At 38.3% G+C, this 115,343-nt stretch carries 117 protein-coding genes (2 of these 117 only partly in view); 15 read left to right on the top strand and 102 right to left on the bottom strand.

What is annotated here, in order from left to right:
• The 11 genes from NAG76_22340 to NAG76_22390 all read right to left on the bottom strand — a co-directional run.
• A protein-coding gene (locus NAG76_22340) for an MBL fold metallo-hydrolase (protein URN94522.1) crosses the window boundary here: on the bottom strand, window positions 1–32 show its beginning. It extends 694 nt beyond the left edge of the window; only the first 32 of its 726 coding nucleotides appear in the window; it begins with the start codon at window positions 30–32; the stop codon falls past the left edge of the window.
• Window positions 32–1,006 (bottom strand): recombinase RecT, encoded by a 975-nt coding sequence (locus NAG76_22345; protein ID URN94523.1) that lies wholly within the window; start codon window positions 1,004–1,006, stop codon window positions 32–34. Before NAG76_22345 ends, NAG76_22340 begins: the two co-directional genes overlap by 1 nt.
• A 17-nt stretch (window positions 1,007–1,023) precedes the next feature.
• Entirely contained in the window at window positions 1,024–3,105 is a 2,082-nt protein-coding gene (locus tag NAG76_22350) for an AAA family ATPase (protein ID URN94524.1), read from the bottom strand.
• A gap of 12 nt (window positions 3,106–3,117) precedes the next feature.
• Window positions 3,118–3,399 (bottom strand): hypothetical protein, encoded by a 282-nt coding sequence (locus tag NAG76_22355; GenBank protein ID URN94525.1) that lies wholly within the window; start codon window positions 3,397–3,399, stop codon window positions 3,118–3,120.
• A gap of 12 nt (window positions 3,400–3,411) precedes the next feature.
• Window positions 3,412–3,693 carry a hypothetical protein gene (locus NAG76_22360; GenBank protein ID URN94526.1) on the bottom strand — a complete coding sequence of 94 codons (282 nt, stop codon included), beginning with the start codon at window positions 3,691–3,693 and terminating at the stop codon, window positions 3,412–3,414.
• Between the two features lie 12 nt (window positions 3,694–3,705).
• Window positions 3,706–4,299, bottom strand: coding sequence for a hypothetical protein (locus NAG76_22365; GenBank protein ID URN94527.1), 594 nt, complete (start codon window positions 4,297–4,299; stop codon window positions 3,706–3,708).
• Between the two features lie 81 nt (window positions 4,300–4,380).
• On the bottom strand, window positions 4,381–4,638 hold the full coding sequence (locus tag NAG76_22370) for a hypothetical protein (GenBank protein ID URN94528.1): 258 nt from the start codon (window positions 4,636–4,638) through the stop codon (window positions 4,381–4,383).
• A gap of 70 nt (window positions 4,639–4,708) precedes the next feature.
• The gene (locus NAG76_22375; GenBank protein URN94529.1) at window positions 4,709–4,900 is read right to left on the bottom strand and encodes a helix-turn-helix domain-containing protein; all 192 of its coding nucleotides are present in this window, start codon (window positions 4,898–4,900) and stop codon (window positions 4,709–4,711) included.
• Window positions 4,901–5,206, bottom strand: coding sequence for a hypothetical protein (locus NAG76_22380; protein URN94530.1), 306 nt, complete (start codon window positions 5,204–5,206; stop codon window positions 4,901–4,903).
• 16 nt (window positions 5,207–5,222) lie between these two features.
• Complete coding sequence (locus NAG76_22385; protein URN94531.1) at window positions 5,223–5,918, bottom strand: ORF6C domain-containing protein; 696 nt, start codon at window positions 5,916–5,918, stop codon at window positions 5,223–5,225.
• Between the two features lie 48 nt (window positions 5,919–5,966).
• Entirely contained in the window at window positions 5,967–6,197 is a 231-nt protein-coding gene (locus tag NAG76_22390) for a helix-turn-helix domain-containing protein (GenBank protein ID URN94532.1), read from the bottom strand.
• A 172-nt stretch (window positions 6,198–6,369) separates the two neighbouring features.
• On the opposite strand from NAG76_22390, the gene NAG76_22395 reads away from it, so the two are divergent.
• Window positions 6,370–7,020: a helix-turn-helix domain-containing protein gene (locus NAG76_22395; protein ID URN94533.1), complete on the top strand. Its 651-nt coding sequence runs from the start codon at window positions 6,370–6,372 to the stop codon at window positions 7,018–7,020.
• Between the two features lie 224 nt (window positions 7,021–7,244).
• Here NAG76_22395 and NAG76_22400 read toward each other — a convergent pair whose 3' ends face one another.
• The gene (locus NAG76_22400; GenBank protein ID URN94534.1) at window positions 7,245–7,478 is read right to left on the bottom strand and encodes a helix-turn-helix transcriptional regulator; all 234 of its coding nucleotides are present in this window, start codon (window positions 7,476–7,478) and stop codon (window positions 7,245–7,247) included.
• Window positions 7,479–7,535: 57 nt separating this feature from the next.
• On the opposite strand from NAG76_22400, the gene NAG76_22405 reads away from it, so the two are divergent.
• Window positions 7,536–7,748 carry a hypothetical protein gene (locus tag NAG76_22405; protein URN94535.1) on the top strand — a complete coding sequence of 71 codons (213 nt, stop codon included), beginning with the start codon at window positions 7,536–7,538 and terminating at the stop codon, window positions 7,746–7,748.
• 32 nt (window positions 7,749–7,780) lie between these two features.
• Here NAG76_22405 and NAG76_22410 read toward each other — a convergent pair whose 3' ends face one another.
• The 9 genes from NAG76_22410 to NAG76_22450 form a co-directional block, all read right to left on the bottom strand.
• On the bottom strand, window positions 7,781–8,155 hold the full coding sequence (locus tag NAG76_22410; protein ID URN94536.1) for a LytTR family transcriptional regulator DNA-binding domain-containing protein: 375 nt from the start codon (window positions 8,153–8,155) through the stop codon (window positions 7,781–7,783).
• Window positions 8,156–8,167: 12 nt separating this feature from the next.
• The gene (locus NAG76_22415) at window positions 8,168–8,293 is read right to left on the bottom strand and encodes a cyclic lactone autoinducer peptide (protein URN94537.1); all 126 of its coding nucleotides are present in this window, start codon (window positions 8,291–8,293) and stop codon (window positions 8,168–8,170) included.
• Between the two features lie 6 nt (window positions 8,294–8,299).
• Window positions 8,300–8,806 (bottom strand): accessory gene regulator B family protein, encoded by a 507-nt coding sequence (locus tag NAG76_22420; GenBank protein ID URN96911.1) that lies wholly within the window; start codon window positions 8,804–8,806, stop codon window positions 8,300–8,302.
• A gap of 5 nt (window positions 8,807–8,811) precedes the next feature.
• Window positions 8,812–9,423, bottom strand: coding sequence for a hypothetical protein (locus NAG76_22425; protein ID URN94538.1), 612 nt, complete (start codon window positions 9,421–9,423; stop codon window positions 8,812–8,814).
• 11 nt (window positions 9,424–9,434) lie between these two features.
• A complete protein-coding gene (locus NAG76_22430) occupies window positions 9,435–9,653 on the bottom strand; it encodes a helix-turn-helix domain-containing protein (protein URN94539.1) in 219 nt (72 codons plus the stop codon).
• 179 nt (window positions 9,654–9,832) lie between these two features.
• Window positions 9,833–10,393: a hypothetical protein gene (locus NAG76_22435; GenBank protein ID URN94540.1), complete on the bottom strand. Its 561-nt coding sequence runs from the start codon at window positions 10,391–10,393 to the stop codon at window positions 9,833–9,835.
• 25 nt (window positions 10,394–10,418) lie between these two features.
• Window positions 10,419–10,955 carry a hypothetical protein gene (locus tag NAG76_22440; protein ID URN94541.1) on the bottom strand — a complete coding sequence of 179 codons (537 nt, stop codon included), beginning with the start codon at window positions 10,953–10,955 and terminating at the stop codon, window positions 10,419–10,421.
• Between the two features lie 66 nt (window positions 10,956–11,021).
• Complete coding sequence (locus tag NAG76_22445) at window positions 11,022–11,624, bottom strand: replication-relaxation family protein (GenBank protein ID URN94542.1); 603 nt, start codon at window positions 11,622–11,624, stop codon at window positions 11,022–11,024.
• Window positions 11,608–12,876, bottom strand: coding sequence for an FtsK/SpoIIIE domain-containing protein (locus NAG76_22450; protein ID URN94543.1), 1,269 nt, complete (start codon window positions 12,874–12,876; stop codon window positions 11,608–11,610). The genes NAG76_22445 and NAG76_22450 overlap by 17 nt, the downstream gene beginning before the upstream one ends.
• Window positions 12,877–13,248: 372 nt before the next feature.
• Here NAG76_22450 and NAG76_22455 point away from each other — a divergent pair, with 372 nt between their 5' ends.
• Window positions 13,249–13,470: a hypothetical protein gene (locus NAG76_22455; GenBank protein URN94544.1), complete on the top strand. Its 222-nt coding sequence runs from the start codon at window positions 13,249–13,251 to the stop codon at window positions 13,468–13,470.
• A 31-nt stretch (window positions 13,471–13,501) separates the two neighbouring features.
• On the opposite strand, the gene NAG76_22460 is transcribed toward NAG76_22455, so the two are convergent.
• From NAG76_22460 to NAG76_22470, 3 genes are all read right to left on the bottom strand, one after another.
• Complete coding sequence (locus tag NAG76_22460) at window positions 13,502–14,791, bottom strand: DNA polymerase IV (protein URN94545.1); 1,290 nt, start codon at window positions 14,789–14,791, stop codon at window positions 13,502–13,504.
• Window positions 14,792–15,234: 443 nt separating this feature from the next.
• Window positions 15,235–15,615, bottom strand: a complete 381-nt coding sequence (locus NAG76_22465) for a hypothetical protein (GenBank protein ID URN94546.1) — start codon at window positions 15,613–15,615, stop codon at window positions 15,235–15,237.
• Window positions 15,616–15,731: 116 nt separating this feature from the next.
• Window positions 15,732–15,986 carry a DUF1871 family protein gene (locus tag NAG76_22470; protein ID URN94547.1) on the bottom strand — a complete coding sequence of 85 codons (255 nt, stop codon included), beginning with the start codon at window positions 15,984–15,986 and terminating at the stop codon, window positions 15,732–15,734.
• Between the two features lie 181 nt (window positions 15,987–16,167).
• Between NAG76_22470 and NAG76_22475 the strand changes: the two genes are divergently transcribed.
• Window positions 16,168–17,040 (top strand): DNA ligase, encoded by an 873-nt coding sequence (locus tag NAG76_22475; protein ID URN96912.1) that lies wholly within the window; start codon window positions 16,168–16,170, stop codon window positions 17,038–17,040.
• Between the two features lie 55 nt (window positions 17,041–17,095).
• On the opposite strand, the gene NAG76_22480 is transcribed toward NAG76_22475, so the two are convergent.
• Together NAG76_22480 and NAG76_22485 are read right to left on the bottom strand one after the other, a co-directional pair.
• A complete protein-coding gene (locus NAG76_22480) occupies window positions 17,096–17,800 on the bottom strand; it encodes a peptidoglycan recognition protein family protein (protein URN96913.1) in 705 nt (234 codons plus the stop codon).
• Window positions 17,787–18,194: a phage holin family protein gene (locus NAG76_22485; protein ID URN94548.1), complete on the bottom strand. Its 408-nt coding sequence runs from the start codon at window positions 18,192–18,194 to the stop codon at window positions 17,787–17,789. Before NAG76_22485 ends, NAG76_22480 begins: the two co-directional genes overlap by 14 nt.
• Before the next feature lie 170 nt (window positions 18,195–18,364).
• Here NAG76_22485 and NAG76_22490 point away from each other — a divergent pair, with 170 nt between their 5' ends.
• Window positions 18,365–19,024, top strand: a complete 660-nt coding sequence (locus tag NAG76_22490; GenBank protein ID URN94549.1) for a copper amine oxidase N-terminal domain-containing protein — start codon at window positions 18,365–18,367, stop codon at window positions 19,022–19,024.
• A 35-nt stretch (window positions 19,025–19,059) separates the two neighbouring features.
• Here the strand turns inward: NAG76_22490 and NAG76_22495 are convergent, their stop codons facing one another.
• From NAG76_22495 to moaA, 35 genes are all read right to left on the bottom strand, one after another.
• Window positions 19,060–19,296, bottom strand: coding sequence for a hypothetical protein (locus NAG76_22495; GenBank protein URN94550.1), 237 nt, complete (start codon window positions 19,294–19,296; stop codon window positions 19,060–19,062).
• The gene (locus tag NAG76_22500; GenBank protein ID URN94551.1) at window positions 19,293–21,008 is read right to left on the bottom strand and encodes a phage tail protein; all 1,716 of its coding nucleotides are present in this window, start codon (window positions 21,006–21,008) and stop codon (window positions 19,293–19,295) included. The genes NAG76_22495 and NAG76_22500 overlap by 4 nt, the downstream gene beginning before the upstream one ends.
• 64 nt (window positions 21,009–21,072) lie before the next feature.
• Window positions 21,073–23,154, bottom strand: a complete 2,082-nt coding sequence (locus tag NAG76_22505) for a GDSL-type esterase/lipase family protein (protein URN94552.1) — start codon at window positions 23,152–23,154, stop codon at window positions 21,073–21,075.
• Window positions 23,155–23,166: 12 nt separating this feature from the next.
• A complete protein-coding gene (locus NAG76_22510) occupies window positions 23,167–23,751 on the bottom strand; it encodes a collagen-like protein (GenBank protein ID URN94553.1) in 585 nt (194 codons plus the stop codon).
• Window positions 23,752–23,757: 6 nt separating this feature from the next.
• Window positions 23,758–24,210 (bottom strand): hypothetical protein, encoded by a 453-nt coding sequence (locus NAG76_22515; protein ID URN94554.1) that lies wholly within the window; start codon window positions 24,208–24,210, stop codon window positions 23,758–23,760.
• Between the two features lie 17 nt (window positions 24,211–24,227).
• Window positions 24,228–25,040, bottom strand: a complete 813-nt coding sequence (locus NAG76_22520) for a phage tail family protein (GenBank protein URN94555.1) — start codon at window positions 25,038–25,040, stop codon at window positions 24,228–24,230.
• Window positions 25,033–29,682, bottom strand: coding sequence for a phage tail tape measure protein (locus NAG76_22525; protein URN94556.1), 4,650 nt, complete (start codon window positions 29,680–29,682; stop codon window positions 25,033–25,035). The genes NAG76_22520 and NAG76_22525 overlap by 8 nt, the downstream gene beginning before the upstream one ends.
• Window positions 29,683–29,870: 188 nt before the next feature.
• Window positions 29,871–30,170, bottom strand: a complete 300-nt coding sequence (locus NAG76_22530) for a hypothetical protein (protein URN94557.1) — start codon at window positions 30,168–30,170, stop codon at window positions 29,871–29,873.
• Window positions 30,171–30,242: 72 nt separating this feature from the next.
• A complete protein-coding gene (locus NAG76_22535) occupies window positions 30,243–30,815 on the bottom strand; it encodes a phage tail protein (protein URN94558.1) in 573 nt (190 codons plus the stop codon).
• A 101-nt stretch (window positions 30,816–30,916) separates the two neighbouring features.
• A complete protein-coding gene (locus NAG76_22540) occupies window positions 30,917–31,255 on the bottom strand; it encodes a DUF3168 domain-containing protein (protein ID URN96914.1) in 339 nt (112 codons plus the stop codon).
• 35 nt (window positions 31,256–31,290) lie between these two features.
• The gene (locus NAG76_22545; GenBank protein ID URN94559.1) at window positions 31,291–31,686 is read right to left on the bottom strand and encodes an HK97 gp10 family phage protein; all 396 of its coding nucleotides are present in this window, start codon (window positions 31,684–31,686) and stop codon (window positions 31,291–31,293) included.
• The gene (locus tag NAG76_22550; protein URN94560.1) at window positions 31,679–32,026 is read right to left on the bottom strand and encodes a phage head closure protein; all 348 of its coding nucleotides are present in this window, start codon (window positions 32,024–32,026) and stop codon (window positions 31,679–31,681) included. The genes NAG76_22545 and NAG76_22550 overlap by 8 nt, the downstream gene beginning before the upstream one ends.
• Complete coding sequence (locus NAG76_22555; GenBank protein URN94561.1) at window positions 32,001–32,318, bottom strand: hypothetical protein; 318 nt, start codon at window positions 32,316–32,318, stop codon at window positions 32,001–32,003. Before NAG76_22555 ends, NAG76_22550 begins: the two co-directional genes overlap by 26 nt.
• A 6-nt stretch (window positions 32,319–32,324) precedes the next feature.
• Window positions 32,325–32,579 carry a head-tail connector protein gene (locus tag NAG76_22560; protein URN94562.1) on the bottom strand — a complete coding sequence of 85 codons (255 nt, stop codon included), beginning with the start codon at window positions 32,577–32,579 and terminating at the stop codon, window positions 32,325–32,327.
• 22 nt (window positions 32,580–32,601) lie between these two features.
• Window positions 32,602–33,741: a phage major capsid protein gene (locus NAG76_22565; protein ID URN94563.1), complete on the bottom strand. Its 1,140-nt coding sequence runs from the start codon at window positions 33,739–33,741 to the stop codon at window positions 32,602–32,604.
• Window positions 33,734–34,498: a Clp protease ClpP gene (locus tag NAG76_22570; protein URN94564.1), complete on the bottom strand. Its 765-nt coding sequence runs from the start codon at window positions 34,496–34,498 to the stop codon at window positions 33,734–33,736. The genes NAG76_22565 and NAG76_22570 overlap by 8 nt, the downstream gene beginning before the upstream one ends.
• A gap of 39 nt (window positions 34,499–34,537) precedes the next feature.
• The gene (locus NAG76_22575) at window positions 34,538–35,758 is read right to left on the bottom strand and encodes a phage portal protein (GenBank protein ID URN94565.1); all 1,221 of its coding nucleotides are present in this window, start codon (window positions 35,756–35,758) and stop codon (window positions 34,538–34,540) included.
• Between the two features lie 8 nt (window positions 35,759–35,766).
• Entirely contained in the window at window positions 35,767–37,482 is a 1,716-nt protein-coding gene (locus tag NAG76_22580; GenBank protein URN94566.1) for a terminase large subunit, read from the bottom strand.
• Window positions 37,445–37,825: a P27 family phage terminase small subunit gene (locus NAG76_22585; protein URN94567.1), complete on the bottom strand. Its 381-nt coding sequence runs from the start codon at window positions 37,823–37,825 to the stop codon at window positions 37,445–37,447. Before NAG76_22585 ends, NAG76_22580 begins: the two co-directional genes overlap by 38 nt.
• A gap of 240 nt (window positions 37,826–38,065) precedes the next feature.
• Window positions 38,066–38,389 carry a hypothetical protein gene (locus NAG76_22590; protein URN94568.1) on the bottom strand — a complete coding sequence of 108 codons (324 nt, stop codon included), beginning with the start codon at window positions 38,387–38,389 and terminating at the stop codon, window positions 38,066–38,068.
• A gap of 6 nt (window positions 38,390–38,395) precedes the next feature.
• Window positions 38,396–38,722 carry an HNH endonuclease gene (locus NAG76_22595; GenBank protein ID URN94569.1) on the bottom strand — a complete coding sequence of 109 codons (327 nt, stop codon included), beginning with the start codon at window positions 38,720–38,722 and terminating at the stop codon, window positions 38,396–38,398.
• 3 nt (window positions 38,723–38,725) lie between these two features.
• Window positions 38,726–38,953 (bottom strand): hypothetical protein, encoded by a 228-nt coding sequence (locus NAG76_22600; protein URN94570.1) that lies wholly within the window; start codon window positions 38,951–38,953, stop codon window positions 38,726–38,728.
• Window positions 38,931–39,107: a hypothetical protein gene (locus NAG76_22605; protein URN94571.1), complete on the bottom strand. Its 177-nt coding sequence runs from the start codon at window positions 39,105–39,107 to the stop codon at window positions 38,931–38,933. The genes NAG76_22600 and NAG76_22605 overlap by 23 nt, the downstream gene beginning before the upstream one ends.
• Window positions 39,104–39,400 (bottom strand): hypothetical protein, encoded by a 297-nt coding sequence (locus NAG76_22610; protein ID URN94572.1) that lies wholly within the window; start codon window positions 39,398–39,400, stop codon window positions 39,104–39,106. Before NAG76_22610 ends, NAG76_22605 begins: the two co-directional genes overlap by 4 nt.
• Before the next feature lie 152 nt (window positions 39,401–39,552).
• Entirely contained in the window at window positions 39,553–39,846 is a 294-nt protein-coding gene (locus NAG76_22615) for a hypothetical protein (protein URN94573.1), read from the bottom strand.
• Window positions 39,847–40,336: 490 nt separating this feature from the next.
• Window positions 40,337–40,777, bottom strand: coding sequence for a hypothetical protein (locus NAG76_22620; protein URN94574.1), 441 nt, complete (start codon window positions 40,775–40,777; stop codon window positions 40,337–40,339).
• A gap of 749 nt (window positions 40,778–41,526) precedes the next feature.
• Window positions 41,527–41,709, bottom strand: coding sequence for a helix-turn-helix transcriptional regulator (locus tag NAG76_22625; protein URN94575.1), 183 nt, complete (start codon window positions 41,707–41,709; stop codon window positions 41,527–41,529).
• 145 nt (window positions 41,710–41,854) lie between these two features.
• The gene (locus NAG76_22630; protein ID URN94576.1) at window positions 41,855–42,304 is read right to left on the bottom strand and encodes a GtrA family protein; all 450 of its coding nucleotides are present in this window, start codon (window positions 42,302–42,304) and stop codon (window positions 41,855–41,857) included.
• Window positions 42,297–43,292, bottom strand: a complete 996-nt coding sequence (locus NAG76_22635) for a glycosyltransferase family 2 protein (protein URN94577.1) — start codon at window positions 43,290–43,292, stop codon at window positions 42,297–42,299. The genes NAG76_22630 and NAG76_22635 overlap by 8 nt, the downstream gene beginning before the upstream one ends.
• Window positions 43,293–43,325: 33 nt before the next feature.
• Window positions 43,326–46,631, bottom strand: a complete 3,306-nt coding sequence (locus tag NAG76_22640; protein URN94578.1) for a phospholipid carrier-dependent glycosyltransferase — start codon at window positions 46,629–46,631, stop codon at window positions 43,326–43,328.
• 375 nt (window positions 46,632–47,006) lie between these two features.
• Complete coding sequence (gene ytvI, locus NAG76_22645; protein ID URN94579.1) at window positions 47,007–48,038, bottom strand: sporulation integral membrane protein YtvI; 1,032 nt, start codon at window positions 48,036–48,038, stop codon at window positions 47,007–47,009.
• A 20-nt stretch (window positions 48,039–48,058) separates the two neighbouring features.
• On the bottom strand, window positions 48,059–49,174 hold the full coding sequence (gene yfkAB, locus NAG76_22650) for a radical SAM/CxCxxxxC motif protein YfkAB (protein ID URN94580.1): 1,116 nt from the start codon (window positions 49,172–49,174) through the stop codon (window positions 48,059–48,061).
• 229 nt (window positions 49,175–49,403) lie between these two features.
• Window positions 49,404–50,510 carry an HD-GYP domain-containing protein gene (locus tag NAG76_22655; protein ID URN94581.1) on the bottom strand — a complete coding sequence of 369 codons (1,107 nt, stop codon included), beginning with the start codon at window positions 50,508–50,510 and terminating at the stop codon, window positions 49,404–49,406.
• A 131-nt stretch (window positions 50,511–50,641) separates the two neighbouring features.
• Window positions 50,642–52,078 carry a bifunctional metallophosphatase/5'-nucleotidase gene (locus tag NAG76_22660; GenBank protein ID URN94582.1) on the bottom strand — a complete coding sequence of 479 codons (1,437 nt, stop codon included), beginning with the start codon at window positions 52,076–52,078 and terminating at the stop codon, window positions 50,642–50,644.
• Window positions 52,079–52,119: 41 nt separating this feature from the next.
• Window positions 52,120–53,121 carry a GTP 3',8-cyclase MoaA gene (moaA, locus tag NAG76_22665; GenBank protein URN94583.1) on the bottom strand — a complete coding sequence of 334 codons (1,002 nt, stop codon included), beginning with the start codon at window positions 53,119–53,121 and terminating at the stop codon, window positions 52,120–52,122.
• 167 nt (window positions 53,122–53,288) lie between these two features.
• Between moaA and NAG76_22670 the strand changes: the two genes are divergently transcribed.
• From NAG76_22670 to NAG76_22685, 4 genes are all read left to right on the top strand, one after another.
• Window positions 53,289–54,029, top strand: a complete 741-nt coding sequence (locus NAG76_22670; protein ID URN94584.1) for a molybdenum cofactor biosynthesis protein MoaE — start codon at window positions 53,289–53,291, stop codon at window positions 54,027–54,029.
• A gap of 40 nt (window positions 54,030–54,069) precedes the next feature.
• A complete protein-coding gene (locus NAG76_22675; protein URN94585.1) occupies window positions 54,070–55,122 on the top strand; it encodes a ThiF family adenylyltransferase in 1,053 nt (350 codons plus the stop codon).
• A 133-nt stretch (window positions 55,123–55,255) separates the two neighbouring features.
• On the top strand, window positions 55,256–56,335 hold the full coding sequence (locus NAG76_22680) for an HD-GYP domain-containing protein (protein ID URN94586.1): 1,080 nt from the start codon (window positions 55,256–55,258) through the stop codon (window positions 56,333–56,335).
• A gap of 217 nt (window positions 56,336–56,552) precedes the next feature.
• Window positions 56,553–57,944, top strand: a complete 1,392-nt coding sequence (locus tag NAG76_22685; GenBank protein ID URN94587.1) for an amino acid permease — start codon at window positions 56,553–56,555, stop codon at window positions 57,942–57,944.
• A 65-nt stretch (window positions 57,945–58,009) separates the two neighbouring features.
• Here the strand turns inward: NAG76_22685 and NAG76_22690 are convergent, their stop codons facing one another.
• From NAG76_22690 to NAG76_22805, 24 genes are all read right to left on the bottom strand, one after another.
• A complete protein-coding gene (locus NAG76_22690; GenBank protein URN94588.1) occupies window positions 58,010–58,567 on the bottom strand; it encodes a hypothetical protein in 558 nt (185 codons plus the stop codon).
• Between the two features lie 186 nt (window positions 58,568–58,753).
• A complete protein-coding gene (locus NAG76_22695; protein ID URN94589.1) occupies window positions 58,754–59,854 on the bottom strand; it encodes an ATP-binding protein in 1,101 nt (366 codons plus the stop codon).
• Window positions 59,844–60,533, bottom strand: coding sequence for a response regulator transcription factor (locus NAG76_22700; protein ID URN94590.1), 690 nt, complete (start codon window positions 60,531–60,533; stop codon window positions 59,844–59,846). Before NAG76_22700 ends, NAG76_22695 begins: the two co-directional genes overlap by 11 nt.
• A gap of 13 nt (window positions 60,534–60,546) precedes the next feature.
• The gene (locus tag NAG76_22705) at window positions 60,547–61,428 is read right to left on the bottom strand and encodes a D-alanyl-D-alanine carboxypeptidase (GenBank protein URN94591.1); all 882 of its coding nucleotides are present in this window, start codon (window positions 61,426–61,428) and stop codon (window positions 60,547–60,549) included.
• A 71-nt stretch (window positions 61,429–61,499) separates the two neighbouring features.
• Window positions 61,500–62,681, bottom strand: a complete 1,182-nt coding sequence (gene alr, locus NAG76_22710; protein URN94592.1) for an alanine racemase — start codon at window positions 62,679–62,681, stop codon at window positions 61,500–61,502.
• Window positions 62,650–63,675 (bottom strand): acyltransferase family protein, encoded by a 1,026-nt coding sequence (locus tag NAG76_22715; GenBank protein ID URN94593.1) that lies wholly within the window; start codon window positions 63,673–63,675, stop codon window positions 62,650–62,652. The genes alr and NAG76_22715 overlap by 32 nt, the downstream gene beginning before the upstream one ends.
• A 6-nt stretch (window positions 63,676–63,681) precedes the next feature.
• Window positions 63,682–64,737: a D-alanine--D-alanine ligase gene (locus NAG76_22720; protein URN94594.1), complete on the bottom strand. Its 1,056-nt coding sequence runs from the start codon at window positions 64,735–64,737 to the stop codon at window positions 63,682–63,684.
• A gap of 179 nt (window positions 64,738–64,916) precedes the next feature.
• Window positions 64,917–66,746, bottom strand: coding sequence for an ABC transporter ATP-binding protein/permease (locus NAG76_22725; protein ID URN94595.1), 1,830 nt, complete (start codon window positions 66,744–66,746; stop codon window positions 64,917–64,919).
• Window positions 66,746–68,503, bottom strand: coding sequence for an ABC transporter ATP-binding protein/permease (locus tag NAG76_22730; GenBank protein URN94596.1), 1,758 nt, complete (start codon window positions 68,501–68,503; stop codon window positions 66,746–66,748). The genes NAG76_22725 and NAG76_22730 overlap by 1 nt, the downstream gene beginning before the upstream one ends.
• Window positions 68,504–68,563: 60 nt before the next feature.
• Window positions 68,564–69,469 carry a carbohydrate ABC transporter permease gene (locus NAG76_22735; GenBank protein URN94597.1) on the bottom strand — a complete coding sequence of 302 codons (906 nt, stop codon included), beginning with the start codon at window positions 69,467–69,469 and terminating at the stop codon, window positions 68,564–68,566.
• Between the two features lie 143 nt (window positions 69,470–69,612).
• Window positions 69,613–70,545, bottom strand: a complete 933-nt coding sequence (locus tag NAG76_22740) for a sugar ABC transporter permease (GenBank protein URN94598.1) — start codon at window positions 70,543–70,545, stop codon at window positions 69,613–69,615.
• Window positions 70,546–72,795, bottom strand: coding sequence for a DUF5696 domain-containing protein (locus tag NAG76_22745; GenBank protein ID URN94599.1), 2,250 nt, complete (start codon window positions 72,793–72,795; stop codon window positions 70,546–70,548).
• A complete protein-coding gene (locus NAG76_22750; protein ID URN94600.1) occupies window positions 72,792–74,927 on the bottom strand; it encodes a nuclease PIN in 2,136 nt (711 codons plus the stop codon). The genes NAG76_22745 and NAG76_22750 overlap by 4 nt, the downstream gene beginning before the upstream one ends.
• A 17-nt stretch (window positions 74,928–74,944) precedes the next feature.
• On the bottom strand, window positions 74,945–75,826 hold the full coding sequence (locus NAG76_22755; protein URN94601.1) for a carbohydrate ABC transporter permease: 882 nt from the start codon (window positions 75,824–75,826) through the stop codon (window positions 74,945–74,947).
• 1 nt (window position 75,827) lies between these two features.
• Entirely contained in the window at window positions 75,828–76,748 is a 921-nt protein-coding gene (locus tag NAG76_22760; protein URN94602.1) for a sugar ABC transporter permease, read from the bottom strand.
• On the bottom strand, window positions 76,738–79,722 hold the full coding sequence (locus NAG76_22765; protein ID URN94603.1) for an extracellular solute-binding protein: 2,985 nt from the start codon (window positions 79,720–79,722) through the stop codon (window positions 76,738–76,740). Before NAG76_22765 ends, NAG76_22760 begins: the two co-directional genes overlap by 11 nt.
• Before the next feature lie 121 nt (window positions 79,723–79,843).
• Window positions 79,844–80,965 (bottom strand): sn-glycerol-3-phosphate ABC transporter ATP-binding protein UgpC, encoded by a 1,122-nt coding sequence (gene ugpC / locus NAG76_22770; protein URN94604.1) that lies wholly within the window; start codon window positions 80,963–80,965, stop codon window positions 79,844–79,846.
• A 14-nt stretch (window positions 80,966–80,979) separates the two neighbouring features.
• Window positions 80,980–82,353: an extracellular solute-binding protein gene (locus tag NAG76_22775; protein URN94605.1), complete on the bottom strand. Its 1,374-nt coding sequence runs from the start codon at window positions 82,351–82,353 to the stop codon at window positions 80,980–80,982.
• Window positions 82,354–82,473: 120 nt separating this feature from the next.
• Window positions 82,474–83,067: a thioredoxin family protein gene (locus tag NAG76_22780; protein ID URN94606.1), complete on the bottom strand. Its 594-nt coding sequence runs from the start codon at window positions 83,065–83,067 to the stop codon at window positions 82,474–82,476.
• A gap of 112 nt (window positions 83,068–83,179) precedes the next feature.
• Window positions 83,180–84,124, bottom strand: coding sequence for a cysteine synthase A (gene cysK / locus NAG76_22785; GenBank protein ID URN94607.1), 945 nt, complete (start codon window positions 84,122–84,124; stop codon window positions 83,180–83,182).
• Between the two features lie 201 nt (window positions 84,125–84,325).
• Window positions 84,326–84,961 (bottom strand): nitroreductase family protein, encoded by a 636-nt coding sequence (locus NAG76_22790; GenBank protein ID URN94608.1) that lies wholly within the window; start codon window positions 84,959–84,961, stop codon window positions 84,326–84,328.
• A gap of 24 nt (window positions 84,962–84,985) precedes the next feature.
• Window positions 84,986–85,366, bottom strand: a complete 381-nt coding sequence (locus tag NAG76_22795; protein URN94609.1) for a ferredoxin family protein — start codon at window positions 85,364–85,366, stop codon at window positions 84,986–84,988.
• Window positions 85,363–87,060 carry an FAD-binding protein gene (locus NAG76_22800; protein URN94610.1) on the bottom strand — a complete coding sequence of 566 codons (1,698 nt, stop codon included), beginning with the start codon at window positions 87,058–87,060 and terminating at the stop codon, window positions 85,363–85,365. The genes NAG76_22795 and NAG76_22800 overlap by 4 nt, the downstream gene beginning before the upstream one ends.
• On the bottom strand, window positions 87,057–88,403 hold the full coding sequence (locus NAG76_22805; GenBank protein URN94611.1) for an extracellular solute-binding protein: 1,347 nt from the start codon (window positions 88,401–88,403) through the stop codon (window positions 87,057–87,059). The genes NAG76_22800 and NAG76_22805 overlap by 4 nt, the downstream gene beginning before the upstream one ends.
• A gap of 564 nt (window positions 88,404–88,967) precedes the next feature.
• On the opposite strand from NAG76_22805, the gene NAG76_22810 reads away from it, so the two are divergent.
• On the top strand, window positions 88,968–90,356 hold the full coding sequence (locus tag NAG76_22810; GenBank protein ID URN94612.1) for an extracellular solute-binding protein: 1,389 nt from the start codon (window positions 88,968–88,970) through the stop codon (window positions 90,354–90,356).
• 291 nt (window positions 90,357–90,647) lie between these two features.
• Window positions 90,648–91,691, top strand: coding sequence for a hypothetical protein (locus NAG76_22815; protein URN94613.1), 1,044 nt, complete (start codon window positions 90,648–90,650; stop codon window positions 91,689–91,691).
• A gap of 56 nt (window positions 91,692–91,747) precedes the next feature.
• On the opposite strand, the gene NAG76_22820 is transcribed toward NAG76_22815, so the two are convergent.
• The 3 genes from NAG76_22820 to NAG76_22830 form a co-directional block, all read right to left on the bottom strand.
• Window positions 91,748–92,698 (bottom strand): MBL fold metallo-hydrolase, encoded by a 951-nt coding sequence (locus NAG76_22820; GenBank protein ID URN96915.1) that lies wholly within the window; start codon window positions 92,696–92,698, stop codon window positions 91,748–91,750.
• Window positions 92,699–92,911: 213 nt separating this feature from the next.
• Window positions 92,912–93,619 (bottom strand): polysaccharide deacetylase family protein, encoded by a 708-nt coding sequence (locus tag NAG76_22825; GenBank protein URN94614.1) that lies wholly within the window; start codon window positions 93,617–93,619, stop codon window positions 92,912–92,914.
• Between the two features lie 101 nt (window positions 93,620–93,720).
• Complete coding sequence (locus NAG76_22830) at window positions 93,721–95,187, bottom strand: HD-GYP domain-containing protein (protein ID URN94615.1); 1,467 nt, start codon at window positions 95,185–95,187, stop codon at window positions 93,721–93,723.
• 191 nt (window positions 95,188–95,378) lie between these two features.
• On the opposite strand from NAG76_22830, the gene NAG76_22835 reads away from it, so the two are divergent.
• A complete protein-coding gene (locus NAG76_22835; protein URN94616.1) occupies window positions 95,379–95,687 on the top strand; it encodes a hypothetical protein in 309 nt (102 codons plus the stop codon).
• 132 nt (window positions 95,688–95,819) lie between these two features.
• On the opposite strand, the gene NAG76_22840 is transcribed toward NAG76_22835, so the two are convergent.
• Window positions 95,820–96,119 (bottom strand): MTH1187 family thiamine-binding protein, encoded by a 300-nt coding sequence (locus NAG76_22840; protein ID URN94617.1) that lies wholly within the window; start codon window positions 96,117–96,119, stop codon window positions 95,820–95,822.
• Between the two features lie 76 nt (window positions 96,120–96,195).
• Window positions 96,196–97,053, bottom strand: a complete 858-nt coding sequence (locus NAG76_22845) for a LysR family transcriptional regulator (GenBank protein URN94618.1) — start codon at window positions 97,051–97,053, stop codon at window positions 96,196–96,198.
• A gap of 108 nt (window positions 97,054–97,161) precedes the next feature.
• Here NAG76_22845 and NAG76_22850 point away from each other — a divergent pair, with 108 nt between their 5' ends.
• Window positions 97,162–98,136: a putative sulfate exporter family transporter gene (locus NAG76_22850; protein URN94619.1), complete on the top strand. Its 975-nt coding sequence runs from the start codon at window positions 97,162–97,164 to the stop codon at window positions 98,134–98,136.
• A gap of 194 nt (window positions 98,137–98,330) precedes the next feature.
• Here NAG76_22850 and cydD read toward each other — a convergent pair whose 3' ends face one another.
• The 4 genes from cydD to NAG76_22870 form a co-directional block, all read right to left on the bottom strand.
• Complete coding sequence (cydD, locus tag NAG76_22855; protein URN94620.1) at window positions 98,331–102,131, bottom strand: thiol reductant ABC exporter subunit CydD; 3,801 nt, start codon at window positions 102,129–102,131, stop codon at window positions 98,331–98,333.
• Between the two features lie 162 nt (window positions 102,132–102,293).
• Complete coding sequence (gene cydB / locus NAG76_22860) at window positions 102,294–103,304, bottom strand: cytochrome d ubiquinol oxidase subunit II (GenBank protein ID URN94621.1); 1,011 nt, start codon at window positions 103,302–103,304, stop codon at window positions 102,294–102,296.
• A gap of 117 nt (window positions 103,305–103,421) precedes the next feature.
• Window positions 103,422–104,819 carry a cytochrome ubiquinol oxidase subunit I gene (locus NAG76_22865; protein ID URN94622.1) on the bottom strand — a complete coding sequence of 466 codons (1,398 nt, stop codon included), beginning with the start codon at window positions 104,817–104,819 and terminating at the stop codon, window positions 103,422–103,424.
• Window positions 104,820–105,124: 305 nt separating this feature from the next.
• Window positions 105,125–105,649 (bottom strand): hypothetical protein, encoded by a 525-nt coding sequence (locus NAG76_22870; GenBank protein ID URN94623.1) that lies wholly within the window; start codon window positions 105,647–105,649, stop codon window positions 105,125–105,127.
• 375 nt (window positions 105,650–106,024) lie between these two features.
• Between NAG76_22870 and NAG76_22875 the strand changes: the two genes are divergently transcribed.
• Together NAG76_22875 and NAG76_22880 are read left to right on the top strand one after the other, a co-directional pair.
• On the top strand, window positions 106,025–106,363 hold the full coding sequence (locus NAG76_22875) for a L,D-transpeptidase (protein ID URN94624.1): 339 nt from the start codon (window positions 106,025–106,027) through the stop codon (window positions 106,361–106,363).
• A gap of 187 nt (window positions 106,364–106,550) precedes the next feature.
• The gene (locus tag NAG76_22880) at window positions 106,551–107,375 is read left to right on the top strand and encodes a DUF4352 domain-containing protein (GenBank protein URN94625.1); all 825 of its coding nucleotides are present in this window, start codon (window positions 106,551–106,553) and stop codon (window positions 107,373–107,375) included.
• Window positions 107,376–107,456: 81 nt separating this feature from the next.
• On the opposite strand, the gene NAG76_22885 is transcribed toward NAG76_22880, so the two are convergent.
• The 8 genes from NAG76_22885 to NAG76_22920 all read right to left on the bottom strand — a co-directional run.
• Window positions 107,457–107,921, bottom strand: a complete 465-nt coding sequence (locus tag NAG76_22885) for a hypothetical protein (GenBank protein URN94626.1) — start codon at window positions 107,919–107,921, stop codon at window positions 107,457–107,459.
• 156 nt (window positions 107,922–108,077) lie between these two features.
• The gene (locus NAG76_22890) at window positions 108,078–109,121 is read right to left on the bottom strand and encodes a matrixin family metalloprotease (protein ID URN94627.1); all 1,044 of its coding nucleotides are present in this window, start codon (window positions 109,119–109,121) and stop codon (window positions 108,078–108,080) included.
• A gap of 348 nt (window positions 109,122–109,469) precedes the next feature.
• On the bottom strand, window positions 109,470–110,174 hold the full coding sequence (locus tag NAG76_22895; GenBank protein URN94628.1) for a peptidoglycan recognition protein family protein: 705 nt from the start codon (window positions 110,172–110,174) through the stop codon (window positions 109,470–109,472).
• Window positions 110,161–110,652, bottom strand: coding sequence for a phage holin family protein (locus NAG76_22900; GenBank protein ID URN94629.1), 492 nt, complete (start codon window positions 110,650–110,652; stop codon window positions 110,161–110,163). The genes NAG76_22895 and NAG76_22900 overlap by 14 nt, the downstream gene beginning before the upstream one ends.
• A gap of 238 nt (window positions 110,653–110,890) precedes the next feature.
• Window positions 110,891–111,082, bottom strand: coding sequence for a hypothetical protein (locus tag NAG76_22905; protein ID URN94630.1), 192 nt, complete (start codon window positions 111,080–111,082; stop codon window positions 110,891–110,893).
• A 14-nt stretch (window positions 111,083–111,096) separates the two neighbouring features.
• Window positions 111,097–113,151, bottom strand: a complete 2,055-nt coding sequence (locus tag NAG76_22910) for a hypothetical protein (protein URN94631.1) — start codon at window positions 113,149–113,151, stop codon at window positions 111,097–111,099.
• Window positions 113,152–113,154: 3 nt separating this feature from the next.
• Window positions 113,155–113,772 (bottom strand): YmfQ family protein, encoded by a 618-nt coding sequence (locus NAG76_22915; GenBank protein ID URN94632.1) that lies wholly within the window; start codon window positions 113,770–113,772, stop codon window positions 113,155–113,157.
• Window positions 113,772–115,343 carry the 3' portion of a hypothetical protein gene (locus NAG76_22920; protein ID URN94633.1) on the bottom strand. Its footprint extends 168 nt past the window's final position, so only the last 1,572 of its 1,740 coding nucleotides appear in the window; its start codon lies off the right edge, out of view — the gene reads right to left on this strand; its stop codon occupies window positions 113,772–113,774. The genes NAG76_22915 and NAG76_22920 overlap by 1 nt, the downstream gene beginning before the upstream one ends.

The following is a 115,343-nucleotide window of genomic DNA, read 5'->3' on the forward strand; positions in this document are numbered from 1 at the left end:
GAGCTACTAGCAAGTGGAGTTATCTTGATCATTAGAACTCTTCCTCTTCTACTGTGGTTGGTGTAGGCTGTTCATCGTCTACTACCTGGTAATGAGTAACGTCAATTGCTTCACTATTAGCACTCTGTGCTATCTCTTGTTGAGTTTCAAATTCAGCGGCTTGCGTTTCCATAGCCTTGATACGATGGTAATCAGCATCAATCTTTTGTGGATCAATCGTTACATCGCCATGCGCTGCACGGAACACTGTCTTGTAACACATCTGCTCGTGCCAACCATCGACTTGTACTTTGTTACCTGTTTTTTTACCGTTTTTATATTCGTCTTTCTCGCCGCCCCAAAACTCTGCGGATGCTTTTTCGGGCTTACGTTTTAAGATTTCAGCTATTGGCATCATAACTATTTTGTTCTTTGACGAATCATCCTTATATTCGTGGTAGTAAAAACCTCCGATAATATTGCCACGACTGAATGGATTAGTTACTTCGAATTCGTAACTCTCCACGCTGTTTCTAGCATCTTTTTTAATGGGTTTGAAATGATCTGTTTCATAGACTAGCTCTACAATAACAGCAGTAGGAACGCTCAGGCCGTACTTAACTGCCTTTAGTTCAAGACCTCGATACCCCTCCATAAATGTGATGTCGTACTTGCCTGTGCTGTTGTTTTTATATGGGATTGGAAATAGATGATTCTTTTGCAATGGATCAAGACCTAGACGAGCATACGCCACAACATCAAGCGATAGTTTGTTCAAATCAACGTTTTCCCACGTAACAGGAACTGCATCACGGTATTGATCAGACTTCTTCATGCGGTTGATTTCAGCAGTTGATAACACTGCGCTGATAGATGAAAAGTAGTTTCGTGCTAAGCGTTGTTGTGACTCAGTTAATGCAATCTCGCTACCTGCTCCAAATTCTTGCATTACCTTGCTCACGAAACGTTGTGACGCTGTGTTTTGCTGTGCTTGTACGATTTGATTTTGTGATTGTTGTTCACTCATTTATCATCATCCTCCGATTAAAATAGTTCTTCTTGTTCAATTTGTTCGCTGCTAGGCTTGATTTCCGCTAACTCAACCTCTATATTTGGGACCTCGATTTCAGGAGATCGCTCGATCACACTTCCTGCATGCCACAACCATTTATCACGCTCTGATACGATTAGTTTGATCTGCTGTCCTTGTGTGCTTGCTATCTTAGTTGCTGCTTCTGCGTTGTCGATAAAGATAGGAGCTACCACTTCATAATGTTCAGACAATACTTTGATAACTTCTAAGCCTGCGTTCATTTGTGCTGCTCTATTAAGACCACCGTTGTAAGGTACTAGATTAGCTCCGTATAGAGTTTCACATGTGTCTTTTAATTCCCCATTGACTTGGCGTTCGAATAGCCTGAATCGAACATTAGGGAACTTTTCATTCACTCGACGTTCAACCAATTCTGCTTTAGTGCTGATAAAGTCTGAAATGAGAGACAACTGATATTGCTTATCTTCATATTGCTTAGCTAGTACCTTTTCACTGTCCTTAAGCTCATCAATTCGACCTCTAGCACGTTCTGCCACACTTAAAGATGCCTTATCTTGCTCTAGCTTAGTTAGTTGTTGTTGCATGTTGTAGAGTGCTATTTTAATGCTATCGAGTGCAGTAGTGCTTTCAGCAAGAGATGATGATATATCAGATTCAACAGCATTAATTTGTTGTTGTAATGCCTGGTATTGCTCATTCTGTTCGTAATCAACAACGCTGTTTGATTGTTGATCAAGTTCCGCTTTAACTCGTACAATCTCAATGTTGAGTTTTGACAAACCTTCTTCATTAGTAGATATCTCTTGTTGAAGTTGTGCGATCCCTGCTTGCAAGGCTTCTGATTCATTCTTAGCAGCTACACCTTTAGTTGTGATTTCCTCAAGTTGTTTTGACTTGTTTAAGTTGAACTGCTCTAACAACGCTTGATGTGCTTGTTCGATTTGATCTTGTGGTAATGACTGATTGCAAGTAGGGCAGTTCGTGTCTATGTGTTGTTCTTGGAAGGTCAACTCTCTTGTGTTCGTTCGTTTTTGTCGCAAGTCAGTGAGAGTTACTTCGAGTTCTGCAATACGCCGCGTCTTACTAGCTACCTGTGAGTTAAGTCGGTCACTAATTGACTGAACCTCTGTATAGCGATTATTCAACTTGCTAAGTCGATCGCGTAGTTTGTCAGCATCTCCGCTTGTTACTTGCTTCAACTGATTCCGTAACTCTAACTGTTCGTTCTGTAGTTCTAACTTTTGTTTGTTGAGATCAGCTACGGCACCACCATTTTCAACGCGTACCAATTCCAGTTGTTTAACACTAATATCAGCACGTAGTTGCGTGATTTGCTTGTCCAGCGTAGCTGCATCAACACCGCCAGCTGTACCAAAAATGCTATCCTGTTGTTCCTTGATCTGTACCGGTATATCCTTAATTTGCTTATCAAGTGCCGATGCATCTTTTTTCAACTGCTCTTGTACCTCGCTTGGTGCATTACTGTTCAATATCTGTTTCACAATACTCAAGCTAGGTTTGAGTTGAATCACATCATCGTCTGTTACGTCACCGAATAGCTTGAATAGTACTTCTCTTCGTTTCTTAACATCTAACTTTTCATTAAAGTGGGAAGGATTAGTTATGAGTTTGAACAACTCTTCATCAATGATCGATGCTATTTCTTTGATGTATTCACCTTCCTTGTGTTCGACGCTATTAATGAAATAGTCTGTTGTGTGACCACTAAACACTTCGTTAGTAGTCCCTCTAGGACGTGTCCATTTTTCTTTAAACACCTTTTTCAAAGATAGTTTATTACCGTCAATATCTAGTACACCTTCAACAGTGTGATTCAATTTGTGAATGACCTCACCGTTAGCATCAAGTGTCTTGATCCATTTACCAGGTGAATCATTTCCTTGTGAGTCTTTGCCGAACAACACCCAACTGAAAGCATCGAATAGTGTTGTTTTCCCTGCTGCGTTGTCTCCATATATATTGAGGTCATTGCAATCAGCTTTAAGTGTGAAGGCTTGTACGCCTTTGAAATTAGTAAGTATGAGTTCGATTAATTTGATTACCTTTGCCACTGTAATTCCTCCTTAGATTTCTAATTGCAATGATTCTGTGTGTAACTCTTGAAGCTTATTTGTCGCTACTTGAATCGCTGTTTGATCTTCAGTTTGAATTGCGTTGGAGAGTGCATCTAGTTGCTCATCAATTTCGATTTTGATTTCTGTGATTCGTTCAGCTGCTCTTGTGTTCTTGAATGCTTTAATCACATCATCTTTACTAACCTTAGGAGCGAATGAGATACTAAATGTTCCTTCGAATGGAATACCGTTAATCCGAATTGAAGTGTTTTTCATTTGCTTTTCATTCACAGTGATTCCCCCTTATAATTCAGCCAACTCTTTTTCAAGAATCGCAATCTCTTCTTCTGTTGCGTCAATAAATGCGTTGATCATATGTGCTTCGATATTTGCATGAAGTAGGCTGACACGTTTAGATCCCCACTCTGAAGTTGCAAAGTCAGATGAATCAAATTGAATTTTAATGTTTTTCAATCTATCGCTCTTCACAATCGCAATTTTCTCTTTAAGATTATTGATCAACTTTACAAGTTCTTCAGCTTTTTCAACTCTCTCTTTCATATAAGTCAAGGTTTTCATATCCACTTGCTTTCCTCCTTATTTCTTGTTTTCAAGCAACACAGCTTGTGATTGCAGATTTTCTAGCAACAGAGGTATATTCAAACGGTTGATAATGTCAGCTGATAATTGAGCTTGTAAGTTTTCTTCAAGTGTTTTCACGACTGTTTTCTCTGCATCGGTACGCGCTTTTTCGATAGTTTTAGTAACCTTGCCTAAAAGCTCTTTTTCTAAGTACCCGTGGAGCAGATATTCAGATATCGTATACTTAGCATCGCGGCTGTAATCAGCCTTGTTACCACGTTCATCTAACTTTTTCTCCGTCATGAACTTCTCAAATCGTTTACCGATGAATTGAGTTAAGGAAATGAATTCTACCTTACTTCCCCATCCACCATCTGTAACAGGCATCTGTATTTCACCTAACGACTTTTTAGTAACTTCTTGTAACATTGCATCCGCAATCGTCTTAACTCGATTTGTGATAATTTCAGATAATTGTTTTTCCATCTTTGCACTGATATCTTTTGTTAGCTTATCTTGAATACCATTAATGATTTTTTGTTGCATAACCTCATCAATTGAATCCTCATTAATCCAATCCAATTCAACCTCGATATTAAACTTTGCCATATTCCTATTTCCTCCGTTCGCTCAATGTGATATCATGAGCATGTATTTTGTGGACCACGTTGAGGTGCGAGCTCATGTGGTCTATTCTTCTGTTGGGCCATCTACTGCGATGTGAATGTAAGTTCGATAGATAAATGATTCAACTGGGCAATCAATCCATGTGTATGTTTCATCTTCAAACGTGACCTTAATTGCCTTCTCGTTGTCCCTAATCACCGGTTTAAGAGCGATAACAACCTTGTCTTGGAACTCTTCATTAACTGCGATAATCATTATTTTGTGTGGAGAGCGTAGTTCAACTTTCACAAGCAAATCTTCATATTGCGTTTCCTTCTTCATCGTTTTCACCTCCCTTTTAGGCTCAAATAGCCGATTTTGGCAAAAAAATAAATAGGGTTCATGAAACCCATCATTTTTCTTTGATTGTTAACCTCAATCCAAAAGGCTGTAAAAGTAGCTCCACTGTATCAATGCTCGGCTTATGTCTACCTCGTTCAATATGACCGATAGTGGCTCTAGTCACTCCGGATAGCTCAGCTAACTGCTTACCAGTAAAGCCATGTTTCTTGCGTAGTAGCTTGATTGATTCGCCAATGTCCATCTACACCACCCTCTCATGCCATCTGCCGCGCTCATGTAAGTTAAGGAACTGTTCGAAGCTCATTCCTATCGTTTCTCGTACATTTGTTTGATCGAAGTAGTTGCCTAACACTTCGAGTCGTTCATCACTGATTCGCATCGCTTCACCACCATATTGTGTTAAGATACGATCGTGCTCAGCGTGTATAGTCTCTTGTGCGAAGAAATCTGCTACCATTCGAGCTGCTTCATGACCTTTGAGTATGCCAGTAGCATATACAGGACCTGATGTTAAGCCTTTTTCGTGAAGCAATTGAGCGAATAACATGTTCAACACTCCTTTCTTAGTCCTCGATACACATTTGATTGTTTGTTTGCTCAATTCCACGTAATAGTTTTCCTTGTGGTGTCCATATGGTTAAGTACTGCTTAGCTCGGTTATAATCAGCAACCAATGTATTGCAGTAAGAGTTTACGTTGAAGTAATCCTGGTAATCTTTCCATATACCCTTGTATACTTTGCTTCTTAGTGATCCGTCTGCGTAAGCTGGTGATTTATTACCTCCGATTACTTTGAACACTCGTTGTTTTGCTAGACTGTTTAATTCACGTTGCTGACCGTAATCTATGGTCGTGTTGTTCTCGATGTGCTCCACTCGGTTAATAATTTCTTGTGTTCGTTGGTCCAGCAAGAATATCGCTTGAAGCTCAGGAGTTAGATTTGCATAGGGTCTATTCAAGCTGTCTCGCATCTTATTGAACTCACTGATATACAACTCTTTGAATCGTGCTGCTTCCTTTCCTGTGTAACCCATAGCCAAGAATGCAAAGCCTTGTTCGGTGATGATGTATTTGGGAGTATCACGACCTTGTGCGTTGATGTAAGTTGACTCGGCGAAATTGCCGACCCGAAATTCCTCGCTACATTCGAGTTCGCGAATATCTCGCATCACTCTTGCATGTTCTTTTCCAAAAGTTTCAGCTACCTTTAAGCTGTCAGTTACTGGTTGTCCATTCTGAGTGAAAACTAATTGATTCAAAGTTGTTCCTCCTTATTTTTCGTTTTAGGTATAAATCAGAGCGAAGTTCTATATACTGTTATTGTTCGTGTCGAAAACTTGACACTCTGTTTCAAAAAAAATTTCGAGTGGAATCTCAAACGCTTGTGACAACCTTGCCAATTCGTCAGCATAGAATCTATTACGACCGTTTTCCTTGCGAGAATATGTATTATCTGATATCCCTAAAATTTTTGCTGCATCAGAAGCCTTCATCTTTTTATTGATTCGAGCAGCCTTCACACTTATTTTCATATCCATTCCCTCACCCCATTTCCGAACATTTGTTTGTGTCATTTTCTTGACACGCTCATAATATCACCACTTTTTGGTTGCTGTCAACACAAAAAATACACGTTTTCACCATTTATATTGATTTTCGTGTCTTTTTGGTGTATGCTTTTTTTAGCCTTTAGATGAAAGGAAAATTCAAATGAGCAATAATTTTAATTTAGATCAATTTTACAGCGTTGTTGGTGACAACATAAAAAAATACCGTTTGGTTAGAAATTTTAGTTTGCAAGATCTAGCTGAGCGAGTTGGAGTTACTAAAAAAACTATACACAGATATGAGAATGCTGAGAATAAAATTAAAGATGATACTCTTAAAATTATTGCTGACTCTCTAAATGTTACTATTACTCAACTTACTGAAGGTGCATATGAAGCTGTTGGGATGGTGCAACATGATGAATCGGAAAACGTATCTTTACCAATCGTCGGAAGAATCTCATGCGGTACTGGTGGGTTAGCGTTTGACGATGTAGAAGGATATGAGCAAACACCTAGATCGTGGATTAATGGCGGTCAGTATTTCTATCTACGTGCTAAAGGCGACAGTATGACAGGTGCTAGAATCTTTGAAGGAGACTTGTTGCTTATCCGAAGCCAAGAGGAAGTCGAAGACGGAGAAATTGCAGCTGTGTTAATAGATGATGAAGCAGTTTTAAAAAAGGTTTACAAACAAAATGGTATGCTCGTTTTACAATCAACTAATCCTAATTACTCTCCTATTATCTTCAATGGGCAGAATGAAAATATACGTATCATCGGTAAATTAATTAAAATTGTTATTAATTTATAGAAAAAAAGACCTTCAATCGAAGGTCTTTTTTTGTGCCAACTATGTCGTTGGTTGTCGAATCATGGTATGAATTCGCGAACGTGAGTTTTTGTTTACATACCTTTAATTCTCCTAGATAATGTATATATGAGCTGGACAACTTCTTTCTCACAAGGGATTAACACACCCTTCACCCTACCTATAGGTAGGGTTACCGACATGGAGAGTGCGATATAATCGCAACCCTACCGCGTATTATCCCAAGTATAAAAGTCATCCATTTTTTTATGTAATATTTGCGCAAAAGCTCTGAGGATAACTATATTGATTGGCTTTCTGTCATTCTCATAGTGTCCAATCATAGCAGGGGTTATGGTCAGATCAAAGCGGTTTTTTATTTTGACTGACAATTCTTCTTGAGTTAATCCCGCATTGACCCTAATTTCACGCAGTAGGCACTCCCCTCGCTGTAGTGCCATATCAAATTCCCTTCAATTTATTTCGACATAATTATAACATGAGAGGATTGACGATGTATGAAATATTTAACAGTGATTGCAAATAACGATTTATTATCTAAGCGAATATTAAAAGGCGACAGCTTAAGGGTTGCCGAGCAACATGAATTTACTGAACAAGGTGCATACATAGTTTATGTGAATGGTGAGTTAATCGTAAGTGATGATGAGAATGTAATTAAGAACAACTTTGTACGAGGGAAAGTAAAATCAATTGTTATTACTCCATAAAAATAGACCTCCTAAAATGGAGGTCAGTAGAGTTAGATTACACTAACTGATTTATTAAAACTCTTTATGATCTGCTCATATTCACTGAACTTATGATGTGCAAATTCACATCCAAACTTCTTGTTGCTTCCGAAGTATGCCTTGCGATATTTCGTATCAAGTATTTGAATGTTGACGATGTTCACAAGTGTGTTTCGATCCACTTTAACAAATCTATAATCACCTGTGTTGGCAATAGCGGTTTCCCAATACTTTACGGTACCCATCATGTAGTAGATTACATCACCAACATAGACCAACATCCGCTTTTTCTCAGACTCGCACAAGAGGTAATCTACACTTCTTAGTGGTATAGATAATATCCCCGATTGACCATCCGGATCCTTTGTAACAGTTAGATTGTTCAAGGTCATCACCCCCTACTTCGACAGCAATTCTGCTGGCGTTTCGTTTTGATATACAAACCAAAAACTTGCTGTAGACACTGTTAATGTCGCAACAACACTAAGTGCTGAAGCTGTTAGAAAAGTTGCTTTTTTCAACATTTATAATCACCTCCTCTCAAGATATAGCGTTACTGCTTGTACCAAAAATGCTAATGCGATCACATCAGATTGAATTAGGAAGTTCAAACTAACAATTGCACATGATAGAAATTTGAGTAAAGGATAATACTTTTTAGGTATACGCGATTGTTTTTCTATACTAGTTGGTGCCCACGCGATCATACATAAAACGTTTGCTGCAGTAATCATAAGTGTCCATGAATTAGGCATGGTTATAAGTGATAACGTAGTAGCTCCAGCAGTTGTTGCGATCACACACCATAATCCCGACTTTAGATGCAACCCACCTGATAATTGTCTAAGCACTGCGAAACTGGTAAGTATTAGAACCACTTCTTTAGTTTTACTTGTAAACATCGACACTAGTAATGTTAGGCCTATTATCATAAGTGCATTAATAATTAAACTCAGCGCATATTTTAAGACTTTCTCAGATGCAGGATGTTCAGGCACTGTTGATTTGATACTAAAAGCCATTCTTTCTGCTAGCATATCGATCACTGTTCCCTCTCCTTTCTTATCGCAAAGAACAAGAAATACATAAATGATAGTGCGATTATTATCATTGCTTTGTTACTAAATGAAGTTAATACCATGCTTACAATGGTTGCGATTATCATTGTGATAGTAATGTAATGTTCTATCTTAAATCTTAACTTTTCAAAATCAACTACGAATCCGAATCGGTATCTCAATAATATAAACGCTATAAAAAATTGTACGATTGCGGTAATACTTTGTAATATGTAACCACCAGATGCTGTATTGTTCATCGTCTGGATATCACCGAAAAAGATTTCAAGTAATACCCATTGGATGCAACCAAATGCTGTGTAACAAACGAATGTAATGATTGATGACCATATCAATGGAATTTTTAAGTAAAGTGTAAAAAATAGAATGAAAATAAGTAAACTTAGAATAGGTGCGATGAATGATAGATGAACTTCCTCTCGCAAGAAAAAACTCTGCGAGATCATCACCGCCATAAACGGCATAAACGCATTGATGTGTTTGAACTGCTTCAGTCTAAAAGTGGACATTGTCATGAAGTAGATACTGATTCCTTCAATTGCTGAGAAGAAAAAGAAACCAATGATTGTTCCCAATTGAATCCTCCTTAGAATATTTTGTCCTTACCAGTTACTCTCTTCATAGCTTCGTATGTCACTAACCAAACCTTCCCTGACTTCCTAGCTTCTTCTTCGTTGAATTTATTCCTATTACACCATTGAGTTACCGTATTCTCTGATAACCCCCATAGTTCAGCTGCTTCTCTCGATGTGTACACTACGTACAAAGGTGATGAATTAACCTCGTGGTTCGTGTCTTTTTTCATAATTTTACTCCTTATCGAGCAAACCGCTGTATTGTTTGCAATACAAATATAGCACGCATCTGTATTGTTTGCAATACAATTTACTCATCTTTTTTTATTTAATTTTATATGGCTAGCTACTCCATAACAACTTAAATAATGTAAAAAAGCGACTTCCCATTTACGAGATGTCGCTTTTTTTAGTTCATGATTGTTGCCATTTTATAATCTGTTAACCATATTCTATCAGCATTCCCTTCACTATCAAACATAAAAGATAACATATATACCTTCTCTTTTTCTTCTAGTTCTTTAAGTGAATCTAAGGTTGTTTTACCTATAAATGAATTAGTTTCTGTATAATAAAAATAATCTAAATTACGCTGCTCTGCATTTTCCATGCCATACTTTGTACTATATACCTCTTTTATTGTTTCATTTGAGTCACCAATGCCTATATTTCTTGATGTTTTGTATATGTCGATTGATTCTTCTTTTAAACTTAAACCAGCTACTACATCATCACGGTACATAACAGTTATCCCAAAATCATAATCCAGAAAATTCTCAGTGATCCCTTTAATTCCTATTCCTATCTTTTTCTCTACATCTACTTTTGAATCTCCATAGCATACTTTTGATTTAGAATCGATCTGAGTTACACACATATCATTTTTCGTTAATTGTCCTTTGTTTTCACCGCCACTACTACACCCTGCAAGCATTACCACTGTTAGAACTGCTAGTATTAACTTTTTCAATGTCGCATCCCCCTTTGAACAAATTTTATTTCCCTAACATTGATAATTGAACATCAGTAATAGCTATCTCACTCACATAACCGTTTTCATCATATATAAAAAAGTAACCCATGTAATCTAACCAATTTTCTGGTACCTCTTCATCTTCAGTAATAAATTCTTTTTTTATTGTATCGTAGTAATACGAATCTACTTGTTCACTAGTTGAAATAAAAACATCACCAAAAACTTCATTTACTTTCCCTTGCAAAACTCCGACTTTAATATCAGGAGTAATTGAGTATTTTCCCTCTGAATCTTTATCTAATCGGATTCTTGCAACCAAATCATCTCTATAACCGATCTTCACTCCATTTTTATAATTAAACTCGCCGTGTTCTCCTTTCTCTCCTTTACCGAACACTTCCTCAGCCTTGACTCTATTATCTCCATAACAAACAGTTTCTTTTTTATTATTAGAAATACATGCTGTCGAAAACTCTATTTCCTTTTCTTTTGTATTACCTAAACTACATCCTGCTAGAAAAACTATGACTATAATCGCTAGTACTAATTTCTTCAATTTTATTTCTCCCCTTTGTAAAATATATACAAACAGTATAAGGCATTTCCTATTACTTTCCAACGATTACCTTTTCATAACTTTATTAACCATATCATCGACTGTGGCGTAAAACACTCTGAATGATGTACTAGTTAGCGCTCCTGGTCCTTTCCCCACTATCCATAACATAGGTTGAACTCGTTTATCTTTAGGTTGCCATTCAAAGTTGTGCCACTCATTAGACTGATAATATTGCTCGTATCTGTTCATTTTCGCTATCCACTGTTTCGAGCTATAGTCAGACCGTTGTATCTCAATAAAAAACGGAGTACCTTTCCATATCATCATTACATCAGGTTCCGGATAACCTTTGTCACCTAACTTTGGCTCAACTTCAAATACTCTCACCTTATCAATCTTAACAATGTCACAGTAAAAGTCTGCAATAGCTAAGAAGTGATTGAGCTTGCTCGAATCCTTCTTGATGTGCTTAGCAGGAAAATATGTGTACATGCGTCTTTCTTTACTCACTTCAATATGGCCATCTCTCTTTAGCCGAAGAAGCACACGATTACACTCGTTAACTTTGTTTTTAACTGATCCGAAATGTAGCTGTTCTATTTGTTCACGCGTCATGCATCTAAACCGTTTTAAATCCTCTACAATAGCCTTATCTCTCGTTGTCATTATCTAACACCCCAAACTCTATAAAGTCGCTAGAAACCTCTTCCAACACCTCGTAATCAGTAACTTCGATGATCTTATTAGTATTAGATATCTTAGGCTCATTCAGTCGCTTATATGGCGCTAGTATCTCTTTAGCTTTGGCTAGGTCTAAGTATGGCGCTTGTGTCTGTCTTAAGCCTTCCAGTGACAAGTAAAAGCGTCCCTTTTGCGATTGTTTAATATGAGTTGCTTCACCAGTTCCGAGCGTGATACGGCTGTTAATCTCGTCAGCGTGTCTAAATGCCATGCGTACAGTTAGGTTGTTCTTGAGCTTACCATCAAGGATATCTGCATCAGGACGTTGCATGCTTAGTATAAGGAACACACCTAATGCACGACCAATCGCGGATATGTCCTCAATGATACCCATGATAACTTTCTCTTTCTTCAATAGAGCAACTTCATCAACTGCTAACACAATGTATTTCGGTCTTACACTCTCTGGTAGATCGTTAATGTTTGATAGTTCATGCTTGTCGAGTAGATTGCCACGTCTAACAAGCTCTTTGTTGATCTTCAGTAATGTTGTTTGTAGATGTAATGGCTCAATATCCACCGTCTTAGCTATCCCTCTGAAAAGATGAAACTCCGTACGTTTGAGATCAGCACAATACAACTCTAGCTTGTCACTAGCACATGTGATTAGTGTGGTGAGTATAGAGCGTAGTTGTACAGACTTCCCGCTACCCGTCTCTCCCGCTACTAACAAATGTGGATGCTCACACATGTCATACACGATGTAGCCTTTACGAGTCTTTCCTGCAAGTATAGGAAGGTTATAGCCTTTCACTGCTTCTTTGATCTCTTCTAAGTAATAATCAAAAGTCTTCAGTTCAACTTTGTATATCTCTAAATTAAATGTCTTACTATCTCCTGTTAAGTCAATCCTCTCACCAAACCCCTGTTTAAAGAGCCACAGCTTGCTAGTAATCTCTTGAGGGTTCATTCCATCTGGAACACTAAATATAAGCTGTGTGTGATCCTCGTACACTCCTACACGTTTGATTTCTGGATATTGCTTGACTTCATATGTTGCATTGCTCCTAATGCGCTTAATAGGTTTGTAGACATTACCATCCTTGAACAACTTCATAAGCTTCAGTTGTGCAGCTGGACCAGGCATCATTTGGTACCCTTTGTAGACAATTGCACAAGCACCACTTGCAGCAACGATGCTCTTAGCTGCTACAGTAAATACTGCAATACTAAACATGACATCACACCTCTCTATTAATGCTGTAGGTAATGCAGTAGATAGACATACTCTCTATCTCTTCACTAGTGCAGTTAATAGTGTGGTAGTTAGTGCAGTATCAATAATGCAGTAGTACGAGTTAAAAGTGTTGGGATTACTAGAGTTTAGAATAATGTTCAGAGGTAGTTGGGAGGAAGAAGGGTAAGTGTGGGAAGAGAAAGAGCAAAGACCGAGTGTGCCCCAACGTCGAGCGTTTTATGCATCTGCATAATTAATAAATATTACCACTGCTCGGTTAAGTTTCTCACATCTCGTAAATAGGCTAGTATCTTTTTTAATAGGTTTGTCCATACTGCTAGATATGAGAACATTGGACAAGGAGAGATACTAATGTCTGGTTTGGGTAAAAGTAGAAGTAAATTCGGAAGTTATGTAGATCAAAAAGGGATTCAACACCAAGAGTTGTTAAGGATGAAACGAGTAAGTACGAATGTAATAACCAAAGCGTGCAATACTAGTGGAACTTCATTAGGAGATATCAGCAAGAGGATATTAGTTGAGATCGTCAACGAACTCACAGGAGAAAATAAAAAGGTCAGCGACTTTTGGTAATTATTCATTTAGTCGCATGACCTTTTAAATATTATTTGTGGTGTCCTCCGATCATTTCAGCTCGTCGGATTGCTTGCCCAGCATTAGTAATTGATACCGCCCTAGTAATGGTTGTTTCACCATACTTTTGTTTAATGGCATCAGTCACCTTCTCGAGCGCCATCGATTTTTCACGCCCATTATCGAATAAAGAAATTTGATATTCGTCATCACTTGTTAATTTTGATAGGCTTACTCCTACTTGTCGAACAGGTTGACTATCCCAATGATGTATGAACAATTCAACTGCTGCATGATAAACGTGATTTGTTACGTTTGTTGGATCATCCATTTTTGATTGACGATTAAATCCAGTTGGAAAGTCGAAATTAGCACCTCTACATGTAACTGTAACAACATGAGCCATTAATCCTTGACTACGCGCACGCTGACAAACAACCTCAGATAACTCCAATAAGATTATTTTTATCTCTTCTAGCTTACTGTAATCCCTCGGTAACGTAGTCATGTTCCCTATCGATTTAGGAGTATTTTCATATGTGCCTGGTGCAACAGGACTGTCATCTATACCATTTGCAATGCGCCAATAAAGTTCTGCATTAATGTCAGAGTTCTTCCCAAATTTACGGCGCATGCGCTGTTTGAGCTTATCCAGTGGTGTATTTGCTAACTCTCCAATTGTGTAAATGCCCATTGATTGTAGATGAACATTCATCCTTCTTCCAACCATGAACATTTTTTCTATTGGCAACTTCCAAAGTGTATGTTCAAGATCCTCTCGAAGTAAAGTATACATGCCTGATTCATTTTTCTTTGCGAAATTATCACAAGCGGTTTTAGCGAGTATTTTATTTGTACTAATGCCGTAACGTGTATATATGCCAGTCGCTAACTCTACTTGATGCTGTATTAGATGTGCTAACTCATCTGCGTTACATTGATAATGCGCCAAACTGCCTGTAACGTCCAAAAATTGCTCATCTATAGAGTAAGGCTCAACTAAATCAGTGTATGATAGATAAATCTCCGTAATCTGCATAGATACTTTGATGTATTCTTCCATACGTGGACGTATTACAATAAGATCCGGACATTTAGCGAGTGCAGTTCCTAGATTCTCAGCTGTTGTAATCCCAAATGATTTCGCCAATGGACAAGCGGCTAGAATAATGCCCGAACGTCGTTCCGGATCTCCTGCAACGACTAATGGACGATCAACATATTCAGGATGAGCCATCTTCTCAACACTTGCGTAAAAAGACTGACAGTCTGCTAGCATAATAACTCTTTGCTTTCTCACAGACTTTAAACCCTCCTGCATAACAACACCGCCTTAATTCATTTGATCTTATTATATACGAACAAACGTTCTTATATCAAGTTTGAAATTATTGGGATATACTCGTCTTAATCAAATTAAGCGAGGTGATGTAAGTGATAATTAATCTTCATGGAAAAGATTTTAAGGTCCATGGATATCGAGTGATTGAAGGGAATTTTACACATGTATTTGCTACTGATGACGACCATAACATATATAAGCTAATGTGGACCACTGGTAATGAACCAAACAACCAAAATACAATAATCCTCGTTATTCACCACAGTATTTAAACGTAAAAAAGCCACCCCACCTATTACAGTAGAGCAACTTCTATTATTCCTCTTGCTAAGAGAAAAATCCTTATATTTACTATTTAGCACCCTCTTTATTGGTCTAACGTTCTCCATTAGCTCAATGAGTCATAATGCATTAAACTACGTTTAATAAATGGTATTCCAAAACCTATCACTCTTCATGTCTTCAATTACTTTTTTAAATGTATCTAAAATCTGTTCAACATTTTTATCAAAATATACAATTAAACGAACTGGTGAGATACTTGTAGTGCCACCATTTTTTGAACAAGGAAAAATCCTTATTTGGGAAGAATTCTCCCAAACAAACGTCTCAATCAGCCAGTGTGTAGCATAAGGGTAGTCAGGGGATATTTCATCATTAGTCAGCTCAAACCTATCTCTTTCTCCAATCGGTAAAAACTCATATCGTATACACCTAATGCCTTTTCTTTTAAATCTTTGGCGTCTGGCTTCATTTAAAGCATTATAACTATTTTCTATTTTCTTCTTTAATCGTTTTCTCATTTTTCACCTCTTACTTAACCTTCTATAAGTGATTTAATCAACCTGTTACTTCATTATCGTTAAAGAAAAGTGCCCTCGCTGTAGCTCCATAATATCGTTATTCGTTAGTTCAATGATTAATTATTATTAAGATCAGTTATTTTAAAAGCCTGATTTAAGCAACTTAAATGGTCTAGCTTCACACCCATCATATCATTGAACACTCTGTATATTTCTTTTGCTAGTTCTATTTCATTTGAACATGTTATTAACCTTTGTGCAATCTGATTGATCTCGATATCATACTCGTTCTGTGGAGCACCTCCAGCTAACAGACCAATAGGATCCCAGTTGTTAATCACTTCTGTTAAAAGCTTGGTACTTATTTTCACCTTTTATCACACCTTATTTGGGTAATCTATCTAGTAAAAATATTCTATAATATGCTCTACAATCCTGCCCACTAGCATAATGAATTAACGATTACTAACTGAGTGGCTTTTCATTTCTTTGTAAAATATATCTGAACATTGGGCATATTATCAAATAAAAGGATGATATGTCTTGATCGAAATGAGCTTGCCAAAAGTGCCTATGGCTCCTGTTAACTCCCCTGAAATACCTACTGGACCAGAATGGCGATATCAAATCAAATGGGATGGTGTAAGAACGTTAGTAAGGCTTGATGGTAAAGGTGGCGTGGAAATATTCTCTAAGCGAGTTGAACCACGTAATGATACGTTTCCTGAGATCGTAGAACTACTAAAGCCATTAAGAATCGGCGCTTGTGTACTTGATGGAGAAATAGCTTATTTCGATGGAACTCGACCAAACTTTCAGAGAGTTCGACTAGGTGTAAGGAAACAGAAGTATGATGAATCTTTGATCTTCGTAGCCTTTGATATGTTATATGATGATGGTGATGATATCCGATCATTACCGTTTATTGATCGTTATCAACGGCTATCAGCTAAGTTGCCTGAGAAGCAACCTAGACTATTTGTTACTGATATATTTGATGATGGTCAAGCGCTGTGGGAATGGTTACATGAAAGAGAATGGGAAGGGTTAATATCTAAGCGTGTAGATAGTCCTTACACAGAGGGAAAGAAACATACTAACTGGTATAAGAAGCGTAAAGAAGTTCGGATTACTGCAGAAGTAGTGGGAATTAAACTAAAGAATGGTTACGTATCAAGCTTAGTTTTACGGTATGAGGATCGTTACATAGGACATGTCTCAGGATTAGACCAAGCTTCTAAGCAGCTACTACAAAAAGTTATGAAGGAACACCCTGGTGAATGTCCTTTTGATAAGTTAACACCAGGAATGAAGAAGTCTGATATCGCTTGGTTAGGAGTGCATTTCCCATGTAGGGTTACAGCATTAGAGTTTACTGATTCAGGAATTTTACGACAACCTAAACTATTAGGATTTGGCGAATAGAATTTAAAACTAAAAAAGCCCCTACTACCAATTAAGGCAGAGGGGCTTTCGGCATTTACTTTGCAGCACGCAAGGCAATAGCGACTGATCGCCATCCCTCAAGCGTCATCTTCGGATTGCTCATTTTCTTCATGATAAACTCAGGTCCGAACTCACTTACAAACCACTTAGGAGGATCTACTTGAGCTGTTTGTTTTTCTAGCAATCGAATTGTGTTCGCTTGAGCTATCATTGTCTGCTTTAATGCATCAACCTCTTTGCGTTCTGCTTCAGTCATCTTCTCATTCTCTCCCTTCGCTACGTCTAATCTAAATTGATCCATGTTTATAACAGGACATGCTTTCCATGAGTAGCCCGGATACTGACTGTGCCCCTTGATTTCAACCGCGCTTGGCAATTGCAACTGTAGCCATCTGACAAGCTCTAATGCTGATTTATATTGAGCTTCTGTAGGCTTCTGCGTTCTAAAATCTCCAACCATACAAATACCTAAAGCATGCTTATTGCTGTTGCCTACGTGATAGCCTACTGTTGTATGATCTAGGCATTGATTGATTGTCCCGTCTTTATCAATTACATACGTATATGCAATACCTGGCCATCCATTTGTATTAACGTGATAGGTAGCAAATGCTTGAGCAGATCCGCTCAGCGTCAACGAATGATGGATAGCCAGTGAACGAATATCACTGGCTTTGCGTGTGTTGTACTTTTTAGTTTTGTGAACAGGTAGCTTACCTCTTAGATCAACGACTTTCATCAGTATCACCCGACTTACCCCTTAGAACTTGAACAGCCTTTGAAATAATCGGTGGAATCGGTACACCAAGGCGACCAGTGTTCTCAATAAGACTTAATAACTCTCCTGCTAGATAGAAAAAGATTGCTGCATCCCTTATAAGATGATCATCTCCGATAACCGTATCAAGTAAATGTGCCACCGCGACAATTGACAAAGTACCAATCTTTCGAGTGACACCAAACCATAGTTCTCGACTTGATGCTTTCCCTTCTTTACCAGCCAAGGCTAGACCACTCACAAAATCAATTACAATAAATACAACTAATACCGTCATGAGCTGCGTCCACCCTCCAAATAAAAATGATGCCACTGCACCGCCAATTGCTATAAAAAATTTAATTATGCTGTCCATCTTTACACCCCATTCCCCAAATTAGACATTAAAAAAAGACCTTCAAAGGTCTAAGTACTTTCAGATATATTTCGTGAATAAAAGTAATCACCACAATCTGTAAAAATATGAAACATCTATGTCGATAACGAGTATATAATGTTAATATAATTACTGAGAGGATTGATACTATGAAAAAATTCAAATACATGATCGTAGGTGCAATCGTAGGTGCTACATTAGCAACAGCAGGAAGTTCATTCGCTGCTACTGCTTTTGAAACGTTGAAAGCTACTGTACGACCTGACTATAAAATCGTAGTCGATGGTAAAGATGCCAAGCTTAATAATAAGCCTGTTACGATAGACGGTTCCACATACTTACCAATTCGCGAAGTTGCAACGTTACTTAATAAAGATGTCAATTTCAAAAGCTCGACAAATACAATTACATTAACAACGAAGAATGATACTGAAATTGATAAAATCAGTATCAACACATTAGGGACGCCATTTGAAATCGGCAAAACAACATTTACAGTTAACAGTTACAAATACATTGAAAACACTAAACATCCGCAATACTCCGAAAAGTTTTTCATTGCTGTTAATTTCGACGTTACTGTTTCTGATAATCAAACCAACGTTTGGCGTGGTATCCACTTTCTAAGTCATGTAAATGTTGCGAATCAAAAAATCAATGTCGCTACTGAAGAAAATTCTAATCTTATTTACCCTAATGTAACTGAAAGGATAGAAATTCTATTCCCTGTTTCAGAAAAAAATACCGTTACTTCAATTAACTTCAAAGATCCAGTAAGCGGAAACGTGTCGGTATTTGAAATCAAATAGTCAAAAAGACGATTCTTAAGAATCGTCTTTTTTTGTTAGCTAATATAGATAACTTGGTTGCGGTATCTCAGTAATTGCATAGCTATATTTATTTCTCCGTCTTTGTAACCTAATTCCATTAACTCACGCCATAACTGTGCTTGCTCGATTCCGTTAGTTATTTCATTAACCAAATCAGCTATGAATGTTGCTAACACTTCAACGTCGAACACTATTTCGTCAGGAACTGGCAGCCCCGACTGTTGCATTGCTTCTCTTGAGATCATTCTCATGCGTCAACACCGCCCCTAGATTGAATAAATAACTGCACAATAACCGCACATTCGATTCGTGACAAGAGATTAGGAACAAGTTCAATAGTATGCCATTGACCACGTTGTACTCTACCACTGTCATCTTTACTTAAGTATGGTATTATATCAAATTCATCTACACTTACCGCTGAACCAGGCACTAGATTTCCATCAACAAATAAACCTAATGCAGTAGCAGTTGCTCCCTCATATATCCCAAATTGAATGCCATGTACGTGGTCGGGAATTAAAACATCTACTTTATGTGTGTGGTTAGGTAATGAAATATTGTGCTTATGCCCTCTGACCTCTTGGAATAGATGCCTGTGTCCATCCGATTCCTCGGTCCAACCGTACCCATACGAGACATCAATACCACTATCACCACTTGTTATAATGCTGCCACCACCGCTATTGCTTGTGATTGAACTAGAGTAAGCCCCACCACCCTCGATAGCTTTTGAGTATGAACGGAATGGATCGGCTCTGTATGATAACATCACTTTATTAATTCTTACCGCTTCCTCAGGCACCCAAAATCTAAGTTTTGCAGGATGCGACGGATCGCAATTATCTGAAAAAACATGTGTATCAATATTCGTTGATCCTTGCGAGTTCGTTTCGCTCACTCGCTGCCTATCTGACAAGTCAGCAATGCTCCCCGATACATCTTGAACGTGATTAGCAATCTCAAGCGTCACTTCACCAGGAGCCCCAAGCATATTTCCTTTGCTCACTTTTAAGACTCTAGATATAATATCGATGCCTAAATCCTCATCAATCACACGCACTTGTACGCCTGTTTTAAACTTATCGATAGGATCTTTTGTAATCGAGTACAACTCAGAAGCGTCGACCTCATATGTTATTTTCGGGTGTTTCGCTGCATTGAGCACTGCTTGACCTCGTGCTAATAACGTATCTGGATATTGGAAACGTCGATCGACAAATAGCTTGTTAACGATACCGTACTCAGCTTGTGTGTCAGAGTCGATGTATGGAAGTCCATTGTTTGCATCGGCGATAGTTAGTTGATTAACTCCTTCGCCATAACCAAGACAATACAAGCGTGTACAGAGCGTTGTGTCGTCTTTTTGTCGTGTTACACCCTGCATGTTTACAGCATAGCGAATATAGGCATCAACACCTTGTGGTGGCTTTACTAGATTGATTGTCCATGGATAAACAGTAGTGTCCCATGTCCACATGTACTCTTCGTCAAAAGGTTTAGGTACACTCAGTAGCGCTGCTAGTAGGTTGTCATTCTCCCATGTGTACTCGAACTGTCTAGTGAAGTCAACTATCCCTAAACTCCATCGATGGATTGTTTGCTTAGACAAAATATACTGAATTGTTGCCCTCGAATAAGTTCCGATGTTTCCGACTTCATGATATAAGAACAAAACGTCATCTATGAGTGTGGCTAGTGCATGTTCACACTCATACTTGATAACTGCTTTTTCGATTGAACGAGAAGCGGTGCTTTTGATAATACGGAATAACTCTATACGTTCGTTATCATCGTATAACTCTACATAGTGAAAAGACTGACATTCAGCATTCTTTTCGTCTGTAGCTGGCAAAGAGAATGAAGCTGTCCAAACTGAATTGAACGGCATCTCATAACTAATGTCGAATGCATTTTCGAGGAATGCGACTAGTTGCATTTGTTGGTTGTAGACTTTGATCATGTGTTGACTCCTTTCTAAGCAAATAAAAAAGCACCCTCACGGATGCTTGTGTCATTGTATAAACCTAAAGTGCCGTTACAATAAAATCTAAAGGATCGCCGATAATATGCATATTAACCTTTAGGTCTGACCCTGCAGCAGTTCCTCCAGTAACGGCAGTTAACTTAGGATTCGCACCACCGATTACACTAAGCGATAACTGAGCGCCACTTGCAAATGTGTCAAGCTGCGTCCAAACACCTGATGTATTTGACCAAGCAAGGTGATAACGATTCGTTACAATTCGAGCGGCCACTCCTGCCATCATTCCACTTGCTGTTATCTCTACAAGTATACTCTTCCACTGACCGCTACTAAAAGTGATTGAAAATAGATCAACAGATGCTCCTGCGGGTATCCCTGTTTTTACGGATGTATAATCATTGTCATATTTTTTCTCAGCAGCAGATAATGTCTGTAAGACACCATTAAAAGTCGGAAAAAACGTAAGTCCATGTGCGATCGCTGAAGGATGGTTGATTCCCTCCACTCCTAATAACTCGTCCTCTGTATATGGTGCCTCTGATTCTAACGAATCCTCATAGATTAGAGATAAGTTTGCATAGATCACAGAACTTTGATTGCTACCAAAGGAAATATATCCATCGTTAAACTTTTTATTAATGAGCACATCGATTATTTTAACGTTATTCAAAAATACTAAGTGCCTTGCTCCAAATACCTCTAATCTAATTTTGTGAAACGTTGACAAATTCATCGTTAAACCTGTCACACTAGCACTTGGAGTACCTCCGTCTGTGCTAGAATATAGCCCTATTATACCAAAAGATGGTTGAATAAATAAGGTCATACTACCTAGAGTTGAGTCTTTACGATAATCTATCCATGCGTAATCGGAAGTAAGTACAGCTTTAAAATCAAATTGAATGACTCCGTTATAAAATGATCTCTTCCTAGTCACAAATTTATTAGTATCTGCGCTTGTAGGGGTAAGTGTTCCTCCACTTAAGTTAAAGTGTGACTTATCTCCCTCCCATTTTGAAGATGAGTATCCTTCCCAATTTGATTCTATATTACTCGCACGAGATACATCTTCGACTCCGTCGCGAAGTATCTGAAATAGTCGATTTGCATCAGCGACTATTACTTTATTTGCGTGACCTACTTCCCTAGTTGCTCGCGCGACTGCTTTTGTGGCGTTCTGAGTTTGATTATACCTATTATGATCTTTAGTAGGTAAAACGGTAGGCACAAAAACACACGAAGGTACGGGGTTCCAAGTATTTACAGCACCCAAAATAGAAGATAGATTACTTGCTATAGTCTCATCAGACTTAGAACCTGATGCCGCGTCATTCATTCCAAATGCTATTACAAGTAAGTCAGGCTTAAAATCTCTAACGCTGTTTATCCACGACTTACCCACCGTGCTCCATGGTCTTTTAAAACTATTTGCAGGTGGTGGATATACTTCATCTGCAGCTTGACCTACAAAAGAAGGGCTAATAGCTTGAGAACTAGTCCTTCCTCCTAACGACATATTTTGAGATATTAATGCCACATTAGGTAGCGCTTTTCTAATCGCTCTAGCTAATAATGCTGGGTAACCATCATCCAACGTTATTAGACCACCACCCTCTGTAATAGAGTCTCCCCAATATGCGATACGAAGAGTACCACTTCGAACGGCAGCAATTGCCCTTTTTAGACTATCTTGTGGAATGGTAGATATTTCTGCAACTGCTCGACCGTATAATATAGGAGATTTACTCGCTTTATTGATAGGTATTAATTTATAATTTTCACCACCAACAGTTAGTTCCGCTCTGTCTCCTAATAGATTTACATTGTTGATATTTACCAATGATGACGCATTATATGATCCTTGGGGAAAAAACACTGCTCCAATACCGGTGCTGATAGCTGCGTTGATGGCAGTCTGAATGTTGATCGTTTCATCCCCTACACCAACTGCTCCAAATTTACTTACATCTATACTGGTCTTTCTACCTAATTCCTCCGAAATATCCGTCAACTGCGCAGCAACGCTTTGCCCATTACTTCCTGCAACATTTTCCGCTTTTGTATGAGGATAATATCGATTACCCGAAGCATCCTCGATTACTATATTTCTATCTTCAGCCAATTACCTCACCGCCTATATCGTTTTGAAAAACACTTTAACTTCTTGACCAGTCGCATAATCAGCGCCATACTTTATCGAATCGCCCGGATTACCTTTGTCACCTTTCGCGCCTGTTGCACCAGTGTCTCCCTTGATCCCTTGTATACCTTGATCTCCTTTAATCCCTGCTGTACCAGTATCACCCTTTAGACCTTGAGGTCCTACAAGACTCTTTCCAGCGCCCCAAGCCCCTGAAGTTTTTGGTCCGAACATTAAATTTGTAGTAGTGTTTATATAGAAATCACCATCTACCCCAAGTCCCGTAGCTGGGTTTGAAGTGCCGTTAAGTATTGTTTTCCCATCTGTACCTTTAACCCCTGTATCACCTTTTAATCCTTGTATTCCTTGAATCCCTTGGTCACCTTTAAGACCTTGAATCCCTTGATCTCCCTTATCTCCTTTTTCACCTTTTTGAGAGACTAGATTATCTAAATAAGTTTGCAATGAAGTTCCATCTGCCATCAAAACAGCTCTTGTTTCCGTTTGAGGTATGACCGTCTCTATTACTTCACCGGTGTCTTCATCCAATAATTGAATCTGTATGATCGTCTTAGCCATCCGCTATCACTCCAATATTTTTATGCCCATACTTGGACTCACTCGTAAATTATCATTGTCTGTAGGAATGGGAACTGAGTCAGTAACGTGAAAATAAAAAGAACCTTCCAAGCGATTCGCCACCGCCGGAGGGTTCTCTGTCACAATTATTTTATTGTTCAACCGTTCATCTGCTGCACCTAATCGATCACCTATGACCGTATACCCACCACGAGCATCAACAATCTCTGTGATATCGTCTCCGCTTTGAGCGACGATATCGCTAATACGTTGTCCTTGTGCATCTATCGCTTGCTTAACATTACTCGTACCACTGTAAACAATATCTTCAGCTTTATGCGCTTGTTTCGATGTTTTATGACTTTTCACATCATTATCAAGTTCGTTAAACTGTCTATTTATTCGATCAAAAGTCTGACCAAGCGTTTCTTGCGGTTTTATTGGCTCGATATTTGCCACTATCACCAACCTCCCATCTAAAAATATCTACTTTCAAAAACAAAAGACACATCAGCATTTAGCGATGTGCCATCAATTATGACTTTATTTATCCCTGGTTCTAACTCCACAAATTTACCTACCATTCCTGACAATGCGTTCATTCCGTTTTTCTTCATTGTCATTCTCTCACAGTCGATTATTAATTTCCCGTTCGTCAGAGGCTTGATGTCAAAGATAACATTATCGTTTATGGTAATAGCTACGCTAGCATAGGAGCCTGTTATCTCAATAATCGGTTTAACTATCATCGTCCCCCAATTATTGATCTCTAGTGTTGTGTTACCAGTGACTCTACGAGACCAACTATCACCCCAACGAATATCTGACGACCAAGTAATGGCAGAATCCCATATTACACTACCACTGTTTGTAAGCGACCTCGCATAAGGATCATCAACAGTGATAAGAGGTAATGTAAAGCTACCAAGACCAAACATACGCTTTGGACTCAGTGAACCGCTGTAACACACCAAGTAATACCTGTCTGGTCGAGAATCGAAAACAAGTTTAACTGTGCGCGGCTTACCATATCCATCTAGTAGTACAGATGCGATTAATTCAACTGCATCTTGAAGCTCTAAGGGATTGCGAGTGTTAACTTTGCAGTCTAAGCTAAATAATCTAGCTCCAACATCTGCCCCAAAGTAAACTACACCATTACGACCAGGTATCGACAGAAATCTATCAACTGTACTTGGTGCGATAGGTCGATCTGATTCTCTTGTCATAAGTATCTTGAGAGTACGAGCTGGTATTCCATCAAGAGTAAAACCACCATTTCTAACCACGAATACCAGCCCCTCTCATAGCAATTTGCGTCATGCCAAACAACTCTTTAGCGATTGATTTAATGTCGGTATCATTGCGAACAACTAAGTTAGCTCCTTCTAACATTCGATCAAAATTGAAGATGTTCTGTACTGGCTTAGCTGATGATGAGCTAGTAGATACACCATTAACCGCGTTAGACGAAAGCATATTCGAACTCTTAGACACATCAATAGCTGCTGATTGAATCCCTTTCGAGAAACCCTCACCAGTGAACTCGCCAAGCTTCATCATGACACGAGAAGGAGAATGAATGTCTAACGCTTTTTTAATTGAAGTAGTTACACCTGATGCAAGTGTACTAGCTGCGTTTTTCAACGGACCTTCCATAGCATTCAAACCAGTGATTAACCCTTTAATAATATCTTTCCCGATAGAAGGCATGTCCCCAGCAAGTGCATTAAACCCTTCTTTCGTACCATACCTGATTTCTTTAACTGCTTTATCGAACTCTTTTTTAACACCATCAAGATTATTAGCCGCTTCTATACGTAACTGTTCAATTTGCTTATTCGTATCTTGTCTCAGTCCAACTAGTTCATTGACTGCGATTTGTCTCGATGTCTCTGATTTTGTTTTCCATAGGTTGTTATACTTAGCAAGTTCATCGTCAGTTAGTGTGTTTAATGCTGCAATTTCAGGACCGGCTTTGGGACCCATAGCACGAAGTTCTTCAAGCAAACCTTCTTCTATACCACGAGCTGCTAACTTCTGAATTTCACTCGACCAAGTGTCAATATAGTTAACCTGTGATTCAAGATTAGAAAGCAGTTCAGTACCCGTCTTATCGCTACTAAACGTAACAAGATCAAAAAGACCCGCGAAACTACTGATTGACTTAGCTCGATCATCAACTGTTTTCTGATACGCTTCATTCAAACGTTTTTCGTCTGCTATTAATTTATCGTTGATATCTTTCGTTTTTGCTAGGTAGGTCTCTGCAGCGTTGTTTAGCTCGGTGTATATCTCTTTACGGATACGCAATACATTCTTGTCCGCTTCTTCACGTTCTGCTGTACCTTCAAGATATCGCTCTTGTACTCTCTCCCAAGCTTTCAACTCATCGGTCAACGAAAGCTCATTAGCTTCCTTCTTCTTATCAATCCACTTCTCAGATTCTTCGAATGCCTTCTTAGCTAATTCTTGTTGCTCTTTTGCAATTGCTTTGTTGGTAGCACTAATAGCTTCCGCTACTTTTCTATGTTGTTCACCAGTCTTTGCATACTTTTGATCTATCATTTCTAAAGCTTTGATGTATTGTTCATTACTTAAGTTGCCTAGTTTCTTCTCTGATGTTATAGCCGCAAAAGCTTCGTTGAATGATTTGCTAATCTGAGTTGTTTTGTTCTTAACACCTTTAGCTGCATTGTCTGCTTGAGTGACTACTTTTTTCATGATGTCATTAAACTTAGTATCAACAATATTAGCTACATCTGTTGTTGCTTTCTTAACAGAAGATCCACTTTTCTCAAGTCCAACAGCTAAACCTTGACCAGTCCATTTACCAAGCTCTGTCGTCACTTTTGAAGGGGAGTGAATGCCTAGAAAATCTTTTAAGCCATCAGGGATAAGACTTGCTATTTCCTTAACCTTGTCTTTTACATTCCCTACCATGCTTGTAATTCCACTTATCATTCCGGCCATTATGTCAATACCAATTTGTTTCATTGTGTCAGGGAAGTTTTTTAGATAATCCTTTATCTCTTCAAACTTTGTTTTTATAGAGTCTAATATTTCTTGTGTTTTAGTTTTAATACTTTCCCATATATTTTTCCAAGCATCCTTAAAATACTGATTAATGTTATCTTGCCACTTTTGAAGAGTGTTCCAGTATACTTCCCACTTTTTAAGAACTTCGCCAGTTTCCCAATTAATTAAATCGGTATGTTCTCCTGCCTTTACTTTAGCTGCGGAAAGTATCTCTTCATGCATTGATTCAGCATTTTCAACAGTCTCGTCTCGTTGGCGTTTGGCATCAGCAATTAGCCTTTCAGCTTGCTCCGCAGAAACAGAACCCACTTCATCACGTTGCCTGATGATTTCTTTTAGAATGCTATCATATTGCTGTTCTGCTGCTTCAATCGCTCCATCACGCTGAGCAATGCCGTTCTTCACAACTTCTGCAGATTGTTTAGCAGATAAAGCAGATGCATTTTGATGGATGCGCTCCATGATGATTTTTTGTTCAAGTTCACTTTCACTTAACACTCTAACGCCTGTCTCAACCATCTGTTCTTGTATAGCATTAATTTCAGTGGCTTCTAATTGCGTCAGTGATCTTCGAGCTTCGCTTGCTGCGTTCATGATTTCTGCAATTCTAGCTTGTCCGTCACTAATAACCTGTGCTCTCTCTTCGTGATTACGTTGAGTCAATTCAATGGCTTTCGCTTCTTCTTCTGCGGATAACACCGAACTATTAGCAAAGAAGCTCTGTAACATTTGAATTTGTTCTTCGTGGTCAACACGCATACCTTCAGTTATTCGGTCGCCCATTTTATTAAAAGTACTGACCATTTGATTTGCCATGTCTGAAGTAACAACTTTATTAGTCAATGACATTTCAGTTAGTGCTTCGGATGCTGAATCACTTAAATCAAGAAACGAACCAACGGCTTCCTGTGTACTTTCAGATACTTCATCTGAAAATCTTTCAATTTCAGGTATCGCATCTTTTTTAAGATGTTTATACAACATAATGCCGCCTGCTGTTAAAGCAGCAATAGCAGCAACTGCTATACCTATCGGACCAGTGGCAACAGCAATGACAGAACCCATTACAGCAGCAGCACCGCCAGCTGTAGCGATAGCACCAGCCGCAGCGCTAGCAACAGTAACAATGGAACCGATTGACGATACTAAAGTTCCCACAACAATTAGCACAGGTCCTATCGCTGCAGCAATACCAGCAATAACAAGGATCACTTGTTGCATAGATTCATCTAACGCTGCAAACTTCTCGATCCATGGTTTTATCGATTCAACTACTTTCATTATTGCTGGAATAATAATGTTACCGAGTGTGATTCCTAAGTCAGTCATCGTGTTCTTAAACATCGCTAGTTGAGATTCAGTCGTCGCATAACGTTGAGCAACTTCGTTTTGAAGTGCGGTGTTTTCTTTCCAAGCAGTATTCGAAATATCGATGCTCTCTGCAAATAATTCATTCGCTCCACCAGCACGAAGTAAGCTGTCTCGCAATCTAATCTCTGAAATGCCCATTTCTTCGAGCATGTTAATCGCTGATTCACCTGAAGCTTCTGCATTGCCTAAACCGTCAATAAACTTACCTAAAGCGCCAACAGCATCTTTTTCAAAGGCAGTCTTGAACTCATCGCTAGTCATTCCTGCAATTTTCGAGAAGTTACCAAGATCCACACCAGCATCAATGATATTTTTCAATTCTTGTTTTGTCATGCCGAGTGATTGAGCTAAGTCTGCAAAGTCCATACCGGCATTCGATGCCATTAACTGCATATCGCGTAATGACATACCTGTGTCGCTTACAACTTGTTGTACCTTTGTCATACCTGTTGAGGCGGCAACTTGCATGTTTACCATAACGCGAGACATTGCGCTACCGCCCATTTCCGCTTCAATACCAACGGATGATAAAGCAGCGGCTAAACCAAGGATGTCAGCTTCGCTCATACCGACCTGTGAACCAGCACCAGCAAGGCGCATGGCCATCGAGGTAATGTCTCCTTCTGTAGTTGCAAAGTTGTTGCCTAGAGCAACGATAGATGAGCCAAGGTTACTAAACTCTGTTTGTGGCATTTTAGTAATGTTCGCTAACCTTGCAAGCTCAGTAGCTGCTTGTTCAGAAGACATTGTAGTTGCTTCACCTAGACCAATCATGACCTCTGTAAAGCTAAGTATGTTATCTGTCTTGATACCTAGTTGACCCGCAGCTTCACCAACCAATGCGATCTCCGCTGCACTTGCAGGCATCTCTTTTGACATGTCTCGAACGCCTTGTTCCAGTACAGCAAATTGTTCTTCTGTTGCATCGACTGTTTTTCTAATACCAGCAAATGCAGATTCAAAGTCAATAGCTGACTTTACTGACAATGTACCAAGTGCGACGATTGGCGCTGTGACCTTCATTGATAAATCTTTACCAACGTCAGTCATCTTGCCCCCAACCTCTTTAAGCTTGTCTCCTGCCTTGTACAGAGATGTCTCTAAGTTCTTCCACGATTGCTCAGCATTTGATATCTTCGCTGGCTGGTTAGCTAGTTGGGTATTGACATCTTTAAGCTCGCCCTCAAGGTTGTTGTAAACAGTCTGAGCCTTGTTCAGCTCAGTTGCTAAACGTGTAGTCTCTGTTGCATCAAGCCCTTTTTTCTCAGCCGACTCTTGAAAGGATTCATTCAATTTATTAATTTTCTGTTGTTGAAGATCCATTTGTTGACCAAGCGCTTCAGACTTAGCTTTAAGTTGGTCTTCAGTAGCTCCGTATGTCTTTAATGATGATGCTGTCTTATCAAACTCTGACTTTACAAGCTTCATCTGTCTATCAATCTCAGCCATCGATTTGCTCAAACCAGTGTCATCAAAGCTTATTCGAGCGACGAGGTTTCCAACTTCTATGTTGTCTGCCAATTGTTATTCACCCCCATCCTAGAGGAATCCAACTTCATCAATTGGAACTAATTTTTCTTTCTTCGTATGGCCAATCAATTCAAAATAAAAAAGCATGTCCATTGCATCAATCTCAGGCAATGTCATCCCTTGGTTCATAAGCGTTATATAAATGTCTTTGACGCTGTCATAAGGATCAGCGTCAGGGTCTAGTTTGGGTCCGTACTATCATTCGATTTCGAAACACCACTAGTTACACCGCTGATACAATTCACAATTACCTCAATCAATTTGTCAGAAGCAACACCATCATAAAACTGATCAGTTGTGAATTGTTTTTCAAACAAATCAACAACGAACGATACAAGGCTATCTAACGTTTCTTCTGTAACTTCACCTTTCAGTATTGTTTGCATAGCGATTGTACGTCTGAACATACGACCGCTAATAAATTCTTGAACGTAATCCTTATTGGTTCCTTCAGCAATTCTTAGAGTTACTTTGATCATGTAATTTCCCCATTTCATAGAATGTTTTTGATACAAAAAAAGGCGGCATAATCGCCGCCTTAACTGTGTTAACTAGACTATTGGTGTACCGTCATACACTTTTGTGAACCAATTTGTAATAAGTGCAGGAGGAATGCTATCGTCATCGCTATCAAATCGTGCTCTCCAATCACCAGTTGTATCATTCGGCACGAACGTGCCTGTGATAGTTGGAGTTTGGAATGAAGGAGAATCTTCTTTCGTGCTGTATTCTTCCTCAGAAGGAGTGAACTTGCCTTTGAACAACCAGTAGTAGCGGTACTGGCCGTTTGACTTGCGGCTACGGAATCCGATTGCAACATAAGGTGGGTTGTCGTCTTTGTTGTCGATTAACACGCCGTTTTCATCAAGCTTGTTGCCTAATAAGTCCTTCAACTGCTCTGCTGTAAGATCCTTTACATTAATCTCAACTTCAACTGCACCCATTGATGTAGCTACTTCCGCAGCAGCATCATCAGCGAATAAAGTCTCACTGTTAACTTCTGGTGAAATACTTGCCGAAATAGCACCAGGGATTGGTTTTGGAGTTGCGTATGTTTCTGTCACCTCATCGGTCATAATCGCATAGTGCAACTTATCTAAACCAATACGTACACCTTTACCCATAAATAAAACCTCCAATTATTGCGCTCAACAACGCAATTTTCTAATTTTTCGCAACAAAAAAAGCACTCGGAATGAGTGCTTTTTAATATATTTTGTGAAGACTATTCCTCAAAACTAGCTCGATATCTCAATGCCTTGTGAAATATCTTTGTGTCTTCTTCATATAAGTCAGCTCCGGTTGTTCGTGACCACCCTTGGGCCTTCATGACTCTATCAACTTCTTTGCTGATAGCAGATGTACTAGCTTTGCTCCAAACGTCAATTTGTATAGAAATGTCCGATGCATAAGCTTCATCATCTGCAAACTCAGAATCTTCGTTGATTACCTCAAAAAAGGTGATTCGAGGAAATGCGTCAGCGTATGGAGCTGTTAATTGATACACTTTTGGATTGTTGTCTTTGTCCTTGCCAACGAGATGAGATAAGGCTGGATCATTAATTAATACAGTTCTGACAAGTGTTTTTATATCCGTTCTTATGACCTCAACCCCTTTCTAATCACACTAGCGAGGATTTGCAATGCAACAGTCTTCGTATCATTGAAGCCCGGCTCAATGTATGGAGAGGCGCTTTGATTACTGGTGCCAAACTCAGGAAAGTGCGCTCTCCATGCAACCTTTTTATTAGGTCCTACCAAAACATACTTAACTCCGTCTTTTTTCTTAACATTGCTTACAACGATGTTGTCTTGAAGGTGGTATCTACGACTAAAAGATGAGCGCGCTGCATGACCTTTCATAGCTTCTGCCATCGGTTTACCCGCTTCTCGCAACGCTTTACTTTCGACACTTTTAACAGCTTGTTCACCACGCTGTCGCAAGCCTTTCAATAGGTTGTCAATGCCTGTTAGTTCGAAGTTGGTTTTAGCCATTCTCGATCAACTCCGCAATGATATGTGTTTGAGTATGATCACCATAATAGTCATCAAGTACACCGCGAATATTGTATGTTTGATTATCTCGCAGATCAATCAACCTCATATCTGACAACATTCCTGTTCGATAACGGATTCTGTACTTAACTGATTTCTGAGCATTCACTGCTGATGCTTCGAAAAACTCCTTAACAGTAAGTGGTTTTCGATCTGCCCAAATAGTAATTACATCGATCCAAGCTTCAGTTGAAATCCCTTCGTCATCTATCGTTGCACCGAAACGCTGAATAGTAATTCTTCGATCGTATTCACTAGGATTCGTCGGCTTGTTTGCCAATATCATCACCGTCAATTTTTAGTGCTTCTAGTGCTTCTAGTGCTTCTAGTGCTTTTAGTGCCTTATCCTTGCCACGAACTTTTTCACCATTAGGCAATTCATAGTAACCACCGCCAAGGTTAATTAGTTGGCCATCATCTGAAGTGTCATTTCCATCCACAGGCTCAATATACCCTTTCTCGACTAATTGGTCTGCTCGTTCATCGTTAGGTGGTATATGTGATTCTCCCACCTTACAATGCCGCAGGTTGTCAAAGCGATCAAGGAACTCTTTAATAACAATATAGTTCATTCCATTTCACCCCGTTTTCATTTGTAAAATAACAGATTCGAGAGAGAAGCTTAATTTTTCAACACTTGCTGCTGGATTGCGATTCTCGTAATTAAGGGCAACTAATAGCATGACAGCTAATTTGTACTTAGCTTTTTCTTTTGCTTCTTCAGGAACACCAGCATCAAGCAAATATTCTTTCGCTGCATCAATTAGAAGAGCGAGGATAGTATCATCCTCGCTCCCATCAATTCGCAAATATGTCTTTATTTCTTCAAGCATCTCGCACACCTCCTAGTGGTTACTAAGGAGTTTCAACAACTTTAGCGATACGGAATGCCGATTTTAACTTGATTTTGTGATCTAACCAAGCAGTCAAAACGAACAACTCAACGCCAGTTTTTACATCTTTATCACGGTCATAAAGAACAGATGGATCGTAGTTGAAGTGTGAATAGCGGAAGTCACCAATAATTGGATCAGTAGCAGAGTCACAGAATTCAACTGGTTTCCCAAGAACTTGTTCGGGTTGAGCACCATAAAGCGTAGCATTTCCGTTAGCTAGTAATTCAATAATGTCAAGGTAATCAGAATATGTCATAACGATCTTCGCATTTTCACGGAAATCTTCATGTAATGCTGCAATAGCTTTCTTGATAGCTTGGTACTTGTTTGTACCGTTCACTACTGCAATTGCGTTTTGAGTTGAATAGAAACTCATGTGTTCCTCGCCAACTTTTGGAGTAACAGAAAAAGCAACTTTCTTCTCTTTTGCTGCAAGACCGCTTTGTAACGCTTGATCAACTGTTTGAACAAGATTTGTGTCAGTAGCAGCTAGGACAGTTTCAGAGAGCGGTACAAAAACCTTGAACTTAAAGCGACCGAAAGTAACAACATCGCCTTCTGCTTCAATTTCATTAGCTGTTGCTGTGTCAGCGATAAAATCATCATCATCAAGCGTGAATGAGATTTTTGGAATCTCTAGATTTGTTACGCTAGTTACTGTAGACACTTCGCGTAGTGGATTTTTAACAAATGGCTCATGTAGAAGTTCAGTTGTCATTGTAGATGGGAGAATCTTTTCTCCACCAGTCGCATTATTGTCGCCTAGCGCGGCCTTTACTTCTTGTGGTACTGATTTACCAGCAATAACATTACGTACTAAAGATGCTTTTGCGGATACAACTTTTGATTTACCGTCTGTAGCAGTAGCGACAGGGCTTTGTTGTAAACTATCTAATTGTTCTTTCTCTACTTTATCGTGCTCAGCCTTCAACACATCGTAACGAGCTTGTAGTTGTGTCTCTTTTGTTTCTGCGGCTTTAATATCCTCAATAGATGCGTTTAGATCAGAAGCTAGACGTACTTTGTCTTGCTTTGCTGCTTGTAATGCGTTACCAAAAGTAAGAAGCTCATTTTTTAATTCGAATAGGTTTTTAGACATTATTTTTAACCCCTTTCAGGTCGTTAGTTAGATTTTGTAATTCAAAATTTGTTTGAGCGATAATTGCTTGTCGTTGTTCTTGTGTAAAACCAGTTGCAATAGGCTCTTGTGGCTCGTTTTTAAGCATAGCTTGAAGTGATTCAGGTACGTTTTTGTACTGTGCGAACAACTCTTTGCTGATTGATGCAGCAACTTGATTAGCTCCTACTATTTCTGTACACAAACCATAGTCATAAGCTTCTTGAGCTGTTAACCAAGTATCAGTAGTCAAAAGTGTTGATAATGTTTCAGCATCAAGCTTGTCTCCTGCTTTTTCAAGGTATGTTTGACTAAATGAACCTGTGGCTTTATCTAGCAAATCAGCTAATTGTCTATGTTCAACAGACGTACCACCACCATCAGCAGATGCACCATGAATCATCATCATTGCATTAGATGGCATAATGATTTCATCTCCAGCCATAGCAATAACAGATGATATTGAAGCAGCTAAACCGTCAATGTATACTCTTTTGTAAGCCTTATGACGTTTCAACATGCTGTGAATTGCCATGCCTTCAAATACGTTACCGCCTGGCGAATTGATATAGATGTTCAGTGTTTGAATGTTTCCTAAGTAGTCAAGCTCATCTTTGAAGCTCTTAGCTGAGTGCGCTTGATAACCACCGCCCCATGACTCGATTTGAATATACAAATACAAATCTGCTTCCGTTTGACTTTGAGCCTTAAACTCCCAATACTTTTTCCCTTGTGTCATTTTCTTTTCTCACCCCCTTCACAGCTTAATAAGATTTCTCTAACCACCAGTTTTACGTGATTTTCGCTCTGAAACAGGTGTATTTAGTGGGTACAAGTCACCACTGATGTACAATTGATTTCCACCAGGTTCAGGCGGTAATTCCTCATACGCTCTAACCTCATTAGGTTTGAACCACGCAGAGCGAATGCCTTTGAAATAAAACTCACCGCGCGTCTTTTGATCCCCACGTAAAAAAGCCCCAACGTTGAACTTGAAGTACAGTCCACTTTGGCGCTCTTGCATGGTTATTAACTTGCGGTTGAATTCCTGCTCATAGTGCCGGATAATCGGCAGCAATGTGTAGGTTACATACTCAAGGCTCATTTGCTCTTGGCTACTATAACTAGCTCCATCCGTCTCACCAAGCATCGAAGAAGGCATATTAAACACTGTGGCAACCCTCGAACGTGTGATCTTCTCAACTTCAAAGACTTTTGTGTCAAGGAAATCACGTTCTATTGGAGTTATTGTTGTTCCTGACTCTTGAATCAATACACCGCCATTGTCTTGGTAGAACTGCCTAAAGTTGTTGATAATCTCTGTTTTTTTATCTTCTGATAAGTGCGTATCGTACTTGAGTATAAAAGAAGCGTTGATAGAACCTTCCATAGATTCGAGTGAGAAACGCCTAACTTGCTTGTCGAACTCAATTGTATTGCTAAGCACATCAATAGGGCTTATGCCTTTATATCCATTTTGGCTAGTGTGAATGTGCTTTACATGCACCATATCGAGATTATGGACATAGTACGTACCTTTATCACCCAATACTTGATACCATAACTCGCCTGTTGAAGCTTCTACAATTGGTTCTACCCTTGTGGGGTCTAATACAGCAATTTGCTCAAGTTGATAGCGTGCTCCGTAAATCTTTATTGCATATCCATTTCCGTAAGTATTACGATGCACCTCAAGCGTCCTAATCCAGTCAAAGCTAGTCATATTGTTGTTAGGTGAATTTGCTACCTTATCGGCTACAGGATGGCTGTAAATAGGTTCAAACTCCTTATAGAGCTTAACAGGCATAGTTGCAACTGAGTTAGAAAGTCTTGAAATAGCAGCAAATATCGTTTCATTACTGGCTAGTTTACCGCCAGCGCGCCACAGGAAACGACTTTTTCCACCACTGAACCACTTCGAGAAGTCGCCTGATGTGGTTTGCTGATATTTATTACTGATTACTCCCCATGCGACTTTTAGACGCTGTCCTAGTTTCATGTTTGTTTTCACCTCCCTTTCAGGCTCTTAACAGAAATAACCTCAACCCTTCCAGTAGGCTGAGGTACAGACATGAGTTTTAACGTTTCGGTGTGTGCGTTGAGCCAAGCAGCAAAACCATCTATTTTGCGGTATCTTGATTGCTTTGTAGGCAGCCAGTTACCGTTGCGATCCTCTACTAACTTGACGTTGTTTAGATACCAGCGGAATAGTCGATTTTTATTGAACACCACTTTTCCGTCAAGTAGCATCTCTTTTATGTCCTTCAATGGTGCATTAAGCGTTAAGTGACCTTGTCTTACTGGCTCACAGTTAAAACCGTATGATTTAAGGTCCTCAACTAAGCGATAAGCATTGGCAGGGTCATAGGTGATTTTTCGTATTTGGTATTCATTAGCTCTAGCAATAAACCAATCGTAAAGGTACGTATAATCTACATAATCACCTTTGATGATGGTCAGCCAACCCTCTTTCACCCATTCGTCATAAGGTATCTTCTCATTGTCCATATCAACTTTTTTCTGTGGAATCCAAGAATGAGACCGCACAAAAACACGTCCATCGTCCAATGTGAATTCAAGACAAGCACTCGTAAAGTCTTCACTTTGAGAAAGGTCAAACCCACCGATTGCAACCTTTCCTTTTAGTTCATCAAGCAGAATTGACTTATCATTCTTCTTAATGACTTCAAAATCGATAAATGATTGCTCATCTGACTGCACAAATCGATTGAGACGTTTAGTAATGAAGTCATTGCGCTCAGCCGGTATGTGTTGACGACTTTCCCACTCTTCAATTAGCGTCTCTAGCTTAAGTGTCACACCTAAGCTCGGATTAGCTTTGATCCAGTTTTTAGGATCGTTGATATCATCCTCAGGATCTAACTCGGCCATAAAGTAGAAGGAGCGCTCATCAGGGATAACACCGTTAAGCACATCCGCGCCTTTTTCATAATAATCCATTAATGGACCATCCAATTGATAACCGGCAGTTGTAATGTAAATGATCATCGGCTGAGAACGTGCGCCTGTACTGTTCTTTATTACGTTGATAAGCTTGTACGTTTTGTATTCGTGGATCTCATCAAATACGGCGAACGATGCATTCTTACCATCAAGTTTCTTGCTATCTGTAGCAAGGGGCATGATCTTAGAGTTAGAACGGCCATAACGTATTTCATGCAAGGTTGTTTCAAAGTGGCGGTCTAATAAGGTTGATGCCTTAACCATCGCCTTACACTCGTCAAACAACTCTCTAGCCTGTTCTTTTGAGTTGGCAAGTTGGAAAACCCTAGCCCCATTCTCATTATCTTTCGATGCTGCAAAGAGAGACAAACCACTTATGAGGGTTGTTTTTCCGTTTTTCCGACCAACATATATTAAAGCTTCTTTGAAGCGCCTGACCCCACTTTTAGCATGTACCCAGCCGTACATCGAACCTATGACAAAGTGTTGCCAATCTTGCAACTTAAGCTCATCATAATCACCTTGCGATGGTTTACAAAATCGCTCAATATATTCAACTGGCCTATAGCCCTTCTTTTCATCAAATACCCAAGTGAACGAGCCTTTGCCTTGTCGTTTCAAGTCATTCAAATGTCTTTGACATGCTAGGTAAACTTTTTTAGATGTGATGATTAATCCAGCAACAACAGCATGAGCATACTGCGTTGTCCGCAATTTCGAGTCAGAAGTTTTCGAAGTCGTCGCCTTTGTCTTTGTCATCCCCATCACCACTTTTCACAAGCCCAGCAACTTTTCTATCCGATGCAGGGGTAAGCTTCAATTCAGCCTGGAGCTTACGTTGCTGCTCGACTATTTTAATAACTTTGTCAACAGACTTGTTATCGCGCCACATTTCCTGCGAACCGTTTTTAAAGTACTCTACAGATCCACGTTTTTTTATGTCAGCAATGTGAGCTCGTTTTAGCTGTTCTAGCAACACAATGTTGTCAACTAACATTAAGGTTCGCTCACTTAGATTTCCATCGATCTCTAACTCATTAACTAAGGTTGTAAACATCTGTTTAGCAATCGAGCTGGTAATATCACGCTTAGGTTTGAACATTGAACCCCCCCTCTCATATGAAAAATTGGTCTGCGCTGTAAACGATTGTGGACGCCGGTCCTGCCACGCCCACCATACCAACTTTTAAGGCAGGGGGGGAGTCTCTTCACTGGCTCGTTAGACTTATGACAGCCACTAGAGTTCAAACGTCTCTAACAGCCTTTAAAACGCTTTAAAGCGCACACCAAATAAGCAACCGCCGCCGCGCCCACTATTATCTGATTAACTCATGCGTATTTGTTACTCTTCTATATGAATATTAAGTTTTTTGTCTTCTCCATACTCTGCTAATTCTTCATGACTAAATGAAGGTCCTTGATCCGTATACAATTCGAATTTGTGTACTTCAGGTCTTTCGAATCCTTTTATTAATACTTCATTCGTATCTTTCTTGTAATACTTCAACAGTACCTTGTGTAGACCTGATGAAATACTATCTTTGGTTTCCCAATTATACTCAATCAATTGCTTACCTTCGATCTTCTCACCATTTAGATATACTTCAGGTACACTATCCAAGTCATGGATACGTAATTCAAACAAAGGAGCTTTAACTTCACTCATCTTATTTCACCACCATTCTTCATTAGCCTTTGATACTACAACATTAACTCTTCTCTTCTTCCTTGCATCTTTCTTCTGTCCTCCACCCTTCTCAGGATGTTCTTTGTTGTGACAGCTTGGACATATACTCTCTAGGTTGTCTGTATCTAGTGCAAGATCAGGATAGTCTAATCTAGCCTTGATATGATGTACTGTATTAGCTGGAGTAAGTGCCTGATCTCTCAAGCATGTTTGACATAAGTAGTTGTCTCTCAATAGTACGTATGCTCTACACTTTAACCAGGCTGTACTCTTGTAGAATGGATCTACTTTCTTTGCCCATATCTTAGCCATATGCTAACATTTCACTCCACTAACATAAGGCTCGTTACAACTTGCTAGAAGTTCGACTTCTAAGTTAGTCCAATATCTTTCCTCATACATAGTTGTCCCAAATGGACTGTGAGCATCTTCTTTAAAAGCCTTACTAGCTAATGATCTTGCCTGTTCCTCATTAAGAGCTACTACTGTTACAAATACTGGTCCATCACCGTTAAATCCGTTATATACTTCGTATAGATTCATTTAATTCACTCCACTCCGTATGCAGTTCATCATTACGTGCCATTTGCTTTGGTACATCATCCCTTACTGATTGAACATTGATACAATAGAACATTGTGAGCATTACTGCTGCTATAGCTTTGGTTGATCTCTGTTGTTTCTTTGTGATTTTCATTTACAGTCACCTCGATAATTACTAATCGCCTTATCAACTGAATCCTTACCCCAATCAGCACTGTCATACCATTCAACAGCTTTCCACACTTTGTTCATTCTTTCAGATATGGTGTTAGCTCTTAACTTCGCTTGTTGTATGATCAACTTTAACTCATATGTTTCCTTAGCAGCATCTTCATGTCCAAGTTCAATTAATCTGTTACTCATCTGCTCTAAAGTATTAATTGCTCCATATTCAAATAACTGCTCATCTCTAGTGATGCAAAGATAATTGTAACTACCTCCACTCATTACTCATCACTCTCCACACGCATTATAGGACCACTGCACTTTTCACAACTCCTACCATCAATCTTATATGCCTTATCTGTCATTTGATGTTTGCATACCATGCACTCAAAGGTGATTACTTTGTTTAGACTGCTCATTTTCTAATCTCCTCCTTATGGATTCTGATATATGTTGTATGGACTATATGTATCAAATACGCTGAATGGGTTTCTATTGTATAGATCAGCTGGTGTTCCAGTGTTGCCACTCGTCTTTTCTTCAATGTTAGCTCCTGCATTGTTATGAACTTTGATACTAACAGTGTGTCTATCACTATCTAATAACTGCAAAAGCAATACTATCCACGTAATGATTAACATCGCTAGTGTAGAAAGTGACCATATCACCTTTAACGCACTCAGTTTCTCCTGTTTATTTTCATATAATTTAGGTTTATCACAGCTCACTATAACCTCTCCTTTTCAGCACATACGTTCTGTTTATAGACAACAAAAAAAGCCACTCTATTGAGCAGCTCTTGTATAACGAATATGTGGTTAACGTATATTTTCTAACGAATGTTATATCTCCTACTTTAGAGCACGTATGAAACAGCGACGTGTTTAAAAGATTTAGACCTTGAGGGGCACACCTTTCCCCCTCAAACTCCCCTTTTCCAATTTCGCATGCGCTATAAATTGGTGTGTATTTTTAAAAATATGTTTATATGATATCGTAGATATAAGAGGAACTTAAAAAACTGTACTTTGTCACTTGAGTGCTATAAAGGGATAAGAGCATTATAACGATAATAAAAAAAGTCGTCAAAAGCGATATTCACCCATATTTGACCATATTCAGCCATTAAGGTGAAATCACATGCTTTTGATCTCCAGTATTCTCACGTTATCTCGCGTTTAACCGAACATCAGTTCCCCGATTATCTCGTGAATACTCTTATTTTGTAGAGAATGCCTGATGATTTTCAGATTCTTTCATGATGTTAATTCTATTTTCATGAAAGTCTTTTTGAATATCATTATACTCATTAAACCACTCTTCATATAAATCTTCACTATACCATTGTGAGGCTAAAGACATATTAATTTTAACATCTAAAACTGAGAGTCTTGTAAGATTACGATAATACAGTCTATATAACGTACTGTATTTTAAGAGAGAATCAAAAGCGATTGATGCAGTTAATATAGCAGAAGCCACTAACGCAATTCCACTCAAACCAAATCCAGCGAAGATTGTAACAAGCGAAGAAAGCACAATCGTAGATCCTCTTAAAAAAAAACCTCTTTTCTTAAAGTAATCCATTTTTTTCTTATTCATCTCTAAGCTTGCACCAACTATAGTTCTCAAAACTTCCATTTGATTCACTAAATCCATATCCTTATCCCCTTTCGTTGATTAAGTTAATCATATCAAAAAAGGAAAGTTTGTCCAATTGCGTGGGCAAGGAATCGAACCTTACATGATATAGGGTAGGCGTGGACTGGACGCCTCGTTTTACTGCTATGGGTAGATGTACCGCCATGCGGCTGCTTTCCATCTCTATTCGACCTACGCATACTACTTACCAAGCCCCGAATAGTTCCCCTATATCTGATTACCGATCACCTTTCGGCTCCACGCACATTATAAATTAAACCGCTACTTTTCTTGGGTAGTAGCTAACCCCTACGATCTGCACCTTTACGATGCGGTCAACATCGCCTAACATGTGCCAGTAGTCAGCACACGACATCTAGCTCACACTAAATGCGGAGGATAGCACTTGTTCCCACAAGCAGGAGCAGAGTAACAAAAAAGGACCTCATAAGAGATCCTCGGATAAGCAATATGTGTCTCGTAGTTGTGTTAACAGTGAAGTGATGCCCTCACCTCGCTTATGTTGTTCGTGATGCTACGAGACATAGAGAAAAGGCGCTAGACTTGTCTGCTATTATTCAATGGACATTTACCTCGTCCCAATCAGACCTCAAGCCTAACACCTTATGCAAAACGGTTCCTTTCACTAGTTATTATCGACTATATCTAGCTCCTAACCGTTTATCTCTATGTTATAACTATAACCTATGAAAGACCTAATGGTTTATAGGTTTATCGAAAGATTAGCAAAACATTTTCGAATAATATTAGAGAAATTCGATGTGTGTTTCAAAACGCATAACATTGGAGATGTGGTTCCTCACGGTTTTCTCACTGATGAAAAGTTGCTGAGCGATGTCTCTTGTTGTTTTGTCCTGAACCAGTAATTCAAATACTTCTCGCTCGCGATTCGTTAGTAAAAATTTGCTCTTGTGGTCGTTTCCCTTCAATGTGTTTCACCCCTCCTTGCCAGGGTTTTGTGTAATACCAAGGTCAAGGGATACAGTCAACATATCATATGTTATTACCTAGGGGTTGGTGACCTAAGTTTTAAAAATAGGCGTCATAATTATTCTGAATTTCAATGTCACATTATTATTGCTTGAATACCCACTTCTTACTACCGAGAAACTGGATAACAAGGATAACTACTGTAACGACTAATTTACTAATTAAAGCGTGCCAATGCATGTACTCGACGACAGCGTAGATTAGCGCACTTGATAATAGCAACATCAAACCATTCCATACTATAAACCTTGTTATACGTTTTATTGCAATATTTTGATCATTTCCTCTTTTATCTTTAAAAGTAATCGAATTATTCCAAAGGTAACTATTCAACATCCCTACAGCATAAGCCACTATATTTGCAATAACATAATGTAGTGACGTCTGAATAAGTAGCCAAAACATAATAAAGTCTACTGCCGTATTACTAATGCCAATTATCCCGAATATAACAAACTGCTTCATAGACTTTTTACTAATTAGCTCAGAATCCTTATTCGACTCCTGAATTGCAGCTTGTTCTTTATCATTCATCTTGCTCACGTTTCTCCATTATTCGATTCCCAGTTGACTCTGCTACATTCTCTTGTGATACGACTTCTCGAACGATATATAATGGTCGATTTTTGGATTCATCGTAAATTCGCCCGATATATTCTCCGATAACCCCTAGCAAGATTAAAATGATCCCGTTAAATAATAAATTAAGCGCGATAATACTTGCCCATCCTGCTTCTGTTGATTCCGTGAAGATACGTTGATATAGAACTACAAGCAAATAAACAAAACTAAATAGAGAGATTAAGAAGCCCACATAAGTAGCAATTCGCAAAGGCTTGTACGAGAATGAAGTGATCGCATCTAACGCAAAGCTGATCATACGTTTCAATGGGTATTTCGTAACTCCAGCGAAACGCTCTTCTCTAACGAATTCTACACTAGTCTGCTTGAAGCCAACCCAGCTAATCAATCCACGAACAAATCGATTTTTTTCCTTCAAACTTTTTAGAACATCACACACTTTTCGATCTATTAAGCGGAAATCTCCGGTATCGGTTGGAACTTCTACATTCGTCATCATTCTTAATATACGATAAAACATCTTAGCTGTAGTCTTCTTAAACCAAGTTTCACCTTTACGTTTAATGCGTTTGCCGTAGACTACTTCATATCCTTGCTTCCACTTTTCAATCATCCTTAACATCACTTCAGGAGGATCTTGAAGGTCAGCGTCGATAATAATAATCGCCTGACCATTCGCATAATCCATCCCAGCAGTAATAGCAATCTGATGACCAAAATTCCGAGAAAAATCAATCAATACAACTTCATCATGTATATTAGCTAGTTCAGATATGATCGCTGCAGAAGCATCTTTACTCCCGTCATTGACGAAGATTAATTCGTAACTTTCATTCGTTTGTTTCATTACTTCCGTAAGTCGTTCAAATGTTGTCGTTATTACTTCTTCTTCGTTGTACATAGGCACAATAATACTGTACATAACTGATCGAGTAGACATGCTATATCTCCAATCTATATCGTAACTTAATAACTAAAATAACCAAGAAGGGAACCATCTCAAATAATCATTAACAAACTGCTCTGAAACAACCGCACCTGATAATGCGGGATAGAACAATATGAATAGGAAGATCGCAATAGCTATAATGACATTTCTGCCGATCTTACGCATTCTATTCTTCTCTTCAATATATTTAGCAATATACATAATACTTAAAACGATGAATGGCACCATCGCAAAATAATGATAAAGGAATGTTTCCCGCGGCACTAACATCCAAGGAATGTATTGCGAACCATATGCAATAAATAACATCATCGCCATATACTCTTTTTTGCGGATGCTAATAAAGATTGTAGCGATCATTGCAAATATGCCGCTCCACCAAATAATTGGGTTTCCTAAAGCTACAATGGTAGAACGTAATCCTGTCGCTATTTCACTGTCTACATAATACCATACAGGTCGCTTCATAAATGGCCACTCCCACCAAGTTGAGGAGAATGGATGAGAAGAAACAAGATTGCTATGGTAATTGTACATATTGACTTGATAATCTACTAATGCTTGCCATGTATATCCCGAAGGCAATGCTGTCAGTACTGGAATGTTCGACAACGCATAAATTAGCGCCGGCACTCCAATATAGAATAAGATACAAATCAATAGTGTATACACCGTGTAAGGAACAAACTTCTGCTTCATCGTTGTTAGTTGTGCGATATATTCAACTTTCAGATTTTTACCTTCTTCGAGTAGTAACTTTGCAGCACGATATTGTTGGTATCTACGCCATAATACGATGGCTAGCATTATTGCTAGTCCTGCCCCACCATATAATACAATCCATTTCGATGCCACTCCGAGTCCAAAGCATAATCCGGCTAAACCTAATGGTATCCAAGTAGATCGGAGCCGTTCTCGATAGAAATTAAGTGTTGCATACTGATTCATAAAGAAGAACATCAACATAATAAAGAATACGGCATAAACATCAATGGTTGCTATTCTTGTCTGCGTAAAGTGCATAAAGTCTACGGCTAGTAATATGATCGCCCCTGCTGCATATACGGTTTTCCTTAAAATAGCTTTCGCCATGAAGTATATGACCGGAAGCATCAGCACGCCAAACAATGTCCCCATAAATCTCCAACCGAAAGGACCAAAGCCAAATAGCTGAATGCCTAGAGCGATAAGTATTTTCCCTAAAGGAGGATGTGTACTTTCATAGGCTTGAATTCCTTCGATATTCTCATACGCAGTACGAGCATGGTATACTTCATCAAAGTAGCTACCGTGCTTATACGTATGATGATATTGTGATAGCTGTTGCTCATCAATTAAGTGAGATGCCTTCGAATCACTATTCGTATTTTCGATTATAGTCATTGGAGCTGGCTCTTGAGAACCTTGAACATATACGCCTAACTCATGTAAACGGAATCCTAGTTTCGTAGCTGTAAGTTTTACATAAGTTACATCTTGCATAATATTTTCTTCATGCCAAGCAAAAACCGCCACGTGATCGTGGGTGACAACAACTTCATTGGACCATTGACCTAACTCATTAGCAAATGAATAACTATATTCACCGCTACCTACTCCACCAAAGCTTGTAATTCGTTCAATCGGCTGAGAAGTCCCTAGATCAAATATAACGGACTCACCTACGACAGTCGGTTCCCACACTGTTTTAGGAGACTTCATATCCCCAAGATTAATAAAAGCAATAATCCCATAGATTAATGTTACTATTGCAACAATAATCCAGTCTTTCCGCTTCATACCGATATCGTACCAGCGACGCGGTGGCTGTATTTCATCCGTATCCAGCACATCTGAAGTTACGATTTCAGCAGCATGTTGTAATTTTAATTGTGCATCACGTGCATCAACATTCAATGTTCGCTTCTTGATAAATAGATCAACTCCAATATATAGCATATAAATAAGTAATATGACATTACCTGCTGCACTAAGAATAGCTACCCCATCATTAGGAACAAACGTAGTCATTGGACTAAATGCCAATGCATCATATAAATTCAATGTATTTGTAATGGTGAAGCCATAGACCAGATGCAACAGTCTCCGATCCTGATGCTGAACGAATGCCATAATTAGTAAAACAATAATGACAAACATATATCGTTCATGCATTTTAGTGACAAGAATAAATACAATTCCAATTAACGAAGCTGCGATGAAATATAGCTGTTCGAGTTTCACTTTACTTCGCAGTCCGAGCCAGCCAGCATAAAACACTGCTAACGCTATTCCGACATATCCCCAGATTTCCAATGTAATACCTAACATTTTCTCATCTAGTTCAATCCAATTATAACCAAACAATGAGTAAAGATTAAAGGCATTTAAGCTACCATAAGCATACGAGGATAGAGTTCCCTTATAAAGATCTATTAACTGATTTAACCCGTCTCCCTTTAAAAATAGCGGAAGAGCTAACAATAAAAATGTTCCAAAACCATAGGCAGCACTAATCATTACATTTTTCCAACTGCGTCCATACCATAGTGCTAATAGAACAATTGGCATAAAGATAAACGCTTGTGGTTTAATAAGCGCCGCAATGGCAAAAGTTACAGAAGCAGCAGCAATTCTTTTATCCATAAAGAACGCAATACTTATGACTAGTACTAATGCAAAGATAGAATCTACTTGTCCCCATACTGCACCGTCTATCAGTACAACAGGATTAAACCAATATATAAGCATAAGCCCCAGGGATATCGGCATCGACAGCTTTTTATTTGCTAATTTGAAAATTAATAAGGAAGCTATAACATCTGCAATAATAGCAGGCAACTTATAAAGAATGAGGAATCCCATACTTCCGTAGTCGATATTTAATAAATCACCTAACCATGCGACAATGTAAAGTACATAGATATAGCCAGGAGGGTAATCAACAAAGAAATCTCCATGATAGAACTCAAGCATACCAGCTGAGTATGCGTAATTTCCCCAATAGTGAAATAATGCGAGGTCATTAACATAACCGCTATTCGTAGCTGCAAGCCACAATCGAATGGCTAGCCCTATTAGAATGCTAGTCCAAATTAGCGGCGTCTTTTTCAATATAAACTTTTTCTCTAATAACTTATGATCACGAAACCATATTTGATGAACTACTGCACTCATAATACAAAATAGACCAATAGCTATCAATGGTTTCAATATGGATATTTTAGGATCTGCTTCTGCTTCCGCTGCAAAGACAGGCGTAGCAACAAACAAACCGAAACCGATTAAAGAAATTAACAATAACAATCGAACCCATGAATGGTTAGTGAAATTCATTCGCAAATCAGACATCTGAATTACTCCTTTTCATCTCATTTTGCTACATACACTATACCATGTTTTGTCATCTGATAAAAACAATAGGCGTAGGGATATACTTTTTCAAAAGCATTCCTACGCCTACCCTATAGATGTTGTTCAAAAAACAGACTTTGATAACGATGTTTAGCTTCGTTAGGTTATTCGGCTTCAAATATGAAGCGAACTTGGGAAGTCCGGTACGCGTGTACCAAACATGTACACTTGCGTTTCCTCCTTCCTCAAGTAGCACTCCATCTTCTCGGTTCTGAAAGCCTGCTTTTTGAACCTTTATTGAAAGAGTTGTTCAAAAAACAGACTTTGATAACGATGTAACGCGCTGTAGCTTATTCGACATCGAATATGTAATTACAGTTTAATCGAAGACGGAATGATACCTGCCTTTTTACATGCGGAGTAAATAATGACAACTAGTGGCCCGAGGAAAACACCAATTACACCTACAAGTTCCAATCCCACATATAAACTTATCAGAACAGATAACGCTCCTATCCCTACTGCATCACCTAAAATTTTCGGTTCAACAGTACGTCTGAATACTGTAATTACTACGAATAGTAATACTAAACCAATAGATGTGAAAATATCGCCAACGAATAAACAGTATATTGCCCAAGGCACAAGTACAGAACCCGTCCCAAGAATCGGTAAAATATCTACAATAATAATAAGTAATGCAATGGCTAGTGGATATTTTATATCGAGAATTAATAATCCTACTAGTGAGATCACGTAAGTCATTGCACTTAAAATAATTTGAGAACGTAAAAACCCAAAGATGGATACTTTCAAACTGTCTAATACTGTCGTTACTTTATCGTGAGAATCTTCATGGAAAAATGAAATGACGGATTGTTTCAATGTGTTAAGACTGAAACTTAACATGTATACAGCAACAATGAACACGATAAAGAAAACAAACATACTTGGCAATGCTGAAAGTGCTGATCCTAATTTGCCAGATAGGCCCATCGCTGCTTTTGTTAGCCAATCGATAATCGTTGTCATATACTTTTCTATATTTTCAACTACTTCTGGCGGTAAATTTTCGTATGATTTTCTTAATTGAACTAACACGTCATCAGTAATACCACTTAAGTTTGAGAAATAACGTGGTAATTTCTCAACGAAAGCAATAACTTCATTTAGCACTTTAAGTCCAATGAGAAACATTGATCCAAGTAATCCGATTGTAAATAATGTACAGGAAATAATCGCCGCCACTAGTCTTGGCATATGAAGCTTTGTCATAAATAATTTATTTAGTGGCTCCAAAAAGATTGCCACAACCAGCGCTAACAGAAACGGAGCACCTACAGTAAACGATAAATAGAGCAAACCGAGAGCAACTGCAATTGAAAGCATCGCACGAACTGACAAAGTATCACTTCCTCACCTAATTAATCAATTATTGCCTTACGAAGTAGGAAATTATCCTCCTTATAGTACATATCTTTCACTAACAGGTTAGGACCGCTGCATGAAACAGCAGGACAATGACAATTCACACTCTTAGCTAAAGGGTGCTCTAGCCATTGATCAAAGATATGTTCAAGAGGCTCCTTGTATATGCTTCCGAACGAAGGAACATCAGAAAAATCTGTTACGAATACTTCACCTGTAAATAAGTTCACGTTCAATCTATTTCGACCATCTGGATCATTACGAACTGACACATTAGGCTCGTGGCTAAGACGAGTTAGTAATTGTCTTTCCTCTGCAAGATTACTACAATGATAAAATGGTAATGTTCCGAAAAGCATCCAAATTGATTTATTCCTTGTATTAAGTAGTAACTCAATAGCCTTACGCATCTCATCTTTCGTAATCGCTGGTAAATCTTTAGCGAATGAGCTTGGATACATCGGATGAACTTCATGACGTTGACAACCCATCTCAACAATTAATTCATGGATACGATCTATTTTCTCATGAGTACGATAATTAATCATCGATTCTGCTGATACTAGTACACCAGCATCAGATAAACGTTTAGCATTATCGATCATTTGATTGTAAAGCTTAGTTGCTGCCCCTAGCGGAACAGAGTGACCAGCTTTTGCAAAACCAACTTCATGAAAATCTTTTGCTTCCGTGTAATTAAATGAAATATGCATAACATCAAGAAATTGGGCTATTTTTTCATAACGCTGAAATGGGAGTGTTACATTCGAATTGATTTGTGAACGAATACCTCTACTTCTAGCATATTGAAGAAGTGGGACGATATATTCGTCTACTGTTTTCTGTGCAAACGTAGGCTCTCCACCTGTAATGCTAATTGTCTGAAGTTCTTTCACTTCATCAAGTCGTTTCAGCATAAGTTCCAATGGAATTTTCTCAGGCTCTTTCATTACTAAAGTATCGCCAACCGCGCAATGCTCACAACGCATATTGCAGAGATTGGTTACGGTCATCTCGACACTAGTAAGTCGATGTCTACCATATTTTTGTAACGAATGTATAGCCTCCCAGGGATCATTTGTCGGAGACATTGGTAATAGTAATTGATTCATTATTGTAATCGCACCTTAACCTTTTTTACTTTTCTATTCATATATATTGTAAGTGTCTAGTGATATAGAAGCAAACTCAATATGTAAATTTATTTTTTTCACTCTCAACAAGAAAACCGCCTTGTTAAGAGGCGGTCTTCGAGCATCCTATATTAAAATCTCATATTAACTAAACAAGAAATTAGTAATCTTTTTCGGAGGCTGAACCATCTCGTAAACTCTGTAATACTTATGTTTTAATAGAAATATCATCTTCATTAACTGCTATTATCATCGTACTCAAACTAGTAGACATATCGACTTCATATGGAACAGTAAGATCTTCTCCCGCTTCATTCATAAGAACACGGACGATGGGACGATGAGGATAGCTAGCGTTATAATTGGTTACTACGCCAAATACACCAGTACTAAGTTTCACCGATATTCCGATCGGATAGATTACTACTTTATCACGAAAATGTGCAAGCATCCACTGTTCATATAATGTTCCAGATCCTGCATATAGACGTTCCATTGCATCATGAGGGAGCATCGGGTTACTATATATTCTGCTAGTAGTCATCGCATCATATGAATCCACGATACCGATCCATTTTGCATGTTCTGAAATTTCATTACTAGATAAACCTCGAGGATAACCACTACCATCTAACCGTTCATGATGCTGGAAAGCGCAATGAGCAATAGAAAGCGGAAAATTCGGTTCATCTTTTAGAAGTTCAAATCCTTTTGTAGTATGAAGCTTCATCTCATCATATTCTTGTATCGTCAAAGAGTGGGGCTTCTTTAATATATCAATAGCAATTTGAGTTTTACCAATATCATGTAGTAATGCACCTAAGCCCAAATGAATAACTTCATCTCGAGAATAACCATGACTCATTCCTAATAATGTAGTGTACACACACACATTTAACGAATGCTGATACAAATAATGATCAACGATGCCCATGTTCATTAACATAATCATAGCATCTTTATTATCGGATAAATCGTCAATAATTAGACCCATCATTTCTTTAAGAGGTTTAGCGATAAATGGGCGACGAATTGGTTTATGTGAAGCAACAGGTGTCATCATGGCAGCAAAATTTTTCCGGATTTCTTTCACCGCAATACGAAATGTATCCTCACTTATTAATGGCGATTGATTAATATCTTCTGTCCGAGGATCTTTGATATATACGTATTGTACATTACATGCCTCCAAACGAGATATTAACCTTTCAGTCAGCTCCATCTCGTCGCCGAGAAGTACGATACCGTCCTCTGAAAATATCTTTTTTGCTAGCCTCATACCTGGCTTACATTGCTTTATCGTGAGAAGACGCATACTTCTAATCCCTTCTGTATAGAACTATACTTTATTTTACTCTTATTCAAAGAATTGCGACAACATATTTTTTAAGAATTCCATTTCTTCGATTACGATTACTATCTTTCCATTCACATTTGGCGTTAATTCTACACATAACTCCAGCGAAGATATTGACTTTGGACAATATTGTCAAAGTGCATTAATTCTATTTCAACGATATATCGAATAAACTCTGGCAAACAGTATATAACCTCTTCGTAATTAGCTAAACTTCTATATCCTATATCAAATGTAAACATATCAATCGTACCCACACTATAATACCGATCTAGTTCTAGAGGCATACCATTAACCTTGATAGAGATAATTTTCTCCATAGATGGATTGCTACGTTGCACCTGAATCTCTAAACCATCTACTGCAAGATTACCTAGTCGTTCACCACGAAAGCCATATCCTCTAATTGGTAACTGGATGTATTCATCGAGTACCGATTGCTCTAACGCTTCTTTAATATCTTTACCTAACAAGGTCATACGGCATGGATTAATAGGGGAAGGGCATATGCCATGAATTTCTCCTGCGGTCACTTCACCAACAGCCAAACCTGCTAATAATTGTCCAGAATTAACTAATCCAATCTCAGCATCGCACCATTTGCGTAATCCCATTGCTAATAGATTACTTAACGGGCTTTCTCTTTCAAGTGAAGTAGGTAGTGGTTGTGATAATATTGTTATTGGTCTTCGTAACACTTCTTTTGCATGCAAACCATATTGGGAGATGATAGTTGTGATGCTAGTATGTTCCTCATATGCAGCAGTAGCAATGCACTCACCATTAATTTTTAATTCGTTCGTCATAGTGTCTAATTGAATAGTAACTTTACCTACATGAGTTCCAAATTTGCCTGCCGCACATACAAGTGTATTGTTGATAACAATTGGAGGATCCAAAAGATGATGTGTATGAGCCCCCATTATCACATCTATGTTATTACATTTCTCAGCAATAACCTCATCGATCTTAATTCCCAAATGTGATAAAAGCACCACAATATCAACCTGATCTCGAATCAAAGCAACTTGAGTACTAATGGCTTGTAACGGGTCTTCTGTTTGCCAACCCATTTGTTCATAAAAACTATTGTAATTTGCTGTTGCAGCTACAATCCCAATTTTAATTCCGTTTCTTTCGATAATGGAGTGGGGTAACAACCAGCGAGGATCTTCACCCTCTAAATTATGAATATTGCTACAGACAACTTGAAAACTATTATTGCCACTATATACGGCGTCAAGTTGTTCCGCAGTAAAGGTTAGTCCTTCATTATTTCCAAGTGTGATGACATCATAACGTGTTTCATTCAATAGTTCACGATGTATATAGCCATCCGTTCCTTCTGTTTCCATTCTAGCTCGATCCATATGATCGCCTACGTCTACAGCTATTACGTTTTCCTCACCAAATTGTTTTCGTCCATTATTAATAATCGTTGCGATTTTGGCACTATTTTCAAGTCTGCTATGAATATCGTTACTATGATAGATCACGATCCGCTTTATTTGTATGTCTTTTTCCATCTCTATCACCCCACACTTCGCTTCGCATTACTCTCTTTATATTAGCCGCCGATTTGAGACATTCTGCGCTCCGTCGGTACATGAGTTTGAGTAATATCCAGTAACTTCTCCGCCATCTCATGATTTTGCGGCTTAATTTGCATCGCTTTATAATAAATATTGCGCATCTCATCACTGTTACCTAATGCAGATTTCATGTCTAGCTCATCCATCCAATATAGACAAGGCTTGATCAGACCATCTGAAGTTAATCGCAGTCTATTACAGTTTTTGCAAAAATGATCACTAATAGGATGAATAAGACCGAATGAGCCTATTCCTCCTGAAAACTCCCAGTTTTCAGACGGTCCATTACCTTGAATCTCATTCTTTACATTTATGTTATAGCCTTCTTTATGAGCTATATCTAATACGGTGGAAAGCGGCAAATAATGCTGTTTCCAACCTTCATCAGCATGCCCAATAGGCATATATTCAATAAAACGAACATGCAATGGTTGTTCATAAGCTAATTTGAGAAAATCAGCAATTTCATCCTCATTAATACCTTTAAGTAGGACACAATTCAATTTTATAGGTGAGAATCCAACCTTCGCTGCTACTTCAATTGCTGCTAACACTTTTTTCAAGTCACCATTTCTTGCAATAAATCGAAATCGTGTTGGATCAAGTGTATCCAAACTTATATTAACCCGATTCAAACCAGCTTTTCGTAATTTTTCAGCCTGAGATTCAAGGTATATGCCATTAGTCGTTAATGCAATATCCTCGATCTGAGGAATGGCTGAAAGTCGACCAATTAATTCGTGTAAATTAGGTCGAAGTAATGGTTCTCCACCAGTTATTCTTAATTTTTTTATGCCTAAGGATGCTCCAACTTTAACAATTTCAACGATATCATCATAAGAAAGTAAAGTTTCAGAAGCAGCAAACTGCACACCTTCTTCAGGCATACAGTACAAGCAACGTAAATTACAACGATCTGTAACTGAAATGCGCAAATAATCGTGTAATCTTCCGTATCGGTCCTCAAGTAATTGCATGCTGACACTTCCCTTCACTACTGCTTATAGCATAACATTTTTAAATCGATTATGGTATGCTATTAGCTGTAGTTCAAAAAGCAGACTTTGATAACTTGATTCTGAAAGCCCACTTTTTGAACACGTTTTAATACTATTGTACATTATGAAATAAAGTAGGTAATAATATGACATATCAATGGAAATTCAAGCTTTTTGCAGGTTTAACTGAACGCTTCGGAAGCGCTGTTCTCGAGGTCTCTCTCGAGCAACCTTCTTATACAACATTACAATTGAAACAACAACTTTGTGAAGCTTTCCCACAGCAAGCTGCTTCACTTGCAAACTGTTATATAGCTGCTAATATGCAGTATTGCATCGATGAACAAATTATTAATCTGGAGCAAGAACTAGCTCTCCTTCCTCCTGTGTCTGGCGGAGAGCGGGGAGATCATCCAGAGCCACAAGTCAAAGCTAACCTTTCAAAATTTGTAATTACAAATGAAGCAATTAATACCGAGTCAGTGATGAATAAGGTCATTACTCCAGCTTACGGAGCAACTCTACTCTTCGTTGGGACAACCCGAGAATTTACCGGAGACATGAGAACGATAAGTTTAGATTACGAATGTTACGAGCCAATGGCGATCGCTACGATGCAACAAATTGGTCAAGAAATTGCTGAACGTTGGCATGGGGCAGATTGCGCGATTACTCATCGTATTGGTTCTGTTGGGTTAGCTGAGATTAGTGTTGTAATCGCAGTCGCAACTGCACATCGTGATGATTGTTATGAAGCAAGTCGGTATGCTATCGAAAGATTAAAGCAAATCGTACCGATATGGAAGAAAGAGATATGGGAAGATGGCTCCGAATGGAAGGGGCATCAGCAAGGACCATGGAAACCTACAGCAAGTCTACATCAATAATTAATTATATGATCTCAAATCCATATTAGGAGTAATCAAATTGACTGACCAGGTAATAATAGATAACTTATCACGTTATTCTAAGCAATTAAAAATTTCACATATAGGCGCAACTGGCCAAACAGAATTACACAAAGCAAGATGTGCAATCGTTGGTTTAGGTGCGCTAGGTTCCGTTATCGCCGAGCAGCTAGCACGAGCTGGAATCGGCTATTTGCGTTTAATTGATCGTGATTTTGTAGAATTTAGTAATTTACAACGACAAATTATGTATACAGAGGAGGATGCAATACAGTTTTCCCCTAAGGCTACAGCTGCAGCTCGGCATTTACAAGCTATCAACTCAAACATAGAAATTGTGCCGGTTATCGCTGATCTTTCTGCTATTAACATTGGAGAGTATCTTGATCAGATCGACATCATTATTGATGGTAGCGATAATTTTTCTGTCCGTTATCTTATTAATGAATATTCAATTGCGCATGAAATCCCGTGGGTATACGGAGCAGTGGTTGGTACGAGTGGTTCTACTGCTACATTTATACCTAAGAAGACACCTTGTTATCGATGCTTATTTCCAGAAAAACCTGCATTAGGTACAGTCGAGACTTGTGATACTGCCGGAGTACTAAGTCCAATCGTACATATGATAGCCTCAATTCAGGTGACAGAAGTTATCAAATTCTGTAGTCATAATAGTTCCTTCCTCCATCAATCACTACTACAGTTAGATTGCTGGACTAATGATCAATTAAAATTAAATATCGCACATGCTCGAAAAACTGATTGCCCAGTTTGTGTTCAGCAACACTTTGAAAATCTACTGCATGATGAGCCTAATGTGTTCAGCTCCACATTATGTGGTAGAAATGCTGTTCAAGTAACTCTTCCCGCTTCAACGAATATTACATTAGATCAACTAGAAGTTTATTATAATACCCATTACAAACTAAAGCGAAATACTTACTTACTTAAATTATTTTACGATGAGAAACATACGATTATATTCTTTCCTGATGGCCGTGCAATCGTACAAGGAACAGATGATATTGCAAGAGCAGAAGCAATAATCGCCCATATTGTTCAAATATAGTTACTACTGTTAGATACTTAAAATTTATTTCATTGAAAGCCATTACAAATTTTGATAATATTGGACTTGTAACGGAATTGTTAATTACATAAATATTATTGATAGGCTTGTACATATTTTAATGAGGTGGATTATGAGAATTCATGTAACAGACATTGTAGACGGCGATGTTCTGAAAGACGATGTGTTTAACAACTATGGACTTCACATACTATCAAAAAAAACGGTCCTTTATTCTGCTGAAATAAGTAAACTAATGCAGCATCAAATTGATTATATAGACATATTAGATAAGAGCGGTATTATTACAAATAGTCTTGAAGACTTTGATCAACTAGAAAGAACGCTTGAATCTACTGTTACACCTAAGTGGGTCCCTCAAGTAAAACCTATCTATGATGCGGTAGTTACTAATATTCAAGAATTATTCCATATCGCTAGAACAGAGAATTCGATTGATACAGAGGCTGCTGCAGCTACTTTTAATCCACTACTTCAAAATTTACATTTAGAACGTGATGTCGTTTCATTATTACTACTACTTAATAATCAAGACAGCTATACATACCAACATTCCGTTCAAGTTGGAATGCTTACCTATTATTTAGCTAATTGGATGGGATTGTCCAAAGAAGAGGCTACAACAGCAGGAAATGCAGGGTTCTTACATGATATCGGAAAATGTAAACTTGATGAATCCGTACTTAATAAGCCTGGAAAATTGACTCCCGAGGAATTTGAGGAGATCAAACGTCACACAGTATACGGTTATGAAATTATTATTAACTCACACGCTGATAAGGAATTAGCTATCGGTGCCTTACAACATCATGAGCGAATTAATGGGACTGGTTATCCTCATGGTGTTAAAGGTCAAGAAATCTCACAAATTGGGCGAATTATCGCTGTGGCAGATATTTATAGCGCAATGATTTCCTCACGTGTTTATCAAAAAGAACGAGATCTATTATTCGTACTGAAAGAGTTATATCGTCTTAGCTTCTCGGAGTTAGATCCTGTCATCACTCAAACTTTTATTCAACATATGATTCCTAACTTTATTGGAAAAAGAATTAATTTGAATGATGGTCGTTCAGGAACAATTATAATGACTCATCCAACTGAGTTTTTCAGTCCACTTATTAAAGTAGGTCATGAATTTATTGACTTAACATCGGAACGAACGTTAGAAATTACTCATGTTTACTTCTAATATTTTTTTGAACTTATAATAGTAAATTTCTCCTTTATAGGGAAATATATAATATAAAAGGATGTCTCTTTTTAAAAATGAGACATCCTTTTTGTTTGTTATTTTTCTAAATTTTTCATAGATCTCCATATTATTTTGAAAGTTACTCACAATATTTGATATTTAGTAAGTAACAGTATAAAATTTCTACATATGTTTAAAAAGATTGGGGTTTATTATGAGAAGTGTATGGTTCAGGAAAAAACCTGTTGGAGAATTATTAAACAACCACAATGGTGTTAAGCTATCAAAAACATTAGGACCATTTGATCTCATTATGCTTGGGGTTGGAGCCATTATTGGAACAGGTATATTCATTCTTCCTGGCACAGTAGCTGCCAGTCACTCTGGACCAGCAATTATCTATTCGTTTATTTTGGCTGCAATTGTCTGTGCATTCGCTGGAATGTGTTACTCAGAATTTGCATCAGCTATCCCTGTTGCTGGTAGTGCTTATACTTACGGATATGTTGTTTTTGGAGAATTAATTGCATGGTTAGTTGGATGGGCATTGCTATTAGAATATGGTCTAGCTGTGGCATCAGTCGCGACGGGTTGGTCATCTTATCTAAATTCATTACTAGCTGGGTTTAATCTCGCAATACCACATGCGATATCTGGCCCTTGGAATCCTTCCAATGGAACGTATATTAATATACCAGCGATCGCTATCGTGTTAGTTATTGCTCTGTTATTAACGATTGGTATTCGAGAGTCTACAAAAATTAATACGATAATGGTTTTTGTCAAAGTAGGAGTTATTCTCTTATTTATTGGCGTTGGTATCTTCTATGTGGAACCTGTAAATTGGCAACCATTTATGCCTTTCGGGGTAAGTGGTGTATTAACTGGTACATCACTTGTTATCTTTGCATATCTCGGATTTGACGCAGTCTCATCCGCTGCTGAGGAAGTGATAAATCCACGACGCAATATGCCGATTGGTATTATTGGGTCGTTAGTAATTTGCTCTTTACTTTATGTAACGGTTTCGCTTGTATTAACCGGTATTGTTCCATATACAAATCTTAATGTAACTGATCCTGTCAGCTTTGCGCTGCAAGTTATTCACCAAGATTGGGTCGCAGGTATTATTTCATTAGGTGCTGTTATTGGTATGATGACCGTCATTCTTGTTATGTTGTATGGTGGTACTAGAGTTCTATATGCTTTAGGACGAGATGGATTGCTGCCCAAAAGTATGTACGAGCTTAACAAAAAATATAAAACACCGATAAAAAACACTTGGATTTTCTCAATCCTTGTAGCTTTATGTGCTGGTTTCATTCCGTTATCTGAACTAGCTGAATTAGTAAGCACTGGAACGTTAGTCGCCTTTATTATTGTATCTATAGGCGTTATTTACTTAAGAAGAGATAAGAACATCCCTTCAGGTGGATTCAAAGTACCGCTCTTTCCATTTGTTCCGATCGCATCTTTCTTACTAAGTATATTTTTAATCTTCCAACTATCCGTTCATACATGGATTGCATGCGGTATTTGGTTTATCATCGGATTGCTAGTCTATATGTTCTACGGTAGTAAACATAGCCTAATGAATAAAAAATAAAAAATGGTGTCTCATGGTCTGCTTCCAGATTATAAGACATCATTTTTTTGTGCATAAAGACTAAATTATTCAATTTTGTTGAGATAACTACTAATCCTACTCTCAAGTCTACTACTTTCAATTTTAAAAGCTTTATCTATATCCCTTGGATGGAGCTCGATACCTCCGGAAGAACCAAACAGTATTAACTCAACTTCATCACCATTATCAAATGTCAATAATCCTGACCCACTGTAGCCATACATGGTAGGCTTTTCGAAAGGAGATAATTCAGCGTCGCGAATAAGTGCAATAATTTCGGTTAATTCGTCAGTAGTTAAATATATATTTTGATAGCTCTCAATTTTAATTTCACTCACTTCGCCAGCTTCTACTCGCTCTTGAAACTGCGCTGCCCATCGTCCTTGACTTCCACCTGTAAATAACGTGGCACAAGATGATACCACCATAATAAAACCAATCAACACTAAAATAACCCCGGAAATCCGATTCCAAGCAAGTACTGCATCACTAGGTTCTGCATCCCTTAGCTTCCATCCAATTGACAGATACCACGCTGTCTGAGGCGAGAAGAATGCCATTAATCCACCAATTAAAAATAATAACCCAATAAAACCATTCATTCTACCCCTCCTTTGACCACTCTTAGTGTTATACGCAAAAATTTTACAATTGTTTCAGTTCATCAGGTAGATAACAAAGTAGATTAAAACCCATAATACCAAAAAAAGCGAGTTTCCTCTTTCAGGAAATCGCTATAATTGTATTCATATTTGTTTTTAATATTGAAAAATCTCTTCATTCAATTCCTATTTTTGGAGGATCACGCGAAATGTCGTGCTTTCCAGCTCACTACGTACATGAATATTACCTTCATGAAGATCCATAATGCTTTTCGCAATCGCTAGCCCCAATCCTGAGCCACCTGAATAATCAGATCTAGATTTCTCTACTCTATAGAACCGTTCAAAAATATGAGGAAGATCAATCGTAGGGATTCCTTCTCCGTAATTGGTGATTTCTACGCACACCGCTTGTTCGGTAACTTGGAGATTGATATCAATATATTTACCTTCTTTGCCGTAGGTGATTGCATTTGCAATGATGTTCTCGAACACACGGACCAGCTTCCGTCCATCTGCCAGAACAATGGGATGACTCCCGTTATGATGTTGCCGACATTCCATTCCCGCTTGTTGGAGCTGCAGGCGGAACTGTACCTCAAGTTGATCGAGCATTTCCGCCAAGTTAATCGGCTCTTTATGCAACGTCATCCCCTTATTTTGCATTCGAGTAAATTCAAACAGGTCATTAATGAGTTCGTGCAGACGTTTTACTTTATCATGCAGAATTTGTGTGTAATACCTTAACTCCACCTCATCCCGATATTTATCTTCATTGATAAGATTGAGATAACCGATAATCGAGGTCAATGGTGTTCGTAAATCATGGGATACATTAGTTACGAGATCATTTTTGATCTTCTCAGCCATGCGTTCCTCTTCCATCGATTTCTGTGCCTGAACTACGATATTGTTAATATTTTTAGCGAGTGTACCTAACTCGTAATTGTCCACCACTTCAACTTGTTGATGGAAATTCCCTGTGGCAATATGCCGTACTTCCTCGATCATACGACGTATTCTAATGACAACATATCGTTTTTTCTCATGGCGATAGAAGAGTGCAAGACACAAACCAATCATGACTAATAAAAAAATGGGATAGATTAAACTTCTCGGAATTAATTGAAGTACCGAATCCACAATAAAAATAGTGATAGCGAACTCATCATAAGAATAAACTAAAACATTCACCATAACTACTGCAAAAATCATCGATAATACTATATACACAATAATTCTAAAGGCAGAGATATGACGAAGGACGGATATCAGATTAATTTTCAATTTTATAGCCAACCCCCCATACGGTCTGAATGAAGGTCTCTCCCGGTGCCACAGCTTCTATCTTGTCGCGTAGATTACTAATATGCACCATCACCGTTTTGTTCGATCCTCCCCCGAATTCATTCCACACACGCTCAAAAATTTCTTCTGAACTAAATACTCGTCCGCGATGACTTGCGAGCAAGTACAAAATATCGAATTCAAGTGACGTTAGCTTCACTATGGTACCGTCAACTAGTACGGTATGGCTCTCTTTATTAATTTCTAGCGATTGAACATAGATCGAGTTTCCTTTGGTCTCTACAGCTTGCTGATAATTCGCTCTACGCATCAGTGCCTTTACTCGTGCCGTTAATTCCAAGGGATTGAATGGCTTAATCATGTAATCATCTGCACCCGTCATTAAGCCAAGAATCTTGTCCATATCTTCTGCTTTCGCACTCAGCATCAGAATCGGAATGTCACTTGTCTTGCGCACCCGTCTGCACAATTCCATCCCGTCCATCTTAGGCATCATAATGTCAAGAATGAGTAAGTTTACCGACAGATTCTCCATCTTCTGTTGGGCCTCTTCGCCATCATGTGCTTTGAGAATGGTATAACCTTCATTGCGCAAATAGACTTCGATCAGTTCTGCGATTTCTTTATCATCGTCGACAATTAATATCGTTGTACTCATACCCACTACTCCTTTAACTCTTTGCTTTTACTATTATAGCACCGAGAGATGGAATGTAATCAGAGTCAAATCCCAAGGTGAATAACTTCTGTGTTTCGATAAATCGCGCATCTGACTTGCTCGTTCCCATTACGACAGATATTAGACGGCGACCCTCTCTGGATGCTGTGCCTGTGAAGCAGTACCCTGCTTTTTTCGTATATCCCGTCTTTAATCCGTCTAACCCTTCCATCGCTAAATCTGGTTTCAATAACATGTGATTCGTACTCTCAATCTGTTCACCGCTGAACTCCAATGTATACGTAGGTTGACTCGTCATTTCAAGCACACCAGGAAAATCTCGCAGCAACGCTTGTGCCAACTTAGCAAGGTCCTTAGCCGTCATTTGAGTAGCCCGATCTCCTTCAGTTAAACCCGTTGCATTAATAAAATTAGAATGTAGTAATCCAAGCTCTCTACCTTTTTCATTCATTCTGTCGGTAAAGTGTGCTTCCGACCCTGCTATATGTTCAGCTAGAGCCACTGCGGCATTATTCGCTGAAGGAATTAACATGGCTGCATATAAATCTTGCACTGTTACTCGATCCCCAGCACGCATCTGAATACGTACCCCTGCTGTTTTTTCTGCTTTAAGAGAAACTTGGACTTCATCCTCCCAGTTCAACAAACCTTGATGTAGTTGTTCTAACACCAAGTACTCGGTCATCATCTTCGACATGCTAGCAGCTGCGAGTGATACATCCGCATTTTTCTCATACAAGACTTCGCCTGTATAGGCATCTATTAACAAAGCTGCCTGGGCATGAATGAAAGGTTTTTCCATATGTTTTAATAATAGTATACTGAAAATGGCTGAAACAACAGATAATCTTGTCACGAATTTCGAATTCATCATTTATATTAGCTCCTATTTAACTTAATACAGTTAGTATAAAGAGCGAAATCTAAGAGAAGAGAAAGAAATAGTTAAGAATTTCTAAGGAAATGTTCAAACTTAACTAGCTCCTGTGTTTCTTGTGTTTGCTTCACCTGTTGAACATATTCGCGAGGAACACGTGCTGATATTCTACATAACAATTCATTCGTAATCGTACCGGCTAGTTCTGATAACGATGCAAGAGAAATGCTCTTTCCCTGATCCTCCCCCACGAGGATTACAGTATCACCAACTTGTACATCATCAATGTCAGTGACATCCACCATGAGCTGGTCCATACATACCTTGCCGACTAATTGGGCGTATTGCCCATTGATCAAAACACGAGCTCCTTTACCAGATACACTTCGCGGATAACCATCCCCGTATCCTATTGGAATGGTAGCAATCCGCATATCACGCTCTGCGGTAAAATCCCGTCCATACCCGATTTCAGCCCCTATAGAGACTTGTTTCACCATAGCTACCTTTGACTTCAACTCCATCGCCGGCTTCAACTCCAAATCACGCTGGATTTCCCCCGAAGGAACCCCGAACATTAGAACACCTGGACGAACCAAGTCGTAAGTATAATCACGATAATTCACGATCCCTGCACTATTCTGAGCATGTGTCATGCCAAATGGAAAATCTCGAAGTTGAAACAAGCAGGTATCAAAACGATCCACTTGCATCTGCGTGTAACGTCGATCTGCAAGATTCAATTGATCTGCGACCGAAAAATGTGTGAATACCCCTTTGATGATCATGCCTTGATACGCAAATATTTTCTTCATCGCATCCAGATCGTCATAAGAAAATCCAATTCGATGCATCCCCGTATCTATTTTAATGTGCACCTGAAAACGTAATTGATAATCAAGCCCATATTGATTAAGCATCTCTGCGTATTCAGGTGAAAAAACAGTCTGTGTAATCTTATATGCTGCGAGCTGTCCAAACCCTTCTGGAGGAGTTGCACCTAGAATGAGGATGTCCCCTATAATACCATAATGCCTTAACGCGATCGCTTCATCCAAATTGGATACCGCGAATCTTGTAACGCCTAATTCCACTAACAATTGAGCTATTCTACGATCTCCATGACCATAAGCATTCGACTTAATTACAGCCATAATCTGCGTATATGGAGGTAGGATCGATCGAATTTGTTCAATATTAAACGCAACATGATCCAGATTAATTTCGGCCCAAGCTCGTCGTAGCAACATTGCGTTTCCTCCTTAACCAAAGATGTGATAATGTGAATGATAGGGTTAGAGTCGCTGCAAAATAAATCAAGCTATCTGTCTTCAAAACTGGAATCAGATGTGAAATCGCTCTGACCGCGAGGATCACGGCGGGATGAATAAGATATAATAGCATGCTTACATCCGAAGTATATTTATAAAACGGTCTTTCTTGCATGTCTGTCTTCATAATCAGCAAAAATACTATCACAACCACCGGAACGAGAAACAAGTACATGCTGTCATGTCTTGGCCATTCCCAATTTCGCAGTATCGCCGCCTCGACGATCAAGCAACAAACGGATAGGACCAGACCAAATTTACAGAAGGACTGCGACAGCTTCATCCGCAGTGTTGACTGGGATAAAAATGCACCTAAAGCGACATACGGAAAACCGAAAAACAGTCCATTTCGACTGTATTCGAACAGAGTGAGATAGCTATCAATACTTTGTTGTAATATAGGAACCTGCGTTGCTAGTCCATAATAGGAATCTGCCAAAAGCCCGAACACATACAGTACGAGAGATATCCCTACAACCGCTGTTAGCGGCATCCATTTCTGCAAGTAATAGACGATGGAGATAGCAATCATTAGTGCTGGAAGAAACCATAAATGATAATAACTCCCGACAAAGACGAATTGCTTTCCGTATTGCAGCAGCCATTCCGCCGTAAATCCTGCCTTCATCCATGTATATCCATTCACTAATGTATATATCGCACTCCATACCAAATATAGGAACGCTATCTTCTTCAGATATTTAAATACTTGTGCTGTAGATCTTGTCTTTCCCCAAAAATAATACCCAGCAGCCATAAAGAAAAAGGGGACCGCTACCCGAGCGATCACCCTCGTCAGAATGAAGTTACCTGTGACGGAATAAGATTCTAACGGGTCTGTATGGATGCAGATCACCAACACCGCCATGACGAGCTTTGCAATATCGATTGCACGATCCCGCTTCTCTATCATCTCATGCTACTCCCTTGCTAACTCGATTAGTCGATCAATTAGATCGCTATATGAGATGCCCGCGGCCGCGATCATCGCAGGGTAACGGCTGGATGCCGTAAACCCTGGCATCGTATTAATCTCATTAAATAGTATCTCGCCCTCTGGCGTGATAAAGAAATCGACACGAGACATTCCCATACACCCTAGTATCCGATATACCTCCATACCACGCTGTCTTACCTCTTCCAATAACGCCAGACTTATTCTAGCAGGTACATGCTGCTTAATCTCTCCTAATAAATACTTATCATCATAATCCAGGAAATCCCGGCTAGGTTCGATTTCTCCAATTACACCGGTCGCAAGTTCTACATTCCCATAGACTGCACAGCCTACTTCAATCCCTCTTACTTCTTTTTCACATATTACTTTCCCATCAAATTTAAAGGCATGCTGAACTGCCTGATCCAACGATGTCGCATCATAAACCTTCGTAATACCTACCGATGAACCTGAGCTGGATGGCTTTACGAATATCGGATAACCAAAGCTCTTCTTAATTAACGAATCTATTCTCTTATCGTCATAAGTGTATTTCGTCACATAGAAATAATCCGTCGTCGCGATTCCCGCACTCTTCACAAGATCCTGAGCGAATACTTTGTCCATCGACACGGCGGATGATTTTGTATCACAACCTACATATGGAATTCCTGATAACTGCAACAACCCCTGTACGGTACCATCTTCTCCGTTCTTGCCATGTAAAACCGGGAACACGCAATCCACATGAATATGCTGATATCGCCCATCTTCTCCCAACAACATAATCCCTGGTTGACTTCGATCAACATTAAAAATTGCCGCACGGCATGACTCTACCTGATGCCAGCTATCATCTCGGATACGCTGGATGTCACCTACATAGTGGAGCCACTTCCCTTCCTCTGTAATACCGATGCACATTACTTCATACTTGTCGTAAGCTATATTGTCGATGACAGCTGCCGCAGACTGTAACGACACCTGATACTCCGTGGACATACCGCCAAAAAGGACAACAACCTTTAATCTATTCATCTTGATCTCTCCCATCTATTTATCTATCGCTAGTATAAAGAAGGGAAACTAAGAGAATAGAAAGAAATAGTAAAGTTTTTCTAAAGAACAAAAAAGACTTCTCAAAAGTTCAATGAACTCATGAGAAACCTCCACATTAAAAAAGTTAATCCGCCAACTCATTTATAACAATAAAATAATTAAATAGTGATCATCTCGTTAGTCATTCCTTGAGTATACAAATACATTTCTTGGTAATAACCTTCGAGTTGCATTAATTCCAAGTGTGTTCCTTCTTCTACAATCGCCCCTTGTCTCATAACGATGATTCGATCAGCCCCCATTACAGTAGATAAGCGATGAGCTATAATAATCGTCGTACGTCCCTTAGATACGATATCAAGTGCTTTACTAATTAGTTGTTCTGTTTGTGAATCTAAATTTGCAGTCGCTTCATCCAAAATGAGAATACGAGGTTGGAACACAATAATACGTGCAAATGATATTAATTGTCGTTCACCTGCGGACAATCCACTTCCCCTTTCAGAAAGCCCCGTATCATAACCTTCCTTCATGCGATCGATAATCGTATCAGCCCCGATAAAACGGCATGCTTCTATAACTTGTTCTCGTGTAATGGATGGATCAAATAACCGGACGTTATCCAATACGCTTCCTGTAAAGAGATATGGTTCCTGCTGTACTAGGCCGATCATGCGATGTAATTGTAACTGCTGTAATTGTTTGATGGAATGACCATCAATCGTAATATCACCTTCATTCACATCATAAAATCGGCATAATAGACTAATAAGTGAACTTTTTCCCGCTCCAGTCGTTCCAACAATACCAATCATCTCACCAGGTTTAATGTTAAGGTTTAAACTTTTTATAACGGGTTCACCTTCTCCATAAGCGAACTTAACACAATTAAAGTTAATTGCTCCTTTTACTTTAGATAAAGAAAGTTCTTTCGCATCTACGTTATCCTTCACATCAGGTTCAATCGCTAACAATGTCCAAATCCGTTGAATGGCGACAGTAGCAGCTTGCAGTGTATTCCATTGTTGTGTAATTGTATTAATTGGTTGGAAAAATAAGCGGATATATGTAATAAACGCATATAACACACCGAATTCTAATGTTTGCCCTAATACAGCTCGACCACCAAACCATACAATACAAGCAATAGCAATATTATTAAGTATTTCAAACGAACGATTAAACAGTACATTCGTCCGAATTTCTCTAAGATTAGCACGAAAATAGGAATCATTTTTTTCGTGAAATTGATTACTTTGCTCTTTTTGTTGATGAAATACTTGAATTAATGGCATACCTGCCAAGTTCTCTGCAGCAAAAGAAACTAAACGAGATAATCTCGTTCTAGCTAATTGATACGTCGTTCGCATATAGGATCGGAATGCTATCGCTATACATGCAATCACTGGTAATAATATTAAGCAGTACAACGTCAAACTAACGTCTAATTGAAACATAAGAACTAAAATGAAGATTAGCGTAAATCCATCTCTAAATATACTGAGAACAACCTGCTGGAAAAATTGATTAACAGCCTCCGTATCGCTCGATACATGTGTAATTAAACTACCGCTTGGTACACGGTCAAAATAAGACATGGATTGCTTAGATATATGGTCAAACAACCGTTTGCGAATACTTGCGACAATACTTTGACCTGCTTTTTGCAATAAATTATTTTGTAAATAGGTGAACACCAAGCTAATGACTGATAATGCTAAATATATTCCACCAATAGTAAGTAAACCGCTATAATCGTTTTTACCTAACATCAAATTATCATCGATAACAAGTTTGAGCAAATAAGGTTGTAGTAACTCGCCGCCAATAGCAATCAATGTACAGATGATAAAAGCTAAAAATGTGTATTTATGCTCTAACATATATCCAGATAAAGCTCGAAAGGTTGAGATGTATTTTGGCTTTTCTTTTGGCGCATTTAAATCTGCCTTTTGATCCATTTGCCAATTGTTTATCGCTTGTGCCATTAGGCTCTTGTTCCCTCCTCCTGTAGTTCAAACAACTTACGATAGAGTCCTTCTTCTTCTAATAGTTGTTCATGTCTACCCTGCTGAACAATTTCCCCTCCATCCAGCACGATAATATCATCTGCTTGTTTTAATGCGCTCACTCTATTGGCTATAATAATCGTAGTTTTCCCTTGCCGTATTTGCTTAATATTGTTCAAAATTTCACTTTCTGTTACTGCATCTACAGCGCTCACACTATCATCAAGTATTAGGATAGGTGCTTCTTTGATAATACCTCTTGCCAAACTTGTTCTTTGTCGTTGCCCACCAGATAACGTTACTCCCCGCTCTCCTAGCTTAGTGTCAAATTGATCGGGTAACTCAATAACATTGTCATAAATTCGCGCCTCTTGCGCTGCCCATAACACTTTCTCCTCGTCTATATCTCGCTTAAAAAAGGCGATATTCTCACGTATCGTAGAACTAAATAAGAAACCATCTTGTGGTACATATGCGATGGAGGTTCGTAAGCTTTCAAGCGTTAACTGTCTAACATCATGATGATCATATAAAATGGTGTCCGCCGGTGGATCATATAATCGCAATAATAACTTCATTAGCGTAGTTTTTCCGCTTCCTGTACGCCCAATAACGCCAACTGTTGTACCTTCTGGTATTGTGAATGAAATATGACTGAGCGCTCTTCGTCCCTCTTCGCCATTCCAATCTTTTTCATAGCTAAATGATAGATCCTGAATGTAAATATTGATTTTCTCAGAAGGAAGATCAATAGCTTGGCTAGATTCAACAATTTCTGGTTTTTGACTTAATAAATCATTTAATCTCTCTAGAGACGCTCTTGCTCTCTGAACAGTATTAATGACATTTCCAATTTGCTGAAGAGGATTCATTAGCATGCGAACATACAAAGTTAAAGCTACGAAACTACCTAATGTAATTCTTCCTTCAATCGTTAAATAGCCACCGAATACAATAGCCACGATAAGAGATACTGAACCTAGAAAAGGGATGATTGCTTGAAAAAGTGAAGAAACTCGCACTAAGCGAAGTTGATTTTCCTTAATAGCATCTACTGTTTCACCGAAACGGTTATTCATAACAGATTCGACTGCAAATTTCTTAGTTACTCGAATACCAGCAAATTGTTCTTCTGCAGAGGCAGTCATTGCGCTAAGTGCTTCTTGCACCTTTAACGAACGTTTCTTAATAATAGGTCCCACCCAAACGACAATGACTGGGATTAACAAAAGTGGGGTGATACTTGCCACTACCAAATAGAAAGGAACATCTGAGAGTAACAACATAACAATCGTCGAGATTAGTAACATCGATGAGTTGGCTGTTTGATTGACGCCCATCGAGATTGATTCGCGAACAGCTGTAATATCGTTCATAAAATAACTTAATAGTTTGCCGACTCCATTGTTAGAATAAAACTTTTCACTTAATTCAAGAAAATGAATGTACAGTCGTTTTCTATTTAAATACTCAAAAAGTCGACCTGTATACATGACCAAATATTGTCCAATTCCCCCTAATACAGCAAACCCAGCACCAATTAAAAATAATAACCAACCATATCGATAGACAGCATCCCATGATAGTTGACCTAGTTGCAGTTCATCTGTAAATTTTCCTAATACATGAGGAAATTGAACGTGAATAATATTAGCAATGCCATGAAGCATAATAGAAAACATATAGAAGATCCATGTTCTCTTGAAAAACTGCGATAGTATACGCTGTGAATCCAACTTTGCACCACTTCCTATAACAGGATGAACTACCTTCCTACCCACTACTTATTAATTGAGCTATTCCACAAGCCCTGTACGTTCAATCCCTTCCACAAACCACCGTTGAGTAAAAGCGTACAGCACTAATAAAGGCAATATAATAAAGAATGATGCAGCCATTTTAATAGGTTCTAAAAAAGCTCGCAAACCACCTTCTTGTGCCTCCATCGCTAATTTTGCATTTAACTTAGATAGACTTGTAGATAAAGGAACATCGGATGCACCGAACATATACATAGATGGGAAATAGGAATCATTCCATGTCCATACAAAAGAAAATAAAAATACTACAATAATTGCTGATCTAGAGATTGGTAACATTACCTTGAAAAATATTCGCAGGGCACCTGCTCCATCCATACGAGCAGCCTCTTCCATTTCTTTCGGTAATGTTGAGAAGAACTGTCTGAATATGAGTACGAATAATGCTCCTTTCAAACCATGTCCGAACAAAGTAGGAATAATTAGTGGCCAATACGTATTAATCCAGCCAAATTCTTTGAACATTAATATAGAAGGGAGAATCGTTACTTGTGGCGGCATGATAAACGTAAATAATAATGCAGCAAACCAGAACTTTTTGAACGGAAACTCTAGTCTCGCAAAGGCATAACCAGCAACTGCACAAGATATAATTTGAAACAATGCACTTAAACTAGCAACGGTAACACTTATCGTGAATCCCTTCCAGTAATCAAGCATTCCGAGTGCATCAATAAGATGACCAGCATATAACTTCATCGGAACCCATATTACTGCTGGATCAAGTAAATCCTGCTTGCTTTTGATCATTGTTGTTATCATATAAATTATCGGTTTCAAGTAAATAAATGCTACATCGATAAGCAATAGATACATTAAAATTCGAAACAATAATCCTTTATCTACTTCTTTACCTAGTAATAGTTGTTTCACTTTGTTCATTCTATGGCCTCCCAAATTTTTCGTTGCTTCTCATGCCATATTCGATGACGAATTAACTACAACGCGTGACTTCGTAATCAAAGTAGTTCTTTTTGAACAACCTCTAGTAACGAAAAATCACCATGTAAGCATTAGCTATAATCTTATCTTTGTGTAGCTAACTTATGGTTAATTCTTGAATATATAAAAAGTACGATTCCAATAAATAAGAGAACAATCATAAAGTAGATCCAAGCTAATGCGCTTGATAAACCGTAGTTATCTGTGGTCACCTTACCTATAATCGGATTAGATGGATACGTAAATAGATCAACAATGGTATAGATCATATTTAAGAAAATAAATGGTGCCATACCAGGCAGTGTGATTTTCCAGAATATGCTCCACGGATCCGCGCCATCGATACGTGCTGCCTCGTACACACTACCTGATATCGTTTGTCTTCCTGCTAAGAAGATAAGAATTTGTACACCCGAATACCAGAGTACTAATACAAACGAACCAATTACATTTTGAACTGGATTGAGCCACATTTCCGGTAGATATTGTTGAAGAAACGTATCCACCTTCAAATCTGAAATAATCGTTAATGTCCCTTCGCCTTGCTCCATAAACTCATCAATAATTTGACCTGAAGAGAATATGACTGGCAAGAAGAAAATGACACGAAATAAACCTCTACCATAAAATTTCATATTGAGAAGTATAGCTATCATTAACGAGAATACTAATATAATCGGAATAATTACTAATGCTTCTCTTAGAAACGGAAATAAATCATCATACAATAATCCGCCATCTGAAAACAGAATTTCTCGATAGTATTGAATGCCAACCCATGAAGAGTGAACTCCTGTAACCGTAATTTTCACTAGATTAAAACTCATGTAAAGGGAATACACTAGGGGAAATGCCACAAATGCGATAAATCCGAAAATCCATGGAGCAATAAAAAGAGAGCCTTCAATTTTTCGAAGTGTTGCTGTATTTCGCCAGATTGGACGACGAGTTTTCGTTGCTCGATTCAATGGATACCATCGATTCTGCTGTAGTGTTTTCTTCATTCTTGCTAGCATTTAATTCCCCTCCTTTACTACAACAAAATCCTGTGCAGGCACAACAATATTGTGATAAGCATAACTTTCGGCATTATAATTGACGATAATTCTCTTACCATTTTCATATTCGGTTAATTTTACGCCCTCCGATAACGTCTGATGATGTACAATAAATTGATCCTGAACATCTTTCAATGCTTCATTCATCCGTTTATATTGCTCGGCTGCTGAATCAATCCAAGCCTCTTCATTCAAGCTATAATGCCAAATGGAATATGCTTTTTTGAAAGCTCCTGATGGTGCTGCTGAGAAGATGTATGCAGGATAAGCCCCGTACTCCACACTGCGTAAAAATTCATTATGATATTCATTACGCATATTTCCCCACTCGGATGTGTACTTTACAAGTCCGTGTAAAGCCATTTGTGCAAATGGTATTGTCTCATCAACAAAAATATCATAGGAATAATCATCTGCCAGTCGGTGAATATGACTCACAGAAGCTAAACTATAGAAAGCCGCTTCATCCACTGCCGACTCTCCAATTTCACTTGTTAAAGAAGCTAATGTATCCTGTTGTCCAATGATAACTTCTGCTCTACTCGCTTTATTATTGGTGTTGAAATCGGTATGCGGAGCATTGCCAATCCCTCCTGTAAACATCACTCCATCTACACCAATAGAAGTATAATCCACTACATCCTCAGCAACTTCCTTAAACGCATAGCGTGGAGAAACATAAGGAATTTCATCACCATTATTCGCTTCATATTTCAACAGCGTTCCTGCCATATTACGAAGCCCATCGTTTAAACTCCAGAAGTTGCCTCGGTTGCTACTGTAAAGAGCATAATTTGCTGCTAGAAATACTTTCCCACCTAACCCTTGCGTATGAGCAGTGAATTTTTGCATGCCTTCATTGCCACCTAATCGTTTATCGACAGGAAAAAGTTCGCCATAAGAGCTATATCCCCATCTTTGCCAGCCATTATAGATCCCAATTACATTTTGTATTCCAGATTCATAAAGTTTATCTACAATTTTGATGGCTTCGTCTGTCGTTGTTCCTGTAATATAATCATCCCAAAGTAAACCTTCTTGCAGATCGGCACCTACTAGATCAGCATAGAAAGGAATGTTATCACTTACATTTTGCTGCTTGTGTAAGTCATAAGTTTCTATCAAATAGTTGCGATATGTTGTGGCCATATCTGCGTACTCATTTTGCTCACCAGACAATAAATAATATCTAGTTGTTCTAGACGGTGCTTCAAATCGCTCATTGCTATAAGTGAAGAATCCTTGATTGCCATCACGATCTGTACTCTGAAAAAACTTAATCCTATATTGCCATTCTCCAGTTGCCCAATTTGATTGACCAAGGGCATTCGCTGGTGCGGCGAATATTTTAGCATATTGTTCCCCTTCAGTTAGAACGGCTAAAAATGATTGTTCTCCTGACTTTATTCCGAAAACAGGCATGGAAACCGCTTGACGATTCGTAGCCTCATTGTAGAATGATAGATCTGAACCATACACCATCTCTCGATAAATAGATTTGTCTTGATTCTTGTTCTTATCAAACTTTATAAGTGCTCCAGGACCATCTGGAATGAATATATAGCCATCTTCATTAATAGAAGGTTGTGCTCCAAACTGAGAATATAGCTTTAGATTTAACAGACTATAAGTCCCTTCCTCAATGCCACTATCGATCACTTTCGTTTCTACATAATCCTCTCCTAACACCACTTCAAATGGAATTTTGAATCCACTATTCACAAAGTGATAGACACCTCGAAATCCATCTGAGATCCATTCATATTGTTCAATAACACCTTTTTCTTCCATCAAGTTTGTTAGTTTTGCTTGAGATTTTGAGTTTGTAGCATCAATATATTCAATTATGACAGGAGATAACAAATTGGAATGCCACAGTCCTGTTGAAGTTTCGGTATCCCAATAAGCGGGATCAGGATATGATCTCCAAATATAACCTGACTCTTTTTGTTCTACTTTGAAATGACCAGTCGATTGATCTGCCCACAGTTTCAAATTATCTGTTTCTCCTGCAAGGACAAAATCTGTTTCTACAGGTAGACGAGGTTCTAATTGAGCTGAAGCATCTGTACTTATTTCACTAGCTATTGCGTTATTTAATTTGGATGTTTCGCTCCCTACTTCTGATTGAATAAACCATACTAATACTCCTAATACCAGTAGCGTGGCTACTGCGCCTGCAATGGTTGTTCCATACTTTTGAATCATCGAATAGCCACCTCCTGATAGATTGAATACACAAAATGAATGAGTTCGTTTGATAAACTAAAAATAAGGAAAATTAATATTGCTAATATTGCCATCGTTATTATCGTTAAAATTAATGTTTTAATCGTTTCACCGACACTAAAATTGTGAATACCTTGCACTTTCCAAAAAACAAGTAAAATAACCCATCCATAGAGGAAATACTGTAAAAACATAAATATTGCTTCTTCATTCAACGTCATCGTTCTAGATATTAACGTAAGCGGTAAGCCAACCATAATAAACGGGAACATGGCATATGAACTTGCAATATAAACATCACGTAATCTTCCTTCTCCTTGATTCAATGAACTTATTAAATAATTGGAGATCACATATCCGAGCCAAATGACTACAAATTGTACAATCGGTGTAAATACTTCTGCTCTTACGATTACCGAAGGATTAAATAAAAAATGAATTTGCGATGACATAATTGCATATGAACTTATGGCTAGAACTAGTACAATCGTTCCACTTAATATACTGCCTTTTTGTTCATAACGAATGGCATGAAATCCATCAATCGGTTGACGAACAATATAGAAAATATGCTTGAGCTGCTGTAGCAATACTGATCGATCTGCTAGTTGGAATTGAAGCTTCCATTGTCTTTTTCGGGCAATATATCGAAACAGCGTTAATGAAGCAACAGCTACTATAATTAAATTCATAAATAATCCGAATTGATTTTGAAACCACAACAAGCGGTTTTGCCAGAATGAATCAGAATATCCTTGAGCTACTCCAATGGAAGTGAATAATTGTTCTGCTTGCTCATATTCTCCTTTTTTATAAGCAGCTTTAGCTAACCCGAGTACGGCAGGCGCATAGTATGCATTAAGTTGATTGACCTCTTCCCATAACGGTTCACTGTCCACATATCGCCCATCTTGTGTTAGTGAGTTGGCGCTGTGAACATACTCTCCGAATTCGGATAATGAGAACTTTTGAATGACATTATTTTCACTATCTAAAATGTATAAGTTATTTTTGGAATCGTTAGCGACAGCAGAAGGTAATTTAATATTTCCTAGTTTTCTTGTCGTGTCCTGACTAGCACCGCCCCAGAAAAACAGTAGATTACCATTACTATCATATTGACTAACAACATTTAATTTAGAATCAATCACCGTAATATTTCCATCTTTATCAACTGTTAAATCATTGAGTTGTGATGTTACGCCTCTACCATATCCGCTAGAGCGAATTTTTTCACCAAATGTACTAGCATCATCCGAATTAGAATACTCGCTTTTTCCTGCTAATTGATCTAGTCCAGCTATATTCAACTTTTTAACTTGCCCACGCTTAACCTCTTTGGTTACCGTATAGACAAATCCATTGGAATCTAAAGCAACACTAGTAATGGAGCCAGGCAATTTGCTAATCTCGCGCTCATACATTTCACGACTGTAAAGTAATCTTTTAATGCTATCCACTACAGAAAAGCTCGTTTTATTTGCACCAAAAAAACCTTGAAAATTACCGTCAGGATCTAGCTGTAACAGCCCCTGATAACCACCCAATGTAGCAATATAAAGAAATCCTCTTTTATCAACAACAAGTTTAATAGGATCATATTTGAAATTGTCTGGAATAAGTGGACTCTCTGGCTTACTGAATTCCGCAACTATTGTTCCTTCATTGTTCAACTTCAATATTCGCTGATTACCAGTATCGGCAATATAGATGTCACCTTTATCTGTTATAAATACACCTTGAGGATGATTTAGTGGATTATCTGGAAATTCAAGAATTCGAACTAATTCTCCGAGTTCATTCAAATGAACAATTCGATTATTGTTTGTATCCGCAATGTACATTTGATCGTCTTGGTCAATAAATAAATCCTGCGGTTGGACAAATGGTGAGTATTGCTCTTCTCCATTTACTTCAATAAATAATTGTGAACCGATCATTGCTGTTGGTGTATACGCTGCTTGAATTTGATAATGTTGACCATAATTGTCCTTATAATACGTTTTATAAGGTACATCCGCCAAAGCAATCTGAGGCTGCAGAATTGCGTTCACTAATATTATCAATAGTAACAGTGGCAGTATTAGGTACCGCCGCAGTTGCTTATGCATCTGACCTCCCCCTATCTCTACTTAATACCTGAATGTGCCATAGTCGTAATAACCTTACTTTGTAAAATTACAAATACAATTAGATTAGGAATAAACATAATAAGTGATGCAACCGCTGCTGCACCTTGCATTGCAACATTGTTGCCCAAATTATTAGTTAACGTCGATAAGAAGAAAGCAAAACTCTTCATCTCATCATCAAGCATGAATAACGATGAAGTTTCAATATTAGCCCACGAATTTTGAAATGCTAATATCGCTACTGTCGCAACAGCTGGCATACAAACAGGGATCACCACTCGTAAAAACACCGTAAACTCATTTGCACCATCTATTCTAGCGGCCTCTAATAACGCATCAGGAATCTGATCCATAAATTGCTTTAGTAAAAACACACCAACGGGCATCGCCATCATTGGAAGTAAATGTGCAAAATAAGTATTCATAATGCCTAATTGACTTACGACCAAATATCTTGGAATTTGTACAACTTCTGGTGCAAACATTAAAGTCAAAAGAATGCTACTAAACACAAATGTTGCCCCAGGAAACTTATGCTTAGCTAAAGGATACGCGCATAATGCACTAACTATCGTTACTAGCACAACGGATGCTACCGATACAAATACACTGTTAAAAATGTAACGAATCATAGGAACCGTTGACCTTGCTGTAACAGAAAGAAGCTCATTGAAATTTTGCAGGGAAGGCTCTTTCACGATAAAAGTTGGTGGATACACGAACAACTCATGGTATGGCTTAAAAGCATGATTGAATATATACACGATAGGTAATAACATAAAAATGGAGATTACAATGAGAATGACCGTTAATAATTTCTGAAATCCATCCATTGTTTGCAATCTGTTTCGTCTATATAACAGAAGCTGACGCCACATATTACTCATCTCCTTTCGTTCCAAAAAGTCCCCAGCTTAATCGATTTGATGCATACATAATAATAAGTAAAAATACAGAAATAGCTGCTGCATAACCCATTTCAAACCGAATAAACCCAAAATCCTCAATATGATTAATAATAAGATGCCCGGAGTATGCAGGTGTTGGATTCATTCCTGAAAGTTCCACTCCAATGGCACCAGTCTTAAATGTTGCTACAATAGCCATTACTGCTCCGAATAACATTTGAGGTTTCATCGATGGAATCGTAATGTACCATATTTCTTGTAACCTGCTTTTCATTCCGTCGATTCGTGCTGCCTCATAGTAATCTTTATTAATATTAAGGATGCCTGCAAGCATAGCGAGAAACCCGACCCCCATACTTGACCACAATGTAACTACTATCATGGCATTCATTAAGTAGTCAGGATCAGTTACCCATAATTGAGGCACATCTATAATCCCAAGCCTTAGCAGAATACTATTCAAGTAACCGATTCGATCACCAGTTAGCATTGGCAACCACACAATAGACATGGCTATTCCGATCGTTAGCGATGGTGTATACATCGCTAGTGAGAACCACTTCTGCAATTTACCTGGTAATTGCGAGATTAACCATGCCAATAAAAAGGCTGCGATATAACCACCAGGTCCAACGATTAGAGCAAATTTAAACGTATTAGGAAGTGCATATTTTAGAAACAATAAATCTTGTGATATTAAATATTGAAAGTTCTGCCACCCAATAAATCTTGGTCTTTCAATAGCATTAAAATAAGTAAAACTTAGTACAACAGCAGCTATAACAGGTACAACAATAAATGCTAGAAAACAAAGCATAAATGGAGTAATAAATAAGTAGCTCAGTCTAAATTTCCAAATATTTTGTAAATGATTTGCTATTTTATTGGACATATTCATTCACTCCCTCCCATGGATCAGTGATTTGAGGGAAGCTAAACCTTTTTTGGATCTCGCCTTTTTCATTCACAAAACCAAACTCTTGCTGCTTTCGCAGTAATTCACGATTGATATCCAAAACTGTCGTCTCAAGTGCTGTACGGTAGTTCGTTCCATTAATAACAGATGCTACCCAAGCATTATTCAATTCACGCCCCAAGAAGTAACCTCCAGGAGGATTTTCTTTTTCTCGATACCAAGACCATTGTTCTAAAATGACATTTGAATCTTCTTTTTTCCAAGGTAGTTGAGTAAATGCTTCTATATTAGCAGTGTTCCAACGGAATGAAACACCATTTATTGCTTCTAATTCTGAACCATAACGTTGTTGAGCCTCTGTGGATACCCACCACTTCATAAAAGTCCAAGCGTCATTTTTTTTCTGAGACTTCTCGAAAATTACACCGGTCGTTTGTTGTCCGCCTGCCCATCTAGTAATAGATCCATCCTCTTGTTCCACCCCTGGTATAAGTGCCATTCCCCAGCGACCATTAAGTTCTGGTGCTGCTGCGGACAATTGAATGTACATATTATAATCAGAAATACCAATAGGCATTGTTCCACTGCGGAAATGCTGATAGAAACTAGGCACTTGTTTTTCGAGAGAATACATATTGAACAAATCAGTCCATTGTTGGAAAGCTTTGAAACCTTCAGGTGTGTCTAGTGCTGTAGTCAGTCCATCAGCTGAATAGAAGTCAACACCATTTTGATAGATGAATGGTAAAAACTCATTTGGATTGATATAAAAATTCATATCATTTTGTTGCAAGGTTGGCAGTGAATCATATACGTCTCCCCATGTTTCAGGAATTTCTAATCCGAGATTTCTCATAATATCTTTTCGATAATAAAGAACTTGGAACGATTGAGTCTCAGGAATAGCATAATAACCCCCGTCATAATACAACGCTTGCCATGATCCTGGGCTATAGCGTTCATATAGATCATCGAAATCTTCAAATTTTGATAGATCATATATACTTCCTCTAATTGCATAATCAACAGGTAAATCTTGATTTAAGCCAAGTGCAACATCCGGTTGCAATCCCGCTGCATTTGATAAAACAAGTAATTGAGTAGTAGGTAGTAAATTTACTTTTACTTTAATTCCAGTAGCTGGCGTAAATTGTTCATTCACAAGATCTTGTAGTTGTGTGACATAATCTCGACCACGCAATACCCACACATTTAACTCCTGCTCATCCATATCATCTAAGCTTTGACGTGTATTAAAGGAATAGCCAAAGTTAGCTAACTGTCCAACAACCTTATCTCCCAGAGATGTTTCCATCACGGGAATGGATTGACCATAAGGTACGATATATATTTCGTCTAGTTGGAGTGGCTGCTTATGCAGATTAACTACAAAATTATTAATTTTTTCGGTAATAGAAGTAATCTCATCTACATAGTAGGGTATATCGTCAGCATGTTTTAATAATTGCTCAATATCACTAGCAGATGCCCTAAAACCTTCACTTATACTGTCCTTACTTCCATTAACATTCGCCATTTCATCTGCCAACACTATTAAATTAGCTTGTGCTAACTGTAGTTTGTCCGTTAAACCTGGCAAATCTCGATCTAACTTCCATGTACGATTGCGGTCAATCTGACGACCAGTTAATGATCTTATATCTTGTTCTGCCTCACGTAAAAGTGCACTTAAATTTTCTATCCCACGTACAATTGGACTTATTGTTGAGTGAGTCAAAGCTATCGATAACGTGTGCGTTCCTTTCTCCAAGTAGAAGTTAAAAGGCTCTCCCCCATTATCCTCAAGTACGACTCCCTTCCAGGAAGAAGAATATGGGAATCGATACGTCAGTAACTCTTCAAATGGCACTTTTCCATCGATTTGAATTCTTCTAAAGGAAGCTTTTTGGGAGAATCTTTCCTGAAGTGCTCTCATTCCAATTTGATAATATCCACTTTCAGCCACTTCAAATTGCCAAGCAGCCTCTTGGTTAGGCCAATCCCAACGAACTCCCCCCATCGTATTATAAGTAATACGACCTTTTGCCCGAGGAACCGTACTCCAATCGCGATCCCACATCATTACGATAGAAGGATCATTCTTCCATACCATTTGTTCTGCCTGCAACGTAATAATCTCTTCATTAAGTGGTTCTATCTCTTGCTCATTAGTAACTTCTTTGTAAGTCGGCAACACCGTAGGCGGTTCTAAGTACAATTTATCTAGCGCAATTGGCTCATAACCTTCTATACGAATCGTATTTTTACCTTTTGCAAAGTACCATTTAAGCGGCTTGGCATAATTGGCACCAGCATCTACGAACGGCCATTGACTCCAGTCTGAAATATCCTGTGCAACAGGACGAATCTCGTCACCGTCATCATTTTTCAATATTTCGCTCTTATCACGCCACAATCGATATAATGTGATAGATGATGCTTCTCGGAAAGGACGTTCCCCGTTAATCTTGACATCCCATACTATCGGCCTGGTATAATTATCACCTTGAATAGGGTAATAGAGCGCATGTAATTCATATAATCCATCCTTTGGAACATCGACTTCATACTCTATCCAGTTTGTATCTTTAGATTCCCATAGGAGTACATTATCTTTTCCTCCATACGAGCCCTTATAGATTTCAGTTTGACTGGATTGAGCAGAAGGAGTGGTAGCGTCTATTTCAATACGAGAGGTTACTGACGTTAATTGTTGCTGCTCCCAACCCTGAAGAACATTTACATAATAGGGATCTAGATCAGCCTCTGCTACAGACTTATCCTCCCAAATGACAAAGTCCTTTAGTGTTAGATTCGCTTGATATGGTCCTGAGCGGAGAGTACCTTTTGCTTGACTTGAAATAAGCCCTGTCGTTAATGTAGCGATAACTAGTAATAATAGAACCGACCAAACATATCTACTTTTCATTTGTAATTTGCCTCGTATCATTACATGCCACTCCTTTCCACTCTTAGTTACAACTTGTTGTTTTTAGTGTTGTTCAATATGCGACGTCGTATAAACTACAACGCAACACATCGTAATCAAAGCTAAACTTTTTGAACTTCCTCTATTCGAGATTGTTCAATGTTAGGCGCTTCCCACTGTCTGCTTCAAAATAGAGTGCCTTGGACATATCAGGAACAATCCTTAGTTTTTCTTGATCATTAGATTTGTAATAAGCATCCACTCGCATAATAAGTAATTTCTCTTCTCCAATGTCTAGATGAAGGAAACGATCTGCACCCATTAACTCACTAATATGGAATGTACCCGTAATAACCGGCTCCGTATATAACCCTTCCAACGCTATATGCTCTGGACGAAGTCCAAGCATGACTCTACGATCAATTTTATTATGCATTCTCAAAATATCTGATGCCTCTTGCCCAATCGGTAAGTTATATCTTTTCGTCTGAAAAGTTAATCGCCCTGCCTGGTCCGCTACTACTTTCCCTTGAATTAAATTGATTTGTGGGGAACCGATAAAGCTAGCCACAAAAGTATTGTTTGGCGTAGCATAAACTGCTTCTGGCGTATCAATTTGTTGTACGACCCCATCCTTCATAACAACAATTCGATCAGCCATTGTCATCGCTTCAACCTGATCATGTGTGACATAGATGAATGTTGCTGCTAAGCTTTTGTGCAGCTTAATTAATTCCATTCTCATCTGAACGCGTAGTTTGGCATCAAGATTTGAGAGAGGTTCATCCATAAGAAATACTTTAGGATCACGTACAATAGCTCTTCCAAGAGCAACACGCTGACGCTGTCCGCCTGACAATTCTTTCGGCTTACGATGTAAATATGCTTCAATTTCTAATATTTTTGCTGCTTTTCTCACAGCCAAATCAATCTCATGTCTTGGTTGCTTTCTAAGCCTCAATCCAAAAGCTATGTTTTCAAACACACTCATGTTTGGATACAAAGCATAGTTCTGAAACACCATAGCAATATCACGATCTTTAGGGGGAAGATGATTTACCAATTGGTCACCAATGTATACTTCACCTTCTGTAATATCCTCTAACCCAGCAATCATTCTTAACGTTGTAGATTTTCCACATCCAGAGGGACCGACAAACACAAGAAATTCTCGATCTTTAATTTCAAGATGAAAATCATTCACTACAACCTGTTTATCCTTGCCATATCGCTTATATAAATGGTTGATAACAATACCAGCCATACTCATCCGCTCCCTTATTGCGTTTTAGATAAAGTTTCTAGCTCCTTATCAATCGCTTCTTGTGCGATACGTAATGCTGTATTAATATCCTGCCCCTCAGTAGCGACTCTTTGCTCCGCCTCTACTAAAAATTTCCGTACTTTCCCTTCATATTTATGGGGACGAATCACTTCACGTGGTGGGGCATTAAAGATGTTCTCAACCTTCTTACCTTGTAATACAGCAATATCTTGACCGTACACCTCTTCGAATTGTTCACCCTCAACTGTTGGTACACGACCAGCTTTAGATAGTGCTAATTGTGATTCATCCGACAATAGATTAGCCAACACTTGGAATGCGATATCTTTATGCTTGCTTGATTTTGTCAAAATAATAGAGTGGATATTAGCACCCTTTCCTGTTCCTAAATTCTCTTCAAAATTCGGGAACGGTGCAAAATCCCAATTTAATTCAATGCCTTGCTGTCTTAATTCTTCAAGTGGTCCCAATAGATGAGCTAGATTGTATGCAACCATAGCAATATTTTGTTCATTGAAGAAAATATCATCATCATCGGCATATAAGTAACGACCATCTGCACCAATAAATCCAGGTACTTCATAACTCTTTTGTAGTTGTTCAAACACTTTTACCCACTCTGGAGAGGTAACATTTGCAGTACCTGTCTCTGGATCAACGATCGTTAGATCAAGACCAGTCGAAATATTGTTAGAACCAAACAGATCAATTCCGATATAATTAACACCATTATCTGAACGAGTCACTTGTTTACCTAAATTAATAGCCTCATTCCAGCTCATCTGTTCATCTGGTGGATAATTCACGCTGAATTTATCAAAGATATCTTTGTTATAGAACAATACAGGTAAATTTACAGAGAATGGAAAGCCGTGCAATTCCCCTTGGGGTGAATATTGTTTTATCGTATCTAATACAACTGGCTTTAGTTTCGATAAATCTACATTGTATTTTTCAACATAAGGGTTCAAATCTTCTGCTAATTCTAAATCAGAAATCGTTGTTGCTAGATTTGATGTGGCTACAAATATCAGATCCGGTACTTCACCTGAAGTAATAAGCGGTTCAAGTTCGACATCTTCTGGAGCATCTACCCACTCCAGCGTTACGTGAGGGAATTTAGCTTTTGTAGTTTCTACGAGTGTTTTCTCAAATTCAGTTTCTGTAACCGTTATGCCTGCTCTTAATACTTTGAGAGTTACAGGTTCTTCAGAAGCGACTTCTTCCTTGGTTGCATTATGATTTGTATCTTTAGTTTGATTTGCATTGGTTGTTGTTTTTACTGGATTATTATTATTACTGCAACCGGATAACACGCCTATCACTATAATAAATACTAAAAATATAGCTAATCTTGCTTTTCTCATCTAAATCTCTCCCAAGCACGTTTAAATTTCGCATCAAACCACTTCGTTTTATCTGTAATTAAAAAAAATTCCGTATCTGTCGCTATAATCACTCCAGATACGGAACCTTCGCCTGATCTGTTAGTTAGTTGTTAGAATTAAATCGCATGCCTCTGCCGGTATCCAATTTTTATCTTGCCCTTCCCATTTCACATTGCAGCCTAGTGGGTTAGTTAATGGAGTTTGTACTTCTCTACCAGCAATGTGATCATCTAGAGCTCTTTCTAAATCATTGCTTGTAATTTTGTCTGCCTCACGTGGATTATCCACTCCGCGTCCAGTGTAAATAAGTTTGCGATCTTGATCAAACACGTAGAAATGTGGTGTACGTAGTGCACCGTAAGCTAATGCTGCCGTTTGTTCTGCATCATGAACGTATACCCAAGGGAAATTATGCTGCTCGATTCGTTCAACCATTTTTTCATAGGAGTCATCTGGTTTAGTGTTCGCACTGTTAGCGTTAATTCCTACAAATGAAACTCCTTGTTGCGCGTATTTCAAAACGGTTTGACGCGTGACTTCATCTGATCCAATAACAAAAGGGCAGCTGTTACTTGTAAAGAAAACAACTAATACTTTAGCTTCCTCAAAACTGTTCAAACCGTAATACTTGCCATCAACCGATAATAGATTAAAATCTGGAGCTTGATCTCCAAGCTGTAAAGTAAATGCCATATTCTTCATCTCCCAAACATTTTATATAAAAAAAGAGACATAGCTATCTTAACAGTAAGATAGCCATGACTCTGGTTTACCAGTCGATCATGGACGATTAGTATAATGCTTCTTATACTTGTTGTTCATCTGCATAAAGAACAGTAGATAGATATCGTTCACCATTACTCGGAACTACCGCTACTACACGCTTACCTGTTCCCAGTTGTTTGGCTAATTGTATTGCAGCATAGATCGCTGCACCTGATGAAATTCCACCAAGTATACCTTCTTGCCTAGCTACAAGACGAGCAGTTTCAAATGCTTGCTCATTGGTTACCGTAATAATCTGATTATATATTTGAGTATTTAATATAGATGGAATAAATCCAGCGCCTATTCCTTGGATTTTATGCGGCGTAGGCTTACCTCCTGATAACACTGCAGAAAAGGCTGGCTCTACTGCTACAATTTGAATAGATGGATATTTATTTTTCAATACTTCTCCCGCTCCTGTAATTGTTCCACCAGTTCCAATACCAGCTACAAAACCATCAAGTCCACCATCTAATGTGTCAATAGCTGCAACAATCTCTGGTCCAGTCGTTGTCCTGTGGATATTTACATTTGCGATATTATCAAATTGACGGGCCGGGAAATAATTCGGGTTACGGTCCAATATTTCTTGTGCAACACGGATCGCACCTTTCATGCCTTCCGCACCTGGCGTTAAGATAAGCTCTGCTCCATAAGCGCGTAGTAAGTTCCTTCTCTCAAAACTCATCGTTTCTGGCATAACGAGTACTGCTTTATAACCACGTGCGGCAGCAACTAATGCAATTCCAATTCCTGTGTTACCACTAGTTGCTTCAATAATCGTACTCCCTTTTTGTAGAAGCCCTAACTTCTCAGCCTCTTCAATGATACTAATGGCGATTCTATCCTTCACACTACTTCCAGGATTGAAATATTCTAGCTTCAACAGCACTTCTGCGCTATCTTCGGGAACAATATTATTCAACCGTACCAATGGGGTATTCCCTATTAATTCAGTAATATTGTTTGCAACTCTAGTCAAGATGACCACCTCCAATAACTTGTATAGCTACTAATAGACAAAGAGCGCTCCTGATTAACTCAGAAACGCTCTCCGTTTGTACGGTTGTGCACATTAAAACTATTCATATGTGTTTAATCGGATATAATTATTGAATTCAATATAGCACGACTAAACATTACATTCAATACCTAAAATTTCAAATTTAATCTTTATTTTCGATTAATGATTACCTGGTAGTATAATTGGCAATATGCTATCCTCTAATGCTTTTCTTTGACTTGGTTTTTCTGCTTCATGAAAACTTTCATCTAGATCCTCTAGCGTTCCTCTAACACCTAAAGAAATAACAGCATGTAGTTCGATGTCACCTGGTATAGCTAACAATCTTCTAGCTTCTTCTCGATCAAACCCACCAATTGCTCTCGTATTCAAGCCCAATGCACTAGCTTGGTAAGCAAGTGTAGCCCAAGCTGCGCCTGCATCAAAAGCGTGAGAACTTTGTAGTTTTCCTTCATTATTAAACTTAGCTGAAGTAACAAGAATAAATACAGCTGCCTTATGTGACCATACACGATTACGAGGGTTAATGAATTGCTGAAATAATTCCTTCTCCTGTTCGGTTTTCGCAACATAAAAGCGCCACGGTTGTGCATTGCTGCCAGAAGGTGCCCATCTTGCAGCTTCTAAAACTGTATATAACTGATCATCTGAAATTGCTTCATTAGCAAATGAACGAGAGGACCATCGATTTAATATAATCGGATGTACAGGTTTTGCAGTAGCTCGATGTTCTAAAACCTCTTTACGATATTGAATAACAGTTTGTTCTTGTTCCAATCGACTAGTTGTTGACATTACTAACCATCTCCTCTATTTTTATTATCGACCAAATGGAGAATCCACATCGGATATCCCTCTTGCCTTCAACACTTTTTCTGGTAAGATTCTGTTGATAAATGGGGTTTGATCGATTGAAGCAATCTTCACACGACCTGGTCCCCAACCAATTGTTTTTCTCCAGCTACCAAGTACATCATCATTGGCTAACTGTAATTCATCAACCTCAATCGCTTCATCCGCATAGGGAGACACATATAATGCATCTACAGGGCAATAAGCTTCACATATAAAGCAAGTTTGGCAATCATCTTGACGAGCAATCACTGGTACATCCTCTGTCTTATCAAAGACGTTAGTTGGGCACACTTTAACGCACATGTTACATCCAATGCAACGACTATCACTAACCAACTCTATCATTTCGCTTGCACTTCCTTTTTGAGTAGCTCTTGATATTTTTCTACCTTATCTATAAATGAAGTATCATAACTGACTTGAATTTCCTCTAATCCAGACACTATAATGCGATGATGCTGATTCGGGTCTTGTTCAGGATACTCTGTGAATGTATGCAAACCTCTTCCCCGCGTCTCTTTTCGTGCTAGTGCAGCCGTATAAATCCAGCGTGCTGTGGCAGCCATTGCGGCTGCTTCTCTTGCATGAACAACATCATGAATGGATTCTACTTTTTGGTGCTGAACTTTTGGCCACAGCTCATGTAGTGAATTAAGTGACTCTTGTATGCCTGATTCGCTACGGAAATAATTCTTCTCAAGCGGTAATATCTCGTTTTGAATGGCTTTAACTAGCTCTTTAATTACTACATCGGTCTGAGCATCATTTGAAGTTGTTGGTCTTAGTTTTGAAGTTGGTGGTGTATCTTCATTTTGTGTGGCTTGTGTCGTACTTTCTGCATGAAGTCCATATTTACCAGCTCTCTGCAATTCACGATCTCCCAATAAACTAGCTTTCTCTTTAGCATAATGTGCGGCACCTTCGCCTGACCAAGTACCAGAACAAATAGCCCAAGAAGCATTGAAAGCACCGCCACCCGATGCAGCACCTGTAATTCGCTCCCTTGTAGCTGCATCTCCAGCAGCATACAAACCAGGTACAGTAGTTCCACAATCATCCGTTACAATCCGCAGTCCGCCTGTTCCTCGAACAGTACCTTCATAACGAAGTGTAAGAGGAAACATATCCGTAAAGACATTAATGCCTGCTCGATCATACGGTAAGAAGAAGATTGAATGTGCTGAGCGCAAAATCGCTTGTTTTTCTGGTGTATCTGCTTTATTCATCATCGCGTAGACTGATCCACCATTTAGTAGTCTTTTTGCTAAGAAATCTCCACCGCGATCTCCACCTAACTCATTTCCATCCTCGTCATAATAAGTTGCCCAGCCAAGTAATCTTCCACGAGTAGGGGAACTATAAGCAGCACTTGGTGCATATTGACGACTAAACTCCATACCTGATAGTTCTGCTCCAACCTCGGCACCCATCAGATATCCATCGCCTGTAAGCACATTACACCCTAAACCTTTACTTAAAAATGCACAGCCACCGGTAGCAATAACAACGGCACCTGCTTTTATTTCCCATTCCTTATTCTGTTGACGAAGTACACCTCTTGCTCCGCCCACCCCATGTTCATCCACTAGTAATTCTAGTGCGGGAGCATGATCTAATACAGTTACTCCTGCTTTTTTTACTTGTTTACGCATCAGTGCCATATATTCTGGTCCATGAAGATGATTACGTTGAGCATCACCTTTTTCATCTTTTACAAATGGATATCCCCATTGCTCAATTCGATCTAAATTAATATAAACTTGATCCAGTACACGGTATATCCAGTCAGGTTCTGATAGAAAACCACCAGAATTCATTCGCATGTCTACAGCAGTATCTCTTAATGCTTGATCTGGAGGTAAATATAATAGATTTGTTCCGCCAGGTGCTGTTGCACCACTTGAGCCTAGGTATCCTTTATCAACTAGAATTACTTTTGCTCCTGTTTGGGCTGCACTCCATGCAGCCCATGCTCCTGCTGGACCTCCTCCAATGACTAATACATCAGCAGTATAATATTTGATGTTTTCGTTACTCATCTAGTAGCCTCCCATGCTTTTATTAAACGATCACTTTCTTCTTTCCCTGCTCGCAATGCAGAGACGACATCCTTTCCGTTAAACGCTATATCTTGAGATATCGCATCTAATACTTTACCAAGCTTACCGTCAAGTGGATGTGGTGTACTATTAGCAATAGCAGTCAGTTTAAACACATTTTCAATCTTCTTACCTTTAAGAACTTCAACGTCTGCTCCAAATTCTTTTTCCAGTTCTGGGTTTATAATAGAAGGAACACGGCCATTTCTTGCTACTAATCTTTGAGTTTCATCCGACAATACATTAGATACTACTAAAAATGCATCCTCGATGTTATCACCCTGATTAGAGACAATTAGAGAATGAATACTTCCTGGCACCTTTTCATCTCCAAAGTGTGCAGCTGGGGCAATATCCCAATCTAACTCAATTCCTTCCTTACGAAGTTCTTCCAATGGTCCAATCATATTGGCTAGAAAAGCATGACGAATCGCTAATCTACGTTCTTGCATAAATTGTGTGCGATCGTATACTAGTTCTTGATTTTCTCCAATAAAGCCTGGAATTTCATATTGTTGCTTTAGTAGTTCAAAAACTTGTTCCAATTGTTCATCTCCAAGAGTAGATTGGTCTGTTGCAGGATCAACATTAGCTAGTTTTAAGCTTCGTGCTAAATTACTAGCGCCTCCGACATCAATACCTAAGTATTGAACACCATTATCAACACGGGTCAATTGGCGACCAATTTCCAACCATTGTTGCCAAGTTTGTGGCTCATCCGATGGGTATGGAATGTTAAATTTATCGAAAATTTCCTTGTTGTAATACGTAATGAATAAGTTGAATGATAACGGCACTGCTATAATTGATTGATCATCTGTATAGCTTTGAATAGATTCAACAATTGCTGGTTTGACCGTTGTGAAATCTACATTATGCTTCGCGATCAGTTCATCCAACGGTTGAACAATGCCAATATCTAAGAAGCGATAATAATTAGATCCCGTACTAGTATAAATAATGTCTGGCAAATTACCTGCAGCTAACAATTGTTCTGGAGTAACATCATCATCTGTGCGAATTCTTTCTAATGTAATGTGAGGATACTTCTCTTTCGTAGGCTGTACGATTAACTTATCAAATTCTGTATCTGTAATCGTGTTACCATAGTTCCAAAAAGTTAGAGTAACAGGTTCTCTTGTTTCTGCGATTTGCGAATCATTATTTGTATCTTCGCCTGCTTGAGTTACAGGTTGTTGTGTCACTTTCGTGTTTGCTCCACAAGCTGCAATCACCATAATTACTAAAACCATTACTACACTTAACAACGTAACTCTTCTCATATCTCTTCCTCCTTAAAACTTTTTGTTTACTTCCTTGAACAAACTTCTTTGAAATCAAAAAGTTCGCTTCGAAAGCATTAACTTAAAACTTTTTGTTTACTTCCTTGAACAAACTTCTTTGAAAACAAAAAAATGGAGATATCCACTTTCACATAGAACAACACTTTCGTGTGAACTATGAAAAGTTGAACATCTCCATCGATATGGTCAATGCTGACGGATAATACCAATAAAACCAACTGCTTTAGTTTGATTTTACCCATATTAACACCCATATTTTGGAGTGTCAATAGGCTAATATGCAAAATAGGCACTCAAGTTTTTATCTATATTATTTTTAAAATCGCTATTGACCTACCGTTATTTGGTAAGTATAATCATGGCTATATCCGAGTAAACAAATGTGTATTATGCAAATTAATCTCATAGATCAACCGTATAAGCGGAGATGCCTGATTCATAAAGCGTCTTCGCTTTTATGCATTTATATCAGGCAGAATGATACGAAGTATACATGTTTGTAACACTTGGTCTAATTTTACACATTGAGAGGGGATTATAACGATGAAGAAACAGACAATGAGAAATAAAAGTATTCCAACACTAGCATCCATACTAATGCTAAGTCTTTTTTTGTTCGGATGCGCAAATAATGCAACGAACAATCAATTACCAACAAATACGGAAGGCAAAAAAGAAACAACTACCACAGAAACTGCTACCCCTGAAAAACAACAATCACTTGATCCTGTTACCTTGACCTTCTATGTTGGCGGCGGGACATTAACAGACACAGAATTCGATTTGTTTTTTGTACAGCCAACGAAAGAAAAGTTTCCACATATCACTTTAGAAAAAATAGTTCCTGCTGAAGGTGTAACGCCTGCTGAGGTTTTACTTTCTAATGATCCACCAGATATTATCTATCAAACTAGTGGTTCATACTATGCATTCCAAGAACTAGAGGCATTAGCAGACTTAACGCCATTAGCTGAAAAATATGCTTTCGATACGAATCGTATTAAGCCCTACCTTCTTGAATCCGTATATAACTTCGCTAAAGATGGAGAACTCTTCACATTACCATTCTCTTCAAACTTAGCCGCTTTGTTCTATAACAAAGATATCTTTGATAAATTCCATGTTCCCTATCCCTCTGATGAACAAGTAACTTGGGATGAAATATTAGCTACTGCACAACAATTAACTCGTAATGAGGATGGTGTACAGTATATCGGAATTGATCTCAATAACGGCCCTGCAACTTTACAAGGTAGTTATGGTGTATCTACATTAGATCCAGAATCAGGTGAACCTATCTTACAATCGGAGCAATGGAGAAAAATCTTCGAGACCGTCGAGAAGAGTGTTAAGTTTCCTGGATATGTGCAAGGAGAAAAGTACCAGTACGACCGTAACTCATTCGTTATCGATCAGAATTTAGCGATGCGACCTACCTTATTAGCTAACTTAATTGGAACATTAGAAGAATTACGCGCTGAAGGTAAGCCGTTAAACTGGGGTCTCGCTCCTATCCCTAACTTCGAAGATAATCTTGGTCAAGGTAAAGTTGCTAATGTGCACTCCGTTTCTATCTCATCAGTAAGCAAACATCAAGATGAAGCCTTTCAAGTGTTAGCTAATATTTTATCTGATGAAGTACAACGTAAAGTTTCTCGAAATGGTCGAGTTCCTGCGATTGATAATCCGGAATTAGACAAAGAGTTTGGTGCAGATATCGAAGTGCTCAAAGGAATCAAAATTGAAAATATATTCAAAACAGAAACTCCTGTATTAGCTCAACATAGATGGGAAAATGATGTATCTGTACATGTGACTCAAGCTTTTACTGATATTGCACTAAATGGAATCGATGTTAATACTGCTATTCGTACCGCTGAAGACAATATCCGCAAAGATCTTGAAACCTTAAAGGTCACTAAACCGGAATAATTCTCCGATATATTTCATTTCACGTCATCATTTTCATTCCTCAGTAAGAAACCATCCTAATGTAATAGCCAGCTACCGATTCCCCCAATCGGTAGCTGGCTATCTTCTTATCGTATGTACATCTCCAACAAACAAGCGTCATCATTATTTTTCAACGGTTAATCTAATCGTATAATTACGTTGACCATTATTCACCAACATTTTATACTTAAACTAATACATCTTAATATCAGTCAGTCATTCTTAAATGAACAATTTGAGTTAACTATGTTTGAATGGGAGTGTATAACCATGTTCAAGCGCTATAGAAAGAACTTCAATTATTTTATTGGTCTAAGTTTGTTAATCATTATATGTGATCTTTTTATTATGAAATCTTCTCTACTACAAGACAATAATCAACTATTATCGATTGCACTATTATTAGATTTTGTCGTTGTCATACCGTTGTTGCTTTACTTTCTTATATACCGAAAGCTCCAGATAAAATTCATCTCAATTCTACCCTTTTGCCTTGTTGGCTATATCTCGCTAATGCTACTACTACCTTCAAGTAGTCAAGCTGTAATTGAAGTTATAAAATATATAATTATTCCTTTGGAGCTTGCGTTCATTAGTTATGAGATATACAAGCTTTCTCAAATTATTAACACTTATAGACGTAATCGCTCGGCTGAATCTCACCCCATCGAAACCCTTACTAAAAGTGTAGAAGTAACTTTCAATACTTCTAAACTCTCTGGTCTAATTGTTCATGAACTATCTGTCTTATACTATACTGTTCTCGCTTGGAGAAAAAAACCTTACACACAAGCTGACTCCACCGCATTTAGCTACCATAGAAATTCTAGCTGGCTTGTCCTCGTCCTGTTCTTATGTAAACTATTGATCATTGAGGGGGCTTTAGTTCATATTGTGCTTATGCAATGGTCACATATTGCTGCCTGGATTATTTCATTAGGGAATATCTATCTGATCTTTATGTTCATTGCTGATTATCGAGCGATGTGTCTCAATCCTATTCTACTGTTCAAACAAAAAGTAAGAATTCAATATGGAATTCAAATGCTAGCTTATATTGATATCAATAAAATATCATCTGTCTCCACAATTAACTATGAGAAACTCACTAATGATGAATTAAAAACAGCATTTACACCTCTTGCTATTGAACCCAATATCCTCATTACTTTGGATAATCAGATTACGATTAGTCGCATGTTTGGTAAACGACAACTAGTAGATCGAATATATCTTTTCGTAGATAACCCACGTGAGTTTCAAATCCAGTGTAATGATTCTATCGAGCGTATTAAACTTGATGATAAAATATAGTGATCATTACGATCAGAGTTAATTAGAACTTACAACATAATTAAAAGGGCAGCGATTTAATCGCTGCCCTTTATGCTCCACCATTCCTCAATTGGATATGAAACTGCACCAATGTGAACAGGCTCACCAATGCGAGGTGTAGCTATAGATACATTCCGTTCTTTCGCCGCCTTTACTGCACGTTCAACCGGATCCGTCCAAGCATGAAGTGATAATGTAAATGCTCCCCAATGTATGGGAATCATTACGTCTCCTCTTACGTCCAAATGCGCTTGAACCGTCTCCTCTGGAAACATATGAATTGATGCCCAATGCTCATTGTACTGACCACATTCCATTAAGGTCAGATCAAATGGGCCATACTTATCTCCGATCTCCTTGAAATGAGGTCCATAACCACTGTCGCCACTAAAAAATACTTTTGCTGATTGACCGCGAATAACCCAAGAACACCACAAAGTCGCGTTACTATCAGTTAGACTTCTACCTGAGAAATGTCTTGCTGGAGTACAGGTTAAGCTAATCCCCTCGTAAGTGAGTTCGTCCCACCAATCATGCTCCGTTATTATCTCAGCGTCGATTCCCCATTTAATTAGATGAGGCGCTACACCTAGCGGAACAATAAATCTCTTTACTTTGCTCTTCAATTTAATGATCGAGCCATAATCTAGATGATCATAATGATCATGAGAAATAATTACAGCGTCTATCGTTGGCAGCTGCTCGATTTCAAAAGGTAATGTTTTGCTGTATCGCTTACCACCTATTAACGGAACAGGTGATGGCGCTTTTCCAAACATCGGATCGAGCAATATTGTTTTTCCATCCAATTGCAGCAAAGAGGCAGAATGTCCGAACCATGTCAGTCGAGGTAGCTCTCCTGCAACAAAATGTTGCTCTTTCATTCGTGTAACTTTAAGCGGTTTACTTGGTCTTGAATTAGGATTTCCTTTAATATAATCAGCTATCATTCTCATTTTATCTTTATTTGAGTTTGCCACTACCATCGAAGTCGGAATGGCATTAACAAATTTTTTGTCTGCATAGTTCTTCGACTTACTCAGTTCGTGTCTACGTGCTGCAGACTGACTAGCTCCTAGCGGTGGATAATAACTTAAAAGCAAATAAATACACAATATAACTCCAACAATAATAATAACACCAATAAGCAACTATATTACCTCCAAGCTCTGCACTCTGCTCTATATTTAATATAGCACTTATTGTTTCATTACACTAATTCTAGGGGGAACAAATTCTACTCCCTCTTCTATAACATAATCGATAAGAATTTCAAAATAATTGGGTAATATTTTGTCAGTATTCTCATGATCATGGATGAGAACGATATGATTTATTTCCCGCTCTAACAAAGGAGCTCCTGTCTCTGGGTTTGGATCATGGATTCGATGCAAAATACTATCGAACGTAAAGTCAGTAGAATTATTCAATTGATATTCCATAAAGTCGAAAGTCCACAATGAATCTATATCCGTATTGAATTCATTATCTATATACCACTTAACATCAATCTGACTGTCATCTACTCTATTGTAGCCATGCTCATGTAAGTATTGCTGAATTAATGCTTTATTTTTCCCGCCTTTTGCTCCGTAAGGAAAGCGAAATAATTTATAAGTCCGCTCAATTCCAGCTGTTTGAAATAAACGATCAAGTAACGCTTCCTGCTTTTCAATCTCACTAATACATTCTTCGTATGAGAGGTCATTAAAATTAGGATGACTATAACTGTGATTACCGATAATTGCACCTTGTTGCAAAGCATATAGCCCTTCTTCAAAATGACTTTCTAATTGATGCCCATAGAAAAATAGAATCGGCATAATATTTTTAGATTTGAGATAGTCAATCATAGATGGTGTAAGTGTTGTTGGTCCGTCGTCGATTGTTAATATAGCTTTACTCATTATTAAGTCCCCTTTTCATTGAAAAAAGTCTGAACAGTATTATTGTTCGATCGCTTGAATTAAACATACAGGTTTATTGCAAATATTGTTGACTCGTAATATTACATATTTCTTGTTGCTTCATTGCTTAGAACATATTCATCTGAAGTGATTTTCTGTTCGTACTTATAAGTCACTTCTCGCTGAATATGAGGAACCCGTTCACATACCTTTTTCCAAGCTTCTACACAGACTGGATCGAAATGAATGCCTTTTTGTTCAATTAGAAAAAGTAAAGCATCTTCATGAGATAGCGCTTTACGATATGCTCGATCGGAAGTAAGTGCGTCATATACATCTGCAACTGCAACTATTCTCGCCATTCTCGGAATTTGTTCACCTCGGAGTTGATCAGGATATCCTGTACCGTTCCATTTTTCATGATGATGTCGAATGATTTCCAGTTCTTCTTTCATGAAGCCAAGTTTTCTACACATTTCATAGCCACTTAATGGATGTGATTCAATCACTTCCCGCTCCTCAGCAGTCAATTTCCCTGGTTTATTCAAAATATCATCTGGAATTTCTAGCTTTCCGATATCATGAATGATTGTTCCATGGGCTAACGCACGTAGCTGATCAGGTCTTAACTGTAGCTGCTCTGCAATTTTAAGTGCATAGACAGTAACTCTAAAGTTATGACCTGCTGTATAGTGATCCTTGCTTTCCGTAGCCATCATTAATGCTTTTACACTTGGAGAAATAGAATTCGTTATTCGCTCGTATGGATCAGTTGTAAATAATGCTCGCATCGCTTCAGCTAATGATCGATTTGCCACGTACTGCTTTATAAGTCCCCATAACATAATAATCATAGAAGCAAGCAGCAGGAAATGATAAATCCACCAGCTTATTCGCCAATTTTCTCCCATCACCATAATGATTTGAGCAACAATAAGCCAACCTGCACTATAGACGATCGCGATTTGCAACGGAAATCTTGAATAGGAATATGATTGAAAATATTGGTACATCGTATGTAAATTAAGCAGAGCTATAATAACGGTTACCGCATAGTTGATAGGATAAACATCGAGTTTCACAAAATTTAGTCCGTGAGGCATCAGCATTGCTAATGTTCCCATTAACGCTAACGTTATCGTCCATAGTGGAAGCAGTAATCTTTCATACTTTGCAAAAAAAATAACAATACGATGATCCGACGATAAAGTGGATAGCCATAACCATATTGTTGCTGCTACAACGCTTAGTGGAGCCATAACACCTGGTAAATGAGTTTGATGAATAATAAAGTTAGGTGTAGATAGACCGTGAACCATAAATATTTCGGCCAAGGAGATAAAGGCCAATGCGAGAAATCCGACTTTTATATTTCGTAATCGTCTTCCAGCTATTCCAATCAAAAAAGCAATAATAATTGCGAGAAAAGAAACTGCGCTAACAATGTAGAAATGACCTGTCGGTAAGGTTAGCATGAGATCCCATGATGGTTGTCTCCTCAACCACTCAAAAATAATATACGGAATAATAATTCCTAAGATCGGACCTCCAAGTCTTCGCATTGGCATGCTACTATCTCCTCTTATTAAACTGAATATATAAGATTAGTATACTATTGATATAGTATTTGGAAAATATTTATTTTAATGTATGATGAATACAATATTCCCTGTCTTATAACCATACATTTTCTCGCTTAATGACGCTATTTATAGTAATATAGTGACTTAGCTATACTAAATGATTATGGGGTGTATGAATGTCCATTATGTTCACTAAAGCAATTATTACTCGTCTTCAACGTGAGATTGCTGACATAGAAACGAAAACAATTAACGAAAAAAAGAAACAAGAAAAAGCCGAATCTAAAATAAACCAATTACAAAGAGATATGAAATTGAGCAAAACGCATAGTGAACTTAATAATAAAATGGCACGTATTAATAAGTTGAATGAAGAGATCAAAAACGCTAAACGTTCTCAAATAGATCTGTCTAAGCAGCTAACAACAAAGAAAGCATCATTGAAGCAGCATTTTGACAAAGAAGCAAAACAAGAGCAGCAATAAAAGTAAATAACTTTTATTGCTAATTAAGCAAACAAGCTAAGTGACGGCAAATACCGTTTCACTTAGCTTGTTTTTGTTTTGCATTAATAATTGGATATTTTATTTCGCTTACCTTTTCTTAACAACTATCTGTTATAGCTTCTCTTGAACAGAACGCAACTTTTGTTCCGATGAACTTTCTTTGTCTCGTCGATCATCAATTTTGATTGAAGTAGAAACACGTTGTGCATCCGTTTGGAATGGCGCTTCATGAATTGCTCTTATGGCAATAAATATATCATCCAATGAACCTTCAATAATTGTACTCATCGAAGTTAACGTATATTTTATATTTTTCTGTTGCTCTAGTACACGTTGTAAGTCCGCAACATAAGAACTCAAACTCGTACTTGCTGTTCCGATGGGAATAACAGTTACTTCTGCAATCGCCAATGCATTTCCCTCCTCATTCGCTACTTTAATATAAGTTCTAACTTTACTTTATCATGTGATAAGGAGGAAATAAACATTACAAATAACTGCAGCACTTGTGCAAATGTTGAGAGAACGCTTCAAACACTTTACTTCTTACTGCCTCTTTACGCTGAATACAGTAGAAATCGCGCACCATATTGAATTCAGCTTCGTTAATCGTAAATAATCTACCTTCTTCAAGTTCCCGCTGCACTGTCCATTTGGATAAGTAAGATATACCAATTCCAGCCATTACTGTTCCTTTAATTAATTGGGTACTGCCATACTCATACATTACCTTTGGCTTCAAGTGGAATTTAGTAAGAAATGCATTCATCGCTTCTCTAGTTCCCGAACCACGCTCTCGCACAATCCATGATTGCTCTTCGACATATACATCAGGACGATGTGCAACTACAACCATTTCGTCCTCAGCAATCTTCTGTAATAATAGCTGTGAGTGATCGACATAACCTTCTACGATACCAATATCAATTTGTTGCTTAACGATAGCGTTAGCAATTTCATGGGTATTATGTATATCTATTTTAGGAATAACATCTCTATAATCGTGCAAAAAACTTGCCAAAATATTCGGTAGTACATACTCTCCGAACGAATAACTGGCACCGATACGAAGTGGACCTTTTACTTCATGCAAGTAGTCATGTATCGCTTGCTCCATCTCACCATGCATATCTGCTAATTGACGAACATATCGTTCAACAATTTTCCCTGCCCCAGTGACATGCAGCTTTTTCGTCGAACGATCAAATAGTGTGACCCCGATCTCACTTTCTAGTTGCTTAACATACTGACTAATTGCAGGCTGCGTCATATATAATCGTTCTGCCGCTTTAGAGAAACTACCCGTTTCAATAATCGTTAAAAACACTTGATGTTTAGTATCCAATGAATCAGCTCCAATTATAAGTAATTACTTATATTAAGTATACATTATATTAATTTTTAATTATATATAATGTATTGTACTCTATTTATAGAGAGAGAGGCGAACATCATGACCATACGAAAATTATACGGAATACTACTACCAACAAGCTTAGCAGTTATTGCATATGCTTTCTCATATGTTCCTGGACTAACTTTAATTGGTCCACTTCCAATAGCCATTCTACTTGCAGTGTTGTTTCGGAATTTTATATATAATGCTGCCAAGTGGCAAGATGGTATTGACTTTAGTTCAAAGATCTTATTACGAATTGCGATCGTTCTTTATGGGGTTCGTTTGAATTTTATATTGTTATTTCAAGAAGGGTTATCATTGATCGGAACAGCTGTTATTGTCATCGCTTGTACATTTACAATTGTACTACTATTGGCAAAGTGGTTAAAAGTAGAGCAATCGATCGCATTATTACTTGCTACAGGAACTGCGATATGTGGAGCCGCTGCGATTGGTGCAGTATCTCCTATTATCAAATCCAATAAAAGTGATATAGCATTATCTGCAGCATTAATTGCGATAGTTGGAACATTATTTGCACTTGGTGCACCATTAGCTGAACAATGGATTCATTTATCTCCTGAGCAATATGGAACTTGGGTAGGCTACAGTGCACATGAAATTGCTCACGCTGCTTTAGCAGGTGATTACTTTGGAAACGATTCGTTAGCTAACGCATTTATGGCCAAGCTAAGTCGTGTATTTCTACTATTCCCTGTTACAATCATTTTTACTTGGTGGATGAATCGAAAAACTAAAGGAGCAACTGCCAAAGCAAGTTTTCCTTACTTCATTATCGGGTTCATCATTGTATCATTGATTAGCACTGCAGGATTCTACGTTGGATTTATGAATGAAGCAATTCAGACAAGTATTTCTTCTTTCGCTACATTTCTACTTGCCGTATCGATGGCGGCATTAGGTTTGTCTATAGATTTACGAAGTTTAACGAAAAAAGCTATTAAACCACTACTCTTGCTCATCGTGGCATCGATTAGTTTATACGGATTAACGTTATTATTAGTGTAGTGTTCAAAGAAAAAGAGACTAGGACAAAACTAATTATCTTATGATCTGAGCTGAACAATAAGCTAGACCTCATAAGATTTTAAATAGAACCCCGAACTATAACGAAATTCTTAAAAAGTATTTCGTATAAATAGTTCGGGGTTTTCGTTTGCTGGGAAACTTTTTTCCCATTCGCTTTACCCTACCTTACATCATTAACTCACATTCTGTTCCCAGTCTTTGGAACGCTCTAAGCACCACATATCATAATAGTGACCTTTGGCATCCATTAGTTGCTCATGAGTTCCCTGTTCAACAATACGTCCTTGCTTCAAGACGATAATCTCATCCATATCGGTAATATCAGCAAGGCGATGCGTTATCCATAATACAGCGTGTGTGACCATCATCTCTCGCATATTGTCATGGAACGCTTTCTGAGTTAGCCGATCTAATCCAGTAGCAGGCTCATCAAGTAAGATGGCATTGCTTTGACGGATTATTGCTCTAGCTAAAGCTAATCTCTGTCTTTGTCCACCTGATAGTTTCGCACCATACTCACCTATCATCGTGTTATACCCACTCGGCAAACTCATAATGAATGAATCGATCTCAGCAATTTGTGCAGCTACTCTAAGCTGCTCTAGTGTAGCTGCTTGATTACCAAGCCGTAGATTTTCTGCTACTGTCGCATTAAATAGTTGTACTTGCTGAGACACAACTGCATATTGAGAACGTACTTGTTCCTCGCTACATTGGTCATAATTCATTCCATTAATACTAATCTCACCATTAGTAATCGGGCTCAATTTCAGTATTGCATGAAGTAGAGTACTCTTTCCTGCTCCGCTTTCACCAACTACGGCCATTTTCCTCCCTTTTTTTAATGTTAGATTAATACCTTCAAGAGCAATATGGTTTCTATTTTCATAGCTGAATTGTACATTACTTAGATCACATTGCCAGTTATTCGTTTGCTCTTTTGAGGAGAGTGAATCAAGATTATTATCAACTGCCTTCAAAGATAGCTGTTCAGTAGTGATAAACCGTTTTACTATATCATTTGTATTTTCATTAGGGACAAAAGACTGCTTATTAACAATTCCTTGTTCACTCACAGTAGATGGTTGTTCTTGATCATCAGCTAATACAAATAAACGATTAGCAGCTGTAGCTATACCAGAACTCATCTGAAATGCTTGTGGCAGGGGAGCCGCTGCTTCAAAACTTGCTAACGTAATTAGTAAAATTGCTGGTAACATATAAGGTGCAATACTTCCATCAACGATAAGCGGAATACTAATAATGAGCATCACCCACATTGATAGCTGCGTAATTGCAGTCATCAATCCATTATTTAATGATGTATTGCGGTGCTCTTGTAATTGTAAATGATTAAGTTGATCTTGTACCTTCGTAATTTGTTGCTGTGAAGAAGTAAATGTACCAAACTGCTGGATAGTGGCCATCCCACGCAATAAATCTAGTGCATGCTCATATAGACCAATTCGAGCATTAACAAGTTGTACACCACGTTGCTTACCATTGCGATATCCGATATAGGGAATGACAACTCCTGCTATGACAAGCATAATTAGTGAAACAATTGCAAGCTTTATATGCACGGTGCTTAGGAAACCAACAGTAAGTACGACAGTTAATGCATATACAACTGGCGGCGAAAACAGCCTCAAGTAGAAATTTTGCAATTGTTCGATGTCGCTAATGACACTGCCAAGTACATCTCCGCCACGTTTGTGCTGAAACAACGTAATACCTTTCGGCTCGAGTCGTTCATACAACCATATTCTTAGTCGGTGTAATACTTTGAAAGTGACATTGTGAGAAGCTAGTCGTTCAAGATAACGAAATACACTTCGGGATATACCAAAGAAACGAACGCCAACGATCGGAACATAGATCATCAGTATATTTTCAGGCTGCAATGCTGCTTTCGCAATGAGGTAACCTGAAGTTCCCATTAACCCAATATTAGCGGCAATTGTAGCAAATGATAACAACACAGCACATAACGCTAACCATTTATATTGCGCTAAAAATGTCATTAAATTACGTGTTGCCTTCCATATACTACGGAAGCTGAACGCTTCTTCATTGTCCTGTGCATGTTTCGTTTGCTTAGTTTTCGTCCAATTTACGGACTCATAAGGGGCAGTTGATGTAACGACTTTTTGTGCTCGGTCAGTAGTAGAACTTTCTATTCGTAATTCACTCTTCGCACTAGTCGAAGTAACTTTAGGTGTATCATGTCCGTTTGTAGCATCTTCATGTCCTTTGCTTGCTGTAATCATCTGTGCAAACAATCCATCCTTAGCTAATACATGGGCTGGAGAACCACTTTCAGCAACTTCGCCATCTTTTAATACGAGAATGTAATCTGATGAAGTAATACTTTCAAGCTGATGAGCAACGATAACTGCGCTTCTACCTTGTATCCATTGCTTAAGGTTGTTATGGACTAACTGCTCATGAAACACATCAAGTCCATTCGTCGCTTCATCCAATAATATTAACTTTGCATCGTGACGCAATAATGCTCTAGCAATCGCTAATCGTTGGATTTGTCCACCAGATAATTGAATGGCATCACCTAGCTTGGTATTCAACCCTTGAGGCAATTGACTGACAAATCGATCAGCACCTGCTTGTTCGAGAATATTCCTCACTTGTTCATCCGTCACATGTTCTAACCCTAATAATATATTCTCTCTAATTGTACCGTGGAATAAGTGAACCTTCTGCGAAACAGTCGATAGTTGCTTCCGCCAATGACCTATGGATAGTTCTGCTAGATCTACACCATCGATTAGAATTTTGCCACTAGTTGGCTTAATGAACCCTTGAAGCAAATCAAGAATAGTGCTTTTGCCTGCACCGGTTGCCCCAACTATAGCAAGTTGTTGACCTGGTTCTACCGTAAAAGAAACATCATGTAACGCAGGTGTTTCGTAGCCTTCATAGTGTACCGTTACATGTTGAAATTGGATACGGTAACCGTTGGCTTGAACTGAAGCTGGTTTCAAACCATCTTCCTTCTCCACATAACCTGAAGGCTTTGCATCCAATATATTAAAAATACGAGTCGCAGCAGATGCTCCATTCATACCAGAATGGAACTGCGTACCTAACGCACGAATCGGCGCATAGAACTCTGGTGTTAACAGTAGAATTAGAAACGCATCATAAAACTCCATTTGTCCTTTTACCAGTCGCAAACCGAGAAATACCGCAATAACTGCTGTACTTATCGTGGCAAACAACTCCATCACAAAGGCAGACAAAAAGGCTAGTTTCAGAGTAGCCATCGTAGATTTGCGATGCTCTTCACTAATTTTACCGATAATTTGTAGCTGTGCTTTGGAGCGATTGAATATTTTCAACGTCTCCATACCACGTAATATCTCTTGGAAATGCCCACCTAATCTACCTAATAACTTATATTGACGATCTGTACGTGACTTCGTAAATTTGCCGATTAAGATCATAAACAAAATAAGCAATGGCAAAGTGATCGCATAGACAAGAGCTGATAAGCCGTCCTGACCAACTACTAGCACAAAAATTGCAAAAGGCACAAACATAGATAGTACAATTTGCGGAACATACTTGGCTAAGTAGTTTTCAAGTTGCTCAACTCCTTCATATAATGTAGAAACTAGTTCACCGCTACGTTCCTCTTTACTATACTCGGGTCCTAAGTCTCCTAGCTTCTTAACTAGACGAAGTCTAAGCTCACTCTTTATCCCTTGCGCAAGTTTTGAAGCCGTATAGTCACTAACCATATGAAGTAGTGCACGAATGATAATAACAGCTAGTAGCAGAGCTAGCATTAGCTTTACTTCTGCTAGCCCCAATCCTTCCAGAAATACATCATCCACAATATTTGCTACATAATAAGCCTCAGCAATTAAGATAAGACCACCCAAACAGCCAAAAATAACACTGATAACAAATAATTTCCGGCTATTGTGTACCTGCTGAAACAGCCTTTTCATCATATGAATCATCCTCAAACTTTTCATTAACTTCCTGGTACTACTTCTTGAGATGAAAAATACTTCGGAAGCTTACGCTCAAACTTTTCATTGACTTCCTGATATTACTTCTCGAAATGAAAAGTACTTCGGAAGCATACACTCAAACTTCTCATTAGCTTCCTAGTAATCTAAATGATCTTTTACTGTCACACGTTTACGGAATATCCAGTAGTTCCAAGTCTGATAAGCAATAACAATCGGCACCATCGTTAAGGCAACAACTGTCATAACTTTCAGTGTGTAAGCATTGGATGAAGTGTTATATATCGTTAATGACCACTCAGGATTAAGAGAAGAGATCATTACATTTGGATATAGGCACATAAACACTGTAACTGTAGACAGAACAATAGTTGCTCCCGTCATAATAAATGCCCAGCCATTCCAACCTGCTTTCAAGAAGAAATGAACTGATAATAATGCGAACCCAGCTAAGATCGGTACTGAACCTGGGTTAATACCTTGACCTGTAAACATATCTGTCTCGAAATAACTCAGAACAACGAATAGCAATAGAACAGCACTCGTCCATTTACCAATTTTCAGTGCAAATTGTTCTGCTCTTTGCTTAATTACATCAGTTGTTTTCAAGCTTAGGAATAATGCACCATGCAATAGGAATAACAATACAATTGCAACGCCTGCTAATACGGAATATACAGAAATGAGATCCCAGAAAGATCCTATATAGTTCTGATTCTCATCAATTGCAATGCCACGCATTAGATTTGCAAGAGCTACTCCCCACAATAATGGCGGTAATAAGCTACCAAAGAATAATATCCAATCCCATGTATTACGCCACTTCTGACTTTCTAATTTACTACGGAATTCAAAGGCAACACCTCTACCAATTAAAGCAATTAGCATTAGGAAAAGCGCCATATAGAATCCACTGAACAACGACGCATACCAGTTAGGAAATGCTGCAAACATAGCACCACCCGCAGTAATTAACCAAACTTCATTACCGTCCCAGAACGGTCCAATCGTATTAATAATGACACGACGCTCTATGTCAGTTTTACCTAGAAATCTAGCTAACATCCCCACACCAAAATCGAATCCTTCAAGGAAGAAGAAACCAACGAATAGTGTCGCTATTAAGCCAAACCATAACGGTTCTAGCATATCTATAACCTCCTAAAACTTTTTATTGCTTGCTAAAACTTTTCGAATAAACTATTAATCATCTTTGTAGAGAAAAGTAGCTTCGAAAGCAGTAACTAATCTTTTTTCACCAAAGATTTAGATCGCTGGAATATGATCTCCCTTATCAGTTGGTTCACTATGCACTTCATGGTGATCATCTGTTTCAATGCCTTTTTTCGTGAAATGAACGACTAGATAGATGAATGCAGCAGCAAGAATGCCATACACGACTGTAAACCCAATCAAACTTGTAGCAACCATTCCAGGAGTTACAAGAGGAGATACTCCATCCTCCGTTTTTTGTAAGCCAAACACAATCCAAGGCTGACGCCCAACTTCAGTCATAATCCATCCAGCAGAGTTTGCGATGAATGGCAGAGCTATAGCCGGAATCATAAATTTCAAGAAAGTTGGAACCTTTTCAAGTTTATGTCGTAACATAAACCATGTCCCAATAATACCGAGTAAGATCATTAGCATTCCTGCACCGACCATAATGCGGAAGCTCCAATACGTTGTTTTAACTGGTGGAATATAATTCCCTTCACCATATTGCTCCACATATTGATCTTGTAGCTCAAGCATCCCTGTTACGCTACCATAAATACTGTTGAACGACAGTATACTTAGTGCATAAGGAATTTCAATATTAAAGCTATTTTCTTGCTTATCTGTGTCAATACCAGCAATAACAGACCAAGGCGCACTTTCTTCACTCGTATGCCATAACGCTTCTGATGCTGCCATTTTCATTGGTTGAGTAGTCATAAGATGTTGAGCTTGAGAATGTCCTGCAGTTGCTGTAAGTATACTAGCGATCAATGCAACAACAATACCAAGTGAGAATGATGTTTTGAACATTTCAACTTGCTGTTTGCGAATGATTTTGTAGGCTGAAATACCTGCCATGAAAAATGCTCCTGTAGCAAAAGCACCATAGATAACATGCGGGAACTCTACCCAAAGCTGAGGATTACCTAGCAATGCGAAGAAATCTGTCATCTCTGCTCGACCATTTACAATTTCATATCCGACTGGCTCTTGCATAAATGAGTTCGCGCTCAATATCCAAAGTGCCGACAATGTTGCAGCAATTGCTACTAACCATATACACGCCAAGTGAATCTTTTTCGGAAGTCTATCCCAACCGAATATCCATATACCAAGGAATGTCGATTCTAAGAAGAATGATACTAGCGCTTCAACTGCAAGCGGTCCACCAAATACCGCTCCTACGAAGCGAGAATAATCTGCCCAGTTCATTCCAAACTGGAACTCTTGCATAATTCCTGTAACAACACCAACTGCAAAATTCAGTAAAAACATTTTCCCCCAAAACTTAGTAAGATACTTGTACTTATCATCATTTTTAATGACATACATGGTCTGCATAAATGCCATCAAATAGGCAAGACCAACGGATAGTGGTACAAACAAGAAGTGATATACAGTTGTAATCCCAAACTGCCATCTTGACAAATCTAACGTATCCACATTTATCTCCCCTTTCTTCGATTCCCAGTATACTGCTGATTTTCATGTATTTATGTGATATTTTTCACACTATTTCTCATATTTTCAATTAGAATTACTACAATTTCACAAAAGCGTCATATTCCACATATTTTCTTATTAAAGAATATATTGTTAGATATTTTCCTTGATTCACTTTTTCGTTCAACAAAAAAGTGATATCTTAGAAGTAGAGTATTACTACTTTTAAGATATCACTTTCATTACGCTCTATCACTTCGCCTTAGTAAGGTACCCTAATAGAAACCAGCTAACAAATTAACCCCTTACTCTTTGTTGCCTTCTATCATCTGTGTTATTAATTGCTGATAGGCTAGTTCATCCATATATCTAGTAATTGAACTAAGTGCCTGAGCTAAATCATTCGGTATCATTCGATTTGCTCGATAATAGCCAGCTATTTCATGACTCGTTAAGTATTCAATGAGTACAGTCCCTTTTGCTTCTCCCGCTTCATGACGTAATAATTCAATATGCCTCACTCCCATAAGCTGTAACTTACTCATCGCAAATGAATTTAAATGCCAAGGAGCTACATCAATAAACTTCCCCTTTGTCGGATCAAAAAATCTAATCCCTTTCGTCTCACCCTTATATCTCAAAAAACCTACTATAATCGTTTGAGCATGAATCTTTTGCAATAATGCTTGCTCCATCCCATTTTGCATGTGATGATCCAAAGGATTAATATGCTGTTTATTTATATTAGGAGGAGTAGAAGCATTCATCTTGTTGCCAATTCTACTATTCGTATGCTTATCGCTGCCCGAATCTCTATATCTGTAGCTCACTCTACTTGCCACCTTTTTACTCATTTTCAATTTTGTATATGCATATCATCTTATCTTATGCAATATTTCATATTATGACAAGTCCTCAATATATATATATTTCCTACAAAGGAGTGATTAATTATGAAGCGCGATAAACAACGTTATATTCGTAGTTCATTTTGGTTAGATGTGACACTAGAGTTACTAGTATATATCCCGAGATTAGTTATAGGATTTTTCAAATGGTTGTTCTAATTAGTTATATTAACTACGCATAATCAACTTCGCTCTTATGGTCATACACTATATGACTATAAAAATTAGACTTACGCTGAAGTTGAATATCTCTAGAGGATTTGCTTCTACGTGAAAAGTTTAGGGAGGCGAATAACTATGCCAAGTTATCGTATTATTATTGATCTTTCTGATCGAATGCTGTACTTGTTAGATCAAAATATAGTGGTCAGAGGATTTCCGGTAGGAATCGGGAAAATGTTAACTCAAACTCCAGAAGGAATGTACACAATTATTAACAAGCAACCTAATCCAGGAGGTCCATTCGGTGCTTTTTGGATGGGCTTATCTAGACCTCATTATGGTATCCATGGAACAAATGACCCTTCATCAATTGGACATGAGGTTTCTCATGGTTGTATAAGAATGTACAATGCAGATGTCATCCAATTAGCACAACTTGTACCTATTGGAACCAGTGTTACGATTAGACAATAGTAGAATAAGAGTACTCCATTAAGCAAACAACCTTCTATTTTTTTATAAGTTACAAACTTTTTTTAATTGAATAAATTCTCTCATATGCTATTATATGTAATAGTGTTTATTTACAGTAAAGGATGTGTCTTCCGTTTATCTCTGCAAATAATCGAGAAGTCACACAACATTTTGAGGAGGGTATTCATTGAAAAAGAAAGTCATTTCAGCGCTTCTAGCTACTTCTTTAATCGTAGTCTCAGCTAGTGCGGGTGCATTTGCTGCATCAAACCTTGAATCGATCAAGGCGTATCTTAACTTAGGTGTTAAGTTCACAGTTGGAGGTAAAAACTGGACACCTACAGATAGTAACGGTAAGAAGATTTACCCTATTACTTATAACAACACAACTTATCTACCTATTCGTTCAGCAGGTGATGCGCTTGGTGTAGATATTGTATGGGATTCTCCTAACAATACGATTCGACTGGGTGAGGGTTCTAGCTCTGGTTCAGGTTCTAATTCCGGTTCAAATTCTGGGTCTAACTCTGGGTCTGGCAGTACGACATCTGCTGGATCAGCTGGCTTCGCTCAAGACAATCCAGCCCCATTGAACTCGGTTGTAAGTTTCCAAAAGGATGAATATGATTATTCATATACTGCTGATTTGCACGTATCTGAAGTGCTTAGAGGCGAGGCAGCATTGAAAAAAATATCTGCAGCAAATAGTTTCAATCCAGTTCCAGCTGCAGGATCAGAATTTATTCTATTCAAAGTGAACTTTAAACTAACAGGTATTACAGGTGCCAATGAACACTATCTTTCTGAGTATGACTTTGATCTAGTATCTGGAGACGAGATATACGAACAACAATCTATCGTTGAACCTGAACCATCACTTGGTGGAACACTTACAAAAGGTAAGTCTATGTCAGGTTGGGTTGCCTTCTTAATTGAAAAAGGTGATAATCCTGTATTAGTATACGATATGGATTATTATGGCGAAGACGGAATTTGGTTTAAGCTTAAGTAATCATTTTATTTCCTTATCATTTTAAGAAAGAAAAAAGCACGCTCAAATTAAATTGAGCGTGCTTTTTCAATATTGTCTAATTTATTCTGATGGTACATCCGCCACAAGTTTAATATAGACATCTTCTGTTCTCTGAACAGCAATTGCCTCTGTCGTATCGATTCCTTCAATCGACCAAAGCTTAGTTCCTGAATTAAAGGCATTAGAAGAATTATCCGACTCTTCGTAGTTTTCACTAGTTAAGCGAGTAATAATTTCACCAATCTCACTATCGATCTCTACCACTTCATCCTCGGTTACTCTATATACTTGATTGTTCCATCTCACTAGTAGATATGGAAAATCAGCAAACCTCTTTACTTCTATTACTTCACTACTCTGTTCGGGTACTGGAATGGGGTCGGGGTTAAATGATGGAATATTATTCTTATACAATGAGGGAGCAGACATTATTTCCGCTTTAAATTTCGAATTGCTTATTGTATTATTTCCGCTCGAGCAAGCACTAAGTAATAAGATAGACAAGATTACTAATAATTGTTTCATGTAAATTCACCTCGTCTATTTAAACGGAAACTGACTTGAGTTTGTTTTAAAAATCCAAAATAAAGAAGCTTCCCTAATATTGCTAAAGGAAAGCTTCTCGTTAAATCAATTGGTTCAATTAACTTCATTCTGTAAGGCTAATACCATATGAAATTATTACTCAGAGAAAAGTTTCTTTTCATTGAGTACTTGCTCAGTTGCAATATTGTTAAACGCGCCATCTTTAAGTACGTAGATACTATCATCTTCATTAATAGGTCTAAATGTACCGTCATTGGATTGACGTAAAAATAGTAGAACTTCTTGTTTCTCTTCCAAATGAGTGGATGAATCGGAATAAACATCAACTTTACCATCTGTCCCGCCCATTTGTGACACAGTAATATTATCACCAACAATCTCAGAACCTTTAATTACTTCTGAAACTTCAATATTCACAAGTGTGTTGTAATTACTATAATTCCCTTTTGCCGCCTGGTTCCCTAATGTATCAGTTACAGTCCCTCTAATGACTAGATCAGCTGCTTTTGTTAGCGCAGCTTCATCCTCATAATACACAGCCCACGAAGGTTCCAGATGGATTACTATATCCTCAGATGATAGTTCAAGATTCACTCGATTCTCTGCTAGCTTAGATAGAGGGTATAAGTTATTAACTACTGTCTTGTCTGAGGTAGATGGTGAGAGTGCTCTTGCAAGAGTACCGTTATCATTAAATGTGTACGGATGCATAATAGAAGACGTCTCAACAACAGATGTATGTTCTAAACCCAATGAATGACCTATTTCATGACCAGTCACCCCTGCAATAATACTACTCGTATATTTACTTTGAGAAGTATAATGTGTATTTAAGTTTAATATAGCTTTTGAGATTATTCCATTATTTACTGTAAACGTGCAAAGTCCATCCCAATCAACATCAGATTTGTTTACATCTAGTGAATAATAAGTAGAATTCAAACCTGAAGCAACCGATATATTATAAGTTGTGTTGTTTTTCCATTTTGCTGCTCCATTACTCCAATGAGTTTGTGATGCGGTAGTTACAGCATACATAGTCTGTGTTCTACTTGACCATTTGCCAAATGTAGTAACTGTTGCAGACACTGGTGAACTGGTCACTAATAGTGTAAGTCCTAGTAACACAGAAATTGAACCAGTTACTATCTTCTTCTTTCTGCTTTTAATGTAGCTCATTACATCACCCTTCCAATTTTAATATGTTCACCCATAATTAATTCTCCACAAACATCCAAAAACCTCTTATTTATTCTAATATTTTACAATTATTTTTCATATTAATTTATATGAATTTAATTACTCTTTGCTCTTAACATAGAAAAATAGTCTGAACTTACTGAATCAAGTGCTGAATAACCAGCCACAGCTCCACTAGCACTTCTAACTTAACTTTGTTAACGTTTTTATAATAACTACAATTTTTAATGTTTTTCTACTATTTAAAAAGCAGATGATTTTGTTTTTCATATACAACATATTTAAGTAATTCCCCTCTACCAATTTTAGCAGAGGAGAATGTTCACTCTATTTACTAGCTCGAAGTGCAATTGCAACAGCACGCCAACCCTCTAGCGTCATTTGCGGATTACTTATTTTATTTTTAATAAACTCAGCACCAAACTCACTAATAAACCATTTCGGCGCATCTAAGCAAGCTATTTTCTTTTCTAATAATCGAATGGTGTTTGTTTGTGCTATCACTAGCTGCTTTAATGAATCTAATTCTTTACGTTCTGACTCAGTCATTTCTTTATCATCTCCCATTACTACATCCAATCTAAATTTATCCATGTTCATAACAGGACAAGCTTTCCATGTATATCCAGGGTATTGACTATGTCCTAATACGCTTGTTGCATTCGGCAATTGTGATTGTAACCATCTAACAAGCTCTAGTACTGATTTATATTGAGCATCTGTTGGCTTCTGAGTCCTAAAATCTCCAACCATACAAATACCTAGTGCATGCTTGTTACTATTTCCTACGTGGTAACTAATAATAGAATGATCTAAACATTGATTAATCGTGCCATCTTTATCAATGACATACGTATAAGCAATACCTGGCCATCCATTAGTATTAACGTGGTAAGTGGCAAATGCTTGTGCAGATCCGCTCAGCGTCAAGGAATGATGAATAGCCAATGAGCGAATATCACTGACTTTACGGGTATTATACTTCTTGCTTTTGTGAACGGGTAACTTGCCTCTTAGATCAACGATTTGCATCGGCATCACTTGAATCTATTGAAGTTATGTTGCCACCGCGATCAGCTGCACGTTGGATCTTTTTGTCCATTTCACTGCCTACCCATTTAAGCAATGTTTCCAAAGCTGCAAGAGGAAGCCAATCTCCCCAGCCTGCTCGAATTGCATTAGCTACCATGGAGTTAATCACATGATATAGCAGTCCTGCTACTAAAACTCCGAACAAGATGCCTGGCAAGTTAAATAGTAAATCTAGCAAATGTCCTCCTGCAGGTAGTAAGAGCATAAAAAAAGTACGGAATACTCCATCTATCCCGTATTTACTTAAATAACTTTTGTCTTTCTTAGCAGCTCTAGAACCAGTGATCCAATCCATGCCGATAAAAAATGCTAATGCAATCACTGCAATCATCACTGCCTCACCTGCTCCATACATAAATTCAAATACTGGAATGGCTATCGCACCAACAGCTCCCCAAAACGCTGTTTCTTTATTCATCACTTTCCCTCATTCCTAATTTTCGACAATAAAAAAAGACCTGTGAGGGTCTATTCGGTTGCAGTATCTGCATCTAGTAAAGCTTGTGTGTCTGCTTGCCAGTATAGAAGTACATCTTTGATTGTAAAGCTTCCATCTCGCTTAATACGTGCATAGTAGATTTTAGCCATTATGCAAGACCTCCCTCTACAGCACTAGCAAGTAAAATTAGAGCGTCCTGCAAGTCTGCAATCTGTTGCTATAGCTGTGCAACTTTAGTTTCTTCTTGATTAGAGGGTTCTCTATTAGCAAGAATTTCATTAATATGAGCTTGAGCAGATTCCTCAATTGTATCTCTAGGAAAAGGAATGAAAGTATCTTGCACAATCCAATCCACCCCTGAATCCATAATTACGTATCCATTAACTTCCAATCTATATGTTAACGTCATAACATAGCCTCCTCTTATTTGAATCTCTGCCAACTTGAGCCGTTACCGTAGTAAGATTCTAAGTTGCTTACAATAGTTGTACCGTTGTGGAACACAATATCGTCAAACCCTGTTTCAAGTAAACTAAGAGCGCTGGTAATCTCTTTGTCTGGAGACATTAACTCTGTATAATATTTTCCAATCGTGTTGCTTGATCTAACTATTATTGCAGTACCTGCTGGGAAGCTTTTTGGCGTTAATCTAAACCTTAATACGTTCCTGTTAGCCGCACTATCTCCAGAACTATAACCCGCACCAATAACGTATATAGAGTTGTTGTGATAAGCAAGTCCGGCAAAGTGAAAGAAACTAGTTGTCGTACTATGACTATAGACTGTTAGCTTCAATGTCACTAGGTCAAGGGCTGTAATACAATAACTATTTGGGCCAGCCAACCCAGCAGAGTACAACACATTACCTAGTTGAACTGTTTGTTTAATATTTGTATAGGAATTACCGCTAATACCAGGGATGAAAGTTATAGTAGTCCAGGTGTTAGTTGCTATAGTGTACACACAAGTAAAGTTTGAGTTACCTTCCTGAACGTATATCTTACCACCATAATATCCAGCAGAAACTCCTCGCATACTGGCCGGCATACCATACAGCTGTGACCACGTGTTAGTTGGAATATCATAACAAATAGCGGTAGCAGAAAAGTGACCTGCAAAGTAATACAGTTTTGTTCCTACAGCTACACAACCCGGGTATTCCAAAGCTGTAGGAGCATCAGCAAGTTTAGTCCAAGTATTATTTGCTGGATTATAAGAATACATTCTAGTATTGGAGGATCCACCTCTCGATCCCCCATAAAGGTACGCAATGTTATTAACAACAAGACATGATGAGGACACGGCAGGCAACGGATTATTAGCAACTGCGTTTGTGTCCCAAGTGTTTGTTTGAGTATTATATCTTGGTGTAGCTATATTTAATGCGCCTCCAAAGTTACAGTCAAACAGGTATATATAGTTTCCTATGGTACCAATAGCAGCTCCAAGAAAGTTACTTGTGGTCAAGGCAGGTATTTGAGCCATAAGAGCTGTTTCAAATTGATTAGCATTCCAAACGTTATTATCTGTAACTACACTTGTGATAGGGTCATTATTGAACATAATTAATCCTCTGAAACGCTTTCTCCCAGTGTCTGGCCAACCCGTTAATTGGTTGTATACATTTAACATGCCACCACCACCTCCTCCGCTACTTAAGTAAAAATTTGCGCCGTCATACACAAATGAATGTATCTTTCCGCCTTCACCAGAAAATCTCGTAGAGTCGTCAATATACAAGGATTTTGCTCCAAGATTGTTCACGTTCAGAGTAGGGTTAGTGCCTGTTGCTACGTGTAGTTTTACTTTGACTTCCATCCCTGCATATAATGCAGAAGGTGCAGGCGTAAGTGTCAATACTAGTGCCGTAGCAGTACCTGTTGTCACTCCGTATCGAGTTCGAGAGTCTATATCACTCAGATTTGCTTTCGCATTCCAAGCAGTCTTTTCAGCATCAGTCACAAATCTATTACTTGCGTCTTGCGTAATAATCGATGCTGGATGATTTGCTGGATGAACATAATTATTCGCCCCAACAGCAATCCCATCTAGCTTGCTCTTATCTGCTGCAACCATCAAACCAGCTGCACTAGTCGTTGCTGCTGCTGTAGATGCTTTAGCATTCCAAGTTGTTCGCTCTGTTGCTGTGATATGCTTGACTTCATCAGCTACGTGACTATCGAACTCGGTTTTAGTAGCTTGTTTGGCGTTATCAACACTACTAAGCCCCACATCAGTTTTAGCTAAGGTAACAGCACCAGTTCTACCTGAAACAGATGTCACTGCATTAACTTGGGCTCCAGCTTGAATCCCATCTAGTTTTGTTTTATCAGTAATAGACATACGACCCGCTTGACTAGTTGAAGCTATCTTTGCAACTTCTGTGTCGATCGTATCAGCATTACTATTCAAATCGTCAATGTTCACCGCATCTGCAATTTCTGGCTTTTTTAATTTAAGATTAGTTGTTAATTGCATTGATTAACCCCCTTCATATGTTCTTAATTGGCCCCAAGTCATCTGACCTGCATTAGCCCACGTCATGTCTTTCAACTTATCCCAAGTCGTATATGAATAATCAAAACTAAATGATAGATGTGCAGGCTTCATTTGTTCTAGCATCGCAATAAAACCTGCCATATTTGCAGGGATGCCAAGCATACCTATGAACCTAACCACAAAACGAGATTCGCTCTGATACTCTACAATCTCTACGTCTCCTCCAGAAAAGGCTATCGCAGCAGAAATAATCATTTGTTTGGTTACGGTACCGTGTCCACGAATTTTTGCCATGAGTATTTCACGACGCCAAGAATCGGACATAGACGGATCAGTTGTTAAGCCAAATTCCCGCTCCCAATATTCAAGCCCCCATGTGGCAGTAGTTAAAAATGCTTGAGTATTCAACTCCGCTAAAGCAGACTGAGATATTCCCAATTCTTCTCCTACTGTACTTTGTAACTCTACCATATCTCGAATGTCTCTCCAATAATATGGTAAATAGTCCATCAAGTTTTTGGGCAAAGTCTCTGATTGAGAATCAGGATCTTTATTATCTCCAAACGAGATCGCACCGTACATAGACTCTCCGTAAGACATTATAAATCACCTCTTAATTGGCCCCAAGTTATGGGTCCCTTTGACAGCACTTCATCTGTATAGGCAAGTACTCTAGCATTTCCCCACGATGTTGCATTTTGCTCTGCCTGATAATGTCTAATGGTCATGGTAGATTTATCAAGAACTAGTGCGTTGACCTTTCCTCCACTAGCATCCGTATAGGCATTCAATACTAGCATATCTTGATAAGTACCACCGGTAGCCCCCGTCATACCATTTAATGAAGTAAAAACAAACTCAACAGATCCTTTTGCCGTATCAATTGGTTTACGATCTCGATCATCAGTCCTTTGTAGTAGTGAATGTTCGTGCGCTGCAGGTGAAAACGTGGTTGGCTTACCACTAACCCCCGCCCATGGGATAGAATCTGCAGTTTCAGACTGGTCAACCTTGCCGTTATTGTTCGAATCGTAAACACTTTTAAGCATATCGCCTCCGCCGAGTCCGCTAATTTGCTTTTGAATAGCTTGCGCAGTTCTTAACGGAGTCATATATTTGACGTTTGAGGTTCCACCTTCAGCTTCTACTTGTGTTGAAATATCATAGTTATTAACGTTAGGCAATCCGATTTGTGTTTTGGTCACGGCATGCGGGTTATCTGTGCGATTGGCATGAGCATCTACTTTTATTTGTGATCCCGAGATAGTTTCTTTCTCATTCCACGCTTTTCGCTCAGCAGCTGTAATGTGTTTTACCTCATCATTCGCATGTGTTGTTAGACTAGTTTGAACCACTGTTGCTTTTGCCTGTGATCCTTCTGTCGTCTCTTTCGCATTCCATGTTGTTCGCTCAGCAGCTGTAATGTGTTTTACCGCATCATTCGCATGTGTTGTAAGACTTATTTGAACTGCTGTTGCTTTTGCCTGTGATCCTTCCGTCGTCTCTTTCGCATTCCACGCTGTTCGCTCAGCAGCTGTAATGTGTTTTACTGCATCATTGGAATGTGTTGTTAGACTAGTTTGAACTGCTGTTACTTTTGCCTGTGATCCTTCTATCGTCTCTTTTGCATTCCATGTTGCTTTTTCTGCATCTGTCACGAAACGGTTACCTTCGTCTTGAACAATAATTGTAGGCGGGTGAGTTGAAGGATGTATATAGTTGTTAGCGCCGAATGAAATACCAGCCAACTTTGCTTTTTCAGCTGTACTATAATCCTCCGTAGATAACGACTTCCCTGCAATCTTTTCTACTTTACTAGATAGTTGTAATGTGATCGTAGCAGCAAAATTAGGATCATTGTTTAATGCCTCTGCTATTTCCACTAAAGTGTCGAGAGCCTCAGGTGCTGAACCAATAATATTCTTTATCCGCTCGTCCGTTTCGGTTTTCGTATATGTGATATCTTTATCTGCCTTTAAGAGCAATGCATTCGATAAACTAGCTTCTGACTCTAGTATTACATCTTGAATATAATTAATATCGTCCGCATCTACTTGATCTCCAGGGGTCTGATAAGTTACGTAAACTTTTGGTACTTCAGCATAAACTCTTATACTCCGACGCCAAGGTGCATTCGATGGGATTGACACGACGAAGTTTGTGATTTCGTC

This window comes from Candidatus Pristimantibacillus lignocellulolyticus (assembly GCA_023639215.1).
GTDB classification, from domain to species: Bacteria; Bacillota; Bacilli; order Paenibacillales; family Paenibacillaceae; genus Pristimantibacillus; species Pristimantibacillus lignocellulolyticus.

Bases quoted from the DNA above. Each gene is read 5' to 3' on its own strand.
- NAG76_22595 (URN94569.1), bottom strand. From the start codon at position 38,722: ATGGCTAAGATATGGGCAAAGAAAGTAGATCCATTCTACAAGAGTACA.
- NAG76_22605 (URN94571.1), bottom strand. From the start codon at position 39,107: ATGAAAATCACAAAGAAACAACAGAGATCAACCAAAGCTATAGCAGCA.
- NAG76_22530 (URN94557.1), bottom strand. From the start codon at position 30,170: ATGATCAAAGTAACTCTAAGAATTGCTGAAGGAACCAATAAGGATTAC.
- yfkAB (URN94580.1), bottom strand. From the start codon at position 49,174: ATGAATCAATTACTATTACCAATGTCTCCGACAAATGATCCCTGGGAG.
- NAG76_22850 (URN94619.1), top strand. From the start codon at position 97,162: ATGACCATACGAAAATTATACGGAATACTACTACCAACAAGCTTAGCA.
- cydD (URN94620.1), bottom strand. From the start codon at position 102,131: ATGAAAAGGCTGTTTCAGCAGGTACACAATAGCCGGAAATTATTTGTT.
- NAG76_22450 (URN94543.1), bottom strand. From the start codon at position 12,876: ATGTTTAGTATTGCAGTATTTACTGTAGCAGCTAAGAGCATCGTTGCT.
- NAG76_22630 (URN94576.1), bottom strand. From the start codon at position 42,304: ATGAATGATAAAGAACAAGCTGCAATTCAGGAGTCGAATAAGGATTCT.
- NAG76_22795 (URN94609.1), bottom strand. From the start codon at position 85,366: ATGATAGAGTTGGTTAGTGATAGTCGTTGCATTGGATGTAACATGTGC.
- NAG76_22500 (URN94551.1), bottom strand. From the start codon at position 21,008: ATGATCAAAGTCTACAACCAACAAATGCAACTAGTCGCATTCCTCGAA.
- NAG76_22585 (URN94567.1), bottom strand. From the start codon at position 37,825: ATGTTCAAACCTAAGCGTGATATTACCAGCTCGATTGCTAAACAGATG.
- NAG76_22445 (URN94542.1), bottom strand. From the start codon at position 11,624: ATGACAACGAGAGATAAGGCTATTGTAGAGGATTTAAAACGGTTTAGA.
- NAG76_22705 (URN94591.1), bottom strand. From the start codon at position 61,428: ATGATGAATTCGAAATTCGTGACAAGATTATCTGTTGTTTCAGCCATT.
- NAG76_22580 (URN94566.1), bottom strand. From the start codon at position 37,482: ATGACAAAGACAAAGGCGACGACTTCGAAAACTTCTGACTCGAAATTG.
- NAG76_22485 (URN94548.1), bottom strand. From the start codon at position 18,194: ATGGACAGCATAATTAAATTTTTTATAGCAATTGGCGGTGCAGTGGCA.
- NAG76_22765 (URN94603.1), bottom strand. From the start codon at position 79,722: ATGATACGAGGCAAATTACAAATGAAAAGTAGATATGTTTGGTCGGTT.
- NAG76_22690 (URN94588.1), bottom strand. From the start codon at position 58,567: ATGAATGGTTTTATTGGGTTATTATTTTTAATTGGTGGATTAATGGCA.
- ugpC (URN94604.1), bottom strand. From the start codon at position 80,965: ATGGCTGGTATTGTTATCAACCATTTATATAAGCGATATGGCAAGGAT.
- NAG76_22835 (URN94616.1), top strand. From the start codon at position 95,379: ATGTCCATTATGTTCACTAAAGCAATTATTACTCGTCTTCAACGTGAG.
- NAG76_22900 (URN94629.1), bottom strand. From the start codon at position 110,652: ATGAATAAAGAAACAGCGTTTTGGGGAGCTGTTGGTGCGATAGCCATT.
- NAG76_22720 (URN94594.1), bottom strand. From the start codon at position 64,737: ATGAATAGATTAAAGGTTGTTGTCCTTTTTGGCGGTATGTCCACGGAG.
- NAG76_22365 (URN94527.1), bottom strand. From the start codon at position 4,299: ATGGCAAAGTTTAATATCGAGGTTGAATTGGATTGGATTAATGAGGAT.
- NAG76_22680 (URN94586.1), top strand. From the start codon at position 55,256: ATGAGAATTCATGTAACAGACATTGTAGACGGCGATGTTCTGAAAGAC.
- NAG76_22815 (URN94613.1), top strand. From the start codon at position 90,648: ATGTTCAAGCGCTATAGAAAGAACTTCAATTATTTTATTGGTCTAAGT.
- NAG76_22895 (URN94628.1), bottom strand. From the start codon at position 110,174: ATGCAAATCGTTGATCTAAGAGGCAAGTTACCCGTTCACAAAAGCAAG.
- NAG76_22390 (URN94532.1), bottom strand. From the start codon at position 6,197: ATGGATATGAAAATAAGTGTGAAGGCTGCTCGAATCAATAAAAAGATG.
- NAG76_22875 (URN94624.1), top strand. From the start codon at position 106,025: ATGCCAAGTTATCGTATTATTATTGATCTTTCTGATCGAATGCTGTAC.
- NAG76_22780 (URN94606.1), bottom strand. From the start codon at position 83,067: ATGGCATTTACTTTACAGCTTGGAGATCAAGCTCCAGATTTTAATCTA.
- cydB (URN94621.1), bottom strand. From the start codon at position 103,304: ATGCTAGAACCGTTATGGTTTGGCTTAATAGCGACACTATTCGTTGGT.
- NAG76_22380 (URN94530.1), bottom strand. From the start codon at position 5,206: ATGTTATTCGCTCAATTGCTTCACGAAAAAGGCTTAACATCAGGTCCT.
- NAG76_22820 (URN96915.1), bottom strand. From the start codon at position 92,698: ATGGTAGTGGCAAACTCAAATAAAGATAAAATGAGAATGATAGCTGAT.
- NAG76_22745 (URN94599.1), bottom strand. From the start codon at position 72,795: ATGATTCAAAAGTATGGAACAACCATTGCAGGCGCAGTAGCCACGCTA.
- NAG76_22465 (URN94546.1), bottom strand. From the start codon at position 15,615: ATGAGAAAACGATTAAAGAAGAAAATAGAAAATAGTTATAATGCTTTA.
- alr (URN94592.1), bottom strand. From the start codon at position 62,681: ATGTTGCTACGACGAGCTTGGGCCGAAATTAATCTGGATCATGTTGCG.
- NAG76_22565 (URN94563.1), bottom strand. From the start codon at position 33,741: ATGTCTAAAAACCTATTCGAATTAAAAAATGAGCTTCTTACTTTTGGT.
- moaA (URN94583.1), bottom strand. From the start codon at position 53,121: ATGCAATTACTTGAGGACCGATACGGAAGATTACACGATTATTTGCGC.
- NAG76_22610 (URN94572.1), bottom strand. From the start codon at position 39,400: ATGAGTGGAGGTAGTTACAATTATCTTTGCATCACTAGAGATGAGCAG.
- NAG76_22805 (URN94611.1), bottom strand. From the start codon at position 88,403: ATGAGAAGAGTTACGTTGTTAAGTGTAGTAATGGTTTTAGTAATTATG.
- NAG76_22755 (URN94601.1), bottom strand. From the start codon at position 75,826: ATGTGGCGTCAGCTTCTGTTATATAGACGAAACAGATTGCAAACAATG.
- NAG76_22740 (URN94598.1), bottom strand. From the start codon at position 70,545: ATGCTAGCAAGAATGAAGAAAACACTACAGCAGAATCGATGGTATCCA.
- NAG76_22405 (URN94535.1), top strand. From the start codon at position 7,536: ATGAAATATTTAACAGTGATTGCAAATAACGATTTATTATCTAAGCGA.
- NAG76_22560 (URN94562.1), bottom strand. From the start codon at position 32,579: ATGCTTGAAGAAATAAAGACATATTTGCGAATTGATGGGAGCGAGGAT.
- NAG76_22915 (URN94632.1), bottom strand. From the start codon at position 113,772: ATGTCTTACGGAGAGTCTATGTACGGTGCGATCTCGTTTGGAGATAAT.
- NAG76_22790 (URN94608.1), bottom strand. From the start codon at position 84,961: ATGTCAACAACTAGTCGATTGGAACAAGAACAAACTGTTATTCAATAT.
- NAG76_22620 (URN94574.1), bottom strand. From the start codon at position 40,777: ATGGATTTAGTGAATCAAATGGAAGTTTTGAGAACTATAGTTGGTGCA.
- NAG76_22890 (URN94627.1), bottom strand. From the start codon at position 109,121: ATGAGCTACATTAAAAGCAGAAAGAAGAAGATAGTAACTGGTTCAATT.
- NAG76_22545 (URN94559.1), bottom strand. From the start codon at position 31,686: ATGGCTAAAACCAACTTCGAACTAACAGGCATTGACAACCTATTGAAA.
- NAG76_22685 (URN94587.1), top strand. From the start codon at position 56,553: ATGAGAAGTGTATGGTTCAGGAAAAAACCTGTTGGAGAATTATTAAAC.
- NAG76_22475 (URN96912.1), top strand. From the start codon at position 16,168: ATGAGCTTGCCAAAAGTGCCTATGGCTCCTGTTAACTCCCCTGAAATA.
- NAG76_22495 (URN94550.1), bottom strand. From the start codon at position 19,296: ATGAGAATGATCTCAAGAGAAGCAATGCAACAGTCGGGGCTGCCAGTT.
- NAG76_22800 (URN94610.1), bottom strand. From the start codon at position 87,060: ATGAGTAACGAAAACATCAAATATTATACTGCTGATGTATTAGTCATT.
- NAG76_22810 (URN94612.1), top strand. From the start codon at position 88,968: ATGAAGAAACAGACAATGAGAAATAAAAGTATTCCAACACTAGCATCC.
- NAG76_22905 (URN94630.1), bottom strand. From the start codon at position 111,082: ATGACGTTAACATATAGATTGGAAGTTAATGGATACGTAATTATGGAT.
- NAG76_22660 (URN94582.1), bottom strand. From the start codon at position 52,078: ATGGAAAAAGACATACAAATAAAGCGGATCGTGATCTATCATAGTAAC.
- NAG76_22600 (URN94570.1), bottom strand. From the start codon at position 38,953: ATGAATCTATACGAAGTATATAACGGATTTAACGGTGATGGACCAGTA.
- NAG76_22395 (URN94533.1), top strand. From the start codon at position 6,370: ATGAGCAATAATTTTAATTTAGATCAATTTTACAGCGTTGTTGGTGAC.
- NAG76_22670 (URN94584.1), top strand. From the start codon at position 53,289: ATGACATATCAATGGAAATTCAAGCTTTTTGCAGGTTTAACTGAACGC.
- NAG76_22535 (URN94558.1), bottom strand. From the start codon at position 30,815: ATGGGTAAAGGTGTACGTATTGGTTTAGATAAGTTGCACTATGCGATT.
- NAG76_22825 (URN94614.1), bottom strand. From the start codon at position 93,619: ATGAGTAAAGCTATATTAACAATCGACGACGGACCAACAACACTTACA.
- NAG76_22700 (URN94590.1), bottom strand. From the start codon at position 60,533: ATGAGTACAACGATATTAATTGTCGACGATGATAAAGAAATCGCAGAA.
- NAG76_22715 (URN94593.1), bottom strand. From the start codon at position 63,675: ATGATAGAGAAGCGGGATCGTGCAATCGATATTGCAAAGCTCGTCATG.
- NAG76_22420 (URN96911.1), bottom strand. From the start codon at position 8,806: ATGCTAGCAGAAAGAATGGCTTTTAGTATCAAATCAACAGTGCCTGAA.
- NAG76_22415 (URN94537.1), bottom strand. From the start codon at position 8,293: ATGTTGAAAAAAGCAACTTTTCTAACAGCTTCAGCACTTAGTGTTGTT.
- NAG76_22400 (URN94534.1), bottom strand. From the start codon at position 7,478: ATGGCACTACAGCGAGGGGAGTGCCTACTGCGTGAAATTAGGGTCAAT.
- NAG76_22590 (URN94568.1), bottom strand. From the start codon at position 38,389: ATGAGTGAAGTTAAAGCTCCTTTGTTTGAATTACGTATCCATGACTTG.
- NAG76_22655 (URN94581.1), bottom strand. From the start codon at position 50,510: ATGCGTCTTCTCACGATAAAGCAATGTAAGCCAGGTATGAGGCTAGCA.
- NAG76_22725 (URN94595.1), bottom strand. From the start codon at position 66,746: ATGGCACAAGCGATAAACAATTGGCAAATGGATCAAAAGGCAGATTTA.
- NAG76_22510 (URN94553.1), bottom strand. From the start codon at position 23,751: ATGGCTAAGACGATCATACAGATTCAATTATTGGATGAAGACACCGGT.
- NAG76_22635 (URN94577.1), bottom strand. From the start codon at position 43,292: ATGTCTACTCGATCAGTTATGTACAGTATTATTGTGCCTATGTACAAC.
- NAG76_22885 (URN94626.1), bottom strand. From the start codon at position 107,921: ATGAAACAATTATTAGTAATCTTGTCTATCTTATTACTTAGTGCTTGC.
- NAG76_22490 (URN94549.1), top strand. From the start codon at position 18,365: ATGAAAAAATTCAAATACATGATCGTAGGTGCAATCGTAGGTGCTACA.
- NAG76_22375 (URN94529.1), bottom strand. From the start codon at position 4,900: ATGGACATTGGCGAATCAATCAAGCTACTACGCAAGAAACATGGCTTT.
- NAG76_22480 (URN96913.1), bottom strand. From the start codon at position 17,800: ATGAAAGTCGTTGATCTAAGAGGTAAGCTACCTGTTCACAAAACTAAA.
- NAG76_22830 (URN94615.1), bottom strand. From the start codon at position 95,187: ATGCCAATGCGAAGACTTGGAGGTCCGATCTTAGGAATTATTATTCCG.
- NAG76_22640 (URN94578.1), bottom strand. From the start codon at position 46,631: ATGTCTGATTTGCGAATGAATTTCACTAACCATTCATGGGTTCGATTG.
- NAG76_22760 (URN94602.1), bottom strand. From the start codon at position 76,748: ATGTCCAATAAAATAGCAAATCATTTACAAAATATTTGGAAATTTAGA.
- NAG76_22345 (URN94523.1), bottom strand. From the start codon at position 1,006: ATGAGTGAACAACAATCACAAAATCAAATCGTACAAGCACAGCAAAAC.
- NAG76_22570 (URN94564.1), bottom strand. From the start codon at position 34,498: ATGACACAAGGGAAAAAGTATTGGGAGTTTAAGGCTCAAAGTCAAACG.
- NAG76_22750 (URN94600.1), bottom strand. From the start codon at position 74,927: ATGCATAAGCAACTGCGGCGGTACCTAATACTGCCACTGTTACTATTG.
- NAG76_22430 (URN94539.1), bottom strand. From the start codon at position 9,653: ATGAAAAAAGACACGAACCACGAGGTTAATTCATCACCTTTGTACGTA.
- NAG76_22910 (URN94631.1), bottom strand. From the start codon at position 113,151: ATGCAATTAACAACTAATCTTAAATTAAAAAAGCCAGAAATTGCAGAT.
- NAG76_22460 (URN94545.1), bottom strand. From the start codon at position 14,791: ATGCAGGAGGGTTTAAAGTCTGTGAGAAAGCAAAGAGTTATTATGCTA.
- NAG76_22370 (URN94528.1), bottom strand. From the start codon at position 4,638: ATGAAGAAGGAAACGCAATATGAAGATTTGCTTGTGAAAGTTGAACTA.
- NAG76_22775 (URN94605.1), bottom strand. From the start codon at position 82,353: ATGAGAAAAGCAAGATTAGCTATATTTTTAGTATTTATTATAGTGATA.
- NAG76_22555 (URN94561.1), bottom strand. From the start codon at position 32,318: ATGAACTATATTGTTATTAAAGAGTTCCTTGATCGCTTTGACAACCTG.
- NAG76_22575 (URN94565.1), bottom strand. From the start codon at position 35,758: ATGAAACTAGGACAGCGTCTAAAAGTCGCATGGGGAGTAATCAGTAAT.
- NAG76_22735 (URN94597.1), bottom strand. From the start codon at position 69,469: ATGAACAAAGTGAAACAACTATTACTAGGTAAAGAAGTAGATAAAGGA.
- NAG76_22455 (URN94544.1), top strand. From the start codon at position 13,249: ATGTCTGGTTTGGGTAAAAGTAGAAGTAAATTCGGAAGTTATGTAGAT.